Origin of the sequence: Staphylococcus sp. HMSC14C01 (genome assembly GCF_001808085.1) — a bacterium.
Lineage (GTDB): Bacteria > Bacillota > Bacilli > Staphylococcales > Staphylococcaceae > Staphylococcus > Staphylococcus hominis.
Window position 1 is genome coordinate 1 of record NZ_KV792053.1, and the last position, 87,778, is coordinate 87,778.

Below are 87,778 nucleotides of genomic sequence, written 5' to 3' on the forward strand. Positions count from 1 at the left end.
TGTTAGGAATTATGTCCCAGCCTCTTTTTTATCTTACTATTTTTTTCTCAAAACGATTTAAATCATTATCGTGTCCAATCATTATCATAATATCTCCAATTTCAATATTCATATTTGGATCTGGTGACACAATGATTTCTCGACCTCTTTTTATTGCAATAATATTAATACCGAATTGTGCTCGAATATCTAAATCTCTGATTGTTTGACCAGTTAATTTTTCGCTTACTTTTAACTCCACTAATGAATGCTCATCTGCGAGTTCGAGATAGTCTAGTACACTTGCACTTGCTACATTATGTGCAATACGACGACCCATATCTCTTTCTGGATGTACCACAGTGTCGGCACCAATTTTATTCAAAATCTTTGCATGATAATCGTTTTGTGCTTTGGCCGTAACTTTTTTAACACCTAATTCTTTCAATATTAAAGTTGTTAATGTACTAGATTGAATATTCTCACCTATTGCCACAATGACATGATCAAAATTTCGTATACCTAAACTTTTCATTACCGCTTCATCTGTAGTGTCAGCTACAACAGCATGTGTCGCAATTTCACTATATTCATTTACTCGAGCTTCATCTCTATCAATAGCCATAACATCCATATCTAAAGCGTTTAACTCTCTTACAATACTTCCTCCAAAACGACCTAATCCTATTACTACATACTCTTTCTCCATGAATTCTGGAACTCCCATCTAAAAAATAAGAGCTAAAATGATAAGTTCATTTATATACTAGAAACTTATTCAAAGTTCTATAAATATAAATCACTCTCATTTCAGCTCCTCTCTTAATTTAAATTACTTTTTACCTTCCACATATTGTTTATCAAAAACGAATAATCTCAATAACAATATTAACGATGGAAGTAATAAAAGTAAACCTAAAATAAAGACGATCGTTAATGCTAAGCCCATTGATGAGTTTACACCTGAATCTGAAATTTTAATATATGGATAAAGAATATAAGGTAACTTACTCATACCGTAGCCGTAAAAAGCGAAAGCCATTTGTAAAATCACCATAATAAATGCTAAACCATGATACTTTTTAATCATATTTAAAATTCCTGCAATTAAGAAGAAAATAAAACTAATTGCAAACATCCACCAATAATGCGTAATTGCATTATAAAAGTGATTAGAGTTTTGTATTCTTAATGATAAGAATACAAATAATGAAATAATAATCATCGGTGGACCCCAGAACATAAACCATTGACGCATAAATTTATAAGCCACTTTATCTTTTGCTTTAGAAGCGTAATATGTTAAAAACCCTGATGATATATATAACACACTTACAATTGCTAAAAATACAACTGACCATGCAAAAGGACTTAATAGTAATTGTACCCAATCCAAATCAAAATGATTGCCTTGTTCATTAATGTATCCGCCTTCTGAGATAGTCAATACAGTTGCGAGTGCTGCGGGTATTAAAAGCCCAGTAATACCATATAAAAATATCCAAGGCAGTTTATTATCTTGTCCATAATGTTCAAAAGCATAAAAACTACTTCTAATAGAAATAAGAATTAAAGCGATTGAACCAGGAACTAATAACACTGTCCCTAAATAAAGAGCTGAATCTGGGAAAAATCCGACAAAACCTACAAAGAAAAATACAAAAAATACATTTGTTACTTCCCATACAGGATTTAAATATCTTTCTATAAGATGATTAATCTTTTTTTCTTCTCCCGTTAATTTTGTATGCAAAGTTAAAAATCCAGCACCAAAATCAATAGACGCTACGATAATATAACAAAATAGGAAAGTCCATAATACTGTAATACCTATGCCAGTATAATCCATTATTCTTGACCTCCAATCACTTTATCAATATCCTCGCGAGCTGGTTTATTTCTAAACATTCTCAATAATACATAAGCAGATGTAAAGAGAAGTACAAAATAAAGTAAACCGAATAAAATTGTTACTAATGTAATTCCTCCTGCCTGTGTAGCAGCTTGGCTAACACGCATGTAACCTCTAACAATCCATGGTTGACGTCCCATTTCAGTTAAGAACCAACCAAACTCTATAGCAAGCATTGAAGCAGGTCCTGTTAAAAGTACTGCATAAAGCATTACTTTTTTAGTTATAATAGGACGTAGTTTTTTTATCAATAATGCTAATATAAAAATGCCTGATACGATAAAACAAAAGATTCCCATAGCTACCATTAAATCAAAGAAATAATGAACGATTAATGGAGGTAAATCATTTTTAGGAAATTCATTTAAACCTTTTACTTTAGTATTAATATTATTATCAGCTAAAAAGCTCAGTAATCCAGGAATTTTTATAGCTCCTGAAACTTCTTGAGTGTTTTCATTTAAGACACCAAAAAATACTAAATCTGCTTTGGAACGTGTATCAAAATGCCACTCATATGCAGCTAATTTTTCTGGTTGTACTTTATGAAGAAACTTAGCAGACAAATCTCCCGCTAACATTGATAATAATGTTTGAATAAATCCAAGAATCATAGTCATTTTTAACGCTTTTTTATGATATGGCGCATCTTCACTATATTTATTTTTCAATAATTTAAATGCAGCAATTGCTGCCAAAATAAACGCCATCGTCATACCAGCTGTTGCAACAACATGAAATGCTCTAACTAAAAATGAAGAATTGAACATTGCTTCAAATGGTTGAACATTCACCATTTTACCTTTTTTCATTTCAAAACCTGCTGGAGTATTCATAAATGAGTTCACTGAAGTAATAAAGAACGCTGAGAATGAACCACCAATAATAACAGGTAAACTAATTAAAAAATGTATCCATTGATTTTTAAAACGATTCCATGTATACAGATAAATACTTAAAAAGATTGCTTCAAAGAAGAAAGCAAATGTTTCCATGAAAAGAGGAAGCGCGATAACATGGCCACCCATTTTCATAAACGTAGGCCAAACAAGTGAAAGTTGTAATCCAATAATTGTTCCAGTTACAACCCCAACTGCAACTGTAATCGTATACCCTTTTGACCAACGTTTTGCTAATGCTATATATTTAGGATCTTTCTTTTTGATCCCTAAAAACTCTGCGATTGCAAACATTAATGGCATTCCTACTCCAATAGTAGCAAAAATAATATGAACGCCTAATGTCATCCCTGTCAAAAAACGACTAATTTCGACAGAATTCATACTTAACCACCTTTTCTATAATTTAAAATTTAATCCTATATATTTAAATTATATACCTAAACATTAGTAACTAAAATTTTTTTGTTTACTTTTTAATAGATAATTTAAATGGAATTCACATAAAATTCAAAATTTGCATTTTTTAATTACCTTATATATAGTAAGAAAAGTATAATTAAAAGGAGAATATGATTTATGTCTAAAATAATTATCTATACACAAGATGATTGTCCACCTTGTAATTTTATAAAAAATTATTTAACGGAACATCATATTAATTTTATTGAAAAAAATATTAAGCATCCTTCTTATCGTAATGAAATGTTAGAATATGATGCATTCTCTACACCATTTATCTTATTAAATGAGGAGCCTATGTATCATGTAGATTTAGAAAAAATCAACAGAATATTTGATATCCAACTGTAATACATAAAAAAAGAACCTGAGACATCATAAGTTGTCTCAGGTATTTTTAATATTATTTAGAAATGCGATGAACAAGTTCTTTAACTTCATCTTGTGTTGCACAATTAATGGCACGATTTGCTAATTCCGCCATTTCGTTTTTACTTAAACCATTAATTTGTCTTCTAGCTTTAAGAATAGAGGTTGCACTCATAGAGAACTCATCTAATCCTAAACCTAATAATAATGGAATTGCTGTTTCATCGCCAGCCATTTCACCACACATACCAGTCCATTTACCTTCTTTATGAGAAGCTTCAATGACCTGTTTAACTAAACGTAAAATTGCTGGGTTATATGGTTGATATAAATATGAAACACGTTCAGACATACGGTCAGCTGCCATAGTATATTGAATTAAGTCATTAGTTCCTATACTAAAGAAATCTACTTCTTTAGCAAAGATATCAGCTAACGCAGCAGTAGAAGGAATCTCTACCATGATACCTACTTCGATATCATCAGCAACTTCTTGTCCTTCGCTAGTTAATTTATCTTTTTCTTCTAAAAGAATAGCTTTAGCATCTCTAAACTCTTTAATAGTGGCTACCATTGGGAACATAATATTTAATTTACCATAAGCAGATGCGCGTAATAACGCACGTAATTGTGTTCTGAAGATGTCTTGTTGATCTAAGCACAAACGAATTGCACGATAACCTAAGAATGGATTCATTTCTTTAGGTAAATTTAAATATGGTAATTCTTTATCTCCACCAATATCTAAAGTACGTACAACAACGCGTTTATCTTTCATAGTTTCTAACACTTTTTTATACGCTTCAAATTGTTCGTCTTCAGTTGGCATTTGATCTCTACCCATATATAAAAATTCTGTTCTATAAAGACCAATTCCTTCAGCGCCATTTTCCATAACACCATATAAATCATCAGGTGTACCAATATTAGCAGCTAATTCTGCATGTTCACCGTCAACAGTTACAGTTTCGGCATCACGAAGTTTTTGTAATTCTTTTTTATCTTCAAAGAAACGCTCACGTTTATTTTGATAAGCAATGAGTTCGTCTTCAGTTGGATCTATGATAACGTCACCAGTAATACCGTCAACAATAACCATATCTCCTTGTTTTACTTCATGAGTAATCGATTTAGTACCAACCACGGCTGCAATTTCTAATGAACGGCTCATAATTGCAGAATGACTTGTACGTCCACCAATATTTGTAACAAAACCTTGAACAAACTCTTTGTTTAATTGTGCAGTATCAGATGGTGTTAAATCGTTTCCTATAATAACTACACTTTCATCAATCATACTAGGATTTGGTAACTCCACGCCTAAAAGATGAGCAAGTACACGCTTAGAAACGTCACGAATATCTGCTGCACGTTCTCTCATATATTCATTATCCATAGATTCAAAAATAGTAATGAATTGAGTCGTAACTTCATTTAATGCTTCTGGAGCATTGACTTTCTCATTCGCAATTTTATCTTCAATTGGCTGAATTAATTCTGGGTCATCAAGTACAAGTAAATGTGCATCAAAAATAGCAGCTTTATCTGCACCTAATGATTTTTCAGCATTATTTCTAATTTTTGTTAATTCAATTTTGGAAGCTTCTAAAGCATTTCTGAACTTTTTAATTTCAGCATCAGTATCAGTAATTTTCTCATTTGTAAATGATAAATCAGGTTCTACTAGTAAATATGCTTTGGCAATTGCAACTCCATCAGAAGCTGCAATACCTTTAATTAATTTAGACATAATTACTCTGTTAAACCTTCTTTTGATAAAACTTCACTGATAGCTTGAATTGCATCTTGTTCATCGCTTCCATCAGCATAGATAGTGATTTCAGCATCTTTACCTACACCTAAACTCATAACGCCCATAATTGATTTTAAATTTACTTTTTTACCGTTATATTCTAATTGAATATCTGAATCAAATTTAGATGCAGTTTGCACTAACATTGTAGCTGGGCGTGCATGAATTCCAGTTTCGTCAACAATTACATATGATTTTTGTTCCATAATCTATTTCTCCTCCGTAAGTTAGAAAATTAATTTTCTTATTATCTAACATAAAAATTTATACCCTAACACTACCAAAATATATAACTGAATTCAATTCTTATATAATTGAATTATTATAGAAAAATACACTTATATTAATAAAGTAGCAATCATTATATAAGTAATCAAACAAAGTTTGATTACTTATAATAGGTATAGCGTTATGTTAGTCAATTTTCTAATGTTATATATAAATTTCTTCCCTTTTATTATACTACATTTTTAAAAAATTAAATAATATCACGTAAAACTTTTTCACATTTTTCTATATGATCTTGACCTAATTTATTCATAAAGTAGTAACTAATTGAAGCTGAAACAGCTTGTCCCACTATTGGGAACCATTTTGTTTGTTTTGCTGCTGTACGCTTAGCAACATCTCTAATAATTAATTTCAAAGCACCACTAGTTACTTTTTCACCAATCATTGAACTACCTTGAATTGCTGCTGCTGATAAAATACGTTCTTTAACATCTTCACCAAGAGAATTGACTTGTTTTTGATCAAGACCATAAATTTTATTAATATCTTCAATAATATCTTTCATCAATTTGATATCTACACCAAAGTCTAATCCTGGAATTGGCACAACACTCATCCCTGAAGATAATAAAGATTTTTTCTTAACAACAGCTTTAGCTTTTTCTCTACGTTGTGCAATTTCTTCTTCATTTTTAGGTAAGATATCTTTTTCGTTAATTTCTTCTATATCTAAGACCTTTTTACCAACTTTATCAGTAACTCCATTTGTAATTTTATTAATAATACTCACTTACTGACTCACCTTTCGTTTTTCATAATATTTTCAATATACATTTAATACCCTATTTCAGTACTTTAATGCTTAATATTTATGAATACAGCTTTTAAATATTTAGAAGGTTTATAATGTGGATGTGTTTTAAAGTCTTTTGGTAATCCCATGACTTCTTCTATTTCATATTCTACGTTAGCTTGTTCCAATGTTTTCTTAATTACATTTTTAAATGCTTTTAAAGAAAAAGCACTTGAATTTGTACATAGCAGCAATGTACCATCTGGTGCTAAAACTTCTAAAGCACCATTAATTAAATCATCATAATTTTTTTGTACTGAAAAAGTTTTCTTTTTATTACGTGCAAAACTAGGCGGATCAATAACTATTGTGTCATATTGTTTTCCATGACGTGCTGCATAATTATAAAAATCAAATGTATCCATAACATAGATATATTGACTTTTAGGGTCTACACCATTTAACCCAAAATTTTCTTCGGTTAATGTACGAGAACGATTAGCTAAATCTACACTTGTTGTAACTTTAGCATTTTTAGATGCTACTACTGAAAACGCGCCCGTATAACTAAATAAATTTAAAATACTTCTATTTTCAGCAAAATAATCACGTAATTTTTTACGAACTTCTTTTTGATCTAAAAATATTCCTGTCATCAATCCATCGTTTAAATCAACATTGTAAAATGTAAAATTTTCTTCAATAACTATTGGAAATTCTGGAGTTTTTCCAAGTACATGTCCCCCTGTATACTCCGTATCTTTAAAGCGCATTTTTTCAAAAACAGATTCAAATTTAAATACTTTTTTTATTGCTTCAATAATTATATAACGAAACTTGTAAATTCCTTTTGAATACCATTGAATAAGTAAATGTCCATTATAATTATCAATAGTTAAGCCTCCAACGCCGTCTCCCTCAGCATTAAATAGTCTAAAAGCATTAGTTCCTTCTATATTATAGTAATACTCTCTTTCTTCTAGCGCTTTTTTAAATAAATTTTCAAAGAAAGTAATATTGATATCTTCTTCTTGGCTATATGTAATTACCCATCCTATGCCTTTATGTTGACGTCCTACATAAGCTGTTGCTATGTATTGGTTATTTTCAGTAACTATATTAAACAAGTCACCTTCTTTTAAATGATCATGTTGAAAAATATCTTCTTCTTCAACTAAAGGATATTGATTTAAATATTTAGTTTCTTTGCCTTTATTTAAAGTTGCTATTTTCATTTTAATTTCTCCTATTTTAATTTTTTTAACGAATCTGTTGTGATTTACTCTACTATTTTAACAAATTTAAAATTCTTCACCTAAATATTAAATTAAAAAAAGAAGTGGAACAATGAATTCAAAAATGAATTCTATTCCACTCCCTTACTCAGATTATGGTTTTTCTTTTAATTGCAATGAAAATGCTATAATTACAGGTATTAACATAATAATTAATGTAGGTGTTATAAATATTGAAAGTAATAGACCATGAATCATTATATTAATAAATTCAGTAAGCAATTTGAAAAATAGAATACTAATCATAAACAACTGTAAATAGTAAAATTTGCCTCTTAAAAAATGAGTAAATGTCGTAGCAATGTAAATGATAATAATAAAGAGTAATATTAACAATGTAATCCATTCAATCACGTATTGAGTTTGTGATAATTTCCATTCTCCAGATACAAATAGAGCATTTCTGTTATTAAATTCTATAAATGTAAATAAGAATAAGATAAACCCACAGAAAATTTCCACATATGCTGGTTTAATCCATTTAGGACGTCTCATCCACTTAGGAATATCATCTTCTTCTATATCTACAATATTTTTAAATTTACTTTTAAATTTATCGCGTTTAGATCTAATTTTATCTAAATCTACACTTCTTCTTGTCTTATGTGCATATTCTGATGTTTTATCTTGAAGTTGTTTAAAATGAACTTTTGATTGAGTCGAAACGTTTCCTTTTTGAGTTCTTGATAATTCAGGCTCTTCTTCCCCTAATTCTTCTTTTGTTAAAGGTAACGCACGGCGTAAGAATAAGAAATTCCAAATTGCCGCTTGAGCTAATAACCACATAATGATGAAGAATGTATTTACACTTAAAATATCAATAGGCTCAATCTCATTTGCATCGATTTTGCCATACAATGACAGTTGAGTAATCAAGTAACTTATTCCATATGAAATAATAATCCATAAATAATGAACTTTTCTATTTTCTTGATACAATTCATCTTTATAAACGATATATCCTGTATGAATCACAAATGGAATAATGAATATAATTGCCCAAAAACCATATACTTGAGTCATCAATGTAATTGTAATGAGGAAGTATAAAATACCAATGACTAAAAAGAAAATTGAGATGTCGTAATCATATTTGGTTGTTCTAAATAACGTATATCCAATCAATATGACTAGAATACCAAATAGAATAATTATGACTGCACTTACAACTGGAAAGTTGCCTATGAATCTACTCATCACTCTAATTATTTCACTAAAAAATGCATTAAGAAAGTCCCATATATTATGTATTTTTAAGTCAATTTTATCTTTATTTTTTAGTTTATGAATTAAAGGCAAATTGATCAAGATAATGAGACCTGTGAAGAGTGAAACGATACCGATCAAGTAACTATAGATAATCTCGGCGTGTTTCTTAACAAAAGACATACAGTTCACCTCAAAATTAATTATATATGAACTTTCTATTCTTGTCTTTAATAAAAAATAAAATACTTCTCTAGACTGAGATGAAGTTTATTCTTTTATTAATTGGGTATATTAGTTTTGTAAAGTAATTTATGAAAAAGGAGAGTTGTCCTATGACACATGAAGATGCAAAAAAAGCAAAAGAATATGAAGAAAAATTAAAAGAACAAAAAGAAGAAAAAACTGATGATATTGAACAAACTAAACAAGACGTTCAAAATACATTAGACTAATTTTCTTATTTATGTCATCATTAATAGTAATTAATGAATAAGCCTGAGACATACAAGTTGTCTCAGGTATTTTTAATATATTGGCTATCGATGGCTGAGTTGGAAATAAATCTGTCCTACTTTTATTCAATTATTTTTAGAACTAATTACATTTCACTTATTAAATATGTAAACTGTTTAATTATAATTTATTTTTAATTAAATATAGATTAAAAGCATCTTGACATCTACTATTAAAAGTCATACATTTAAAATAAATAAAATATAAATGCACTAGGGGTGTATAGCACTGAGATGAGGCTTAACCTCAAACCCTTTGAACCTGATCTAGTTAAATACTAGCGTAGGAAAGTGTTAACTTAAATAAATCATGTTTTTAATAATCAATAGCATTTTTATTTAAATTTACGCACAACTTTTCTACGAAGGGTTGTGCGTTTTTTTAGGAGGAACTATTTTATGTCTAAAGGTTTAAAGCTTTCAGAAATTCTAGTTACTGTGCTGATTGCTGTTATTTTTGCAATCATTTATAACTTATGGTGGTTGCCATATAATTTAGCTCAAGTAGCTGGTATACATCTAGAACAACTTACATACGGTATTTGGTTTATGGCTGCTATTGTAGCTTACTTAATTATTCCTAAACCAGGTATTGCATTAATTGCTGAATTTGCTGCTGGTGCAGGTGAAACTATTGTTATGGGGAAATTTGATATTCCTACTATAGTATATGCAATTTTACAAGGTCTAGCATGTGAAGTTGTGTTTGCTATCTTTAAATACAAATCACGTTCTTTAATGGTAGCAATGTTAGCTGGTTTAGTAACAGCATTAGTATCTTTCCCTGTAGATTATTTTTATGGCTATCTAAACGAAGTTGCGGGTTGGAACTTACTACTTTTCATCATTTTCCGTGCTATTAGTGGTATTGTACTGTCTGGTATACTCTCTTATTTAATTGTAAAAGCCTTAGATCAAACTGGAGTAACTAAATTATTCCGTCCTGCCTCTCAAAAAGATTACGACAACTTATAAGGGGAAATGATTGTGTTAAAAGTCAAAAATTTACGTCTAAAATATCCAAATGGTGATCGAAAAATTTTCGATAATCTAAATATAGAAATTAAAGATAAAGAAAAAGTGCTTTTACTAGGTCCTTCAGGATCTGGTAAAAGCACATTACTTAATGTACTGAGTGGTATTGTTCCTAATCTTATAGAATTACCGATGAAATATGATGAACTAGACATTGACCCTAATTCAGGGGTTATTTTTCAAGACCCAGATACACAATTTTGTATGCCAAAAGTTTACGAAGAATTAGCTTTCGTCTTAGAAAATCAACAAGTGCCAAGAGAAGACATGGATGAACAAATTAAAAAAGCACTTGCGTCAGTAGATTTAGATGTAGATAATTCAACTTTCGTAAATAATTTAAGTGGTGGCATGAAACAAAAACTTGCTATCGTCGAAACCATTTTACAGAAAGCTGATACACTCTTTTTAGATGAACCTACAGCTATGTTAGATGTACAAGCAACTGCTGACTTATGGCAACGACTCATTCAATTATGGACTGATCAAACGGTATTAATTGTAGAACATAAAGTGGAACATATTTGGCATCATGTAGATCGAGTCATATTAATGAACTATGATGGAGAAATTATAGCTGATAATACACCTGAATACATACTCAAACATTGTGAATCGTTACTTACTGAATTTGGCGTATGGCACCCTCATGCATGGGATTATGCACCTATACGAACAGATTTAACACCACAGACTTCTAAAACACTTTTTAAATTTCAAAACGGACAAATAATTCGCAGTAAAAATACACTATTTGAAGTTTCAGAACTAAATATTCATCCTGGAGAATGGATTACAATTACTGGAAAAAATGGAGCTGGCAAAACTACTTTACTTGAATCTATGATGCAATTAGTGAAATACAACGGTACAATGTTTTATGAGAACCGATTACTGAAGAAAATTAAAGATGCTGCTCAAAATATGTATCTTGTATACCAAAATCCTGAACTTCAGTTTATTACTAATTCAGTTTATGACGAAATTAATATTCATTATAATCATCTTGATAAAGCAAAATCGAAAGAAGAAACTGAACATCTTTTGAAACTTTTACATTTAGAAAAAGTTAAACATCATCATCCTTTTGAAATATCTACAGGTCAGAAACGCCGATTGAGCGTAGCAACTGCTTTAAGTTCAAAAGCTGAAATTATTTTATTAGATGAGCCAACATTTGGACTTGATAGTCATAATACATTTCAACTTATTAAACTATTTGAAGAACGTGTTGAACAAGGCCAATCAATCGTAATGGTGACGCATGACCCTGAAATTATTCATCGTTATCCAACACGTCGACTTGTCGTAGAAAATCATAAGCTTTTAGAAATGGCAGGTGAATCAAATGTTTGAACGTTGGAAAAAGCGTCATACACTTGTAGATGATGTAAACATTATTACGAAATTAATTCTTGGAGTTTTGTTATTTATTTTTATCATTTTTGTGCATAATTTTGATTATATGATTTATATTACTTTATTGATGTTTATATTTTTATTATCTTTTAATGGTACAGCTTTTAAAGTCATTGCTGCATTTTTATCAGCAACCATTCTCTTTGCCTTGCTATCATCATTATTCATGATTTTATATGGTGATGGTACACATATGTTATTTGAATGGGGAATTATTCATATTAGTACTGAGAGCATTGTAAGAGGTCTTCACTTATCTTTAAGAACAATTACAGTTTCAATGTTTGGTGTGTTGATTGCATTAACATCACAAATTGTAATGATTTTCTATAGTTTAATGCAACATTTAAAAGTAAAACCTAAAATCGCTTATGCATTTATGGCTGCTATTCGTATGGTACCACTTATTTTCACATCATTTATCCAATTAAGACGTTCTTTAAAAATGCGTTACCAAATGATTGATGCTTCCAATTATCGTGGATTTAAACGTATAAAACACTTACTTATTCCAGTCTTAAGCCAAAACATACGTCGTGCACATCAATTATCAGTAGCTATGGAATCAAAAGGATTTAAAGATGGCCCACGTACCTATTATTATAAAGCACCTTTCTCATACAAAGATATTCTTTTTATTGGTATGACAATTGCTTTACTTATTATTGCTTTTTATTTATCTCAATATTTTCCAATCACTGGTATTAAAGATGCTCGTGTTTCAGAAATGTTAGAGTAATATATAACATAAGACAAACTAAAGTAAAGATTGAGTTCAAAGATAAAAGCAGTTTCAAAAACACAGTAAATTCATCTTGCTAGTATATTAAGCCCTAGCATTATAAAATACCCATAGATGAATGTCATCTATGGGTTATTATTTTTAGTTTATTTGAGTGCTTTATTTCCAATATCTTTACGATAAAATAGTTGATCACTCTTAATTTTTTCTACATTTCCATAAGCATCTTTTTGTGCTTGTTGAATAGTTTTTCCTTTTCCAATGGCTAATACAACTCGTCCGCCAGATGTAAGAAATGTATCATTTTCTTTTTTCAAACCACTAACGAAATAATGGTTATTTAATTCAAAGCCTGAAACCTCTGCACCTTTATCATATGACCCAGGATAGCCTTTCGAAGCAAGCATTACTCCTACCACATAATCGTTAATCCATTGAAAACGAATAGGTTCTTTACGGTCTAGAGCAACGATTTGTGCCATCAAGTCACTTTCTAGACGACTTAACAATACTTGCGCTTCTGGATCACCAAATCGTGCATTAAATTCAATAACTTTAGGACCTTCCTTAGTTAAAATTGCACCTATATAAAGTAAACCAAAATAGTCATAACCCTCTTCTTTTAACGCTCTAGCAATTGGTTGAGCAATATCTTTGTTTGTACGTTCTAAAACGTCATTTGAAATATGAGGAACAGGACAATAAGCGCCCATCCCACCAGTATTAGGACCTTCGTCATTATCATAGGCACGTTTATGATCTTGAGCAATACAGTCAAAAGGAACTGCATAATCACCATTAATGAATGTCATTAATGAGAATTCTTCTCCTTCAAGAAATTGTTCAAAGACAACTTTTCCATCTTCTTGTGGATATAGCACTTCTACCGCTTCAATTGCTTCATCTCGTGTATTAGCAATAATTACGCCTTTACCAGCAGCTAACCCATCCTTTTTGACTACAATAGGTAATTCGCAATCATTTACATAATTAAGTGCTTCAGTTTTATTGTCTATTTCTTTATAATCAGCAGTTGGAATATCATATTTTTCCATTACCCTTTTAGCAAAAGATTTAGAACCCTCAATTTGGGCTGCTTCTTTATTAGGACCAAAGACTTTAACATGATTGTCTCTCAATTTATTAGATAAACCATCTATCAATGGTTGTTCTGGACCAATAATCACCCATTCTATATGATGTTGGTGAACAAATTGTAAAATAGCCTTATGGTCGGTTTCAGCAATTTCAGTGTGTATTTCAGCTAAATGAGTCATTGCATCATTTCCAGGAATAGCATAAAGTTTTTCAATAAGTGGCGACTGATGTAATTTTGATACTAATGCATGTTCACGACCGCCTGCACCTATAACTAAAACATTCATTTCTTTTCTCCCTCTATTCTCTCAATTATTTTAAATTAGTGTTTAAAATGACGCATACCAGTAGTAACCATAGCAATACCATGTTTGTTAGCCATATCAATCGAATCTTGGTCTTTAATTGAACCGCCTGGTTGAATAATAGCTTTAATACCATGTTTTGCAGCAAGTTCAACAGTATCATCCATTGGGAAGAAGCCATCAGAAATCATTACTACATTGTCATTTATTTCAATTGCGCGCTCTAATGCAATCTTAGCTGCACCTACTCTATTCATTTGTCCTGCACCAATTCCAACTGTCTGTTTATTATTACTTAAAATGATTGCATTACTTTTCACTGATGGAATAACTTTCCATCCTAGAAGCATTGCCTCCCACTGAGCATCGGTAGGTTCAACGTCTGTAACAACCTTCATTTCTTCTTTAGACACTTAGTAATTATCTTTATCTTGAACCAAATATCCACCTGAGACTGAAACAAATTCTTCTTCACGATTATCAATTGTCATATCAATTTCTAATAAGCGAATATTTTTCTTTTGAGTTAAAATATCTAAAGCTTCTTTATCAAATTTTGGTGCAATGACAACTTCTAAGAAAATAGAATGTAACGTTTCCGCTAAATCTTTGGTAACTGTTCTATTGAGTGCAATGATCCCACCAAAGATAGACTGATTATCTGCATCATACGCATGTTTAAATGCAGTTTCAATATCAGTGCCAATACCTACACCACATGGATTCATGTGTTTAACTGCAACGGCAGCTGGTTCTTTAAATTTTTTCACTAATGCTAATGCTGAATCTGCATCTTTAATATTATTAAAACTCAATGCCTTACCATGTAATTGTTTCGCACCAGCAATAGTATGTTTACTATTAGAAGTACGAACAAAACGTGCTGATTGTTGAGGATTCTCACCATATCGTAATTCTTCACTATCTCCTTTGAAGAAACTTACAATTGCATGATCATATTCATTTGTATGTTCAAATACTTTAATCATTAATGACTTACGGTATGATTCATCAAGTCGATGTTCTTTAATTCGTTGAATGACTTCATTATAATCAGATGGATGGACAATGGTTGTTACATGTTTAAAATTTTTGGCTGCAGCACGTAACATAGTTGGACCACCAATATCGATATTTTCAATTGCATCATCTTCAGTTACATCTGGATTAGCTACAGTTTGTTGGAAAGGATATAAGTTGACCACAACCATATCAATTAAATCAATGTGTTGTTCTGATAATTGTTCTAAATGTTCAGGTTTATTACGATCTGCTAAAATACCACCGTGTACTGCTGGATGTAACGTTTTTACACGACCATCCATAATTTCAGGGAATTGCGTCAACTCTGATACAGATTTAACAGTTACATTAGCTTCTTCTAAAGCACGTTTTGTACCGCCCGTTGAATATAATTCATAATCTAATTGCGTTAATGATTTAGCAAATTCCACGACTCCACTTTTATTTGAAACACTAATAATTGCTTTTTTCATGATTAACTATGCTCCTTATTTAATAACTTTAGCTATTACACTTGGATAAAGTTCATATTCTAATTGTTTCACACGTTCTTCTAACGCTTCTTTTGTATCGTCCGGTTTTATATCACATTTTCGTTGTTCAATTATTTCTCCCGTATCCATTCCACTATCTACATAGTGAACTGTTGAACCTGTTTCCTTATCCCCACTATTAAATGCTTGACCAATTGCATCTTTCCCCTTGTACTTTGGTAATAATGAAGGATGAATATTCAATATTTTACCTTCATAAGCATTTAATAAGTCTGGTCCCACTAATCTCATATAACCTGCTAAGATAATCCACTCCACCTCTTCACTATGAAGAAGTTGAATTAATTTTTGTTCATATTCTGCTTTGTTTTCAAAGTCTTTAGGTTCATTAATATGAACCATCACTTTCAACTGTTTTGCACGCTCAATGCAATAAGCATCGTGATGATCTGTATACAAAGAAGTAATTTCTATATTATTAAGGTGCCCCTTATCAACTTTAGATACAATATTTTCGAAGTTACTTCCTGATCCAGAGGCAAATATAGCCACCTTAGTCATATCTATACCCCCTCAAGATAAATCGGTGCATCATTACTTTTAACAATTTCCCCTATTTGATATGCAGCAATATCTTGTTCTTTTAAGATATCAAGTGCTTTAGATACATCTTCTTTATTTACAATGACAGTATAGCCTATGCCCATATTAAAAACGTTATACATTTCACTCGTTTCAATGTCAGCTTGTTGTTGTAACCATTCAAATACTTTTGGTGTTGGGAAGGATTGTGTATCAATTTTAGCTGCTAACCCGTTAGGTAAGCCTCTAGGTATATTTTCATAAAATCCGCCACCAGTAATATGATTCATGCCTTTGATTTTAACTTTTTCTTTTAAAGTTAAAATAGGTTTCACATACAATTGAGTCGGAGCTAAAAATGTATCAAGATAAGTACTTCCATCAAATGAATCATTCAAATTAATTCCGGATTCTTGAATTAACTTTCTTACTAAACTATACCCATTAGAATGAATTCCATTAGAAGCTAAACCAATGATAATTTGTCCCTCTTCTACTTCAGATCCATCAATATATTCATCTTTTTCGACTGCCCCTACAGCAAAACCTGCTAAGTCATATTCTCCTTCGTGATACATTTCACCCATCTCGGCTGTTTCTCCACCAATAAGAGCAGTATGAGTAGCTTCACAACCATCACTCACACCTTTTACAATTTGCTCTATCACTTCCGGAACAACTTTATTTGTTGCTATATAATCTAAAAAATATAGCGGTTCTGCGCCCGTTGTAAGAATATCATTTACACACATGGCAACTGCATCAATACCAATCGTGTCATGCTTATTATTATCAATGGCAAGCTTTAATTTTGTTCCTACACCATCTGTACCAGAGACTAATACTGGCGCTTTCATATTAAGCTGGGATAAATCAAAAGTCGCACCAAATCCACCTAATCCACCAAGTACTTCTTTACGCATTGTACGTTGAACATGACTAGACATTCTTTCTACCGCTTCATAACCTGCATGAATATCAACACCTGATTGTTCATACGCTTTAGACATGTATATTTCCCTCTCTATCAAAATAATGTTTATGATTATCAATATATTCTTTTTGACGTGTACTTAAATTATTTAAATAGTTTTCTTCATAGTCAAATAGACCTGCTGGATAATCTCCTGTAAAACTTTCTACACATAATCCACTATATGGTGCATCAAAATCTAATCCAATTGATTCTATAAGACCTTCAACACTTAAATATGCAAGAGAATCTGCACCAATATACTCACAAATTTCTTCTGGAGATTTACTAGCAGAAATCAATTCAGCAGTAGTAGACACATCAATTCCATAAAAACTAGGGAACATAAATTCTGGAGAAGCTATACGTACATGTATTTTATTTGCTCCAGCATCTTTAAGCATTTTGACAATACGTTTACTTGTTGTTCCTCTTACAATAGAATCATCAACTAAAATAATGTCTTTACCTTCTACAATATCTTTCACTGCCGATAGCTTAACGCGTACTCCTTGTTCACGTAATTCTTGTGTAGGTTGAATAAAAGTTCGTGCGACATATTGGTTTTTCACAAGCCCCATTTCATAAGGTAATTGAATCTCTTCAGCATAGCCACTAGCTGCAGATAATGATGAGTTTGGAACACCGATAACCATATCTGCTTGAGCCGGACTTTCTTGAGCTAATTTTTTACCAGAAACTTTACGAACTGCATGCACATTTTTTCCAGCAATTGTTGAATCTGGACGCGCAAAGTAAATATATTCCATTGCTGAAATAGCTGTGTTAGTGTGACTTGTATATGATTTTACTTCAATGCCATTGTGATTAATGACAACATACTCTCCAGCATGAATATCTTGAACATATTCTGCTCCTAGCACATCTATGGCACATGTTTCACTAGCTAAAATGTATGTTCCATCTTGCATCTTACCAACTACTAGAGGACGAATCGCATTTGGATCAACAGCACCATACAAAGCGTCTTTAGTCAATATTGCGAAAGTAAATCCGCCTTTAATTTGTCGTAAACTTTCTTTTAGCGCCTCTTCAAATGTAGGAGCTTTACTACGACGAATTAAATGCATAATCACTTCAGTATCAGAAGATGAGTGGAAAATGGCACCATGTTTTTCAAGGTACTGTCTTAAAGTTTGTGCATTAATTAAATTACCATTATGACAAATTGCGACACTCATATCGTAGAAATGATATAAAAATGGTTGGATATTTTCGATACCTTTATTTCCTGATGTCGCATAACGAACATGTCCAATAGCATGATTGCCATCTTTTAGTTTATTAAGTTGTGGTTCTTTAATGGCTTCAGTAAGTAAACCTAAACCACGTTCACCCTTTAGAGTATCTTCATCAGAAACTACAATCCCTGCACCTTCTTGCCCTCTATGTTGTAAACTATGCAATCCCATATAAGTTAACTGAGCTGCTTCTGAATGATTCCAAATGCCAAAGACACCGCATTCTTCGTTTAATCCACTGTAGTTAAACATTCTGAAATAGCTCCTTCCCAAATTGCTTTAATATCTGAGACTTTTTCTGTAATTGTAGATGTAGTATTAGATACTTTAAATTCATCAACATCTGTTAATTCACCAATTTTAATAGCTCCATCTACATCTAGTGTTTGTCCTTCTTTGACTGCAACGACATAACGTCCTTGTGTTTCACTAAATAATTGTGCATCAGAGAGTTCTACTTTTGCTTCTAATCCTAAATTATAATAAGCACTTATTTTAGCAAGCGTAATAAGTAAACCGCCTTTACCTACAGTTTGTACATGAGAAGCAATTCCATTTCTAATAGATGTTTTTATTGCTTCGCCTTTTGCCACTTCATCACCTAAATCAATTTCTTCATACTCATGATTGACTTTACTATATAAAAGTTTTTCAATTTGACTTCCACCAAAATCATTTCTTGTTTCTCCTACAAGATATAATGTATGCCCTGTTTCTGGATGGAAATCATTTAAATATTGAATATCTTCAATGAGTCCTACCATTCCTACTACTGGTGTAGGGAAAATAGAAGTTCCTCTAGTTTCGTTATATAAAGAAACGTTTCCTGATACTACCGGTGTTTTTAATACTTCACAAGCTTCTGCCATTCCTTTTGTAGAATCAATCAATTGTTGGTAAATTTCTTTCTTTTCTGGAGAACCATAATTTAAACAGTCTGTCATAGCTAATGGTGTTGCGCCTACAGCAATTAAATTTCTATAAGCTTCTGCCACAACCATTTTCCCACCTTCGTAAGGTTGATTAAATACATATCGAGCTTCACCATCAATGGTTGAAGCAATGGCTTTATTTGTTCCTTCAACTCTTACTACAGATGATTGTAGTCCAGGTTTAATAATGGTATTAGCACCTACTTGTTGATCGTATTGTTCATATAAATAATGTTTCGAAGCAATTGTTGGATGCTTTAATAATTTCTTAAATACATCTTGTACATTGATCTCACTATAATCATTTTTTGAGGTATTATATTCTTTTTCTTCACCTTCTAAAATATAGACAGGTGCTTCATCAGCTAGTGCATCAACAGGAATATCTGCATACACTTCATCTTCGTATTTAAGAACGAAGCGGTCAGTATCCGTTACTTCACCAATTACTGCACTATCAAGTTCATGTTTATCAAATAAGTCCAAGAACTTTTGTTCTGTTCCTTTTTCAACAACAAGTAACATTCTTTCTTGTGTTTCAGATAACATCATTTCATATGGTGAGATTCCTGGTTCACGTGTTGGGACTTGATCTAGATACAGTACTAATCCACTACCGCCTTTAGCAGCCATTTCTGATGAAGAAGAGGTAAGACCTGCTGCTCCCATATCTTGGATACCTACAAGTTCATCAAATGTGATTGCTTCAAGTGTGGCTTCCATTAATTTTTTACCTACAAATGGGTCACCAATTTGTACTGAAGGTCGTTTACTTTCACTTTCTTCAGTTAATTCTTCAGATGCAAATGTGGCACCATGAATACCATCACGTCCAGTTTTAAGGCCTACATAAATGACTGAATTTCCTTCACCTTTAGCAGTACCTTTTTGTACCATATCGTGATCGATAACACCTACACACATTGCATTGACAAGCGGATTTCCATCGTAACGTTCATCGAATTCGATTTCTCCTGCTGTAGTTGGTATACCAATACAATTACCGTAACCACCAATACCACGGACAACGCCTTTTAATAAACGTTGATTTTGTTTTACTGATAATTCACCGAATCGCAAACTATTTAGTAGGTTAATGGGTCTTGCTCCAATCGATACGATATCTCTGATGATACCTCCTACACCAGTAGCTGCACCTTGATAAGGTTCGATTGCTGAAGGATGATTGTGAGATTCTACTTTGAAAACTACCGCTTGATTATCACCAATATCTACAACTCCAGCACCTTCACCTGGTCCCATAAGGACATGCTCGCCAGTTGTCGGGAATTGCTTTAAGAAAGGTTTAGAATGTTTATAAGAGCAATGTTCACTCCACATGACTGAGAAAATACCTACTTCTGTAAAGTTAGGCTCTCTTCCTAAAATCTCACGTACCTTATTATATTCTTCATCACTTAAACCCATGTCTTGATATAGTTTTTCAAGTTTAATTTCTTCAATACTAGGTTCGATAAACTTAGACATTTTGTTCCCTCCAACTATTTACCATTGCTTCGAATAATTTAACACCACTGTCTGTACCAAGAAGTGTTTCAAGTGCTCTTTCAGGATGAGGCATCATTCCACATACATTGCCTGCTTTATTTACAATACCTGCAATATGTTCATGAGACCCATTCGGGTTATCTTCATATGTTAAAATAATTTGATTATTTTCAACTAATTCATTGTACATATCATCTGTACAATAATAATGTCCTTCTCCATGTGCTACAGGATAAACAACAATTTCATTTTCTCCATATAAATTAGTAAAAGGAGTTTGATTATTAACAATTTTCAGTTTTTCATTTCTGCTAATAAATAGATGTGAATCATTATGTAATAAGGCGCCGGGTAATAGTCCTATCTCAGTTAAAATCTGGAATCCATTACATACACCTAAAACGGGCTTACCTTCACTGGCAAAACGTTTCACTTCGCTAATAATTGGAGCGACACTTGCCATAGCCCCTGAACGTAAATAGTCACCAAATGAAAAACCACCTGGAATTAATACCCCGTCAAAACCTTTTAAAGATGTTTCACGATAATCTACATATTCAGCTTCTGCACCTGTTTTAATAGCCGCATTATACATATCTCTATCACAGTTAGATCCTGGAAAAACGAGAACTGCAAATTTCATATTATGCATTCTCCTTTTCATCAACAATTTTATAACTATATTCTTCAATAACCGTATTAGCAAATAACTTTTCGCTTAATGTCGTAATAATATTATTTACTGCTTCATCTGTAGCTTCATCAACAGTCATATATAATACTTTACCTACTCTAATGTCATTAACTTGTTTATAACCTAAGTCATGCACAGCACGATTTAATGCTTGACCTTGTGTATCCAATACCTGTGGTTGTAATGTAATGTGAAGTTCAATTGTTTTCATTATTTTAGTTCCTCCAATTTATCCAAAAATGTTTGATACGTATCTATTAAAGAACCAGTATCATTTCTATATACATCTTTATCGAAATTCGTATCTGAATATTTATCCCAAATACGACAAGTATCTGGTGAAATTTCATCCGCTAATAAAATATCACCATTTTCTGTTTTTCCAAATTCAACTTTAAAATCTACTAATCTTAAATCCATTTCATTCATTAATTGAATTAATACTTTATTAATATTTTTAGCCATATCTTTTAATGCCTTAATTTCCTCATCATTAGCAATATGAAGTAATTTGACATGATCATCAGTAATCAATGGATCATTTAAATCGTCATTTTTATAAAAGAATTCTACAAGTGGTTCATCAAATACATGGCCTTTTTCAAAACCTAAACGTTTCGTAATAGAACCTGTTGCAATATTTCTTACAACTACTTCTAGTGGTATAATCTTTACTTCTTTAACTAATTGCTCAGTTTCAGAAAGCTGTTTAATAAAATGGCTTTCAAGGCCATGTTTATTTAAATATTCGAAAATAATTGAAGTAATTCGATTATTTAAACGTCCTTTCCCTTGCATCTTATCCTTTTTGGCGCCGTTACCTGCTGTGACTTCATCTTTGTATTCAACTCTCAACTGATGTACTGTTTCAGTTGAAAATACTCTTTTTGCTTTACCTTCATAAAGTAATGACATTGATTATTCTCTCCCTTTAAATTGTTTCAACATTTCATTTTCAGTTTCATTAACATTATTTGTAAGAATGGTCATATGCCCCATTTTTCTATCCGATTTTCGTTCTGTTTTTCCATAGATGTGGACATGCCATTCAGGATGATCTCCAAATTTATCTTCTAATAAGTCTAAATCGCGTCCTAGTAAATTCATCATCACAGCTGGTTTTAAAATTTCAATCTCTTGAGGTAAATCTTGACCAGTTACTGCTAAGATATGTGTATCAAATTGAGAATAATCACATGCTTCAATCGTATAATGTCCAGAGTTATGTGGTCTCGGTGCAATTTCATTTACATATAAGTGATTTGATTTATCAATAAAGAATTCCACGGTAAAAGTACCAACAAAGTGAACTTTTTCGATTATTTTATCTACTTCTTTTCTCGCTTCTTGCTCTTTATCGCATCTAGCTGGAATAATAGTTTTAAATAGTATTTGATTACGATGCTCGTTTTCTTGTAGTGGGAAATAAGCAATTTGTTTTTGATTACCAATCGTTACAGTTAAAGATACTTCTCGATCGAGATCTAAAAATTTTTCTGCCACACATTCATGTTTTGAAACAAGTACTTTAGCTTCTTCAACATTGGAATCATTTTTCACTAAAATTTGTCCTTTACCATCATATCCACCAAAACGTGTTTTTACGATAAATGGATAACTTAATGTTTCAATTGCTTGATTCAAATCTTTTTCATCTTTTAAAGATACATAAGGAACAATTTTCGTACCTGCAGATTCTAATGTTTGTTTTTCAGTTAAACGATCTTGTAATAATTCAATTGCTTGATAACTTTGAGGAATGTTAAATTGTTGAGTTAGTTGCTTAAGTTGTTGAGCAGATATATTTTCAAATTCATAAGTAATCACATCTGATTGTTGACCCAATTTGTTTAAGGCTTCTTCATCATCATACTCTGCCGTGATAAAAACATCTGCTACTGATTTACATGGACTATCTGGATTAGGATCTAAACACGCTACATTAAAGCCCATTTTTTGGGCAGATTGTGCCATCATCTTACCTAATTGTCCTCCACCAATAATACCAATTGTTGCTCCGAACTTTAATCTATTGAAGTTCATCTTGCATTTCGCCTACCTTATCTACTAAAGATTGTTCATATTGTTCAAGATGTTTACGAACTGAATCATTTCCAATACTTAAAATTCTCGCTGCTAAAATACCAGCATTTTTAGCCCCAGATTTACCGATTGCCGTTGTAGCAACAGGAATTCCACCAGGCATTTGAACAATAGACAATAGTGAATCTAGTCCTTTTAAACTTTTAGATTCAATAGGTACACCGATAACAGGTAACGTTGTCATTGAAGCAACCATCCCAGGTAAATGTGCTGCACCACCAGCGCCAGCAATAATAACGTCATAACCGTTTGTACGTGCTTCACTTGCAAAATCAAACATTAACTTTGGCGTACGATGTGCTGACACTACTTTCTTTTCATATGGTATTTCAAATTGTTCTAACATTGCACAACTTTCTTGCATAATCTTCCAGTCTGAGGAACTACCCATAATGACTGCTACTTTCACTTTGTACACCCTTTCAAAGTTTAAAATATAAATCTTATTAGTTGTATATTACACGTATAGCATACCAAGTATAAGATTTAATTTCAATCAAAAATCGAACTTTATCTATGTTTCTTAACTTAATTTACGCTTTTTAGCTAAAATTTGACGTTTTTATACCTTTAAAGTTAATCTATAGACAGATGTTTAATAAACAAGGAGGAGTTTTTTGTGGTTGCAAAAATTTTAGATGGGAAACATATTGCAAAAGATTATAGACAAGGGTTGCAAGACCAAGTTGAAACTTTAAAAGAAAAGGGATATACACCAAAATTATCCGTTATTTTAGTTGGGAATGATGGTGCAAGTCAAAGCTATGTTAATTCTAAAAAGAAAGCTGCTGAAAAAATAGGGATGATATCTGAAATTGTTCATTTATCTGAAGATACTTCTGAAGAAGACGTATTAAAAGAACTAGATCGTTTAAATAATGATGATTCGGTAAGTGGTATTTTAGTCCAAGTACCTCTTCCTAAACAGGTTAGCGAACAAAAAATTTTAGAAGCAATTAATCCAGAAAAAGACGTTGATGGTTTTCACCCATCAAACATTGGTAAATTATACATTGATGAACAAACGTTTGTTCCTTGTACACCATTAGGAATTATGGAAATTTTAAAACATGCAGATATCGATTTAGAAGGTAAAAATGCTGTCGTAATTGGCCGAAGTCACATTGTAGGTCAACCCGTGTCTAAGTTATTATTACAAGCAAATGCGACAGTAACAATCTTACATTCACGTACTAAAGATATGCATAGCCATTTAAAACATGCAGATGTTATCGTCAGTGCAGTAGGTAAACCTGGATTAGTTACTAAAGACGATGTAAAAGAAGGCGCAGTGATTGTGGATGTAGGTAATACTCCTGATGAAAATGGCAAACTAAAAGGTGACGTTGAATTTGAAGAAGTAAAAGAAATTGCAGGTGCTATTACTCCAGTACCAGGCGGTGTAGGTCCTTTAACTATTACGATGGTTTTAAATAATACATTATTAGCTGAAAAAATGCGTAGAGGCATTGAATAATTTAAATTCAAACGTTTATTATTAAAAAAGAGAGAGACATAATTTCAAATTAATTATGCCTCTCTCTTTTTTTAATAATATATTACATTTATACTGAAACACTTAATTTTGGAACAAATGTTTCATAATGAATATGTTCTTGGCTTACGCCTATTTCTTTTAATACTTCAATCACTGATTGAATAAATTTAGCACTTCCACAAACATATACTTCACTATCATTATTCACATAATTTTCAAGAGTTTCTTTAGTTAAATAACCTTTAGCTTGTCTATCATATAATTCATATTTCGCGTTGTCGTAGCGTTTTGAAATATCTTTTAAATGAGAAGTGAATGGTGTATCGTTAACGTCTCCAGTTACTTGAATAAACTGTGCATGACTTCCATTTTCAGCTACTTTATCAAACATTGAAACAAGTGGTGTGACACCAATACCCGCACCAATAAATACTTGTGGTTGATTTTGGTTAACCACACCAAATGGACCTACTGGAGCTGATAAGTTAATATCATTTCCTTCTTTTAATTCATCATGTAAAATAGTTGAAACTTCACCTTCATGGTCTGTAGATACATCACGTTTGACAGCAAAAGTTAAATGATTGTTATCGCCACTAACAATTGAATAGTGACGTTTTGCACGATAAGGCATTTTTTCACTACTTACATCAACTGTAATATATTCTCCTGGTGTAAATTGACTTAAATCATATTTATCTGATACTACAGTAAAGGATTTAATATCAGATGAAAGTTGGTCAATTTTTTCTATTTTAAATGGTTGGAAACCTTCCCATAACATTTTACTATAAATATCTTTTTCAACTTGAATAAATACATCAGCAATTTCTTGATATGCTTTTTTCCAAGTTTGAATAATAGGATGACTATCTTCTAATCCTAAAACAGCTTTAATTGCTTCAATTAAGTTTTCTCCTACGATATCATATCCAGCTGGTGGTACTTGCAACGCACAATGTTTATATGCAATTTCTTTAACAACTGGCAAAATATTTTCTAAATGCTCAATATTAACTGCAGCTGCTAATACACTTTGAGCTAAAGCAGTAGATTGGAATCCTTTTTGTTGGTTAGTTTGGTTAAACATATTTTTTAACTCTGGATGTTGTTGAAACATTCTATTGTAAAAATAAGAAGTGATCTCTGTTCCTCTTTCTTGTAATACTGGAACAGTTTCTTTTACAATTCCTTTTTCTTGTTCTGTTAACATTCAAATCCACTCCTACTTAAAATTATATGTGTAAAATATATTTATTTACTACAAATATATTTTAGTACAATACTTATTATAATGTAATATAGATTTTTTTAAATTCACAGAACTTTCATTTTACATAAATTTAATATTTATTTATCTTAAGTTCATTTAAATTTAATCTTGAATAAGCTATATTAAGACTATAGTATGATGTTAAAAATCAGAAATTAAAGTATAGTTAAATTATTCAAATGACTTATTACATTCGGAGGTTAACGTAATGAATAAACTCATACAATCTCTTTCAGCTCTCGGTGTCTCCGCTACTCTTGTGACTCCAAATTTAAGTGCAGAAGCTACTTCAAATCATACTCCACAGCTTAAAGGAGTAAACGATATTGTTATTGAAAAAGGTCAAGATTATAATGTATTAAATGGAATTAGTGCCTATGATAAAGAAGATGGTGATTTAACACATAAAATTACAGTTGATGGTCACGTAGATACGTCAAAAGTAGGTACTTATAAAGTAAGATATAATGTCATCGACTCAGAGGGAGCCGAAGAATCATCAACACGTTACATAAAAGTTAAATAAATGTGTCAATTTTCTGAAAAAGACGAGATGAATATCTCGTCTTTTTTATTTAATTTTTATTGTAAACGCTAGAATTGATAATGTTTCTCAAATGTAACGAACAATTTTCTATTTTTGACATTTTTCACAGAATAGACACATAATTTTAACAAACCTTACATTCCCCGTCATTCCTATTGTTACTAGTTTTTTCCTATTTATTATTGTAATTTTTTTCTAATAAGGTCTTGTAAATATCGCGTAATAAACTAAAATTAATGGTAAGCCCTACATTTGTAGTATTAGGAGGTCAAAAAAGTGTCAAAATTTAAGTCGTTGCTTCTTATGTTTGGCACACTAATTTTACTTAGTGGTTGTTCAAACATAGAAGTGTTTAATGCAAAAGGGCCAGTAGCAAGTAGTCAGAAGTTCTTGATTATTTACTCAATCATCTTCATGCTTGTTATTGTTGCTGTTGTACTTACTATGTTCGCTGTTTTTATTTTCAAGTATAGTTACAATAAAAATGACGAATCTGGTAAGATGCACCACAATTCTTTAATTGAAACAATTTGGTTTGTGGTACCAATCTTAATCGTAATTGCTTTAGCTATTCCAACAGTTAAAACATTATACGATTACGAGAAACCACCTGAAAGTAAGGAAGATCCATTAGTTGTCTATGCAGTTAGTGCCGGATATAAATGGTTCTTTGCTTATCCAGAACAAAAGGTTGAAACAGTGAATACATTAACTATTCCTAAAAACCGTCCAGTGGTATTTAAATTACAATCTATGGATACAATGACTAGTTTCTGGATTCCTCAATTAGGTGGTCAAAAATATGCCATGACTGGCATGACAATGAATTGGACTTTAACAGCCGATCAAGCTGGTACATTCAGAGGACGTAACTCTAACTTCAATGGTGAAGGTTTCTCTCGCCAAACATTTAAAGTTCACTCTGTAGACCAAAAAGATTTCGATGCTTGGGTTAAAGATGCTAAAAGTAAGAAAACTATTAGCCAAGATGAGTTTGATAAACAAATCTTACCAAGTACTCCAAATAAAGAATTAACATTTAGTGGTACTCACATGGCATTTGTCGATCCTGCAGCTGATCCAGAGTATATCTTCTATGCATATAAACGTTACAACTATACTCAAAAAGATCCTAACTTCGTTGCTGAAAAAGATCTTTACAAAGATGTAACAGATAAACCTCAAAAACCAGCTCGTAAGGTAACAGTTACAAATGTCAACTATCCTCGTCATGGTATGAAGCCAATGATTTTAGGCAACGATGACCCTTACGATAGTGAGTTCAAAGATGAAGAAACTCACAACGCTAAGGAAATGGAAAAAATCAATAAAGGAGCTAAAGACGAGAATGCGTCTAAAGCAGATAATGATCATGGAGGTGAACATTAATGAATTTTCCATGGGATGAATTACTCGTTAAAGGTAACTGGATGATTACTATGGCACAAATTGGTGCTCCATTCTTAGTTATCGGTTTAATCGCAGTAATTACTTATTTCAAATTATGGAAATATCTATACAAAGAATGGTTCACATCCGTAGACCATAAAAAAATCGGTTTAATGTACTTAATTTGTGCAGTATTAATGTTCGTTCGTGGTGGTATTGATGCGTTATTACTTCGTACTCAATTAACTATTCCGGATAATACTTTCTTGGAATCAAATCACTATAACGAAATTTTTAGTACGCACGGCGTTATCATGATTATCTTTATGGCTATGCCATTCGTTTTCGGTTTATGGAACGTTGTTGTTCCTTTACAAATTGGGGCTCGTGATGTGGCATTCCCTGTAATGAACAACATCAGCTTCTGGTTATTCTTTGTTGGTATGATTTTATTTAACCTATCATTTATCGTAGGTGGATCACCAGCAGCTGGTTGGACAAACTATGCTCCACTAGCAGGAGAATTTAGTCCTGGTCCAGGAGTTAACTACTACTTAGTAGCAATTCAAATTTCAGGTATCGGTACTTTAATGACAGGTATTAACTTCTTTGTAACAATACTTAGATGTAAAACACCTACTATGAAGTTTATGCAAATGCCTATGTTTACTGTAACTACTTTTATTACGACATTAATCGTAATTTTAGCATTCCCAGTATTCACAGTTGTTCTTGCTTTAATGACAGCTGATAGAGTATTCGGAACTCATTTCTTTACAGTAGCAGATGGCGGTATGCCAATGTTATGGGCAAACTTCTTCTGGGTATGGGGGCACCCTGAAGTTTATATCGTTATCTTGCCTGCATTTGGTATTTATTCAGAAATTATTCCAACATTTGCTCGTAAACGTTTATTCGGTCACCAAAGTATGGTGTGGGCAACTGCTGGTATCGCGTTCTTAAGTTTCTTAGTTTGGGTTCACCATTTCTTCACAATGGGTAATGGTGCTTTAATTAACTCATTCTTCTCAATCTCAACAATGTTAATCGGTGTACCTACCGGAGTTAAATTATTTAACTGGTTATTAACATTATATAAAGGACGTATTACTTTTGAGTCACCAATGTTATTCTCATTAGCCTTTATCCCTAACTTCTTATTAGGTGGGGTTACTGGTGTAATGTTAGCAATGGCATCAGCTGACTATCAATATCACAACACTTATTTCTTAGTAGCTCACTTCCACTATACATTGGTTACTGGTGTAGTATTTGCCTGTCTAGCTGGTTTAATCTTCTGGTATCCTAAAATGATGGGTTACAAATTAAATGAAAAATTAAATAAATGGGCATTCTGGTTATTCATGATTGGATTTAACGTATGTTTCTTACCACAATTCATTCTTGGTTTAGACGGTATGCCACGTCGTTTATACACATATATGCCATCTGATGGTTGGTGGTTATTAAACTTCATCTCAACTATCGGTGCATTAATGATGGCAGTCGGCTTCCTATTCTTAGTAGCAAGCATTATCTACAGCCACATTAAATCTCCACGTGAAGCAACTGGAGATAACTGGGATGGTTTAGGTCGTACTTTAGAGTGGTCAACAGCTTCTGCTATTCCACCTAAATACAACTTCGCAATCACTCCAGATTGGAATGACTATGATACATTTGTTGATATGAAAGAACATGGTCGTCATTTCTTAGACAATCATAACTACAAAGACATTCATATGCCTAACAACACACATACTGGTGTATTTATGGGTATATTCATGTTAGTTGGTGGTTTCTTCTTAATCTTCGAATCTATCATTCCATTCCTAATTTGTGTAGCTGGTATCTTCGGAACTATGATTTATCAAAGTTTCGTACAAGATCACGGTTATCATATTCCAGCTTCTGAAGTTGCTGAAAACGAAGCACGTTTAAGAGAAGCACGTATTAAAGAAAGGGAGGCTGTAGGTCATGAGTCATGATACAAACACTATTGATTCACGTACGCATGAAGGTCAATTGAATAAACTTGGCTTCTGGATTTTCCTTACAGCCGAATTTGCATTATTCGGTACCCTATTTGCAGCGTTATTAACGTTGCAACATGGGGGCGGTTACGGTGGTAAATTGACAACTGAATTGTTTGAATTACCACTTGTCCTAATCATGACATTTGCCTTATTAATCAGTTCTTATACTTGTGGTATTTCAATTTACTACTTACGTAAAGAAGAAAAAGGTAAAATGATGTTTTGGATGATTTTAACAGTAATCCTTGGCTTAGTATTTGTCGGATTCGAAATTTATGAATTTGCACATTATGCTTCTGAAGGTGTAACACCTAAAGTAGGCTCTTACTGGTCAAGTTTCTTCATCCTATTAGGTACACATGGTGCCCATGTTTCATTAGGTATCGGTTGGATTATTTGTTTATTAATCCAAGTAGCAACACGTGGATTAAATAAATTTAATGCTCCAAAATTATTTATAGTAAGTTTATACTGGCACTTCTTAGATGTTGTATGGATCTTCATCTTTACTGCCGTATATATGATAGGGATGGTGTATAGCGGATGAACACAATCGTAAAACATACAGTTGGCTTTATTGCTTCAATCGTTTTAACGTTATTAGCAGTTTTTGTAACTCTATACACAAACATGACATTCCATGCTAAAACAACAATTATCTTTGGTTTTGCTTTCATCCAAGCTGCATTACAATTATTAATGTTCATGCACTTAACTGAAGGTAAAGATGGACGTTTACAATCTGCCAAAGTTATCTTTGCGATTATTATTACTTTAATCACAGTTATTGGTACTTATTGGGTTATGCAAGGTGGACATTCTAGTCACTTATAATTCAATTTCTACCTTTCTTAAAAAGCCTGTACGAGTTTTTTAACTTGTACAGGCTTTTTGTTTTGTTTATATTAATTACTTCTTTGTGTATGATAGATATAAGAAAAAGTAAAAATCTTTGGAGGTGTATTCATGTCATTACCTATTATTATTGATACTGATCCAGGTATAGATGATGCAGCAGCAATCGCTCTTGCATTATCTCATACAAAATTTGATGTCAAAATGATTTCTACTGTAAATGGAAATGTAGGTGTTGAGAAAACCACAGCGAATGCTTTAAAATTAAAAGCCTTTTTCAACAGTGAGGTCCCTATTCATAGAGGAGCTTCTCAACCATTAATAAGTGAAATACAAGATGCTAGTCATATTCATGGAGAAAGTGGTATGGATGGCTATCAATTCCCTACAATTTCTACTTCAGATTTAGCGTCTTCTCATGCTGTAGAAGCTATGAATGAGATATTAAGTCATTCTAATGAACCTATTACTCTTGTAACTTTAGGCCCTTTAACAAATATAGCTCTACTTTTTAATACGTATCCTGAATGCAAAAACCATGTTAAAGAAATTATTATGATGGGTGGTAGTACTGGAAGAGGTAATGTTACTCCCCTAGCTGAATTTAATATTTATTGTGATCCTGAAGCAGCTCATATCGTTTTTAATGCTGGTTTACCTTTAACGATGATTGGCTTAGATTTAGCGCGTCAATCATTATTTACTCATTCTTATTTAGACACTCTTAAAGATAAAAACAACACAACACAAATGTTGTATCATATTTTCCAACACTATCGCGGTGAAGATTTTAAAGAAGGAATAAAACTATATGATGCATTTACGATTCTTTATTTACTTGATCCTAAGAGTTATGAAATTAAAGAAGCAGATGTGCAAATTGAATTACAAGGGTCACTGACTCGTGGTGCTACTGTAGTTGATTTTGAATCTTCCTATCCTAATTGTTCTGTAGTCGTATCAAGTATAAATGAACATTATAAAACAATATTTTTAAATACTTTAAAAAATTAAAGGTCGAAACAATTAATGTTCCGACCTTTTAATATTTAATTTTACTCTTATTGATAATAAGATTGTTGATTTAGTATTTTATGATAAATATATGAGATGCGATTTTCATTTGTTACTTTAGAATTATCACCTATATTTGAAGCAAGTACGATGACATAATGTTGATTGAAATAGACGGTAAATATTTGTCCATAGAATACACCATTAATTCTGTTATATTGCGGTGTAACATAAAATCCGTAACGATAAGATTCAGGATATGCTGTTGTTCCTAATTGCTGAGTCAGTGGTGTTGACACTGATTCACTAAAAATATTATTATTTTTTAAATTATTTACTAAATGAGCCATATCATATGTTGTCATATATAAATTACCTGCTCCATAATATTGAGCTAATATATTTGGTTTCATAGCAGTTAATTTACCGTCAATCATTTTATATCCTGTAGCCATATATTTTTTATATGGTTTTTCATTAAAGAAAGCACTATGTTGTAAACTAAATGGTTGTGCTAAATCATCATAATAATTCGCAGCATAGGGTTTATGTGTGACTACTTCTATTACTTGAGCAAGCACTAAGTAATTAGCATCATTATATAAATGTTTATGATAAAATTTTTCATCAATTCCCCTTGCTTGTATTGCATGTACTGCACCATCAAGACTTTTAGTTTTAGGAGAAGCTTCAAATTTATATAGCCCACTTCTATGTAACATTAGATCTTTTAAAGTTATCTTTTTTGTCGTTTCAAACCAAGGTAAATATTTAGTGACAGAATCATTTATATTCACTTTATTTTCATTTTCTAATTTTTTTAGAATTAATCCAGTTGTAAATTTCTGTGCGGAACCAATTAAATACATTGTATTTGGTGAGTTTTTAGTTTTATGATGAAAATTTTGATAACCGTATCCTTTATTCAACTTTAATTTACCATTTTCAAGAACTGTAACTGCCCCATTAAAATGAATTGCTTTTAAATATTCATCAATATTTTTGATATGTGGTTCTTCGACTTCAATTATCTTTAAATGTGGCAATTTCGATACATGATAATCTCTTTTTTGTAAATACGTTTTATTATCATTAATTTTGTTATATTCTGTATCTTTATGATTTGTTTTATATACTTTCATTAAGAATATAACGAATAATGTTACTAAGATGATTAAAATTATGATTAATGTTATTATTTCTATTCTTTTTTTCATTTGCTGCCTCATTACAATTTAATAAAAACTATTAACTCTACACTATTTTATTAATTTTTTATTCTTTCAATAAATTATATTATATATTATTCCCCCTAAAATATCATCTTTAATATATCTTACTCCGACTATTTTTTATTACATCATTCTTTAGACCGATAAAGTAAATTTTCAAGCCTGCTTCATTGTAAATAAAAGTTTTTAAACATTATCTTTTTATATTAAAATTAAGTTGTAATTTTAGCTAATTAGTAATACAATTTATGGCTATGGGAGTAATAATTATTATTCTTTTATATTAAAATGGTATGATTAAATTATTAACTTATTTTTTTAATAAATACGTATAGGAGCACATAATTATGAATCGTTTTTTAAAATATTTTATGATGCTATTAACATTATTACTTATTGTTGTTCCTGTCATTTTTATTGTCAATTTATATCATCATTCTGAGAATGCTTTGCAATCTTCATATAATAAATCTGATGCAAAACGTCATTCTACTTTAAGAAATAGCAAAATAAATCCTTCTAAAAACGCTATATCAATATTATTTCTTGGGATAGACGATAATGAAGGTAGACGTAAAAATGGTCAAACGACTGAACATTCAAGAACTGATTCAATGATTTTAGCAACACTTAGTCCAAATAAACAACAAATCCGTTTATTAAGTATTCCTCGTGATACAATCAGTTATATTCCTAAAGTAGGTTATTACGATAAAATCACACACGCACATGCCTATGGAGGTCCTATTGCTACTATGGATACTGTTGAAGCCACACTTAATGTCCCTGTCGACTATTATGTTCGAATTAATATGGATGCCTTTGTTCAAGCGGTAGATAAATTAGGTGGTATTTATTACGATGTACCTTATGATTTAGATGAACCTAACACAGATGATACTGGAAGAATCAAAGTTAAAAAAGGGTATCACAAATTAAATGGTGATGAAGCTTTGGCTGTAGCACGCACGCGTCATCACGATTCAGATTTAAAACGTGGCGAGAGACAAATGGATTTAATCAAAATTTTATTTCAGAAAGCAAAAAATTTAGATTCATATGACAGACTAGATGAACTCGTTCAAATAGTAGGTAAAAATGCTAAACATAACCTAACAACAGAAGAAATTAAATCGATAGCTTCAATTTATTTATCTGATAATATAGACTTTAAAAAGTCTCAACTTAAAGGTGACAATGATTATTTAAATGGTATCTACTATTATCACCCTAGCATTAAGAGCATATTAAAATATTCAAATTTATTGCGTTCTGATTTAGGACTATCTAAAATAACAGATAAGAATGATTTATTAGATGAAAGAGTCATTAAATATTATGGCAATCTAGTACCGTTAACACCTATTGATTCGTTTCTGTTAGAAAATAATCAAAATGATACCACAACAGATGAAAACTCTATTCAAAGTAATGATACTAACCCTTCTACGCAATCACAATCAGAACAAAATCCATCTGATAGTACTATGGTTCAGCAAGATCAAACGAGTAATCAAGTCAATAGCAACAATCCAGACAACTCAAACGACTTCAACAATCAAAATGAAATAAATCAATTATATTAATTTGAGAGGAGCACGTAGAATGTCACGCAAAACATATGAAAAAATTGCTAATATTAACGGTATGTTTAACGTATTAGAACAACAAATTATTCATAGTCAAGACATGGCTTTATTTAGAAGTGAATTCTTTTATGTTAATCATGAACATCGTGAAAACTATGAGGCATTATTAGTATACTATGGTGAAAATTCAGTGAATCCAATTGTAAATGGAGCTTGTTACATTGTTGCTTTACCTGAAATTTTTAATAAAGTAGATGTATTTGAATCTGATTTACCCTTTTCTTGGGTATATGATGAAAATGGAATTACAGAAACAATGCAAAGCATTAGTATTCCTTTGCAATATTTAATTGCAGCTGCTTTAGAGGTGACAGACGTTAATCTTTTTAGACCTTCAGGTTTCACTATGGGTATGAATAACTGGAACATCGCACAATTAAGGATCTTTTGGCAATATTGCGCAATTGTTCGCCAAGAAGCATTATAATTTATTACTCCTTTTTACTTTTTAGTAAAAGGAGTTTTTTTTCTATATTTAAATAATATAAAATGATTCTATACAATGATTGAGTTTATTTAATTTAAGAGAGTAGGTAAATGTCACATGTTTAGAGAAGTAATTAATCAATCTATGCTTTCTGACTGTTTTGAAATTAGAAAGTCAGTTTTTGTAGAAGAGCAAGGGGTTCCATTAGAAAACGAATTAGATGCATTTGAAAATACTTCTACTCATATTATTGGATATCACGATAATCATCCATTTGCTTGTGCACGATTTCGTCCATATGAAGATGGTATAAAAGTAGAACGTGTAGCAATTTTAAAACCTTATCGCAATAAAGGATTCGGTAAAACATTAATGAACACGATTGAAAGTATTGCAAAACGAAAACATCATCATAAACTTATTTTAAACGCACAACTACAAGCTAAACCGTTCTATGAAAAACTAGGTTATGTTAGTATTGGTCTTCCTTTTCAAGAAGAAAATATTGTTCATATTAAAATGTATAAAATAATTTAAATTACATTTTTCGATACTTGAATTCCATTTACACCAGGTAGATATTTTTAAAAACAAAATTAAATTTAGTTTACAAATTAGTTAAAAATAATTACTCTTACTTTTCTTGACGTTATAATAAAAAAGTAAATTAAAAAAGGAGCAACTATTATGTCGAAAAAATTTAGCTTTAAATTCCCATCAATGATCGCCCTTACTTTATTTGGTGCAGCATTTACTACACATCATGCTGAAGCCTCTGAAAACAAACAAGAGGCTGCTAATAATGTAATCGATGATCAACAAAATATTGAAAATGCCAATGTAGCTAAACATCAAGTCAGTAATGCAGCTCAAAATATTTCTGGGGTGCAAACTTACCAAGACCCTACATTAGTAAAATCAAATACTACTAATAATACATACACATATGATGCAAAATTAGATCACTTAAATCAATCAGCGTCATCTCAAAATAACTCAACGCGTTCTAATACTAATGATACACTTAAAAACAATGATACAATATCAAATTATCAATCTGATAATACAAAACATAATAATAATGAAGTAACTACTACCTCTACTACTTCAACTGATTCAACTAAATTAGTTACCTCAGCAGAGTCTAATAATAAAATAAATTCAAATCATGTAACTACTGAAACACAACCAACTCATAATGAAAGTGCTCAAGTTTCAAATACACAAAAGTTAAATACAGATGAGCCTAAAACAACATTAAATAACGTAGATAGTCAAAACAATAGCATATCAAAAACTCAATCAAGCACTACTTTCGTTAATAATAAGCAACAAAAAGTAGATGATGATACGACAACGACAAATAATGACAATAATAAAGTATCAACATCTTCTACTTCTACTACTGAAAGTGACAGTACGTCTAACAATTTATCAAATAAATCAGACAACACTACAGTTAACAATGAAGATACTACTCTTCAAAATAATAATACTCAAACTTCACCAATGCATAATACTTTAAAAGTACGTGCATACAGTGCAGCTTTAAATAATACTAATGTTAATAATAAAACTACAACTTCAACTCAATCAAATGATGCATCTGTCTCTGACTCTACATCATCAGTGTATAAAAGTATCGGTGGAAAAGGTGGTCCAGCTACAGTAAGTACATATTCAACTACTTCTTCACTACCAAAATATGTACCACAAGTTAAATCTTCAATTAATAATTATATTCGCTCAAATAATTTGAAAGCTCCTTCGATTGAAGAACATTATACATCTTACTTCCCTAAATATGGGTATCGAAATGGAGTAGGAAAACCTGAAGGCATCGTCGTTCATGATACTGCAAATGACAATTCAACGATTGAAGGCGAAATTAATTATATGAGAAATAATTATACAAATGCGTTTGTACATGCATTTGTAGATGGAAATCGTATTATTGAAACTGCCCCTACTGATTATTTATCTTGGGGAGCTGGACCATATGGAAATAATCGTTTTATTAATGTTGAAATTGTCCATACACATGATTATGCTTCATTTGCACGTTCAATGAATAACTATGCAGATTACGCTGCTACACAATTACAATATTATGGATTAAAACCAAATAGTGCTGAATATGATGCTAATGGAACAGTATGGACTCATTATGCTATTAGTCGTTATCTTGGAGGTACAGATCACGCTGATCCACATGCCTACTTGAGTAATCATAATTATAGTTATGATGAATTATATGATTTAATTAACGAAAAATATTTAATTAAAATGGGTAAAGTTGCACCATGGGGTACAACATCTACAAATAATTCAACTCCTACTACTAAACCAAGTGTAAATAATAAAAAATTAACAGTAACATCTAATAATGGCTTAGCTCAAATTAAATCAGATAATAGCGGTCTTTATACTACTGTATATGATTCTAAGGGAAAAACAACGAATCAAGTTCATAATACTTTAGCAGTTACAAAATCTGCACAGCTTGGTAAAGATAAATATTACCTAGTATCCGATTATAATAGTGGAAAATTATATGGATGGGTTAAACAAAGTGAAACGATTTATAATACTACTACTTCTAAAACAAAAGTAAATAAATCGTATACTATTAAACCTGGAACGACACTATACACGGTTCCATGGGGTAATTATAATCAAATTGCTGGAACAGTATCTAAATCAAATCAATCTCCATTTAAAGCGAGTGCATCACAACAAGTAGGTAAATCAACTTATGTATATGGTTCAGTAAATGGTTTAACTGGTTGGGTAAGTAAATATTATTTAAATGATATTCAAAACAAAGCGGATACAACTAATGTACTTAATGTTTCTCAATTAAATAACACTTTAGGACAAGTAGCTAAAAAAAATAGTGGTGCTTACACAACAGTATATGACTCATCAGGAAAAATAAATCCTTCTATTAACGGTAATACTTATCGTGTAACTAAAAAAGCGACATTAAATAATAAAAACTTTTATTTGATTTCTGACTTTAATGGTAATCAATCACACGGTTGGATTCCTTCATCAGAAATTAATATTCAAACTACAACACCTATAAATGATGGTATTAAAAATTACAATATCAAAGGAAATAGTAATATATATGAAACACCTTGGGGCAGTTCGTCTCAAATTAAAGCAACTGTTCCTTCAAAGGGAGATGTTCTAAAATCTATAGACGCTTTAAAAGTAGGCTCAAATACGTATCTTCACGGTGTTATCAATAATGTTTGGGGCTGGATTTTATCAGACGATGTTCAAACTGTAAAAACGAGTCAAAAAACAAGTAGTGTTCAAACTGTTTCAAAAATTGCTCAAGTAAATTCAACAAATGATGGTATACGTTCAAGTATTTACGATGCAAGTGGTAAGCATGCAAAGCAATATGCTAACAAAACATATGTTGTAACTAAAGAAAAAAAATTAGATGATAATACATATGTTTTATTATCTAGTACTTCTGGAAATACCCCATTAGGTTGGTATAATGTTAAAGACTTAAATATTAAAAATTTAGATAAAGAACAAAAAGTGAAAGGTACTTATACTGTCAATCAAAATAATAAGGGCTTGTATACGATTGCTTGGGGCACTAATCAACAACGATTAGATAAAAACAACATTGCTAATCAAACTTTCACAGCTTCTAAATCGACAATTGTTGATGGTAAAACGTATTTATACGGTACAGTTAATAATCAAACAGGTTGGATTGCACTAAATGATTTAACTAACGCTTCATCTTTCGATACAGTAGAAGACTATAACGATGATTTAGTTATAACTAATGGTAATAGTTTTTACTATGACGACCCTACTTCAGCTAAAGGGTACTCACTCAAGCCATTTAATGAACAAATTTTTCAAGTTACAAAACGAAAAGTAGTAAATGGTATCACTTGGTATTATGGTAAATTAAGTAATGGTAAATCAGTATGGATTAAGAAAAGCGATTTACAACAACAATTAGTTAAACTATCTAAAAACTATAGAACACTTGATGATGTCACTAAAATTCAACAAAATGTTTACGGTGCACCACCACAAGTTCAACGTAATAATAGCGGTTGGTCAAATGCAACGTATAGTGAAATTAAAAATGCGATGAACGCGAAAACACTTGCTAAACATCCAACTTTAAAATATCAATTTTTACGTTTAGATCGTCCACAATCATTATCTGTAGATCGTTTAAATCGACTACTTAAAGGTAAGGGAATGTTAGAAAACCAAGGTCAAGCATTTGCTAATGCTGCAAAATTGACAGGTGTTAATGAAATTTACTTAATTGCTCATGCCCTACTTGAAACGGGTAATGGCCAATCTAAACTTGCTAAAGGTGCAAATTTGGTTAATAATCAAGTCGTTTCTAATTCCCCTATTAAATACTATAATGTATATGGTATTGGTGCTTATGATTATGCACCACTTGTAAATGGAATTAATTACGCAAAACGATCTGGCTGGAATAGTATTTCTAAAGCTATTATTGATGGAGCTAAATTTATTGCTCAAGATTATATTAAATCTGGTCAAAATACACTTTATAAAATGCGTTGGAATCCTGATCAACCTGGTACACATCAATATGCTACTGATATTAATTGGGCAAATGTGAATGCTGAAGGTTTAAAATACTTATACGATCAAATTAATTCAGTTGGTAAATATTTTGAAATACCAGTATTTAATCAATAATACTACTTGGGAGTGAGACTGAATTCAGTTGCCCTTCAGTTATCGCCTACCCATACGTAAAAGAATCTGAGACACTTATTTCTGTCTCAGATTCTTTTTTGCTCTAAATTTTATATTTCATACAAACACCCATCTTATTGTACTATGTTATAAAGAACAATAAGATGGGTGCTATGTTAGATATAAAGATGACGACTATTAAGTTTATTTAAAAGATGATTCAAATTATTGATTTCCTCTTCTGTTAAACATTGACATCTCGCTTCGATTAATTCACATCTTGCTATATTGATTTGTTTAATTAAATCTCTAGCTTCAGTTGTTAAACATAAATCCTTACAACGTAAATCTTCGTGTGACTGTTGACTTGTAATATAACCTTTATGAACTAATTTCTTTATCCAACGAGATACAATGGACTGCTCTCTACTAATCTTCATTGTTAAATCATATTGTGATAATCGATCATAGTTATAAAGAATTCTTAATAATTCCAGTTGGTCATTTGTTATATCAGTCCGTTGGCCAAAGCGTCTATTTACTAAATTAAGATCATTGTTTGTTAGGGTAATAAGTTTTTCTAGTTGATTATACATAGCTGTTCTACTCCACTCTAGTAATTGTTTATATTATAAAGTTAATTTTATAATTAGACAATACTATTCAATAAATTGACTAAATTCATTTTAATAATATGATATTATCTATTCATTATACACGATTTCTAATTTTTCTATTTAAATTGAGAGAAAATGAGATTTTATTAATTAAATATTATAAATAAAAATATGATATGATAATTATATTCTATTTCAAAGTAATGAGGTCATAATACTTTGAATGATTATATTTAGAGGTGTAAATATGAAATTAACTTTAAATTCAAATTCTAAGTTTTTAAGAGCGCCAAGTATCCGACAGTTTTCAAGTCGAATAAAAAATATTGACGACTGTGTTAATTTAACTATTGGCCAACCTGATTTTCCAATGCCTGATGTGGTTAAGCAAGCATATATTAATGCAATAAGTGAAGATAAAACAAGTTATTCACATAACAAAGGTCTTACTGAAACGCGTCAAGCGATTAGTCAATATTTTAAACGTAGATATGGATTTTTTTATAGCGAAGAAGAAATTATTGTTACAAACGGTGCAAGTGAAGCGTTAGATACATCGCTAAGAAGTATAATCGAACCTGGAGATGAAATTTTAATCCCTGGTCCTATTTATGCCGGATATATTCCATTAGTTGAAACTTTAGGTGGTAAACCTATTTATATTGATACCACACATTCTGACTTTAAGGTAACACCTGAGCTAATTGAAACTTACTTTACTAATCAAACTAAAGCAATTTTATTAAATTACCCTACTAATCCAACTGGTGTTATATTAGAGCGCTCAGAAGTTGAAGCCCTTGTACATTATTTAAAAACTAAAGAAATATTTATTATCAGTGATGAAATATACGCTGAAAATACGTTTACAGGAACACATACTTCTTTCGCAGAATATGAAGAGATACGTGACCAACTATTACTCATTGGCGGCTTAAGTAAATCACATTCAGCTACAGGCATCCGTATCGGTTTTTTAATCGGTCCTGAATATTTAATTGAAAAATTAACTTTCATGCATGCATATAACTGTATTTGTGCTAATGTTCCTGCTCAAATTGCTTGTATCACTGCATTAAATGAGGGCTTAGAAGCACCAAAATATATGAACGAAGCTTATATTGAACGCCGTGATTATTTAAAAGCTAAATTGTTATCTCTAGGATTCGAACTTGAAGCTCAACCTGAAGGTGCATTTTATATTTTCCCAAGTATTAAACGATTCACTAATAATGATTTTGACTTTTGTGTCAATGTACTGGAAGAGGCACATGTTGCGATGGTGCCAGGCTCTTCTTTCACAGATATAGGAAAAGGCTATATTCGTATTTCTTATGCTTATGAAATGAACGTCTTAAAAGAAGGTATGCGTCGTTTAGAATTATATTTAAAAGAACACTATCCTAACGTGTTAGATAATTAAAAAAAACGCAAGATTGACTAAGTCAATTTTGCGTTTTTTTATTACTATTATTTATGGGAATTTAGGGAATTGATCAAAATCAGGATCGCGTTTTTCTTTAAATGCGTCACGACCTTCTTTTGCTTCATCAGTAGTATAATACAGTAATGTAGCATCTCCAGCCATTTGTTGTAAACCAGCTAAACCATCTGTATCTGCATTCATTGCAGCTTTTAAGAAACGTAATGCTGTTGGTGAATGTTTCATAATGTCTTTACACCAAGCTACTGTTTCATCTTCTACTTTATCTAAAGGTACTACAGTATTAACTAAGCCCATTTCTAATGCCTCTTGAGCATTGTATTGACGACATAAGTACCAAATTTCACGTGCTTTTTTGTGGCCTACGATACGAGCTAAGTATCCTGAACCATAACCAGCATCAAATGAACCTACTTTAGGTCCAGTTTGACCAAAGATTGCATTATCTGCAGCAATTGTTAAGTCACATACTACATTTAATACGTTACCTCCACCAATTGCATAACCTCTAACCATTGCAATAACTGGTTTAGGAATAACACGAATTAAACGTTGTAAATCCAATACATTTAAACGAGGAATTTGGTCTTCACCAACATAACCGCCATGTCCACGTTTCTTTTGATCTCCGCCTGAACAAAACGCTTTATCGCCTTCACCTGTTAAGATAATAACAGAAATATTTTGATCATCACGTGCTCTAGTAAATGCATCAATCATTTCAGCTACTGTTTTAGGTGTAAATGCATTACGTACTTCTGGTCGGTTAATTGTTACTTTTGCAATTCCTTCGAAGAATTCATATTTAATTTCATCATATTCTTTTAGTGTTTCCCACTGTCTAGTCATTTTGCTCCTCCTTTAAAAAGCCTAATACTATTGTATCAAATTCCGCTTCATCTTCCACATGAATTGTGTGACCTACATTTTTTAAAATATGGATTTGATAGTTTTTAATTTCTTGTGCCATTTTTTTAGCAGTATTAACGAATTTTTCATCTAATTCTCCTGCTAGAATAAGGCAATCACTTTTTATACGCTTAATATCTCCCCATAAATTAGGCATATGTCCAGTCCCATAATCTCTTAAAGCTTTCGCTAATTTATTAGGATCCTGCGAAAGTCGCATACGACGCATTGCCTGTTTTTTATTATCATCTAATAGATATTGTGTTTGAAATAAAGGGAGTTTTTCCCAATCATTTACAAACACTTCAATTCCAGCTATTTCTAATACACGTCCACGTGCTTGATCGATAGCCTGTCGTTCTTTACGTAAGGTTTCGTCAGCAATGCCTGGCGATGTACTTTCTAATATTAATTGTTTGATTTCATATTGACCATATATTGCATAGTAAAGTGCTACGCGCCCACCCATTGAATAGCCTAATAAACTAAATTTATATTTCTCAAATTGAGATAAAACTCGATTTATTTGTTCCGTTATATACGGAAAGTCCCATGTTTGATCTGTAGGTGAGTCATCTTTGCCATGTCCAGGTAAATCAATAGTTAAAATATTACATTGAGTAAGAAACGCCTCTATATGATTCATATACGTTTGACTATCACTAATAAAACCATGAAGTAAAATTAATAATTGATTGCTTGGATGATCAGATTTATAAAAATTATAATGTAACATTTAAGATCTCACTCAATTTCTGATATAAAAGTTGATGTTGTTCTAAGTTATCTTCACGATTTGTAATCATTTCATATATATATGAATTCATATTTGAAAATGATACTTGAGAAAAATCGGTAATATTATTCAAACGTTTAAATGAAAAATCATATAACATGGCAGTATACTCAAAATTTAGTCCAGTTGGTGTACCAAATAGACGTTCAAAGTATTGCTCTGCTGCTGTTTTTTGAGGCAAATAAGAAAATATACCTCCACCATCGTTGTTAAGTATAACAATATTAATATGAATATCGTTTAATTTAGCCATTAATAATCCATTCATATCATGATAAAAAGCTAAATCTCCAATCAGTAATGTCACTCTTTTATGTACTGCCATACCTAAAGCAGTAGAAATAACGCCATCAATACCATTTGCACCTCGATTAGCATACACTTCTACTTCACTATCAAATAATAAATTATCTACATCACGAATAGGCATACTATTACTTACAAATAATGCATCATCTTTAGTGAGTTTTTGAATCAGTGTACTTACAAATGCTGATTCATCTGTCGCTTGAGACATATGTTGAGTGATTGCTTTACGAGATTGTGCTTCTATAGATTGCCAACGTTCAATCCAATCCTTACGATTTACTGTTGGTTCATTCACTAAACTTCTGAAGAAATCATTTGCTGATATTTCATATGAGATGTGTGGCGGTGTTGGAAATACATCAATTTTATCATTATTTTGAACTAATATTTGAAATGCATTTGTGCGTGTAAGCCATTGATTTAATTTTTTAGAAATAACTGGTTTACCTACACGTATAATAAAATCAGCATCAATATTTAAATGAGAACGGTATAATAAATCATATGTTGTAATAACATTAGGATGGTTAAACTTGCGTAATTGACTAAGTGGATCTGCAAGAATTGGTAAATCATGAATTGTAGCGTAAGTTAAAATTTGATCGACTGCTTGGTGCTGCATATCCCCTACAATAATAAGACCTTTCTTATCTTTTAATACATTTTTTATATCTTGTATATCTATATTTTTTTGATAATGAGGCAATATTTTATGTTCAGATTTTAAATTCTCAGTCATTTCAAGATCTGGTGTTAACGGTTCTCTAAATGGTAAATTAAAATGTATTGGACCACGGTGTGGACCATATAAATATTGACTTGCAATTTGCATTTGATAATTGATAGTATTGAGCATTTCTTGACTGCCATCAGCTACAGGCATATCAAATTGGAAGTTAATATAATTTGCAAACATATTGACTTGGTTAATCGCTTGTGGTGCGCCTACACTTCTAAGTTCGTGTGGACGATCGCTAGTTAATACTATAAGCGGTATACGGCTGATTTGACTTTCGGCTATAGCTGGCGTGTAATTAGCAGCCGCTGTTCCAGAAGTACATAAAATCGCAACTGGGCGTTCGCTTCCTTTAATTAATCCTAAAGCAAAAAAAGCTGCGCTACGTTCATCAGGATGTATCCAAGTTTTTATATTTGGATGTGCTTCAAATGCAATCGCTAAAGGAGTCGAACGTGAGCCCGGACTAATAACGACTTCTCGCACACCATAGGCATATAACTCTGATGCAAATGTATAAACTTGTTTAGTTAAAGCTTCTTTATGATTCATTCTCATTCACTACTCCTAAAGCATTCATCATTGGTGAAAATTTCACCGACGTTTCTTCAACTTCACTTTCAGCATTAGAATCTTTTACGATACCACAACCTGCAAATAAAGTAGTTTGATTTTGTTTAATTAACATAGAACGAATAGCCACAATAAATTCACAATCATCATCTACATCGATATATCCAACTGGAGACCCATATAATCCTCGTGTACCAAACTCATTTTTTTCAATATAATCAACTGCTTCTTTCTTAGGATAACCACCTAAGGCAGGTGTAGGATGCAACTCATCAATTAAACTAATATACGAATGATTCAATAATGTTCCTTTTATTTCAGTATACAAATGATACATATGATCATTTTTTAAAATATTAGGTTTTTGATTGTACTCTACATTTTCTACATAAGGTTCAATATCATTTAAAATACTTCTAACGACAAATTGATGTTCACCTAGATTTTTACTGTCTTGTAGAAATTCTTGAACATTTTTTTCATCTTTTTCAGCATCTTGTGTTCGAGGAATGGTTCCTGCTACAGCCTTCGTAGATAATACACCGTCTTCAACTTTTAATAATTGCTCTGGTGTTTGAGAAAAGAATACAGATTGGTTAGACTCTAGAATAAATAAGTAACTATTTTTCTCATTGTTTAACGCACGATTAAGTACATAAGGAATACTAATTGGCTTATCAAACTTAATTAAACGACGTCTCGCAAGCACTACTTTTTGATCTTTATCAAGTTGTTCAATCGTATGACTTACAAGATCTTTCCACTCATCAACATAAATATCTTCCATGCGTGTTACATTGCCTAAAGCTGTCTCTCGTTCTGTCGTATCGACTTGAGTATTTTCAAAATAATTAATAATTTGATTTAATTTTTCCATTTCAAATTGAGCTTTTTCAACTGTATATGTCAAAATGGTTTGATTGTTAACTAAAGAAATAAGTACTTCAGGTACCACAAAATGATTAATCCCAAATTCACGCCACTCATCATCAGACTTATGATTTGAAAATTGGAATCCCCCTACTATTTTAAGGTGATGCTTTTGCGTATTAACATGAATTAGTTCTACATCGTTTTTAAATTTTTCCCATTCCCGAAAGATAGATTGTTTATTTTCAAAGTTATTCTTAAACCTTTGAATTGCATGATAGCCGAAAAATGAAGACATATTATCGTTTAATCGCAAATAAAATCGATCTCCAGCTTGTTTTTCAGTTAAATTAAATAATTCACTTGGTGTTAAAGATTTATTTAACACGACTTCAACAGAAACCCAGTTTTTATTGCTTTCATATATAGATTCCATAATTTTGTCTTCCATTAGGTTGGCAGCCATTCATTTCACTTCTTTCATTATCTTTTTTTACTCATTAAAGTATTGTAACATTTTTCGTTATTCATCGTATCATAATTGCTTAATCAATTTAGAGAAATATTTCACGTTGATTGACCTTTCTTACCTATTCCTATAAAATACATATGTTAAAACTTTATATTATAAGAGGTAGATTACATTATGGCAGATCAATATCAACAATATTCAACTGTTAGAAAATATTGGCATTTAATGAGACCTCATACTTTAACCGCGTCTATTGTCCCTGTATTAGTAGGAACAGCGACAGCTAAACTTTTCTTACTGGGCAGTCAAGATCATATTAAATTCAGCCTATTCTTAGCAATGTTAATCGCATGCCTTTTAATTCAAGCAGCGACTAATATGTTTAATGAATATTATGATTTTAAAAAAGGATTAGACGATCATACATCTGTAGGCATCGGTGGCGCGATTGTTCGAAATGGTATGAGTCCAAAACTTGTCATGAATCTAGCAATTGCTTTTTATATTATTGCCGCTTTACTTGGTATATATCTAGCTGTTAATAGTTCATTTTGGATTATTCCAGTTGGTATTGTATGTATGGCAATTGGTTATTTATATACTGGTGGACCTATTCCTATTTCATGGACGCCATTTGGTGAATTATTCTCCGGATTATTTATGGGTATGATTATCATTTTACTTGCATTCTTTATTCAAACAGGTAATGTGAATGGTTTTGTTGTTTGGATTAGCTTACCTATTGTCATTACAATCGGGTTAATTAATATGGCTAATAACATTCGTGACCGTGTTAAAGATAAAGCAAGTGGTCGTAAAACCTTATCTATTTTATTAGGTAAAAAAGCTTCTATTACGTTTATGGCAGCAATGTATATCTTAGCTTACTTAATCGTAATATTTACTGCTTTATTCAAATCAGGCGGCTCATTATTCTACTTGTTAGTATTATTCTCATTCCCAATGCCAATCAAAGCAATTCGTCGTTTTAATAAAAATGATACACCAGCAAGCATGATGCCAGCGATGGCAGCGACTGGCAAAACGAATACAGTCTTTGGTATTTTGTACGCTTTGGGTATTTATATCAGCGCACTTTTAGGTGGAATCTAATTTGTTTTAACTAGCATTGTGTTTTAACAATGCTAGTTTTTTTATTATTATATATATATCATATGTAGATAATCATGGTCATATAAATTAATATCTTCAACCCATTTGAAACCTAGTTGTTTATAAAGTTTAAGTGCTTTCTCATTATTATAATCACAATTTAAACTCCATTTTTTATTAAAACTTGTGGTGATCAAGTGTTCCAACAATTGTGTCGCAATACCTTGTCCTCTATAATCAGGCGATGTGACCACTGCTTCAATATACCACTCATCATTTTTAGCTTCTTTTATAGGTAAAGGGGTGCCAACTAATCTGATATCTTCTTCAAGAGGCAGTTGGTTCCATTGTTCTTCATACTCCATTTCTTTCGAACCATCATAAGCGATAATACAACCGGCCACCTCATTATTTTTTTCATATACCCATATATTTTTATAATAGGTACGATAATGTACATTGACTATACTAAGTTCGAGCAAATTGATCATACGCTTCTCAGAAATTTCCTTTACAATGTCAAGTTCCATATCTTTCCATATTAAATAATAAAGTTTTGCAATTTGCTTATTATCACTTGGTGTCGCTTTTCTAATCATATTTATCCCTCCATCTACATCATACTCATCTTCTTACAAGAAATTAAATATTATAGTAAGTATAAACTGATTCTTTTATAAGTGACATTCTTGATTTTAGTCATAAATTACTTACAATATGAAAATAAGGAGGCATCCATAATATGAGAGTAAACAAAACATTATATGTATTATGTGCATTGTTCTTAGGTGGTGTTGGGATTCACAAGTTCTATGCAGATAAAGTTGAACAAGGTGTATTACATTTGGTCTTCTTTTGGACACTTATTCCAACAATTGTTTCGATTATTCATGGCATTATCATTATCTTTACTACTAAAGCTGATAATAATGGATATATTTTTATACCCAGATAAAAACAAGCGAAAGTTTTTAAACTTTCTTCTTTAAATTAAAGAAAATGGGGTATAAATTAATAATAGTTTTAAAAAGGAGAATGTGACTATGAAAAACTTTATTAAACGTATTGTGAGAACAATTATTACAGGCTATGTCTTAAAATGGATTAAAAATAAAATAGAAGGAAATTCAAAAAGAAAATAATTTAAAAAGGTCTATTCACTTTATTTTAGAGAATAGACCTTTTTATAGTGATTCATTGGAACCGGATTTACTCATTGAGAAATGCCTCCAAATGTTTTAATTCAGTAGTATATTGATTAAAATCATCTTCATTTCTATTAACCAAAGCTTCATCAATTAATGTTACAAGTTGTTTCTTTCTTTCTAAACGTAACGCTTCGTCAATCACAAGTTCTACACCTAAATCATTCACCGTCGTTACAAATTCTTCTAGTGTGGTATGTTTAACATTTGTATTGTAATACATAAGATTCACTACCTTTCTATTAATTTAAAAATAGTATACAAGCTTTTTATTTTGAAATCAATGAATATTCAGACTTTTCTAAATAAATTAGTGTAATTTTATTTTTAAATAATAACTTGACAACATATACTTTTTTTATATAATAATTTTATATTATTAATCACTCTTCGTGTTTAATAATAAATAATTAAATAAGGAGCTGATCTTATGACTCAGTTCAATAAACCTCCTAATACGATTTATGTCATACGTAAAGGTGATATGGTGATTAGACCTACATTTGACGATCATCAACAACCGAACGGCTCAGAAATCCTCAAATTCGATACCTCACGAGAAATAAGTCCTTTTAAAACTCAAAAAATTATTGAACGATCTTGTAGATTTTATGGCAATAACTACTTAAGCAAGAAAGCTGAAACTCAACGCATTGCTGGAATAACTAGTAAACCTCCCATCCTTCTCACACCATTGTTTCCAACTTACTTTTTCCCAACACATTCAGACCGTTTAGAAGAAAATATATGGATTAATATGCATTATATTTCTGATATTAAGCCATTAAAAAACAGAAAGAGTAAAATTATCTTTGCAAATCAAGAAGCACTAACATTAAATGTATCTTTTCATAGTTTATGGCATCAATATTCTAATTCTATTTTCTATTACTATATGATTGATAAACAAGCAAGAATGAAATCTAATAATCCAGATATGCCAATCGATTATGAAAAAACATCTTTAAATATTTTTGAGGCACTTTCACACTATTCTTTATTAGAAGATAAATAGCTGTATGTTTATTTTTAAAATATACGGAACGATTATATTAATTTAGTGTAAATGTTCCGTATATTTTTTAAAGATTATCTCTTGCAAATTTTAAGATTATTGATATAATTGTATTTGTGTTGATTAAAGAACACGTTATATTATTCCGCAGTAGCTCAGTGGTAGAGCTATCGGCTGTTAACCGATCGGTCGTAGGTTCGAATCCTACCTGCGGAGCCATATGGAAACGTACTCAAGTTGGCTGAAGAGGCGCCCCTGCTAAGGGTGTAGGTCGCGAGAGCGGCGCGAGGGTTCGAATCCCTCCGTTTCCGTCATTTGACTCTTTACTTTTTAAGTAAAGAGTTTTTTTTATAAAAAAAGAGCCAATGTTTCTACAATTTGACTCCTTTTTTATATTTAAACTAATACGCCATTAACTTCAATATACTGTCTTTATCAATATCACCAAAGTAATGATAAAAGTCATAGTCTTCCATTACTTCTTTTATATGAGTATAATCGTGTAATGTTCCTACTAAAGCATCTTCTAATTCATTGACATTTCCTTCTCCAAAGAAATCGCCAAAGATTTTAGCATGCTCAATTTTTCCTTTTTTGACATCAAATTTAATTTGAATGAATCCTTTTTCAAACTTCTCGTCACGTTCAAAATTATATTTCGGATTTTTACCATAATTCCAATCCCAAGTGCGATATTTTTCATTGCTTAATTGCTTAATATTGTTCCAGTCTTCTTCCGTTAAATGATATTCCTCTACTTCATGCTCACCAAAGATGTTTTTTAAAATAATTTGCTTAAATTGATCAATTGTAATAGAGTCATCTAAAAATTCTTCAATATTTGCTACGCGTTTACGTACAGACTTCACACCTTTAGATTGAATTTTTTTAGGATTCACTTTTAATGCGTTTTGTACTTCTTCTAAATCACTATTTAGCATTAATGTACCATGACTAAACATACGATTTTTAACCTTAACCATAGCATTTCCAGAAATTTTAGCTGCGCCTACTTGAATGTCATTACGGCCTGTCATTTCTGCATCTACACCCATAGATTGTAAAGCTTGAACAATAGGCTCAGTAAATTTCTTGAAGTTATGAAAACTGTTACCATCATCACTCGTTACAAAACTAAAATTCAAATTGCCTTTATCATGGTACACAGCTCCTCCTCCAGAAATTCGTCGTACAACATGAATATGATGCTCATCTACATACTGTTTATTAACTTCTTCAATTGTATTTTGATTTTTACCTACAATGATTGAGGGTTCATTAACATAAAATAAAAAGTAACTATCATCTGCAGGTAAATATTTAAGTACATATTCTTCCATGGCTAAGTTAATTGTAGGATCAGTAATATTATTATTACTTACAAATTTCATAGCTCTCACCTTTCTCTTTCTTTTAAAATTTAATAATGCAATATATCTTCCACTATCGATTATTTAACTTAATTATGGCATTATTTTCAAAAATAATATAATATTTTCTGATTTTAGTATATATTTGTTTATTTGTAGTGTAAATTTTAGTACAATATAGTCTAGCTATGATTTGAGGAGGACTCGAAATGACTGTTGCAGAAGTTGGAAATATTGTAGAATTTTATGACGGTTTAAGAGGCCGTGTTGAAAAAATTAATGATAATTCAGTTATTGTTGATTTGACAATTATGGAAAATTTTAATGAACTAGATTTACCTGAAAAAACAGTTATTAATCACAAACGATATAAAATCGTTGAATAAGAAGGTTAATATTAAATGAAAAATACATCTAAACCCTTAATTTGGTTTGTTGCAAGTTTTATTGTATTTCATCTTATCTTATTTATAATGTGGGGAGAACATCAAGAATATTGGTATTTATATACTGGTATAATGTTAATTGCTGGCATTAGTTATGTATTTTATCAACGTGATATCACATCAAAACGTCTATTAACCTCTATTGGTGTGGGCGTAATCACAGGTGTTGTATTAGTGATAATACAACTTATATTTTCACTTATATCGTCACAAATTACTTATACCGAATTAATTAAAGAGTTATCAAGAACAGGTGTATATTTTAAATGGCAAATGTTAGTTACTATCTTATTTGTCATCCCTTGTCATGAGTTATACATGCGTGCTGTCTTACAAAAAGAGTTAAATAAATTTAGACTACCTCGCTGGCTAACAATTTTAATACCTGCATTATGTTCTAGTTCTTTATTTATCTATCTTGATAAATGGTGGATTGTTATTTTTATCTTTATAGCTCAAGTCATATTATCATTGAGTTATCAGTATACAAGACGTATTGTTACATCGTCTTTAGGTCAAATTGTTGCCATCATTTTATTACTTATCTTTCATGGATAAAAACCTTTTCTTAGTTGCTAAAACTAAGAAAAGGTTTTTTTAATTGGTATCACGATTCATTTCAATAACGATATTCTTTTTTTATTTAAAACATAACTATCTACATACAAAAAAGAGTGGGATAACGAATTCAAAATGAATGTATCCCACTTTCCTTTTTTAGTTATCCAATTTGAATTCTCTCTTTTGGATAACTAAATTTATCAGGTTCTTTACGACCAGATATCATAATAATAAATGATATTAAACCGACACGTCCTATAAACATAAGAAGCATTAAGACGACCTTGGTAATACTGCTAATATTATCTGTCACCCCAAGTGATAAGCCACATGTTCCAAATGCAGACATGACTTCAAAAAATACCTGTAAGAATGATAAATTATTGGCTTCTGCTGCTAATATAATAATGATACTTACAAAAGTAAGTACTGTCGCCATTATAAACACAGCAAAAGAACGCTGTATATCGATGGTATGAATTTCTCTATTAAATACTTTAATCGATGATTTTTCTGTATTGTTATTAAAATTAATCACAAATAAAATAAGTATCGCAAATGTCGTTGTTCGAATACCTCCTCCTACTGAACTCGGAGAAGATCCAATAAACATGAGAATACTCATAATGACATTTGTTGCATCACTAAAGTGTGTCACATCAATGGTTTGTAATCCAGCACTACGTGTAGTTGCAGATTGAAATAATGCATAGAATAAAGATTGATGCCAATTATATCCTTTGAATGCATGATTGTACTCAAGTGCTAAAATAGATAAAAATCCAGATATAAATAGGAAAAAGTAAGTCGTTGTTGTAATTTTAGTAAATAAAGAAAATCTAAAATGACTTACTCTATTTCGTATATAAGCTCTGATTTCAAGTAATACTGGAAAACCAATTGATCCAAGAATAATTAAAAACATTACAATAGTTTGTACAAAGTAATCCTTGGCATATGGAACTAGTGATTGGCCAGTAATATCTAACCCACCATTTGTAGTAGCTGAAATAGATACAAACAAACCTTGCATTAAAGCATTTTTTAAATCAGGATTGTCTCTGTAAAAATAAAATGCAAGCAAGAGTGCACCTACAATTTCGATAGTCATGATGGTTTTAACAATTTCAATAATAAGCTTAACTGTCCCACTCATTGTGTCTTTATTATTATCAAGCATGATAAGTTGACGTTCGCGCATACCAATATGTTTACCAAGTACTACCCACAACACTGTACCTATCGCCATTACGCCTATGCCACCGATGTTTAAGATAATTAAAATGATAAGTTGGCCAAATGATGAATAGGTATCAATAATACTGACTGGCGTTAAACCGGTCACACTAATTCCAGATACAGCTACAAACAATGTATCTATAGGACTCACCTTCACGCCAGGTTTATGTACAAAAGGTAAATTGAGTAATAAAAATGCAACGACAATTGCAATTAAATAATATAAAACAATACCTTGTTGAGGCGTTGATTTTTTGAATAATTTACTGAAAATAGACATTAGTTTGTCACCTCAATGTCATTTCAAATTAATTTCTATATCTTGAATATTTCCATCTCTGTAAATTTTAGCCGTTAACGTTTTTAAATCTTGTCGATGGTTAAACAGGATGTGTCTATACTGCAAATTATCTTTTAATGTTTTACCTTCTAATTTTACAATGACATCACCAATTTTTAAACCTGATTTTTTACCTAAACCGTCATCTTTTAATTTTTTCACTAAAATCCCATCATTTATATCATTAGGTAATTTTAAAAGTGAGCGTTCATAATGATTTAAATCATTTACATTTTCTAAAGCTATTCCAGTATTGGGGTAATTTACTTTCCCATTTTTCTCAAGCTCTTTAGCGATTGATTTAGCTTCATTAATGGGAATAGCAAAACCCATTCCTTCTATACTTGGCATATTAATTTTTAATGAAACGATACCAATAAGCTCTCCATCTTTATTAACTACAGCCCCACCTGAATTTCCTGGATTAACAGAAGCATCAATTTGGAACGTTTGCATCAATTCATCATTTTTATTATCTTTATCAAAATCAACAGGAACCAACCGATTTAGCCCCGAAATAATCCCTTTTGATACCGTATTTCTAAACTCTTCTCCTAGAGGATTACCTACAATTAATATCGATTCCCCTAAAACTAATTTATCTGAATTTCCAATATGGATAGAATTAATATTTTTATCATTGATTTTTGCTTTCACTACTGCAATATCTGACCATTTATCCTTTCCGACCACGTCACCTTTTATACTTTTATTCTCTCCATATGTAATCTTAACTTTATCTGCTTCACCAACAATATGTGTATTTGTTAATACAAAAAAAGTATCGCCTACAGTTTTGTAGACGACACCTGAGCCAAGTTCACTATCTAATTTTGAATTTGTTTTTTGAACTGAAGTATTCTTAGGTGCGTCACTTTCTACTGTTACCACTGATCTGACAGTATTATTAGCGTTTTTCATAGTTGTTGTGTACTTCTTATCTTGTGTATGTGTTTGATTTGAATGTTGTTCTTGTGAAGGTTCAGTAAAAATAGCTTTTACTAAAACTAAAATTAATATTAACGCAATTGCGATTAAAATTTTAATCCAATGTTCTTTTAAAAAGTCAATGACTTTATTTTTTGTATCATTTGATGATTGTTCATGTGATTCATGAGATTGTTGATCCGATATATTTTCTGTCGTATTCTTATCAGAATTAGATATGTGCTTTGATTGTTCACTCTTAGTATGTTCTACTTGAGTTGAACGTTGCTGAGTTGAAATTTGTTCTTTCTCAGTATGGATTGATTCTTTATCCTTAGTTGAAGTGTATGATTCTTCAGTGATTGTTGGATGTTTAGATTGTGTTTTAATTGTATCATTATGTTGATTGTCTTTTTCTTGTTTAGACTTTGGACGAGATTCATTATTTTTATTCAATCTACTATAAGTTGGTTCTATAGATTTATTCGTTTCATTTTCACTTTTTGAGCCATTTCTCGAAATTGGTTTTTGCTGTTTCAATTCCTCATTATGTATGTCTTCTTGTTTAAGGGGTTGTTCTCCAGGCAGAGTTAAATGATGCCTATTATTTTTCTTAGCTGTGTTTGATGCATCTCTTTTTGATCTTAACTTAGCTAAATGTTGTTGTTGTTGAATTTCTTCTTGTGTTAATTTCTCAATTCTAGCTTTTCTTAAATTATCTTTGACACGTTCTTCATTTACTTTTGCTTGATGCTGTTCTTTTTCTGCTAAATGTTCACGCTTTTGTCTTTCACGTTCAATACGTTCCTCACGTTCTTCATTATGAAAGTATTCGTGACGTTTACGCCCATATTTACTACGCGGTATCACTTGTTTTTTATCATTATCCAAAGATGCCCACTCCTAACCTTGAAATCACAATATATATCACTAAAAAATGATTTACTTTTATGTGGTTATATATCTATCTTAATTTATTTATATATTACTTAAATTTTAATATCATTAGTGTTAATAAGCAAACGATTGTCAAATATTTTCTAAAAATATTTGACAAATAGTTATTAATTGAAAAAACCTTTTGAAGTCTTTTATAAAAAAACTTCAAAAGGTATCGATTACATCTAATGCTTAGCATTCTTTTTATTTTTTCGTACTGATGTTAACCATCCAATAACAACTAATAAAATCATTACAGTCCAGAAGATTGCTTGCCATAACGTACTATGTGGGAACTCTTCTGATAATACGCCAATATCTGGATGAGCTAATACGATAACTACTAATTTAATACCTACCCAGCCAACGATTGCGAAAGCGGCACCTTCTAAACCAGGATATTTATTTAATAAATCAACAAACCATGTTGCTGCAAAACGCATTAAAATAACACCAATCATACCACCGATGAACATAACTCCAAATTGGCCTAAATCCATACCGCCAAAATGAATGCCCATCTTAGGAAGTGTCACTGCAATAGCCATCGCTGCTAACATAGAATCAATTGCAAAGGCAATGTCAGCAAACTCTACTTTAAATACGGTAGCCCAAAATTTTCCAGCACTTACTTTCTTTTCAGCGCCAGTTTCATCATAATGATGTTCATCCCCAACTTGTTCCTCTTCATCTTTCTTATGGAAGAAATTCCAAAGATTTCTAATAGACATGAAAATTAAGTATGCAGCACCAATCGCTTGAATAAACCAGAAATTCACAATAATACTAATTAAAAATAAAGCAATAAAACGGAAAATAAATGCTCCTAGTAAACCATAGAATAATGCTTTTTTACGCTGTTCTGGTGGTAAATGCTTAACCATTACTGCCATTACAACCGCGTTATCTGCTGCTAGTAATCCTTCTAAAAATACTAACACTAATATTACCCACAAATAAGGTAAAATTAAGCTTGGATCCATGAAAAGACAGCTCCTTTATTTATTTTTTACAAATAAAAAGACCTATGCTAATTCATAGCAAAGGTCTCACTTAGCAAATTTGCTCATTTTACCGGAAGTATCAACTTCGTAATGACGATAAAATGCTGAATTTAAGATGTTAGTAATATAGCATCTCAAATTCTCAAGTTACTCCCCCCTGACATTAAGCCATAGGTATTTATTTGTTAAGAGTATTATAACCAGATTTGATATATATAAACAATGTTAAAGCTAAAATTATTGTATATCTTTATTATTATTTTAACTTAAACCTTATATTGTCATTTTTTTATAATAAACTATATAGTTTAATATCTGGGAATTTTTCTTCAAACCAACGTGTAGCAAACTCATTTTCAAATAAGAAAACAAACTTATCATATCTGTCTTTCACTAAAATAGAACGTGACGTGTTCATCTTATCTTGAATATCCTCTTCATTTTCAATCCAACGTGCAATTTTTCTACCTACAGGTTCCATGACGACATCTACATTGTATTCATTTTTCATTCTGTGCTCGAATACTTCAAATTGTAATTGACCCACTGCACCGAGAATAATTTGATTCGTATGAAGTGTTTTATAATATTGAATCGCACCTTCTTGCACAAGCTGTTCAATTCCTTTATGGAAATGTTTTTGTTTCATTACATTTTTAGCAGAGACTTTCATGAAAATTTCAGGTGTAAATTGCGGTAAATCTTGGAAGTTAAATTTTTGTTTACCTCCAACTAATGTATCACCAATTTGGTAGTTACCTGTATCGTATAATCCAATAATATCTCCAGCTACAGCGTGATTGACAGTTTCTTTATCATCTGCCATAAAAGAGGTAGAACGTGTGATTTTTTGTTTTTTATTAGTACGTTGTAGGGTCACATCCATACCTCTTTCAAACGCACCACTAACTACTCTCATAAAAGCAATTCTATCTCTATGTTTAGGATCCATATTCGCTTGAATTTTAAATATAAAACCTGAGAACTCGTCATCAAACGGGCTAACTTCAACTTCTTCATTTGTCTGACGAGCATTAGGCATGGGCGCATAATCTACATATGCATTCAAGAAATTCTGAACCCCGAAATTAGCCAATGCTGATCCAAAGAATACAGGAGTTAAATCACCATTTAATAATGCTTCATTATCAAATTTTTCGCCAGCTTCTTCAACTAACATAAACTCTTCAATCGCTTGTTCGAAAGCACTATCATTGCTAATAGTGTGTTCTTCTTTAAGTTCATACTCATCATTTAAATGTAATACATTCTCTTCATCTCTAAAAGGTTCAATAGTTTTAGACTCACGATCGATAATACCAAAAAAGTTTTGACCCATTCCTATTGGCCAATTCATTGGATAGGTGTCAATATTTAATGTTTCTTCAATTTCTTCTAATAGTTCAAATGGTTCTTTACCTACACGGTCTAATTTGTTGATAAAAGTAAAGATAGGAATGCCTCTCATTTTACATACTTTAAATAATTTTAATGTTTGGGGTTCGATCCCTTTCGCACAATCGATAACCATTACTGCACTATCAACCGCCATTAATGTTCGGTATGTATCTTCAGAAAAGTCTTCGTGTCCTGGTGTATCTAGAATATTAATTTTATAATCATCATAATCAAATTGCATGACTGAACTGGTCACAGAAATACCACGTTCTTGTTCCACTTTCATCCAGTCACTGGTTGCAAATTTCCCTGTTTTTTTCCCTTTTACAGTACCCGCTTCACGAATAGCACCACTAAAATATAATAATTTTTCAGTTAGCGTCGTTTTACCAGCATCCGGGTGTGAGATAATAGCAAACGTCTTTCTTGATTCTATTTCTTCTTTTAAACTCATTCATTATTCTCCTTTAAATCCTTTATTATCCACTTAGATAACTGAGAAGCTATACGCAATGCTTCACTTTCTTCTTTAAATGTAAATAATTGCATTATTAACTCTTCATTTATTTCCTGTTCATTGAGTTGTACATTTAATTCTACAGACCAAAACATATCTGGAATAGCTATCATATAATAAGAATGATCCACATTTTCATATAGATAGACATTGATTATTTCATTTTGTTCAGAAAGTTGCTTAATGATCATAGTTGGATTTTCCAAACTTTTTATACGCAGCTTCTAAACCAATTAAATCGTCACGATGTGGCACTTTCACGTGTCCTGACATAATTTGATAAGGTTCTCTGCCTTTAGAAGCAAGTACAACTGTATCACCTGGATTCGCGACTTCTATAGCATGTTTAATGCCTTCAGCTCGATCTTCAAATTCTACATAGTTATTATGTGTTGCACCTTTAGCAAGTTCTGCAGTCAACATTTTAGGATCGTCATCTGCTGGATTGTCAGGTGTAAAAATAACATAGTCTGCTCGACATGCAACAGCCCCCATTTCAGGCGTTTTTGTTAAATCACGTTCGCCAGCCATGCCTACTAAAAAGATGAGCTTTTGTTTAACAAAAGGTTGCACTGCATCAATCAGTTTATTCATACCATCAGCAGTATGTGCATAATCAATAATTAAATCGATTGGAAGTGATGGATCTAAAACCTCTAGACGCCCTTCAACAGGTTCTAAAGATTTCACCACTTCTACGATATCTTTGAAATCGACTCCTTTACTCCACACTGCTATCATAGCTGCCATAAGATTTGAGATATTAAATTTACCTACATAGGGTGATGAAACATGATACGTGCCAAATGGAGTCGCAAAATCAAATTGTACACCTTGTAAAGATTCTTTGATATTTTGAGGCATAAACTGTGCTTCATTATCTATACCATATGTCAATATTTCAAATGGTGTTACCGTTTCTAAATATTTAGAGAAATCATCATCATTATTTAATACCACATACTTTTCTTTTGATAAATCTTCACCTAATTGACTAAATAGTAATGATTTAGCATGTCCATAAGCTTCCATTGTGCCATGAAAGTCTAAATGATCTTGGGTTAAATTTGAAAAAATAGCTACATCAAATTCTACCCCTCTTAATCGTCCTAGAGCTAATCCATGACTTGAGACTTCCATAGTCATTGCTTCAGCTTTACTATCTATAGCTTGCTTAATTTTCTTAGTAAGCAATACAGTTTCAGGAGTAGTATTTGCCCCTTTTGTTTTTTCTTCATTAATTTGAAATCCATTCGTACCTAAATACGCACTATTTTTGTCTAATCCTCTATAAATTAAGTGAATCATTGTCGCGATTGAAGTTTTACCATTTGTACCAGTGACGCCAAAGGTAGTGAGTTGTTGACTTGGATAATCAAATAATGTATGCGCTAATATACTGGCTACTCTTAAAGTATCAGGTACAATAACTTGTGTGACTTCTCCTTTAACTTCTTGCTTACGGTTTACAACTATAATTTTAGTTCCTTGGTCAATGACGTTTTGACAAAATCTATGACTATCTACAGTATATCCCTTAGAAGCTACAAAGATACTTTCTCCACTAGCAGTTCGAGAATCTGTAGTAATATCAGTGATATCTATATCTAAAGTTCCTATAACTTGTTTAACTCTTATTTTATTGAACAACTCATTCGCATTCAAAATGTATCGCTCCTTTTTTTCAATATCTCTATTATACACATTTTAAAGTTGTTGATAAATTTATTCTCACCTAAAAAAGTAAATTCTGAACTACTCAAAATCAAATCATTTTTGTATCTTCTATATTATTAATATTAATTCCAAGTTAATTATTTATAAATTTTTTCTTATCTTAGTGTAAGTCCCATACATTTCACTTTATTAGTGCTAGGATAAGGGTATAAAGTTAAAGTAATCATTGTTCGAATATGCTATAATTCACTATAAATGAATTTTATGACTTTCTTGAATAAAATACATATTATTTATACCCGTATGTATTTTTTACTCTAATACATTATTCGATGGATTAAACTTAAATTATTGGAGGGTGACTATTAATGGTTACTCAAAATAAAAAGATATTGATTATCACTGGATCATTTGGAAATGGTCATTTACAAGTGACACAAAGTATTGTCAATCAATTGAATGACATGAATCTATCTCATATTTCTGTTATTGAGCATGATTTATTTATGGAAGCACATCCCATCCTTACGTCTATTTGTAAAAAATGGTATATCAATAGCTTTAAATATTTTAGAAATATGTATAAAAACTTTTATTATAGTCGACCAGATGAATTAGATAAATGTTTTTATAAATACTATGGTTTAAATAAATTAATTAACCTACTTTTAAAAGAAAAGCCTGACTTGATTTTAATGACTTTTCCAACGCCCGTGATGTCAGTATTAACTGAACAATTTAACATGCGTATTCCTATCGCAACAGTCATGACGGATTATCGTCTACAAAAGAACTGGATTACTCCAAATTCTCATAGATATTATGTGGCTACTGAAGATACAAAAGAAGACTTTGTAAACGTTGGTGTACCGGCATCTTTAATTAAAGTCACAGGTATCCCTATTTCTGATAAATTTGAAGCGGATATTGATCAACAGGCTTGGCTAAAAAAATATCATTTAGACCCTAAAAAAACTACTATTCTTATGTCTGCAGGTGCTTTTGGAGTATCAAAAGGTTTTGAACATATGATAGAACGTATCTTAGAAAAAAGTCCTCATTCTCAAGTCGTTATGATTTGTGGTAGAAGTAAAGGACTTAAACGTAATTTGGAAGCTAGATTTAAATCTTACGACAACGTTCTTATTTTAGGATATACAAAACATATGAATGAATGGATGGCTTCAAGTCAATTAATGATCACTAAACCAGGTGGGATTACAATATCCGAAGGTTTGACAAGAAGTATCCCAATGATTTTCTTAAATCCTGCTCCAGGACAAGAACTAGAAAATGCGTATTATTTCCAAGAAAAAGGGTATGGTAGAATTGCTGATACTCCTGAAGATGCAATTGACATTGTCTCTGAATTAACACATGATTCGAACAAATTAACTTTAATGATAAATACAATGCGTCAAGATAGAGTAGATTATTCAACCCATCGACTTTGTATCGATTTATTGAATATGCTCGATCATTCATCTCAACAGCAAGAAATTTATGGAAAGGTGCCATTATATGCCAAGTTCTTTGTCAAACAATAAAAGCATAAGTAAAAACTTTAAAATAATGCTCGTTATTTTATTTTTAATGGAATTTGCTAGAGGAATGTATGTATTAAGTTATGTTAACTATTTACCTACTGTAACCTCTATCGCTGTAGCTGTGACTTCAGTAGCACTATCTATTCATTTTATTTCAGATGCAGCTACAAACTTTGTGATTGGATTTTTATTAAAGAAATTCGGGACTAAAATCGTCCTTAATTTAGGTTTTTTATTAGCTTTTTTAAGCTTGTTTCTAATTATTTTCTTTCCAGCTAATCCCATCATTATCATTATTAGTGCAATTATGCTAGGGATTGCAGTAAGTCCAATATGGGTAATCATGTTATCTAGTGTGGAAGAAAGTCAACGTGGCAAACAAATGGGTTATGTATACTTTTCATGGTTATTAGGTTTGCTTGTAGGCTGGGCGTTTATGAATGTTCTAGTCAAAATACATCCAACGCGATTTGCATTTGCGATGTCTCTTGTCGTTATCATTGCATGGATACTTTATTATTTTGTAGATGTAAAACTCACAAATTATAATACTAAACCTGTGAAAGAACAATTAGGTCAAATCGTAGAGGTAATGAAACGTCATATGATTTTATTCCCAGGTATTTTGTTGCAAGGTGCTTCAATATCAGCTTTGCTTCCAATATTGCCGACGTATGCTACAAAAGTTGTGGGGGTAACAACTATTGAATATACTGCTGCTATCGCTATTGGTGGTATTGGTTGTGCAATATCAATGTTATTTTTATCTAAAATGATCGATAAAAATAGCACTGGCTTTATGTATACCGTTATTTTTGTAGGATTCATATTGTTTACGCTATTTATTTTTGGTCTCTCACTAGTTAACAATATTATTGTTGTTTGGATAGTTGCCGCCTTTATAGGTTTAATGTATGGCATTTTATTACCTGCTTGGAATACTTTTATGGCTGGACATATCGATCCATCTGAACAAGAAGAAACTTGGGGTGTATTTAATAGCGTCCAAGGCTTTGGTTCAATGATTGGTCCTCTTTTCGGAGGCCTTATCGCTCAATTCTCAAATGGATTAAATAATACATTCTATGTCTCAGCTTTGATTTTTCTATTACTCGCTATTTTTTATGGCATTTATTTTATCAAAAGTAGAAAGCATCAAAAATATTCTTAAAAAAAGAAGTCAAAACTAAAATGTTTTGACTTCTTTTTTTATATACATATTATGCTAGTTTAAAACTATCAACAATGTTCCATCTATCTTCATCTTCATTGTAATGTAACAATGAAAGTTCATCGATGGTTTCTCTATGGTCTACCCCTGCAAGCTTCACTTGACCAAATATATCTTCAAATTCTTGACTCGTTAAGCCTTGAGCAATCGTAAAATGAGGAACGAATGGATGTTCAGCTTTACCATAAAATGATTCGGTATTAAATGTATTAAATAAATTTTCTAATTCTTCTGTTTTTTCTACTTTAAAATAAATAACATTATTTGTCGGTTTAAAGCTTGAAGCTTTTGTCACGTGGACCTCTACAGGTTTAAATCCATCTAATGTTTGTTTAACTTCGTCTTTAAATGAATCTAATTCTGTTTCTTTAAGTTCAAAGTGAGGTTTAATCGTAATATGTGGCATAATACGTGCATACTCAGTATCATAACGCTTACGATAGCCATCTACTTCATTTTGAAATGATTGTGACGGAATAAGTGCTAATCCTATCTTCATTGAAATTCCTCCTTTGTTTAACATACTTCTATTATATCAAAATTCTATTTAATACGTTATTAGATACAACATTTTTTGAAAAGGCTTTCAAAAAAAAGATTTGTAAACTATTAATATGTACTATTATTTATTATTATTTAAAAAATAATAGAGAATATCTCCGAGCATAGGTTTCCATGATTTCCAATTATGACTACCATTAAATTCATTGTATACGTAAGTGACACGCTCATCTTGTTCAATAAGGTTTGCTAGCTTTCTATTTGGAGTTAAAAAATCCGCTTGCTCACCAGTCGTTGGTAATTTAAAATCGACTTCATCTTTACCAATCGCATGCCAAATCGTTAATCGATTACGTTGCTTACATGTCTCAAATTTTTCAAGAACAGTATGATCTGAGTGCGGACTAAACATAGCTATTTGACTAAATATTGAAGGATAAGTCAATGAAGTAAGAAAGGCAATACTTCCAGCTAAACTATCTCCTATTAATAATCTAGAATTTCCCACCTTATATGTAGGGAACGTTTGATCAATGAAAGGTAAAAGCTCTTTAACTACTGACTGAATCGTCTTTTGACTACGACTACCTTGAGGATGAAACTCTTCTCTACGTTTCTCAACATCTTCATAATGAAATCCAACAATAATAGCACGTTCAATATGTTCCTCTTTTCTTAGACGTTCATATTCACGCTGAATCCTTCCAAATCGGAAAAAATCCAATCCATCAAAACAAATAATCACCTGAGACTTAAATAATTCAGTAAAATCTTCTGGAAGATAAATCGACAATGTGATATCTCTTTCTAGAATGTCACTACTCAAAATATATTTATTAATTTTTCCAGCTTTAAATTCTCCCATGTTATCTTCTCTCCTTCATATATATTCATATTGTATCAATTTTATTTATTAGTGACAGTGATATAAACGTTTATAATAAGCTTTTTTATTTTAGATTTTATATACTTTTTTAAGAAAATTAGGAATTGTTTAATTAAGCTCATCTATTTTTATACAACTAAATATTATAATATAATTCTTTTTTAGTTAATCAACTTTTCCTTTTTAACATCTCTTATTTAAGATATACTTATTACTAATGAATTCATTACTTTAGGAGGAAGTAAGTCTATGCTTAATAAAGTATGGTTTCGAACTGGGATTTTCTTAATCATCCTGTTCGTACTTATAAAGTTATTTATGGAAGTGCATAGTGTATTTACACCTATAGCAACTATTATTGGTTCAGTGTTTCTTCCATTCTTGTTAAGTGGATTTTTATTTTATATCTGCTTACCTTTTCAAACACTTTTGGAAAAATGGGGTTTCCCACGTTGGGCAAGTATTTTAACTATCTTTATCGTATTAATCGCTATTATCGCTATCGTAGTAGCTTTCATTGCGCCTATTATTATTTCTAATGTTAATAATTTAATCAAAGCAACACCAACTTTACAACGTGATGCAGAGCAAGTGGTTAATTTCTCATTAAATCAAATGGATAAATTACCAAGTGATGTAACAGCGAAAATTAATTCAACAATGAAATCAATCAGTGATAGTTTAACTGGTATATTAGCAAATTCAATCACTTATATCACATCTCTTATTTCAACCATCTTCTTATTGATTATGGTACCGTTCTTCTTGATTTATATGTTAAAAGATCATGAAAAATTTATTCCAGCAATTGGTAAATTTTTCAAAGGAGAACGTAAAGTTTTTGTTGTTGATTTACTTAAAGATTTAAATTATACGTTAAAATCGTATATTCAAGGTCAAGTTACTGTTAGTTTCATCTTAGGTATTATTCTTTATATTGGTTATACCCTTATTGGGTTACCTTATACTCCATTGCTTGTATTATTCGCTGGTGTAGCAAACTTAATCCCATTTTTAGGACCATGGTTATCATTTGCGCCTGCTGCAATATTAGGAATTATCGATGGTCCATCAACATTTATTTGGGTTTGTGTTGTTACATTAATTGCACAGCAACTTGAAGGTAATGTCATCACACCTAACGTCATGGGTAAATCATTAAGTATTCATCCACTTACAATCATTGTTGTTATCTTAGCAGCGGGTGATTTAGGAGGATTCACACTTATTTTAATTGCTGTTCCACTTTATGCAGTATTAAAAACAGTAGCAAGAAATGTATTTAAGTATCGTCAACGTATCATTGATAAAGCAAATAGCGATGTTAAAGATTAAGCTTTTTAATTACTTACTGCGGATAGAACATATTCTATTCGCAGTTTTTTTATGTCATATCACATTAAATAATATAAAGCTAGAAGAGGGATAAAATTCATTTTTAAGTCGTCGTTCTACATCATCAATGCCTATGCCTCTCCAATTTGCGTTGAATATAGATGTTCTTATTAAAAGTCTCTATGTTCTAGCCTTGGAATTGAAATTGAATAAAGCTTGATACAAATGCATTTTCAATTCAGTCATCAACTGTCAATTTATTAAAAAAGTCTAAGACAACTCATTGTCTCAGACTCTTGGATTTATCATATATCTTATATCTATTTTTCAATTTAAACTTATTTAATTGCGTGGAAACCACTATCTACGTGGATATTTTCTCCAGTCACACCACTTGAAAAATCACTTAATAAATAAGCAGCAGTTCTGCCCACTTCTTCTTGATCTACATTACGTCTTAACGGTGCACGTTCTTCAACTTCTTTAAGAATTAAGTTCAAACCACCTACACCTTTAGCACTTAATGTACGAATTGGTCCAGCAGAAATTGCATTGACTCGAATATTATCTGGGCCTAAATCATATGCTAAATATTTAACATTTGCTTCAAGACTTGCTTTTGCAACACCCATCACATTATAGTTTTGAATTGCAAATTCTCCGCCTAAATAAGTTGTAGCTACAATACTACCCCCATTCGGCATAATTTTTTTCGCTTCATGAGCTACAATGGTTAATGAATATGAACTAATATCTTGTGCAAGTAGGAATCCTTCACGAGATGTTTCAGAAAAACGACCACGTAAATCTTCCATATTAGCAAATGCAATTGAATGATAGACGCCATCAATGTTTCCAACTTCTTCACCAATTTTCGCAAAGCCATTAATGACATCTTCATCTTTTTGAACATCTATTTGATACAAATGATGCTCTTTTTGATTTAATTGGTCTAATAATTTTTCTAATTCTTTTTTACTGCGCTCTTTACGATATGTAAATACGAGATGAGCACCTAATTCGTCTAATACTTTAGCTACGCCAAAACCAATACTACGTTTATTAGCGATACCCATAATGACAAAGGTTTTATTTTCTAAATTAATCATATAAATTATCTCCTTATATTACTTTATATTAATTCGTTCATTATAAACGTTTTTAACATACATATTTTACCATTGTTAATAATATTTAATAAAGTAATAATAAATTTTCAAATCATCTCAATAAAAAGAGAGGTACATAAAGTAATGTATCTTTTTATGTTATTTTTCAAAGATACCCTTTATTTTGTCCTCTCTTTTAAATAGATTAATAATAAAATTCTAATTCAGATTTGAGTTCATCTACATATTCTTTAGAACCTGTTACAATTAAACGGTCTTTATATCTAAGTTGCGTATCTCCATGTGGTACAATGGATTCATTATTTCTAACAATACGTACAAATATGATGTCCCCACCAAATGGGAAATGACGCAATAGAATATTTTCGTATTTATAATTTAACATTTCAATTTCATATAGTGAAGTTTCAACGTTACTTAAAATATTTAGCATATTTGGTGTTTCAATTAAACCTTTTAAGAAAATTTTATTACTAATAAAATTACTAAATACTTCAATACCATCTGTTTTTAACTCTTCATCATCACCACTATTTTCTAGTCGACAAATAACTCTGTTTACACCATGAGATTTAGCTAATTTTGCTATCATTTTATTTAAACCATCATCATTAGCAGAACATACGACAATATCTTGATTAAATAAGCCAAGTCTCTCTAATAAACTTTCTTCATATTCACTAATTTCAATAACAGTCACATTGTCAGGTAAATTACGCTGATCACCTAAATCTTTACGGTAAAACAACGTTATATTATATAACTGTGAAGTCAGATTTTGAACAATTGGAATAGTCAATTGATTTTTACCAATTAACGCAATATCAATTTTCCGGTTCACTTCATCTGGAATTGGGAATAATTTTTTAAATACAACAGGTACAAATACACATGTAATAATTGCACTTAATATTAATATTCCTGACATTTCAGAAGTAATTGCTTTTAATTCTTCAGCAATTTTTGCTGCAGCAATAACAAGCGAAAGTGTTGATGTTAATAAAAATGCTGATGCAATGGTTGTTTTAGTATCAAACCATCTTCGAATAAATAAGACAGGAATCAACTTAGAAACGATAAAGGACAATATAAGTATCGGAATTATAATAAGTAAAGAGGGTTCTTTAATTAAAGATGGTATATCTAAATCTACACCGACCATAATAAAGAATATCGGTATAAAGAATCCGTATCCAAATGAATCTAAAGTATGAATGATTTCTTCATCAGGTTTTAACAGTGATACAACTACACCAACTAAAAAAGCACCTAATATATATTCAGCACCAACACCCTCAGCAAGAGCAACCAGTAAAATGATTAATGCAAAAATGGCCCGTATACCAATTTGTGTTGTACCACCCATTAAGCGTTGCATAAAATTTAACCGTTTAAATACAGAACCTAACAAATAAAATATTGCAGTAAACACGATTAAAATTGCAGATAGCCAAATTGACCCTCCGCCTTCACCATTGATTCCACCATAAATAGTTAATAAAACCATCGTAAATAAATCTGCTAATACTGCTACTAATAATATAAATTGTCCTATTGTTGTGCGCATGATATTCATTTCTTTAAGTGTTGGCACAACTACACCCAATGAAATAGTTGAAATAATAATGACCATTAATAATACATCATCTACAAAGCCTAACCATTTAAATGCAAATGCTAAAATGATTGAAAGTACCATTATTAATGAAAAAACTGTAAGTGCTAATTGTAAATGACTTGGTAAATTCTTTTCATTTTTATCAATACCCTGTCTCTTTCTTGTGTCTTTTTTAAATGCGCTGAAATCAATTTCTAGTCCACTTAAAAACATTAAAAAGATAAAACCTAATGTTGACAGAATATTTAACATTTCATCTTTGTGGACAAGTCCTAAAAATGAGTTTCCTATAATAATTCCCATTAATATTTCAGCTACGACAACAGGTAAAAAAGTGACGTTTAATCGATTAACAATAATCGGTGTAAGAAATGCTGCGACGACGACTATGACTAAAGAAAAAAATTCCATTTCATCCCCCTATGTTAGATATGACATAAATGTTGTTGCAAGTCCAAAATAAATTAACATACTTACAATATCATTGATAGTTGTAATAAATGGTCCACTTGCGACAGCAGGATCGATATGAATTTTATTCATTAAGATTGGAATCATTGATCCTACTAACGTACCTACTGTCATGGCAATAGTTAAACTTGCACCTACAATCAGTGCCAAGAATGGTTGACGATAAATAATGACAATAATTAAGAATAAAATCACTGCACATACAAAACCAGTGATTAACCCACTACCTGCTTCTTTTAAAGCTATTTTAAGTTTACTTTTTTCTTTAATATCACCATTAGAAATATTACGAACAGACACTGCTAATGATTGTGTTCCTGAATTTCCTGACATCCCACTTATAATAGGGATAAATGCTGCTAATAATGCAACTTGCGACAAGGTATCTTCAAAACCACCCAGAATCGTTGCTGTTATCATACCTAAAAATGTTAAAATAATAAGCCACGGTAATCTCTTCAATGCTTTCTTAAATACTGATTGATCAGTAGACTTAGTATCAGAAACCCCCGCTAAACGTGAATAATCTTCATCTGCTTCTTCATTTACAACATCTAAAATATCATCTATTGTGATAATCCCTACTAAATGATGTTGATAGTCGATCACAGGCATAGCAATAAAGTCATAATCTTTCATTTTTTGAGCAACACGTTCTTGATCTTCTTCTACATTTACACTTACAACACGTCGAATCATTACTTCTTCAACATGAGCATCAATATTTGCTACAATTAAATCTTTCAAAGATAGAACACCTACGAGTTGACCGGCAGTATCAACGACATAAATCACATATATCGTTTCTGCGTCAGGTGCTTGACTTTTAACTAGCATGAGTGCCTCTTTTACAGATGTACCAATATCCAATGAAATATATTCAGTAGTCATGATACCGCCAGCAGTATCTTCTTCATAATGTAATAACTTTTTGATTTTATCTGTGACTCTGTTATCCATCAAAGCTAATAAACTGGCAACTTTTGAGTTAGATAATTCATTTAGAATATCAACTGCGTTATCTGTAGACATATTTTCTAATACTTCACTTGCATAATGTGCATGCATTGAATCAAATAATATTTCATATTCTTTCCCCTCAATATCTAATTGATTAAAAAATCTACTCACTTCTTGAGGCGATAAAAATTCGAATATTCTTTGTCTATTCTGATTCGTTGTATTTTCAAAATATTCACTTTGTTCATATTGATGTATAGTTAGAAATTCTTTTCTGAATTGATCTATATCATTGCGGTTTAAACTGTCATCTAGTAGTTTTTGATTGTATACTTTATTATGTTGTATGTCAGTTGTTTCTGTATTTAATGACATCAAATGTACCTCCTAATTTTAATTTACACTTTGATATATTTTTTCTAAGTTTTTATAGTCTAAAATAATCTCGATTTCTTTATTATATATTGGATGTCTAAATTTTACTTTATAACACTGTAAAGATTGTGTTTGAATCCGAGGATGAAAACCATCATATAAGTCATCCCCAATAAGTGGATGACCAATATGCTTAAAATGAACTCTAATTTGGTGTGTTCGTCCAGTATGTAATTTAACTTCACATAAACTTGCACTGTGATGACTACTCAACGTTTTATATTCAGTTTTTGCATGTTTACCAGATGGCGTAATACACCGAGTAATAATACTATCTTTGTTTCTACCAATAGGTGCCTCTATCATAGATTGTTCTTTAGTTTTACCGTAACACACACATATATATCGCTTATCTATTTCAAATGTCGACATAAGGTGATGAATATGACCATGTTTAGTAAAGATAACGATGCCCGTCGTATTACGATCTAATCTTGTAACAATATGAGGTACTACATATTGTACTTTATTTGTAGAATGATTTAAATAATACATCACGCGCTCAATTAAACTATCATGAGGATGTTCTCTTGAAGGTGCACAATTTAAATGCACCGGTTTTGAAACGATAATTAAATATGTATCTTCATATAATATTTCAATATGTTTGTTTGAAGGACGAAGATATGTACTTGGAACTTCTTCCGGCAGTTTAACAATAAGTTGATCATCTTTTTTCAACATATATCTAACTGTCACAGGTTGCCTATTAATAATTAAAGCGCCATCACGTTTAATGGCGCTAATTGTTTTCTTTGAATAATTATGACGTTGTAAAAATGTCTTAAGCATTTCTTCGCTATGAATATGGTATACAAATTTCATCAATCATCTTCACTTTCAATAAACGAATCATGAACTCTTTTCCAAAAAGGAAATGGTCTAAACCTAGCAAAACGAACTTTTTCATTTGCGACTCTAAATTGAATGTCGCTCACATTTTTATGTTTTAGACTGACATGGTCAATTGTTGTTCTAATTGTATTATGATTTACAGGTGTAATCAAACATGTATGATGCTTAGGTAATACTAATGGTGAACCTACCGTTCTAAATACTCTATTATTAATAGATGCAATTTCAGCAATTTGTATGGCTTCAAGAGAAGGATGAATCAGTGCACCACCTAGTGCTTTATTATAAGCCGTCGACCCAGAAGGTGTAGAAATACATAGACCATCCCCTCTAAATCGTTCAAAATGTTTACCTCTAATTGCGACATCTGCTACTAATGTTGATCCATTTTCAGTTTTCATAGTTGCTTCATTGAGTGCTAGATAGCGTGTTTCATTCTTAGTGTTGTTATATTTAACAATAATTTCAAGTAATGGATATTCAATCACTTGAAATTCAGAATGATGAATTTCATCAATCAATTTTTCAACTTCATGAGGTAACCAGTCTGCGTAAAAACCTAAATGACCAGTATGTACTCCAACGAATGCTACATTTGATAACATATGACTATACTGATGAAAAGCTTGCAAAAGTGTTCCATCTCCACCGACAGATATTACTATTTCTGGATTTTCTGTATCCTCCATCATATGAAAAGAGTTCATTTGATTCATCATTTTATGTTTAAGCGTGTTTGATTTAGAGTCACCTTTAGATTAAATCGTATAACGCATGTATTGACACCTCATCAGTCATGTTTTTTTGCACGTTTTTGAGTATAATATTTTTGAGCTTCTTGTATTTCCTCTTTAATTTCAGACATCTCTTCATCTAATAAGTAAGCCGCTTCAGCAGCTCTTTCTAGACGATGTTGTATCTCAGCAGGATAATCTCCATCATATTTATATCTTAATGTATGTTCGATTGTAGCCCAAAAATTCATTGCTAATGTTCGAATTTGAATTTCAGCTAATATCATTTTTTGACCACTTAATGTTTCAATTGGATACTCGATAATTACATGATATGAACGATAACCACTTTGTTTTGTATTGTTAATATAATCTCTTTCTTCTACAACTTTAAAATCTTGTCGTTGTCTAAGCATGTTAACAACTACATCAATATCATCAACGAATTGACACATCATCCTTAAACCAGCTATGTCGTACATTTCTTCACGTAATCGATCAAAAGGAATTCCCCTTTTATTCGCTTTATCAATGATACTTGTAATAGGCTTTACACGACCAGTTACAAATTCAATGGGTGAGGCGTTGTCTCCAACTTCATATTGCTTACGTAAGCCTTTTAATTTCACCTTTAATTCATCGACTGCTTGTTTATATGGTGTTAAAAATTGCTCCCATTGATTCATATGGTTCCACTCCGTTTCACTTTAGTTCGAAAGTTTCTTCAACTGCTGAAACAAACTCCTTACCATAGTTATTATTTCCTTCAACATTTTCTAGGATATAACTTAATTCATCTTGAAAATGTTCTAATTCTAATTCATCGTTAATAATTACTTTTTTATCTCTATTATTATGTAACATTGACCACGTCTCTTGTACAAAAATCAAATATGAATACGACGAGCCATCATCTAATAAATAAGCAAAACTAAAATTATCACTATCTACAAGCATTTGTCCTACTTCATCTAATCCATCAGTTGGATCTTCTGAGTAGCAATAAATGCTATCATCTTTGATTTTAATTTCATTTACATATATACGCATGCTTGTTCCTCCTTATTATTCCTTATTAGTTTAACATAATTTAACTTTCAAACACACATTAGAGTACCATAGTTCAAGTATGCTCTAAACGATTAAATATTTAGCTCCATATATTTTATTTTTAGTATTGTTATTACTTTAATTTTTTACAAATGTCCGTCATAATGAACTACAATAATATACTAAAGATTTTCTAATGAGGTGTAATTATGAGTACTAATAATGAAATTGAATTTAAGCAATTAATTGATTTCAATACATATAACGCGATTAAAGATTCTTACTTTAAACAACTCACACCATTCACTCAAACAAATTATTATATTGAATCACCTAGTTTCAAACTACGTGATCATCGTTCTGCTTTAAGAATACGTGTTAAACAAAACACATTTGAAATCACACTAAAAGTACCAGCTAAAGTTGGCTTGATAGAATATAATCATCCAATCGATATTAAGCCTCATATTGGACAAACAATTGTCAAATCAACATTACCTAACGATATTCAAAAAATTCTTACTGAATTTGATATTGAAGAAAACGAATTAAGTGTTTTAGGTGCATTGACAACTGAAAGATTAGAAGTTGAATTTCAAAATGAACTATTAGTATTAGATAAAAGTCAATACTTTGATAAAACAGACTATGAACTAGAATTTGAAGTCAATGATTATCAAATAGGCTTTGAAAAATTTCAAAATTTATTAAAACAATTTGACCTAGTTCATGAGCCCCCTAAAAATAAAGTTCAACGCTTTTTTGAATATCAAGCTCAATTAGGATAGATATGAGATAAACTTGTGAAAAGTCAAATTACTTTTAAATGTAAAAATTCATGTTATATTAGAAATATATTAATAGAAATTGGTGATACTATGGCTACAACACCTTATGATGTAATAGGAGAAAAAGCTTTGTATGATATGATTGATTATTTCTACTTTCTTGTAGAGAATGATCAAAGAATCAACCATTTATTTCCTGGAGATTTTAAAGAAACAAGTAGAAAGCAAAAGCAGTTCTTAACACAATTTCTAGGAGGTCCTGATTTATACACTCAAGAACATGGTCACCCAATGTTAAAAAAAAGACATATGGAATTTAGAATTACTACTTATGAAAGAGATGCATGGTTAGAAAATATGTATAAAGCAATCAATAAAGCTCAATTTCCAGCAGGAGTTGGCGAATACTTGTATGAAAGATTGCGTTTAACTGCTAACCATATGGTGAATTCCTAAATATAATTGAAGGTGAGTTAAACATGGCTGAAGAACTTAAAATTGTAGATAATGCGAGTCGTGAAAACACTAATCTGTCACCTGTAAATAAAATAGAAATTTATTCATTCTTTGATCCTTTTAATAAAGATTGTTTTAAATTATCCGCAATTATTTCTAAATTAAGAATTGAGTATAATCAATATATTCGAATCAGACATATTTTGAATCCTTCATTAAAGGTCTTGACTAAATGTCAAGCTCAAAGTACTTCAGATTTTGATAATATTGCTTTAGCATATAAAGCTGCTGAATTACAAGGTAGATTAAGAGCGGAACGTTTTATTCATTTAATGCAAAACGAAATTATACCGAAAAAAGATATTATCACTGAAGAAATGATTTGTAATTGTATTAAAAATGCTGGTTTAGATTATGATGTTTTCAAAGAAGACTTACAAAAAAATAAACTTACCGAAAGTTTGAAAATAGATTTGCATATTGCAAGAGAAATGGAAATTGAACAAGCGCCTTCACTTGTATTTTTTAGTGAAGATGTACATGAAGAAGGTTTGAAAGTCGAAGGCCTTTATCCTTATCATATTTATACTTATATTATTAATGAATTAATGGGATGCCCTATCGAAAAAGAATTACCTCCAAATCTCGAAACTTATATTCAATCCAAACAATTAGTAACGATGGAAGAATTGCTTACTATTTATGAATGGCCGGAAAAATTACTCGTAAAAGAATTGAAAAAATTAGCTTTACAACAAAAAGTTGAAAAACTAAATTATCCTGACGGCGAATTTTGGCAATCTAAAATGCCTAAGAAATAACAAAGAGCGATCACTTATATGAAGTGTATCGCTCTTTTTATATTAACTTGATTTAATAATTAAGCATAAAAAAAACGCCGTGTCTGATTACACGACGCTAAACAAAGGGGATGGGAGAAATTTTTCACTTCAAACAAAGGGGTATGTTTGTTATGTGATTAATTTCATGTATATAATATAACACGCTCAAAACGTCGTTTCAATATTAAACTACATTTCCACCCTAAATGTCACAAATTAGACACATTGAAAACGAATACACTCTTTTTAGTGCTTCATTAATTTTTCAAATGCTTTTAATTTTTGTTCAAAAACTTCACACGCTTGCTCTATAGGTTCTGGTGTAGTCATATCTACACCCGCATTCTTAAGAATTTCAATTGGGTAATTAGAACTACCTTTTTTCAAGAATTCATTTATATATCTTTCAACAGCAGGCTGTCCTTCTGTTAAAATTTGATGACTTAAACTTTGAGCTGCACTGTATCCAGTTGCATATTGATATACATAATAATTCATATAGAAGTGTGGAATACGAGACCACTCTTTACTAATATGATCATCTGTTTCTACTACATCACCGAAGTATAGTCTATTTAATTTAGCATACTCTTCATTCATACGAGTTGAAGTTAATGGTTCTCCCGCTTCCTCAATTTGATGAATTTTGTGTTCAAATTCAGCAAACATAGTTTGACGGAATAATGTTGCTCTGAAACGCTCAAGTTCTTGGTTTAGTAATAATAAACGTCGATCATCATCTAAATGTTTATCCATATAATCACTTAGTAGAGCTTCATTACATGTTGAAGCAACTTCAGCTACAAAGATAGAATAATCACTAGAGTTTGATGGTTGATTTTTACGACTAAAGTAACTATGTGCAGAATGTCCAAATTCATGAACAAGTGTATATAAATCAGAGATAGTATCAGACCAATTTAATAAAATAAATGGATTAGTTAAATGTGCGCCTGAAGAATAACCACCTGAGCGTTTTCCTTTATTCTCATAAACATCTACCCAACGATGATTTAAACCTTCTTTCACTACATCTAAATATTCTTTTCCCATTGGTTCTAGGGCTTTTAGCATCCATTCTTTAGCTTCGTCATATGGCATTTCAAATTTAACATCTTTAACTAATGGAGTATAGATGTCATACATTTTCAAATCATCAATACCTAAAAGTTCTTTTCTCAATTGAGTGTATTTATGCAACAATGGAAGATATTTGTGAACTGTTGCAACTAAATTATCATATACTTCTTCAGGAATATGATTATTACTTAAAGCGCGTTCACGTGCCGTTTTATAGTTATGCGCACGCGCATTGAAAATATTTTTCTTAACTTCACCAGCTAAAGTTGAACCTAATGTATTGTTATATGCACCATACGCCTCATATAAGTTGTTGTAAGCTGACTGACGTAATTTACGATCATCTGATTCTAAATATTTAATAAATGTACCTTGTGTTAAAGGATGTTTTTTCCCATCTTTATCTACTGCATCTTTAAACTCTAAATCAGCGTTACTAAACATACCATAGACATTTTCTGGAGTTGATAATGCATCTTGCGCTTGGGTTAATAATTTTTCTTTATCAGCATCTAAAATATGCGGACGTTTTTCATTAATTAATTTCAAGTCAAATGCATAACGTTTTAAATCATCGTTACTCTTAATAAAAGATTCTAATTTCTCTTCATCAATTTGCAAAATCTCTGGAACTAAGAAACTCCATGCTGAGCTAATTTTTATGATGAGTTGATGCGCACGAGATTCAAAACCAGTATATTTATCGTTAGATGTATCTTGGTCTTGTTTTAGATGTGCATAAACATATACCTTTTCTAATTGTGTTCCAATCTCATCTTCTAAAGCTAAAGCATTATATAAAGTTTTAGCACTATCTCCTAGATGTCCTTTAAATTGTTCTTCTTTACCTAGATAGCTCTCTACCTCTTTTAATGCCTTTTCAAAAGCTTCATCGCTTTCAAAAATAGTTGTTAAATCCCAAGTTTCATTTGGATATTTTCGTTCTTGCTCTTCTCTAGTAAGTTGTTGACTCATACATGTACCTCCTAAATGAATTAATGTTATAATTTTCTCATTCTTTTATTTATTTTGCACGTTTAAACTCCCGCTTATTTGTTGAATATAATCATCTATTAACTTTAAAGTAATTTCTTCTTTATTAATATCCAGTAGATAAAATTGTCTGAATTTCAAATACGACATTAAATACTGCTTGGGAAGATTATGTTTTAACAACAACTTCAGCTTGAGTTGCCATTGTACTGGATGATTTTCAATAAAAATTTGATACGAAAAAATATAACCTGTATCTCTACATACCTCATCGTCAGTTATTTGTAATTGATACATAGCACTTAAAGACGGTTCTAGCACTGAACGTTTTTTTCTACAATTAAAAATATAACGACTGATATGTCTATTTGACAATTTATAACAATATGACTCATTCTTTTGTTCATTGAATGATAACAATTCAGAAATTTGAATCATTCGTCTATGCGCAATAAATTTTCGGCCACCAATATGTTGTATATTGACATATTTTACTATAAGTTGTTTTTCATGCTCCCAACTATATAGCGTTCTATCAATCGGATTAATGAAATAAGCTTGAAATGTGTTCAAGTATAAATAACCCTTATGATATTGTACTTGTTCGATAATCCAAATAACTGCTACTCCAATTTGTTCAAGTCCTCTTGATCGAGATTTGACCTCTTTTATACTTATTCTTGAAAATTGAACTTCTATAGCTACTTTTGCATTCACAAGAATATCAGGATACTGCATAATTTCAGAAAAATAAGGCTCTATTTCAACATTAAAGTGATATTGTTTTAGACGTTGAGCAATAAAAAATTTAACGTAGTAATGTTTTTCTGTTTCATTTTTCATACATCTTCTTTTAGTTTGAGAAACATGAGCAAAATGCGGAATCTTTTTTAACCCTTTTTTTAAAAGAAGTTTTTCTTTGCAATATGGACATCGGTATTCTTCAGTAATGATAGCTTGATGAGCATATACAGTTTCATTATTACGATTAATCGCTACTAACATGCATTCACCTCATACTATTAAACGTTTAAGGTGATTCATTTACTTTAAAAAAAGAGAGTAGAAAAGAAATTCATTTTAAATTTCTTCTCTACTCTCGATTAATCGTTATATATTATTCTACTGAATCAGTAAAATAACGACGTACTTGTGAAGTAACATTATGACTCATAATAATTTTAGCATAATCATTTAAATACACTTCTGTCTTATCACTAGGATAAGCGAATTCAAGTAATTGACTATAGCTATCATTAATTGTCTCTTGGCTAACAGTACTATCGAAGTGAATTGCATAGTAGTAATGTGAATCACTCATATACAATAAATCTTCAAACTCATCTGTAGATAGATTATGATGATAAGCGTAATGAATGACTTCTTCTAAGTCTTCGAATTTCACAATAATTGTTCTTAAACTAGAACGTTGTTGTGATGATTTACGTTTAGATTTATGTGCTTGTTTTTGTTGTGCACGTTGTTCAAATAAATCTTCAATACTTTCTTCTTGTTCTAATGTATTAGCTAGCAATTCATTCACTTGTTCCTCAAATTGTTCATTTGCATGATTATCTGACATGTTCATTGCTTCTTCATTTTTAGATTTAGAGATTGTAACTTCCACGCCTTTTTCAAATGCATGTACTTGAATCCAAAGAGGTCCTTCGACTACAAAATCTTCTTCTTCATTAATCTCGTCCATCATTGACCAAAAGAATTCTTCACCACGCTTACGATTTGTCCATAAATCTTCACGACTAAATCCTCTTGCTTCAATATCACCATAAGTGATAAATAATTTCACAGTTGTGTCGTCAACGCGTTCTATTCTCATATCATCTCACTCCTTACAGTCGATGAATAGTAACCATATTGTATTAGAACGTAAGTTAAATTACAATTTATTTGTTTGATTAAATTTCACTATTTTAAATAGGACACTATATCATATTATATTCCCTTTTTTTATTATAAAAAACAGCACTATAGCTAAGCCAGTGCTGTTAAATAATATGTTGTTAAATTTTAAATATTAGTCGACTAAACGTTGAGCTTCTTGTAATTGGAAAGTACGAACCTTTCTAGGTAAGAAACGTCTGATTTCATCTTCGTTATATCCAACTTGCAAGCGTTTTTCGTCTAAAATAATTGGACGACGTAATAGTCCAGGATTATCTTGAATAATTGTATACAAATCTTGCAATGGTAAAGAATCAATATCTACGTTTAATTTTTGATAAGTTTTAGAACGAGTTGAAATAATTTCATCTGTTCCATCTTCAGTCATTTTTAAAATTTGTTTAATTTCATCAATTGTTAAATGTTCAGAAAAAATGTTACGCTCCGTATACGGAATGTCATGTTCTTGTAACCATGCTTTCGCTTTACGGCAAGATGTGCAACTTGGTGATGTAAATAATGTTACCATACATCTCACTCTCCTATTGAATAAATATTATTCATTATATTAATAATTATGCTAATTTGTCTTAAGCTTATATTATAAGTATAATATGCTAACATTAAAATTAAATGAGAAAATCCTAATTTTTCTGAGAAATTTCAAATTTTCTAAAAATTTCTCTACAAAATCTAATTTCTTATGTGTATCTCTATTATAACATAACTTACAATTTAAAAAAATACTGTTATAATCTAGTTAAAATGAATTATTTTTAAAGAAAGTAGGCATCTATATGGAGACATTATTTTCAGGAATACAGCCAAGTGGGATACCTACATTAGGTAACTATATTGGTGCATTAAAACAATTTTCAGACGTACAGAACGATTACAACTGTTACTTTTGTATTGTAGACCAACATGCGATTACTGTCCCACAAGATAAAATCAAATTGCGTAAACAAATTCGTCAGTTAGCAGCAATTTATTTAGCTTCAGGTATTGATCCAGATAAATCAACATTATTTATTCAATCAGAAGTTCCAGCACATGTTCAAGCCGGTTGGATGTTAACAACCATTTCAAGTGTTGGCGAGCTTGAACGTATGACGCAATATAAAGATAAAGCGCAAAAACGTACAGATGGTATTCCAGCTGGTTTATTAACTTATCCACCTTTAATGGCAGCTGATATTGTTATTTATAATACAAATATTGTGCCCGTAGGTGAAGACCAAAAACAACATATGGAACTTACTAGAAATTTAGTAGAACGTTTTAATAGTCGTTATAACGATATATTAGTTAAACCAGAAATTCGTATGCCAAAAGTTGGTGGACGTGTAATGAGTTTACAGGATCCAACAAAGAAAATGAGTAAAAGTGATGATAATCAAAAAAACTTTATCTCATTACTAGACGAACCAAATGTTGCAGCGAAAAAAATTAAAAGCGCTGTAACTGATTCAGATGGTATTATCAAGTTTGATAAAGACAATAAACCAGGAATTTCTAACCTACTTACAATTTATTCAAGTTTAACTAATAAATCTATTAAAGAGCTTGAAACACAATACGAGAATGAAGGATACGGAACATTCAAAACAGACTTATCAGAAGTAGTTAAAGACTTTTTAGTACATTTCCAAGAAAAATATAACGAATTTTATAATTCAGATAGATTGGATGACATCTTAGATCAAGGGCGTGACAAAGCTCAAAAAGCTTCTTTTAAAACACTGAAAAAAATGGAACGTGCAATGGGCTTAGGACGTAAGAGATAAATCATTATAAATAAGACCACGAGTATAAGTAAAATACTCGTGGTCTTATTTTAGTTATCTTTCTTTTTTCCTGTTTCACGATCAATTGATTTATCGATATATACATGTTTCAGTGTAGTATCTGGACCAATTTTATGATACTGTAATCCTTTGACCTGTGGATTAGTTAAGTGTGCTTCACCTTTTTGATAAACAGGAGCTACTGGTGCATCATGAAGTAAGATACTTTCCGCACGTTGTAGCGCTTCATTTCTTTTTTCTGTTTCACGTAACAATGAACTATTTGATTCTTTTAAAAGCCTGTTATATTCTTTGTTATCCCAATCAGTATTATTTTGAGCATTATCCTTAGTCATTGTTTCTAAAAATGCTGTTGGATCAGGATAATCTGGACTCCAACCTGAATAAGTCGCTTCGTAATTATTAGCTAATTCTAAAGTGGTTTTTTGTTTAAATGGCATTTGTTTAATTTTTAATGTAACGCCTGGTAAGTTTGATTCAATTTGAGATTTAATATACTCTGCAGCTATTTTAGCAGCTGGTGTATCTTGCGTATTCATTGTAAATGCAAACTCTTTTTTACCTAATTCTTTTTTTGCCTTTTCCCAATTTTGTTTTGCTACCTTAGGATTATATTTTAAAGGAGACTCAACTGTACTTGCGAAGTCTTTACCGTCAGGCGTCTTCGCTGTACCTATTCCCGTGAAATTATTTGAAGCAAGAGACCCATCATTTAAAACAGTTTTTACATACCCTTTTTTATTGATAGCTTGTGCAATAGCTAATCTCAAATTTTTATTTTTAAATTCAGGCACTGTTTTTTCATTCATTTTAATATAAAAAGTAGCAGCAGTTAAACGATAGTTTAATTCTTGACTGCCTTTATATTTATCTACTTGTTCAGAAGTGATGATTGTATCATCGATTGAATTAGTATCATATAAAGAAGCGCCAGCTTGTTGATCTTTTAAAACTTTATAATTTACTTTATCTAATTTGACATTTTTCTTATCCCAATATTGATTATTTTTAACCAATTGTATTTTATCTTCTACCTGCCAATTGATAACTTTGAATGGCCCATTATAAACTGCTCTTTCAGCATTCGTTCCATATTTTTTATCATATTTTTTGGCAATTTTAGCATCTTGTGGATAAAACGTACTTAAAGCAAGTAATTCATTTATGTACGGTACTGGTCTTTCTAAATCAATTTGAAGTTTATATTTATTTAACGCTTTGATTCCTAAAGAATTTACTGGTTTTTTTCCAGTATTAACTAAATCTGCATTTTTTATATCACTCATTATATATGCAAATTCAGAGGCGGTTTTTGGATCTACAACTTTTCTCCATGCATAAACAAAGTCATGCGCTGTTACAGGATCTCCGTTTGACCATTTTGCATCTTTTCTTAAATTGATAGTCAGCGTTTTACCACCATTACTTTTTTGTGGTGTTTCTTTTGCTACACCTAAAGTTACTTTGTCATTTTTATCTATTGAATATAATCCTTCGAAAGTTTGACCAGCAACATCGCTAGAAACAGCATCTGTAATAAGAGCTGTATCTAAAGTAGTTATATCTTGAGTAATTATTTTTCTGAATACCTGTCCTTCATCAGAATATAAACTTTTTTTGTTACTACACGCTGATAGTATTAAAGTGAAAATAACTAATAGCGTTAAATATTTATATTTTTTCTTCACATTCTTGTCCTCCCTTCCTCAGACTTAATTATGTTGAAGATGAGTTTGATCTTGTTCTTTTAAACGTACTGCTTCTTCATCTGTTACAAAAACGTAATGATTAGGTCTAATTTCTTGCAGTCTACGTTCTGCATTTTTAGATTCATCTTCTTCATACACAATTCGTTTTCTTGTTCTTTCACTATCAGGATCAGGTTGAGGGATAGCAGATAATAGTGATTTAGTATAATCATGTAAAGGATGATAATAAATTTCGTCAGACGATCCTAATTCTACAATTTTTCCAAAATGCATTACTGCTATACGATCAGAAATATATTTGACCATTGATAAATCATGGGCAATAAATAAGAAAGTAATACCTCGTTCTTTTTGTAATTTCAGCATTAAATTCACTACTTGAGCTTGAATAGAAACATCTAATGCAGAAATTGGCTCATCTGCAATAATAAACTCAGGTTCTACAGCTAAAGCACGAGCAATTCCTATACGTTGACGTTGTCCACCAGAGAACTCGTGTGGATAACGGTTCGCATGTTCTTTACTTAAACCTACTGTTTCTAGCAAATCATATACTCGACGTTTACGATCTTTTTTATCACTTGCTAACTTATGAATATCAATACCTTCTGCTACAATATCCATGACTTTTAGACGTGGATTTAAAGAAGCATATGGATCTTGAAAAATCATTTGAATTTTCTTATTAAATTTTAATAAATCTTTTCTTTTAGCAATCTTCTGAATATCTTGTCCTTCATAAAGAATTTCACCATCAGTAATATCATTTAATTTAATAATGGCTTTTCCAGTTGTAGACTTTCCACATCCAGATTCTCCTACTAATCCCAATGTTTCCCCTTTATAAATATTAAATGAAATATCTTCGATTGCTCTAACTTCATTACGTTTACCTTCATTAAAATACTGCTTTAAGTTTTTAATTTCTAATAATATTTCTTTATTCTTCTCCATCGAACGACACCCTTTCTACTCGACGTGGCTTGTCGTAATTATTAGGCATTTGACGTTGTCTCTTTTGTACCATCTCTGGCGGTTCAACTTTTGGAGCGCGTTCGTCTAATAACCATGATTTTACATAATGAGTAGGTGATATTTTAAACCATGGTGGAACTTCTTTAAAGTCAATGTCTAGTGCATATTGACTACGTCTTGCAAATGCATCACCCTTTGGTGGATGTAATAAATCAGGCGGAGTACCTGGAATTGCAATTAACTCTGTCTCGTTACTTGTCGTTAAATCAGGCATTGAAGATAATAATCCCCATGTATATGGATGTTTTGGATCATAGAAGATTTCATCGACATTTCCAGTCTCAATCATTTGCCCTCCATACATAACAGCCACTCTATCAGCCACATTTGCTACTACCCCTAAGTCATGTGTAATAAAAATAATAGATGTTTCAATTTTTTGTTGTAATTCTTTCATTAAATCTAAAATCTGTGCTTGCATTGTTACATCAAGTGCTGTCGTTGGTTCATCTGCAATTAAAATTTTAGGTTCGCACGCCAATGCAGTTGCAATAACAATTCTTTGACGTTGACCCCCAGAGAATTGATGAGGATATGCTTTAAATCTTTTTTCTGCATTAGGCAGTCCTACTAAATTTAAAATCTCAAGTGCACGTTTTTTTGCTTCAGATTTACTATAATGACGATGTTTTATTAAAGGTTCCATAACTTGCTTACCAATTTGCATCGTAGGATTTAATGACGTCATAGGGTCTTGAAATATCATAGAAATATCTTTACCACGAAGTTTGTTTAATTCTTTTTCAGATTTAATTGCTAAATCTTCCCCTAAAAAATTAATTGTCCCTTTTTTAATTCTCCCTGTATCCCCCTGGAACAATTTTGTAATTGCTTTTGTTGTTACAGATTTGCCAGAACCTGATTCTCCGACAATCGCTAATGTTTCCCCTTTATTTAAAAAGAAATCTACTCCTCTAACCGCTTGCACTTCCCCGGCAGTAATATCAAAGGAAACATGCAAGTTGTTGACTTCTAACACTCTTTCTGACATAGATTTTGCCTCCTTTGTTATTTACGCATTTTTGGATCAAATGCATCGCGTAATCCGTCACTAAATAAGTAAAAGAATAAAATTAATAAACTTAATACTGTAGCTGGAATAAATAATTCGTGTGGGTGTATTAACAACATTGCTCGTCCATCATTTACGAGTGAACCAAGTGATGTTTTCGGTGCAGGTACCCCTATACCAATAAAGCTTAAAAATGCTTCGAAGAAAATTGCACTTGGTACAGTAAACATAGATGTTACTACAATGGCACCTAGTGTATTCGGTAAAATATGTTTAAAAATTAATTTAAATTTTGAAGCCCCTAATGTTCTTGAAGCCATTACAAATTCTTGACTTTTTAGTTTTAAAAATTCACCACGCACTACTCTACTCATACCTAGCCATCCAGTGATAGACATAGCTAAAATAATCGTCCAAATAGATGGTTCAAATATCAATACAAATAAAATAACAATAATAAGATTAGGAATAGATGCTATAATTTCTAAAATACGTTGCATCACATTATCAACACGTCCCCCAAAAAATCCTGAAATAGCACCATAAACGACTCCTATAAAGATATCTAGTGCAGCAGCTACAATGCCAATAAATAATGAAATTTGAGCACCTTTCCATGTTCTAGTCCAAAGATCACGACCTAATTGGTCTGTACCAAACCAAAAATTTTCTTTCACGCCCGCTTCTTTATAAGCGCTCTTACCATCTGCCCCTGTTCCATCAAAAGGTAAAAAGTGTACTTGATCTAGTACTGGAATTTTAGCAGGTAAATTTCGTCTAGTAACATCTTGTTCAGCATAATCATGTTTACTAAATGCTGGTCCTAAAAATGCAAGAATGACAATTAAAATGAGTCCAATCAAACCGACAATAGCTAGTTTATTTCTTTTCAACTGTGTCCAAGCATCTTGCCAGAAGTTTTTACTTTCACGTTGTATTTCTGGTTCTTTATTTAAATCGAGTTCTCTAATAACAAAATCCGTCCCAACCGCTCCCTCAGAGGTATGTGACATCGCTGCATTTGAATGGTCATCAAATGGTTTATTAAAATTTTCAGGCATTATTTTTTACCTCCTTGTACACGGATTCTTGGATCAATTACACCATAAAGAATATCTACGATAAAAATTGAAACGATAAATAATGTACTAAATAAAATTGTAGTAGCCATAATAACTGAGAAATCATTTGTTGTAATCGATCTAACGAATTGGTCCCCTAAACCAGGTACACCAAAGATATTTTCAATAGTTAAAGTCCCTGTTAAAATACCGGCTAACATTGGAACAATAATTGTAATAATAGGAATTAATGCATTTCTTAATGCATGTCCAAAAAGGACTCTTATCGGCGAGTTACCTTTAGCTCTTGCTAATAATATGTAATCAGAACTTAGTACCTCTATCATTTCAGCTCGAATATAACGAGCTACTGTGGCCATTACACTTGCTGATAATGCTAAGGAAGGCAATACTGCTGTTGAAAATCCTTCCCATCCTGCCACTGGAAACCATCTTAAACGTACTGCAAAAACGTATTGTAATAGTACTGCTAAGACGAATGAAGGTACTGATACTGCTATAACTGAAATAACAGTAGTTGTATAGTCTACCCAAGTGTTTTGTTTCGTAGCAGCAGCTACGCCTAAAATTAAACCTAAAATCACTCCAATAATCATTGCAGTAATACCCATTTCCATAGAAGGAATCAATCTCGGTTTAATTAATGACCAAACTGGTTGATTATGATATTGGAACGAATAGCCAAAATCTCCAGTTACTACATTTTTTAAATAATGAAGATATTGCACTGCTACTGGATCATTTAATCCATATTTTTCGTTTAAAATTGCTTTTTGTTCAGCACTTAATTTAGCATCATTAAATGGTGATCCAGGCATCATTTTCATTAAGAAAAATGTAATTGTGATGATAATAAATAACGATAAAACCATATATCCCAAACGTTTTAATATATATCGCGTCATCATATAGTCCCCCTTTACTAAATATTCAAAATTAACATTCCCTTCAAAATTTTCAGAAATATTTATACATATTATATATACTATTTTCATAAAATTGCAATATAATTTTACATTTTCTTAATATAAGTGTAATTTTTATATATATTATTTAAAAGAATATAAATTTTAGATTTTATTTATAGTAAGTTTACAGTAAATTAGACTATATAGATAAAAAAGTCGGAGGTATACATGAACAATATTAAAACTTGGTTTATATGGCTCTTTTTGCCACTCATATGTACTTTTTTACTTTGGATGTTCGTAACTCAACATTCGTTTGTCTCATTTATTAATATCTTATTTTATATATCACTTGTATTATTTATATTGTTATTTTTAATTCTCCTTGTACAAGAAGGTATATTTGATGCTACAAGTTTTGGTTTTAGACGCATGCGTTATCAACTCGCTTCTCGCTCTAAGAAAAAAACTTTAGAGAACGATGACTTTTTCAATCCAAAACAAGTAAAAAAAGAGCATTATACCATTTCAACATGGTTACTACCTGCTCTAATACTATGTGCATTTTACTTCATTTTGACTATTCTTATTTCAATTTTTCTATAAACATAAAAAGAGGCTGGGACATAATTCCTAACAA

Annotated in this window: 82 protein-coding genes, 2 tRNA genes, 2 pseudogenes and 2 riboswitches; of the genes and pseudogenes, 33 read left to right on the forward strand and 53 right to left on the reverse strand. The window is 31.2% G+C overall.

Annotated features, from left to right (window positions below):
- Nucleotides 1–28: 28 nt before the first annotated feature.
- The 3 genes from HMPREF3131_RS10060 to HMPREF3131_RS10070 all read right to left on the reverse strand — a co-directional run bounded on the left by HMPREF3131_RS10060 (nt 29) and on the right by HMPREF3131_RS10070 (nt 3,174).
- Nucleotides 29–688, reverse strand: coding sequence for a potassium channel family protein (locus tag HMPREF3131_RS10060; RefSeq protein ID WP_002448135.1), 660 nt, complete (start codon nt 686–688; stop codon nt 29–31).
- A 123-nt stretch (nt 689–811) separates the two neighbouring features.
- Entirely contained in the window at nt 812–1,828 is a 1,017-nt protein-coding gene (locus tag HMPREF3131_RS10065) for a cytochrome d ubiquinol oxidase subunit II (RefSeq protein ID WP_017175752.1), read from the reverse strand.
- Nucleotides 1,828–3,174, reverse strand: coding sequence for a cytochrome ubiquinol oxidase subunit I (locus tag HMPREF3131_RS10070; RefSeq protein ID WP_049420040.1), 1,347 nt, complete (start codon nt 3,172–3,174; stop codon nt 1,828–1,830). Before HMPREF3131_RS10070 ends, HMPREF3131_RS10065 begins: the two co-directional genes overlap by 1 nt.
- 195 nt (nt 3,175–3,369) lie before the next feature.
- Here HMPREF3131_RS10070 and HMPREF3131_RS10075 point away from each other — a divergent pair, with 195 nt between their 5' ends.
- Nucleotides 3,370–3,603: a glutaredoxin family protein gene (locus tag HMPREF3131_RS10075; protein WP_049382531.1), complete on the forward strand. Its 234-nt coding sequence runs from the start codon at nt 3,370–3,372 to the stop codon at nt 3,601–3,603.
- Between the two features lie 52 nt (nt 3,604–3,655).
- On the opposite strand, the gene ptsP is transcribed toward HMPREF3131_RS10075, so the two are convergent.
- From ptsP to auxA, 5 genes are all read right to left on the reverse strand, one after another.
- Complete coding sequence (gene ptsP, locus HMPREF3131_RS10080; protein ID WP_049416172.1) at nt 3,656–5,371, reverse strand: phosphoenolpyruvate--protein phosphotransferase; 1,716 nt, start codon at nt 5,369–5,371, stop codon at nt 3,656–3,658.
- Between the two features lie 2 nt (nt 5,372–5,373).
- Nucleotides 5,374–5,640 carry a phosphocarrier protein HPr gene (locus HMPREF3131_RS10085; RefSeq protein WP_002448249.1) on the reverse strand — a complete coding sequence of 89 codons (267 nt, stop codon included), beginning with the start codon at nt 5,638–5,640 and terminating at the stop codon, nt 5,374–5,376.
- Between the two features lie 272 nt (nt 5,641–5,912).
- Nucleotides 5,913–6,455 carry a DUF697 domain-containing protein gene (locus tag HMPREF3131_RS10090; RefSeq protein WP_049420039.1) on the reverse strand — a complete coding sequence of 181 codons (543 nt, stop codon included), beginning with the start codon at nt 6,453–6,455 and terminating at the stop codon, nt 5,913–5,915.
- Nucleotides 6,456–6,520: 65 nt separating this feature from the next.
- Nucleotides 6,521–7,693, reverse strand: a complete 1,173-nt coding sequence (locus HMPREF3131_RS10095) for a class I SAM-dependent rRNA methyltransferase (protein ID WP_061544577.1) — start codon at nt 7,691–7,693, stop codon at nt 6,521–6,523.
- A 153-nt stretch (nt 7,694–7,846) separates the two neighbouring features.
- Nucleotides 7,847–9,142, reverse strand: coding sequence for a lipoteichoic acid stability factor AuxA (auxA, locus tag HMPREF3131_RS10100; protein ID WP_049420037.1), 1,296 nt, complete (start codon nt 9,140–9,142; stop codon nt 7,847–7,849).
- Nucleotides 9,143–9,294: 152 nt separating this feature from the next.
- On the opposite strand from auxA, the gene graF reads away from it, so the two are divergent.
- From graF to HMPREF3131_RS10115, 4 genes are all read left to right on the forward strand, one after another.
- Entirely contained in the window at nt 9,295–9,414 is a 120-nt protein-coding gene (graF, locus tag HMPREF3131_RS11420) for a glycopeptide resistance-associated protein GraF (protein WP_002448238.1), read from the forward strand.
- 265 nt (nt 9,415–9,679) lie between these two features.
- Nucleotides 9,680–9,781, forward strand: a riboswitch (TPP riboswitch).
- Nucleotides 9,782–9,873: 92 nt separating this feature from the next.
- Complete coding sequence (locus HMPREF3131_RS10105; RefSeq protein ID WP_002448226.1) at nt 9,874–10,449, forward strand: ECF transporter S component; 576 nt, start codon at nt 9,874–9,876, stop codon at nt 10,447–10,449.
- A 12-nt stretch (nt 10,450–10,461) separates the two neighbouring features.
- Entirely contained in the window at nt 10,462–11,865 is a 1,404-nt protein-coding gene (locus HMPREF3131_RS10110; protein WP_049420036.1) for an ABC transporter ATP-binding protein, read from the forward strand.
- The gene (locus tag HMPREF3131_RS10115) at nt 11,858–12,667 is read left to right on the forward strand and encodes an energy-coupling factor transporter transmembrane component T family protein (RefSeq protein WP_002448247.1); all 810 of its coding nucleotides are present in this window, start codon (nt 11,858–11,860) and stop codon (nt 12,665–12,667) included. The genes HMPREF3131_RS10110 and HMPREF3131_RS10115 overlap by 8 nt, the downstream gene beginning before the upstream one ends.
- Nucleotides 12,668–12,816: 149 nt before the next feature.
- Here HMPREF3131_RS10115 and purD read toward each other — a convergent pair whose 3' ends face one another.
- The 11 genes and pseudogenes from purD to purE all read right to left on the reverse strand — a co-directional run bounded on the left by purD (nt 12,817) and on the right by purE (nt 24,054).
- Nucleotides 12,817–14,055, reverse strand: coding sequence for a phosphoribosylamine--glycine ligase (gene purD / locus HMPREF3131_RS10120; protein ID WP_017175764.1), 1,239 nt, complete (start codon nt 14,053–14,055; stop codon nt 12,817–12,819).
- Between the two features lie 35 nt (nt 14,056–14,090).
- Nucleotides 14,091–15,569 (reverse strand): annotated as a pseudogene (purH, locus tag HMPREF3131_RS10125) (bifunctional phosphoribosylaminoimidazolecarboxamide formyltransferase/IMP cyclohydrolase).
- A gap of 15 nt (nt 15,570–15,584) precedes the next feature.
- A complete protein-coding gene (purN, locus tag HMPREF3131_RS10130) occupies nt 15,585–16,151 on the reverse strand; it encodes a phosphoribosylglycinamide formyltransferase (RefSeq protein ID WP_017175766.1) in 567 nt (188 codons plus the stop codon).
- Nucleotides 16,152–16,153: 2 nt separating this feature from the next.
- Nucleotides 16,154–17,182, reverse strand: a complete 1,029-nt coding sequence (gene purM / locus HMPREF3131_RS10135; RefSeq protein ID WP_017175767.1) for a phosphoribosylformylglycinamidine cyclo-ligase — start codon at nt 17,180–17,182, stop codon at nt 16,154–16,156.
- Nucleotides 17,175–18,659 (reverse strand): amidophosphoribosyltransferase, encoded by a 1,485-nt coding sequence (gene purF / locus HMPREF3131_RS10140; RefSeq protein WP_017175768.1) that lies wholly within the window; start codon nt 18,657–18,659, stop codon nt 17,175–17,177. The genes purM and purF overlap by 8 nt, the downstream gene beginning before the upstream one ends.
- The gene (purL, locus tag HMPREF3131_RS10145) at nt 18,638–20,827 is read right to left on the reverse strand and encodes a phosphoribosylformylglycinamidine synthase subunit PurL (protein WP_017175769.1); all 2,190 of its coding nucleotides are present in this window, start codon (nt 20,825–20,827) and stop codon (nt 18,638–18,640) included. The genes purF and purL overlap by 22 nt, the downstream gene beginning before the upstream one ends.
- Nucleotides 20,820–21,491 (reverse strand): phosphoribosylformylglycinamidine synthase subunit PurQ, encoded by a 672-nt coding sequence (purQ, locus tag HMPREF3131_RS10150; RefSeq protein ID WP_017175770.1) that lies wholly within the window; start codon nt 21,489–21,491, stop codon nt 20,820–20,822. The genes purL and purQ overlap by 8 nt, the downstream gene beginning before the upstream one ends.
- A gap of 1 nt (nt 21,492) precedes the next feature.
- Nucleotides 21,493–21,753, reverse strand: a complete 261-nt coding sequence (purS, locus tag HMPREF3131_RS10155) for a phosphoribosylformylglycinamidine synthase subunit PurS (protein WP_002448160.1) — start codon at nt 21,751–21,753, stop codon at nt 21,493–21,495.
- On the reverse strand, nt 21,753–22,457 hold the full coding sequence (purC, locus tag HMPREF3131_RS10160) for a phosphoribosylaminoimidazolesuccinocarboxamide synthase (RefSeq protein ID WP_017175771.1): 705 nt from the start codon (nt 22,455–22,457) through the stop codon (nt 21,753–21,755). The genes purS and purC overlap by 1 nt, the downstream gene beginning before the upstream one ends.
- A 3-nt stretch (nt 22,458–22,460) precedes the next feature.
- Nucleotides 22,461–23,585, reverse strand: a complete 1,125-nt coding sequence (purK, locus tag HMPREF3131_RS10165) for a 5-(carboxyamino)imidazole ribonucleotide synthase (protein WP_017175772.1) — start codon at nt 23,583–23,585, stop codon at nt 22,461–22,463.
- Nucleotides 23,572–24,054, reverse strand: a complete 483-nt coding sequence (gene purE, locus HMPREF3131_RS10170; protein WP_002448044.1) for a 5-(carboxyamino)imidazole ribonucleotide mutase — start codon at nt 24,052–24,054, stop codon at nt 23,572–23,574. Before purE ends, purK begins: the two co-directional genes overlap by 14 nt.
- A 210-nt stretch (nt 24,055–24,264) precedes the next feature.
- Between purE and folD the strand changes: the two genes are divergently transcribed.
- On the forward strand, nt 24,265–25,122 hold the full coding sequence (gene folD, locus HMPREF3131_RS10175; protein WP_017175773.1) for a bifunctional methylenetetrahydrofolate dehydrogenase/methenyltetrahydrofolate cyclohydrolase FolD: 858 nt from the start codon (nt 24,265–24,267) through the stop codon (nt 25,120–25,122).
- An 88-nt stretch (nt 25,123–25,210) separates the two neighbouring features.
- Here folD and HMPREF3131_RS10180 read toward each other — a convergent pair whose 3' ends face one another.
- Nucleotides 25,211–26,356: a globin domain-containing protein gene (locus HMPREF3131_RS10180; protein ID WP_017175774.1), complete on the reverse strand. Its 1,146-nt coding sequence runs from the start codon at nt 26,354–26,356 to the stop codon at nt 25,211–25,213.
- 268 nt (nt 26,357–26,624) lie between these two features.
- Between HMPREF3131_RS10180 and HMPREF3131_RS10185 the strand changes: the two genes are divergently transcribed.
- The 6 genes from HMPREF3131_RS10185 (at nt 26,625) to rihC (ending at nt 32,257) form a co-directional block, all read left to right on the forward strand.
- Nucleotides 26,625–26,942 carry a DUF5011 domain-containing protein gene (locus tag HMPREF3131_RS10185; RefSeq protein ID WP_017175775.1) on the forward strand — a complete coding sequence of 106 codons (318 nt, stop codon included), beginning with the start codon at nt 26,625–26,627 and terminating at the stop codon, nt 26,940–26,942.
- Nucleotides 26,943–27,239: 297 nt separating this feature from the next.
- A complete protein-coding gene (qoxA, locus tag HMPREF3131_RS10190) occupies nt 27,240–28,352 on the forward strand; it encodes a cytochrome aa3 quinol oxidase subunit II (protein WP_048762314.1) in 1,113 nt (370 codons plus the stop codon).
- A complete protein-coding gene (gene qoxB, locus HMPREF3131_RS10195; protein ID WP_017175777.1) occupies nt 28,352–30,340 on the forward strand; it encodes a cytochrome aa3 quinol oxidase subunit I in 1,989 nt (662 codons plus the stop codon). The genes qoxA and qoxB overlap by 1 nt, the downstream gene beginning before the upstream one ends.
- The gene (qoxC, locus tag HMPREF3131_RS10200) at nt 30,330–30,935 is read left to right on the forward strand and encodes a cytochrome aa3 quinol oxidase subunit III (RefSeq protein ID WP_017175778.1); all 606 of its coding nucleotides are present in this window, start codon (nt 30,330–30,332) and stop codon (nt 30,933–30,935) included. Before qoxB ends, qoxC begins: the two co-directional genes overlap by 11 nt.
- Nucleotides 30,932–31,222 carry a cytochrome aa3 quinol oxidase subunit IV gene (gene qoxD, locus HMPREF3131_RS10205; RefSeq protein WP_002448242.1) on the forward strand — a complete coding sequence of 97 codons (291 nt, stop codon included), beginning with the start codon at nt 30,932–30,934 and terminating at the stop codon, nt 31,220–31,222. Before qoxC ends, qoxD begins: the two co-directional genes overlap by 4 nt.
- Nucleotides 31,223–31,354: 132 nt before the next feature.
- Nucleotides 31,355–32,257, forward strand: a complete 903-nt coding sequence (gene rihC / locus HMPREF3131_RS10210; protein ID WP_017175779.1) for a ribonucleoside hydrolase RihC — start codon at nt 31,355–31,357, stop codon at nt 32,255–32,257.
- Nucleotides 32,258–32,304: 47 nt separating this feature from the next.
- On the opposite strand, the gene HMPREF3131_RS10215 is transcribed toward rihC, so the two are convergent.
- Nucleotides 32,305–33,474: a serine hydrolase domain-containing protein gene (locus HMPREF3131_RS10215; protein WP_048762313.1), complete on the reverse strand. Its 1,170-nt coding sequence runs from the start codon at nt 33,472–33,474 to the stop codon at nt 32,305–32,307.
- Nucleotides 33,475–33,836: 362 nt separating this feature from the next.
- Between HMPREF3131_RS10215 and HMPREF3131_RS10220 the strand changes: the two genes are divergently transcribed.
- The 4 genes from HMPREF3131_RS10220 to HMPREF3131_RS10235 all read left to right on the forward strand — a co-directional run bounded on the left by HMPREF3131_RS10220 (nt 33,837) and on the right by HMPREF3131_RS10235 (nt 40,293).
- Nucleotides 33,837–35,075, forward strand: a complete 1,239-nt coding sequence (locus HMPREF3131_RS10220; protein ID WP_049420030.1) for an LCP family protein — start codon at nt 33,837–33,839, stop codon at nt 35,073–35,075.
- A gap of 19 nt (nt 35,076–35,094) precedes the next feature.
- Nucleotides 35,095–35,565, forward strand: a complete 471-nt coding sequence (locus tag HMPREF3131_RS10225; RefSeq protein ID WP_002448219.1) for a DUF2538 family protein — start codon at nt 35,095–35,097, stop codon at nt 35,563–35,565.
- A 117-nt stretch (nt 35,566–35,682) separates the two neighbouring features.
- Entirely contained in the window at nt 35,683–36,102 is a 420-nt protein-coding gene (locus tag HMPREF3131_RS10230; protein WP_017175782.1) for a GNAT family N-acetyltransferase, read from the forward strand.
- A 150-nt stretch (nt 36,103–36,252) separates the two neighbouring features.
- Nucleotides 36,253–40,293 carry a glucosaminidase domain-containing protein gene (locus tag HMPREF3131_RS10235; RefSeq protein ID WP_070436769.1) on the forward strand — a complete coding sequence of 1,347 codons (4,041 nt, stop codon included), beginning with the start codon at nt 36,253–36,255 and terminating at the stop codon, nt 40,291–40,293.
- Between the two features lie 176 nt (nt 40,294–40,469).
- Here the strand turns inward: HMPREF3131_RS10235 and HMPREF3131_RS10240 are convergent, their stop codons facing one another.
- Nucleotides 40,470–40,889, reverse strand: a complete 420-nt coding sequence (locus HMPREF3131_RS10240) for a MarR family transcriptional regulator (protein WP_002448073.1) — start codon at nt 40,887–40,889, stop codon at nt 40,470–40,472.
- 268 nt (nt 40,890–41,157) lie between these two features.
- On the opposite strand from HMPREF3131_RS10240, the gene HMPREF3131_RS10245 reads away from it, so the two are divergent.
- Nucleotides 41,158–42,333, forward strand: coding sequence for an aminotransferase class I/II-fold pyridoxal phosphate-dependent enzyme (locus HMPREF3131_RS10245; RefSeq protein ID WP_019835348.1), 1,176 nt, complete (start codon nt 41,158–41,160; stop codon nt 42,331–42,333).
- A gap of 51 nt (nt 42,334–42,384) precedes the next feature.
- Here the strand turns inward: HMPREF3131_RS10245 and menB are convergent, their stop codons facing one another.
- The 4 genes from menB to HMPREF3131_RS10265 are packed head-to-tail and all read right to left on the reverse strand — an operon-like array spanning nt 42,385 to nt 47,013.
- On the reverse strand, nt 42,385–43,203 hold the full coding sequence (menB, locus tag HMPREF3131_RS10250) for a 1,4-dihydroxy-2-naphthoyl-CoA synthase (protein WP_017175785.1): 819 nt from the start codon (nt 43,201–43,203) through the stop codon (nt 42,385–42,387).
- Nucleotides 43,196–43,999: a 2-succinyl-6-hydroxy-2,4-cyclohexadiene-1-carboxylate synthase gene (menH, locus tag HMPREF3131_RS10255; protein WP_049379558.1), complete on the reverse strand. Its 804-nt coding sequence runs from the start codon at nt 43,997–43,999 to the stop codon at nt 43,196–43,198. The genes menB and menH overlap by 8 nt, the downstream gene beginning before the upstream one ends.
- Nucleotides 43,986–45,656 carry a 2-succinyl-5-enolpyruvyl-6-hydroxy-3-cyclohexene-1-carboxylic-acid synthase gene (gene menD / locus HMPREF3131_RS10260; RefSeq protein ID WP_025987184.1) on the reverse strand — a complete coding sequence of 557 codons (1,671 nt, stop codon included), beginning with the start codon at nt 45,654–45,656 and terminating at the stop codon, nt 43,986–43,988. The genes menH and menD overlap by 14 nt, the downstream gene beginning before the upstream one ends.
- Nucleotides 45,646–47,013: an isochorismate synthase gene (locus HMPREF3131_RS10265; protein ID WP_070436771.1), complete on the reverse strand. Its 1,368-nt coding sequence runs from the start codon at nt 47,011–47,013 to the stop codon at nt 45,646–45,648. Before HMPREF3131_RS10265 ends, menD begins: the two co-directional genes overlap by 11 nt.
- A 180-nt stretch (nt 47,014–47,193) precedes the next feature.
- Here HMPREF3131_RS10265 and HMPREF3131_RS10270 point away from each other — a divergent pair, with 180 nt between their 5' ends.
- Nucleotides 47,194–48,132 (forward strand): 1,4-dihydroxy-2-naphthoate polyprenyltransferase, encoded by a 939-nt coding sequence (locus HMPREF3131_RS10270; RefSeq protein ID WP_019835346.1) that lies wholly within the window; start codon nt 47,194–47,196, stop codon nt 48,130–48,132.
- Nucleotides 48,133–48,179: 47 nt separating this feature from the next.
- Here the strand turns inward: HMPREF3131_RS10270 and HMPREF3131_RS10275 are convergent, their stop codons facing one another.
- A complete protein-coding gene (locus tag HMPREF3131_RS10275; RefSeq protein WP_019835345.1) occupies nt 48,180–48,731 on the reverse strand; it encodes a GNAT family N-acetyltransferase in 552 nt (183 codons plus the stop codon).
- Nucleotides 48,732–48,874: 143 nt separating this feature from the next.
- On the opposite strand from HMPREF3131_RS10275, the gene HMPREF3131_RS10280 reads away from it, so the two are divergent.
- Entirely contained in the window at nt 48,875–49,087 is a 213-nt protein-coding gene (locus tag HMPREF3131_RS10280; RefSeq protein WP_019835344.1) for a TM2 domain-containing protein, read from the forward strand.
- An 88-nt stretch (nt 49,088–49,175) separates the two neighbouring features.
- Nucleotides 49,176–49,274 (forward strand): SAR1012 family small protein, encoded by a 99-nt coding sequence (locus tag HMPREF3131_RS11595; RefSeq protein ID WP_017175792.1) that lies wholly within the window; start codon nt 49,176–49,178, stop codon nt 49,272–49,274.
- Nucleotides 49,275–49,341: 67 nt separating this feature from the next.
- Here the strand turns inward: HMPREF3131_RS11595 and HMPREF3131_RS10285 are convergent, their stop codons facing one another.
- Entirely contained in the window at nt 49,342–49,560 is a 219-nt protein-coding gene (locus tag HMPREF3131_RS10285; RefSeq protein WP_002488353.1) for an IDEAL domain-containing protein, read from the reverse strand.
- A gap of 207 nt (nt 49,561–49,767) precedes the next feature.
- Between HMPREF3131_RS10285 and HMPREF3131_RS10290 the strand changes: the two genes are divergently transcribed.
- From HMPREF3131_RS10290 to HMPREF3131_RS10300, 3 genes are all read left to right on the forward strand, one after another.
- The gene (locus tag HMPREF3131_RS10290; RefSeq protein WP_017175793.1) at nt 49,768–50,352 is read left to right on the forward strand and encodes a competence protein ComK; all 585 of its coding nucleotides are present in this window, start codon (nt 49,768–49,770) and stop codon (nt 50,350–50,352) included.
- A gap of 144 nt (nt 50,353–50,496) precedes the next feature.
- Nucleotides 50,497–50,571: transfer RNA gene (locus HMPREF3131_RS10295), tRNA-Asn, on the forward strand.
- Between the two features lie 3 nt (nt 50,572–50,574).
- A tRNA-Ser gene (locus HMPREF3131_RS10300) sits at nt 50,575–50,663 on the forward strand.
- Nucleotides 50,664–50,753: 90 nt separating this feature from the next.
- Here the strand turns inward: HMPREF3131_RS10300 and HMPREF3131_RS10305 are convergent.
- Nucleotides 50,754–51,743 (reverse strand): lipoate--protein ligase, encoded by a 990-nt coding sequence (locus HMPREF3131_RS10305; protein WP_048762301.1) that lies wholly within the window; start codon nt 51,741–51,743, stop codon nt 50,754–50,756.
- A 188-nt stretch (nt 51,744–51,931) separates the two neighbouring features.
- On the opposite strand from HMPREF3131_RS10305, the gene HMPREF3131_RS10310 reads away from it, so the two are divergent.
- Both HMPREF3131_RS10310 and HMPREF3131_RS10315 read left to right on the forward strand, forming a co-directional pair.
- Nucleotides 51,932–52,108: a YkvS family protein gene (locus HMPREF3131_RS10310; RefSeq protein WP_002448045.1), complete on the forward strand. Its 177-nt coding sequence runs from the start codon at nt 51,932–51,934 to the stop codon at nt 52,106–52,108.
- A gap of 15 nt (nt 52,109–52,123) precedes the next feature.
- Nucleotides 52,124–52,726, forward strand: coding sequence for a CPBP family glutamic-type intramembrane protease (locus HMPREF3131_RS10315; protein ID WP_019835286.1), 603 nt, complete (start codon nt 52,124–52,126; stop codon nt 52,724–52,726).
- 163 nt (nt 52,727–52,889) lie between these two features.
- Here HMPREF3131_RS10315 and HMPREF3131_RS10320 read toward each other — a convergent pair whose 3' ends face one another.
- The 6 genes from HMPREF3131_RS10320 to HMPREF3131_RS10345 all read right to left on the reverse strand — a co-directional run bounded on the left by HMPREF3131_RS10320 (nt 52,890) and on the right by HMPREF3131_RS10345 (nt 60,758).
- Nucleotides 52,890–54,248, reverse strand: a complete 1,359-nt coding sequence (locus tag HMPREF3131_RS10320; RefSeq protein ID WP_002488327.1) for a TrkH family potassium uptake protein — start codon at nt 54,246–54,248, stop codon at nt 52,890–52,892.
- Between the two features lie 18 nt (nt 54,249–54,266).
- Nucleotides 54,267–56,126: a trypsin-like peptidase domain-containing protein gene (locus tag HMPREF3131_RS10325; protein WP_070436774.1), complete on the reverse strand. Its 1,860-nt coding sequence runs from the start codon at nt 56,124–56,126 to the stop codon at nt 54,267–54,269.
- A 233-nt stretch (nt 56,127–56,359) separates the two neighbouring features.
- The gene (locus tag HMPREF3131_RS10330) at nt 56,360–57,157 is read right to left on the reverse strand and encodes a TerC family protein (RefSeq protein WP_017175798.1); all 798 of its coding nucleotides are present in this window, start codon (nt 57,155–57,157) and stop codon (nt 56,360–56,362) included.
- Between the two features lie 56 nt (nt 57,158–57,213).
- A riboswitch (yybP-ykoY riboswitch) is annotated at nt 57,214–57,346 on the reverse strand.
- Between the two features lie 121 nt (nt 57,347–57,467).
- Nucleotides 57,468–59,030: a peptide chain release factor 3 gene (locus HMPREF3131_RS10335; RefSeq protein WP_017175799.1), complete on the reverse strand. Its 1,563-nt coding sequence runs from the start codon at nt 59,028–59,030 to the stop codon at nt 57,468–57,470.
- A complete protein-coding gene (locus HMPREF3131_RS10340; protein WP_017175800.1) occupies nt 59,027–59,284 on the reverse strand; it encodes a YueH family protein in 258 nt (85 codons plus the stop codon). The genes HMPREF3131_RS10335 and HMPREF3131_RS10340 overlap by 4 nt, the downstream gene beginning before the upstream one ends.
- The gene (locus HMPREF3131_RS10345; protein WP_048762297.1) at nt 59,274–60,758 is read right to left on the reverse strand and encodes a UDP-N-acetylmuramoyl-L-alanyl-D-glutamate--L-lysine ligase; all 1,485 of its coding nucleotides are present in this window, start codon (nt 60,756–60,758) and stop codon (nt 59,274–59,276) included. The genes HMPREF3131_RS10340 and HMPREF3131_RS10345 overlap by 11 nt, the downstream gene beginning before the upstream one ends.
- Nucleotides 60,759–61,138: 380 nt before the next feature.
- On the opposite strand from HMPREF3131_RS10345, the gene HMPREF3131_RS10350 reads away from it, so the two are divergent.
- Both HMPREF3131_RS10350 and ltaA read left to right on the forward strand, forming a co-directional pair.
- A complete protein-coding gene (locus tag HMPREF3131_RS10350; protein ID WP_017175802.1) occupies nt 61,139–62,317 on the forward strand; it encodes a diglucosyl diacylglycerol synthase in 1,179 nt (392 codons plus the stop codon).
- Nucleotides 62,292–63,488, forward strand: coding sequence for a lipoteichoic acid biosynthesis MFS flippase LtaA (gene ltaA / locus HMPREF3131_RS10355; RefSeq protein WP_049379561.1), 1,197 nt, complete (start codon nt 62,292–62,294; stop codon nt 63,486–63,488). Before HMPREF3131_RS10350 ends, ltaA begins: the two co-directional genes overlap by 26 nt.
- A 49-nt stretch (nt 63,489–63,537) precedes the next feature.
- Here ltaA and HMPREF3131_RS10360 read toward each other — a convergent pair whose 3' ends face one another.
- On the reverse strand, nt 63,538–64,047 hold the full coding sequence (locus HMPREF3131_RS10360) for a 2'-5' RNA ligase family protein (protein WP_017175804.1): 510 nt from the start codon (nt 64,045–64,047) through the stop codon (nt 63,538–63,540).
- Nucleotides 64,048–64,170: 123 nt separating this feature from the next.
- On the reverse strand, nt 64,171–64,914 hold the full coding sequence (locus HMPREF3131_RS10365) for an esterase family protein (RefSeq protein WP_017175805.1): 744 nt from the start codon (nt 64,912–64,914) through the stop codon (nt 64,171–64,173).
- A gap of 270 nt (nt 64,915–65,184) precedes the next feature.
- Here HMPREF3131_RS10365 and cozEa point away from each other — a divergent pair, with 270 nt between their 5' ends.
- Nucleotides 65,185–66,270: a lipoteichoic acid biosynthesis protein CozEa gene (gene cozEa, locus HMPREF3131_RS10370; RefSeq protein ID WP_017175806.1), complete on the forward strand. Its 1,086-nt coding sequence runs from the start codon at nt 65,185–65,187 to the stop codon at nt 66,268–66,270.
- 338 nt (nt 66,271–66,608) lie between these two features.
- Here cozEa and fabI read toward each other — a convergent pair whose 3' ends face one another.
- The 7 genes and pseudogenes from fabI to HMPREF3131_RS10405 all read right to left on the reverse strand — a co-directional run bounded on the left by fabI (nt 66,609) and on the right by HMPREF3131_RS10405 (nt 73,523).
- Nucleotides 66,609–67,379, reverse strand: coding sequence for an enoyl-ACP reductase FabI (gene fabI / locus HMPREF3131_RS10375; RefSeq protein WP_002448154.1), 771 nt, complete (start codon nt 67,377–67,379; stop codon nt 66,609–66,611).
- Between the two features lie 205 nt (nt 67,380–67,584).
- Nucleotides 67,585–69,429 carry a monovalent cation:proton antiporter family protein gene (locus HMPREF3131_RS10380; protein ID WP_070436776.1) on the reverse strand — a complete coding sequence of 615 codons (1,845 nt, stop codon included), beginning with the start codon at nt 69,427–69,429 and terminating at the stop codon, nt 67,585–67,587.
- A gap of 9 nt (nt 69,430–69,438) precedes the next feature.
- The gene (gene mgtE / locus HMPREF3131_RS10385) at nt 69,439–70,824 is read right to left on the reverse strand and encodes a magnesium transporter (RefSeq protein WP_019835654.1); all 1,386 of its coding nucleotides are present in this window, start codon (nt 70,822–70,824) and stop codon (nt 69,439–69,441) included.
- Between the two features lie 18 nt (nt 70,825–70,842).
- Entirely contained in the window at nt 70,843–71,709 is an 867-nt protein-coding gene (locus HMPREF3131_RS10390) for an RluA family pseudouridine synthase (RefSeq protein WP_019835655.1), read from the reverse strand.
- Nucleotides 71,709–72,515: pseudogene (locus HMPREF3131_RS10395) on the reverse strand (NAD kinase). The gene HMPREF3131_RS10390 and the pseudogene HMPREF3131_RS10395 overlap by 1 nt, the downstream one beginning before the upstream one ends.
- Before the next feature lie 14 nt (nt 72,516–72,529).
- A complete protein-coding gene (locus HMPREF3131_RS10400) occupies nt 72,530–73,159 on the reverse strand; it encodes a GTP diphosphokinase (protein WP_017175811.1) in 630 nt (209 codons plus the stop codon).
- A gap of 16 nt (nt 73,160–73,175) precedes the next feature.
- Nucleotides 73,176–73,523, reverse strand: a complete 348-nt coding sequence (locus tag HMPREF3131_RS10405; RefSeq protein WP_002448177.1) for a UPF0738 family protein — start codon at nt 73,521–73,523, stop codon at nt 73,176–73,178.
- A gap of 209 nt (nt 73,524–73,732) precedes the next feature.
- Here HMPREF3131_RS10405 and HMPREF3131_RS10410 point away from each other — a divergent pair, with 209 nt between their 5' ends.
- The 3 genes from HMPREF3131_RS10410 (at nt 73,733) to yjbH (ending at nt 75,588) form a co-directional block, all read left to right on the forward strand.
- Nucleotides 73,733–74,311 (forward strand): CYTH domain-containing protein, encoded by a 579-nt coding sequence (locus tag HMPREF3131_RS10410; protein ID WP_048761217.1) that lies wholly within the window; start codon nt 73,733–73,735, stop codon nt 74,309–74,311.
- Nucleotides 74,312–74,401: 90 nt separating this feature from the next.
- The gene (locus tag HMPREF3131_RS10415; RefSeq protein ID WP_048761221.1) at nt 74,402–74,767 is read left to right on the forward strand and encodes a truncated hemoglobin YjbI; all 366 of its coding nucleotides are present in this window, start codon (nt 74,402–74,404) and stop codon (nt 74,765–74,767) included.
- A 23-nt stretch (nt 74,768–74,790) separates the two neighbouring features.
- Entirely contained in the window at nt 74,791–75,588 is a 798-nt protein-coding gene (yjbH, locus tag HMPREF3131_RS10420) for a protease adaptor protein YjbH (protein WP_048761214.1), read from the forward strand.
- Nucleotides 75,589–75,855: 267 nt separating this feature from the next.
- On the opposite strand, the gene pepF is transcribed toward yjbH, so the two are convergent.
- The 4 genes from pepF to spxA form a co-directional block, all read right to left on the reverse strand.
- Complete coding sequence (gene pepF / locus HMPREF3131_RS10425; RefSeq protein ID WP_048761211.1) at nt 75,856–77,664, reverse strand: oligoendopeptidase F; 1,809 nt, start codon at nt 77,662–77,664, stop codon at nt 75,856–75,858.
- Between the two features lie 45 nt (nt 77,665–77,709).
- Nucleotides 77,710–78,687 carry a competence protein CoiA gene (locus tag HMPREF3131_RS10430; protein ID WP_048682892.1) on the reverse strand — a complete coding sequence of 326 codons (978 nt, stop codon included), beginning with the start codon at nt 78,685–78,687 and terminating at the stop codon, nt 77,710–77,712.
- A 112-nt stretch (nt 78,688–78,799) separates the two neighbouring features.
- Entirely contained in the window at nt 78,800–79,519 is a 720-nt protein-coding gene (gene mecA / locus HMPREF3131_RS10435) for an adaptor protein MecA (RefSeq protein WP_048761209.1), read from the reverse strand.
- Nucleotides 79,520–79,717: 198 nt separating this feature from the next.
- Nucleotides 79,718–80,113 (reverse strand): transcriptional regulator SpxA, encoded by a 396-nt coding sequence (gene spxA, locus HMPREF3131_RS10440; protein WP_002448146.1) that lies wholly within the window; start codon nt 80,111–80,113, stop codon nt 79,718–79,720.
- 268 nt (nt 80,114–80,381) lie between these two features.
- Between spxA and trpS the strand changes: the two genes are divergently transcribed.
- A complete protein-coding gene (gene trpS, locus HMPREF3131_RS10445; RefSeq protein WP_017175817.1) occupies nt 80,382–81,371 on the forward strand; it encodes a tryptophan--tRNA ligase in 990 nt (329 codons plus the stop codon).
- Between the two features lie 50 nt (nt 81,372–81,421).
- Here the strand turns inward: trpS and HMPREF3131_RS10450 are convergent, their stop codons facing one another.
- From HMPREF3131_RS10450 to opp3b, 5 genes are read right to left on the reverse strand one after another with little or no spacing between them, the layout of a single operon-like run.
- Nucleotides 81,422–83,080, reverse strand: coding sequence for a peptide ABC transporter substrate-binding protein (locus HMPREF3131_RS10450; RefSeq protein ID WP_048761206.1), 1,659 nt, complete (start codon nt 83,078–83,080; stop codon nt 81,422–81,424).
- A 24-nt stretch (nt 83,081–83,104) separates the two neighbouring features.
- Entirely contained in the window at nt 83,105–84,055 is a 951-nt protein-coding gene (locus HMPREF3131_RS10455) for an ABC transporter ATP-binding protein (RefSeq protein ID WP_019835659.1), read from the reverse strand.
- Nucleotides 84,042–85,127: an ABC transporter ATP-binding protein gene (locus HMPREF3131_RS10460; protein ID WP_019835660.1), complete on the reverse strand. Its 1,086-nt coding sequence runs from the start codon at nt 85,125–85,127 to the stop codon at nt 84,042–84,044. Before HMPREF3131_RS10460 ends, HMPREF3131_RS10455 begins: the two co-directional genes overlap by 14 nt.
- A gap of 17 nt (nt 85,128–85,144) precedes the next feature.
- Entirely contained in the window at nt 85,145–86,209 is a 1,065-nt protein-coding gene (opp3C, locus tag HMPREF3131_RS10465; protein ID WP_048761203.1) for an oligopeptide ABC transporter permease, read from the reverse strand.
- Nucleotides 86,209–87,135: an oligopeptide ABC transporter permease gene (gene opp3b / locus HMPREF3131_RS10470; RefSeq protein ID WP_017175826.1), complete on the reverse strand. Its 927-nt coding sequence runs from the start codon at nt 87,133–87,135 to the stop codon at nt 86,209–86,211. Before opp3b ends, opp3C begins: the two co-directional genes overlap by 1 nt.
- Before the next feature lie 231 nt (nt 87,136–87,366).
- Between opp3b and HMPREF3131_RS10475 the strand changes: the two genes are divergently transcribed.
- Nucleotides 87,367–87,744, forward strand: a complete 378-nt coding sequence (locus HMPREF3131_RS10475; protein WP_048761201.1) for a DUF3899 domain-containing protein — start codon at nt 87,367–87,369, stop codon at nt 87,742–87,744.
- Nucleotides 87,745–87,778 lie beyond the last annotated feature (34 nt).

Bases quoted from the DNA above. Each gene is read 5' to 3' on its own strand.
- spxA (WP_002448146.1), bottom strand. From the start codon at position 80,113: ATGGTAACATTATTTACATCACCAAGTTGCACATCTTGCCGTAAAGCG.
- HMPREF3131_RS10230 (WP_017175782.1), top strand. From the start codon at position 35,683: ATGTTTAGAGAAGTAATTAATCAATCTATGCTTTCTGACTGTTTTGAA.
- HMPREF3131_RS10335 (WP_017175799.1), bottom strand. From the start codon at position 59,030: ATGAGTTTAAAAGAAGAAATAGAATCAAGAAAGACGTTTGCTATTATC.
- HMPREF3131_RS10460 (WP_019835660.1), bottom strand. From the start codon at position 85,127: ATGTCAGAAAGAGTGTTAGAAGTCAACAACTTGCATGTTTCCTTTGAT.
- HMPREF3131_RS10220 (WP_049420030.1), top strand. From the start codon at position 33,837: ATGAATCGTTTTTTAAAATATTTTATGATGCTATTAACATTATTACTT.
- HMPREF3131_RS10185 (WP_017175775.1), top strand. From the start codon at position 26,625: ATGAATAAACTCATACAATCTCTTTCAGCTCTCGGTGTCTCCGCTACT.
- trpS (WP_017175817.1), top strand. From the start codon at position 80,382: ATGGAGACATTATTTTCAGGAATACAGCCAAGTGGGATACCTACATTA.
- opp3b (WP_017175826.1), bottom strand. From the start codon at position 87,135: ATGACGCGATATATATTAAAACGTTTGGGATATATGGTTTTATCGTTA.
- HMPREF3131_RS10275 (WP_019835345.1), bottom strand. From the start codon at position 48,731: ATGATTAGAAAAGCGACACCAAGTGATAATAAGCAAATTGCAAAACTT.
- HMPREF3131_RS10310 (WP_002448045.1), top strand. From the start codon at position 51,932: ATGACTGTTGCAGAAGTTGGAAATATTGTAGAATTTTATGACGGTTTA.
- HMPREF3131_RS10455 (WP_019835659.1), bottom strand. From the start codon at position 84,055: ATGGAGAAGAATAAAGAAATATTATTAGAAATTAAAAACTTAAAGCAG.
- rihC (WP_017175779.1), top strand. From the start codon at position 31,355: ATGTCATTACCTATTATTATTGATACTGATCCAGGTATAGATGATGCA.
- purM (WP_017175767.1), bottom strand. From the start codon at position 17,182: ATGTCTAAAGCGTATGAACAATCAGGTGTTGATATTCATGCAGGTTAT.
- auxA (WP_049420037.1), bottom strand. From the start codon at position 9,142: ATGTCTTTTGTTAAGAAACACGCCGAGATTATCTATAGTTACTTGATC.
- HMPREF3131_RS10350 (WP_017175802.1), top strand. From the start codon at position 61,139: ATGGTTACTCAAAATAAAAAGATATTGATTATCACTGGATCATTTGGA.
- qoxB (WP_017175777.1), top strand. From the start codon at position 28,352: ATGAATTTTCCATGGGATGAATTACTCGTTAAAGGTAACTGGATGATT.
- HMPREF3131_RS10290 (WP_017175793.1), top strand. From the start codon at position 49,768: ATGACTCAGTTCAATAAACCTCCTAATACGATTTATGTCATACGTAAA.
- yjbH (WP_048761214.1), top strand. From the start codon at position 74,791: ATGGCTGAAGAACTTAAAATTGTAGATAATGCGAGTCGTGAAAACACT.
- menB (WP_017175785.1), bottom strand. From the start codon at position 43,203: ATGACTAGACAGTGGGAAACACTAAAAGAATATGATGAAATTAAATAT.
- purS (WP_002448160.1), bottom strand. From the start codon at position 21,753: ATGAAAACAATTGAACTTCACATTACATTACAACCACAGGTATTGGAT.
- HMPREF3131_RS10270 (WP_019835346.1), top strand. From the start codon at position 47,194: ATGGCAGATCAATATCAACAATATTCAACTGTTAGAAAATATTGGCAT.
- HMPREF3131_RS10065 (WP_017175752.1), bottom strand. From the start codon at position 1,828: ATGGATTATACTGGCATAGGTATTACAGTATTATGGACTTTCCTATTT.
- HMPREF3131_RS10360 (WP_017175804.1), bottom strand. From the start codon at position 64,047: ATGAAGATAGGATTAGCACTTATTCCGTCACAATCATTTCAAAATGAA.
- purD (WP_017175764.1), bottom strand. From the start codon at position 14,055: ATGAATGTTTTAGTTATAGGTGCAGGCGGTCGTGAACATGCATTAGTA.
- HMPREF3131_RS10060 (WP_002448135.1), bottom strand. From the start codon at position 688: ATGGAGAAAGAGTATGTAGTAATAGGATTAGGTCGTTTTGGAGGAAGT.
- purK (WP_017175772.1), bottom strand. From the start codon at position 23,585: ATGAACTTCAATAGATTAAAGTTCGGAGCAACAATTGGTATTATTGGT.
- qoxD (WP_002448242.1), top strand. From the start codon at position 30,932: ATGAACACAATCGTAAAACATACAGTTGGCTTTATTGCTTCAATCGTT.
- fabI (WP_002448154.1), bottom strand. From the start codon at position 67,379: ATGATTAATTTAGAAAATAAAACCTTTGTCATTATGGGTATCGCTAAT.
- HMPREF3131_RS10305 (WP_048762301.1), bottom strand. From the start codon at position 51,743: ATGAAATTTGTAAGTAATAATAATATTACTGATCCTACAATTAACTTA.
- HMPREF3131_RS10225 (WP_002448219.1), top strand. From the start codon at position 35,095: ATGTCACGCAAAACATATGAAAAAATTGCTAATATTAACGGTATGTTT.
- HMPREF3131_RS10410 (WP_048761217.1), top strand. From the start codon at position 73,733: ATGAGTACTAATAATGAAATTGAATTTAAGCAATTAATTGATTTCAAT.
- HMPREF3131_RS10105 (WP_002448226.1), top strand. From the start codon at position 9,874: ATGTCTAAAGGTTTAAAGCTTTCAGAAATTCTAGTTACTGTGCTGATT.
- HMPREF3131_RS10085 (WP_002448249.1), bottom strand. From the start codon at position 5,640: ATGGAACAAAAATCATATGTAATTGTTGACGAAACTGGAATTCATGCA.
- pepF (WP_048761211.1), bottom strand. From the start codon at position 77,664: ATGAGTCAACAACTTACTAGAGAAGAGCAAGAACGAAAATATCCAAAT.
- HMPREF3131_RS10265 (WP_070436771.1), bottom strand. From the start codon at position 47,013: ATGGCTGCCAACCTAATGGAAGACAAAATTATGGAATCTATATATGAA.
- HMPREF3131_RS10330 (WP_017175798.1), bottom strand. From the start codon at position 57,157: ATGGATCCAAGCTTAATTTTACCTTATTTGTGGGTAATATTAGTGTTA.
- menD (WP_025987184.1), bottom strand. From the start codon at position 45,656: ATGAATCATAAAGAAGCTTTAACTAAACAAGTTTATACATTTGCATCA.
- qoxC (WP_017175778.1), top strand. From the start codon at position 30,330: ATGAGTCATGATACAAACACTATTGATTCACGTACGCATGAAGGTCAA.
- HMPREF3131_RS10285 (WP_002488353.1), bottom strand. From the start codon at position 49,560: ATGTATTACAATACAAATGTTAAACATACCACACTAGAAGAATTTGTA.
- cozEa (WP_017175806.1), top strand. From the start codon at position 65,185: ATGCTTAATAAAGTATGGTTTCGAACTGGGATTTTCTTAATCATCCTG.
- purQ (WP_017175770.1), bottom strand. From the start codon at position 21,491: ATGAAATTTGCAGTTCTCGTTTTTCCAGGATCTAACTGTGATAGAGAT.
- opp3C (WP_048761203.1), bottom strand. From the start codon at position 86,209: ATGCCTGAAAATTTTAATAAACCATTTGATGACCATTCAAATGCAGCG.
- HMPREF3131_RS10240 (WP_002448073.1), bottom strand. From the start codon at position 40,889: ATGTATAATCAACTAGAAAAACTTATTACCCTAACAAACAATGATCTT.
- ptsP (WP_049416172.1), bottom strand. From the start codon at position 5,371: ATGTCTAAATTAATTAAAGGTATTGCAGCTTCTGATGGAGTTGCAATT.
- graF (WP_002448238.1), top strand. From the start codon at position 9,295: ATGACACATGAAGATGCAAAAAAAGCAAAAGAATATGAAGAAAAATTA.
- HMPREF3131_RS10115 (WP_002448247.1), top strand. From the start codon at position 11,858: ATGTTTGAACGTTGGAAAAAGCGTCATACACTTGTAGATGATGTAAAC.
- HMPREF3131_RS10075 (WP_049382531.1), top strand. From the start codon at position 3,370: ATGTCTAAAATAATTATCTATACACAAGATGATTGTCCACCTTGTAAT.
- purL (WP_017175769.1), bottom strand. From the start codon at position 20,827: ATGTCTAAGTTTATCGAACCTAGTATTGAAGAAATTAAACTTGAAAAA.
- HMPREF3131_RS10095 (WP_061544577.1), bottom strand. From the start codon at position 7,693: ATGAAAATAGCAACTTTAAATAAAGGCAAAGAAACTAAATATTTAAAT.
- HMPREF3131_RS10320 (WP_002488327.1), bottom strand. From the start codon at position 54,248: ATGTCTATTTTCAGTAAATTATTCAAAAAATCAACGCCTCAACAAGGT.
- HMPREF3131_RS10340 (WP_017175800.1), bottom strand. From the start codon at position 59,284: ATGATCATTAAGCAACTTTCTGAACAAAATGAAATAATCAATGTCTAT.
- ltaA (WP_049379561.1), top strand. From the start codon at position 62,292: ATGCCAAGTTCTTTGTCAAACAATAAAAGCATAAGTAAAAACTTTAAA.
- HMPREF3131_RS10070 (WP_049420040.1), bottom strand. From the start codon at position 3,174: ATGAATTCTGTCGAAATTAGTCGTTTTTTGACAGGGATGACATTAGGC.
- HMPREF3131_RS10280 (WP_019835344.1), top strand. From the start codon at position 48,875: ATGAGAGTAAACAAAACATTATATGTATTATGTGCATTGTTCTTAGGT.
- HMPREF3131_RS10180 (WP_017175774.1), bottom strand. From the start codon at position 26,356: ATGTTAACAGAACAAGAAAAAGGAATTGTAAAAGAAACTGTTCCAGTA.
- purF (WP_017175768.1), bottom strand. From the start codon at position 18,659: ATGTTTAACTACAGTGGATTAAACGAAGAATGCGGTGTCTTTGGCATT.
- purC (WP_017175771.1), bottom strand. From the start codon at position 22,457: ATGTCATTACTTTATGAAGGTAAAGCAAAAAGAGTATTTTCAACTGAA.
- mgtE (WP_019835654.1), bottom strand. From the start codon at position 70,824: ATGTCATTAAATACAGAAACAACTGACATACAACATAATAAAGTATAC.
- mecA (WP_048761209.1), bottom strand. From the start codon at position 79,519: ATGAGAATAGAACGCGTTGACGACACAACTGTGAAATTATTTATCACT.
- HMPREF3131_RS10400 (WP_017175811.1), bottom strand. From the start codon at position 73,159: ATGAATCAATGGGAGCAATTTTTAACACCATATAAACAAGCAGTCGAT.
- HMPREF3131_RS10380 (WP_070436776.1), bottom strand. From the start codon at position 69,429: ATGGAATTTTTTTCTTTAGTCATAGTCGTCGTCGCAGCATTTCTTACA.
- HMPREF3131_RS10430 (WP_048682892.1), bottom strand. From the start codon at position 78,687: ATGTTAGTAGCGATTAATCGTAATAATGAAACTGTATATGCTCATCAA.
- HMPREF3131_RS10215 (WP_048762313.1), bottom strand. From the start codon at position 33,474: ATGAAAAAAAGAATAGAAATAATAACATTAATCATAATTTTAATCATC.
- HMPREF3131_RS10405 (WP_002448177.1), bottom strand. From the start codon at position 73,523: ATGCGTATATATGTAAATGAAATTAAAATCAAAGATGATAGCATTTAT.
- menH (WP_049379558.1), bottom strand. From the start codon at position 43,999: ATGTTACATTATAATTTTTATAAATCTGATCATCCAAGCAATCAATTA.
- HMPREF3131_RS10390 (WP_019835655.1), bottom strand. From the start codon at position 71,709: ATGAAATTTGTATACCATATTCATAGCGAAGAAATGCTTAAGACATTT.
- HMPREF3131_RS10235 (WP_070436769.1), top strand. From the start codon at position 36,253: ATGTCGAAAAAATTTAGCTTTAAATTCCCATCAATGATCGCCCTTACT.
- HMPREF3131_RS11595 (WP_017175792.1), top strand. From the start codon at position 49,176: ATGAAAAACTTTATTAAACGTATTGTGAGAACAATTATTACAGGCTAT.
- HMPREF3131_RS10415 (WP_048761221.1), top strand. From the start codon at position 74,402: ATGGCTACAACACCTTATGATGTAATAGGAGAAAAAGCTTTGTATGAT.
- HMPREF3131_RS10475 (WP_048761201.1), top strand. From the start codon at position 87,367: ATGAACAATATTAAAACTTGGTTTATATGGCTCTTTTTGCCACTCATA.
- HMPREF3131_RS10245 (WP_019835348.1), top strand. From the start codon at position 41,158: ATGAAATTAACTTTAAATTCAAATTCTAAGTTTTTAAGAGCGCCAAGT.
- HMPREF3131_RS10365 (WP_017175805.1), bottom strand. From the start codon at position 64,914: ATGGGAGAATTTAAAGCTGGAAAAATTAATAAATATATTTTGAGTAGT.
- purN (WP_017175766.1), bottom strand. From the start codon at position 16,151: ATGACTAAGGTGGCTATATTTGCCTCTGGATCAGGAAGTAACTTCGAA.
- HMPREF3131_RS10315 (WP_019835286.1), top strand. From the start codon at position 52,124: ATGAAAAATACATCTAAACCCTTAATTTGGTTTGTTGCAAGTTTTATT.